General features: G+C 64.7%; 97 protein-coding genes, 1 tRNA gene and 2 pseudogenes (2 of these 100 running past the window's edge). 53 read left to right on the top strand and 47 right to left on the bottom strand.

The annotated features are described in order from the left end of the window. Positions 1–1,171 carry the 3' portion of an adenylate/guanylate cyclase domain-containing protein gene (locus ACVIHF_RS25310; RefSeq protein ID WP_456792693.1) on the top strand. It extends 875 nt beyond the left edge of the window, so only the last 1,171 of its 2,046 coding nucleotides appear in the window; its start codon lies off the left edge, out of view; the stop codon is at positions 1,169–1,171. A gap of 300 nt (positions 1,172–1,471) precedes the next feature. On the opposite strand, the gene ACVIHF_RS25305 is transcribed toward ACVIHF_RS25310, so the two are convergent. Together ACVIHF_RS25305 and ACVIHF_RS25300 are read right to left on the bottom strand one after the other, a co-directional pair. Further along, positions 1,472–2,626, bottom strand: a complete 1,155-nt coding sequence (locus tag ACVIHF_RS25305; RefSeq protein WP_456792692.1) for a patatin-like phospholipase family protein — start codon at positions 2,624–2,626, stop codon at positions 1,472–1,474. A gap of 66 nt (positions 2,627–2,692) precedes the next feature. Beyond that, positions 2,693–3,517 carry a 3-hydroxybutyrate dehydrogenase gene (locus ACVIHF_RS25300; RefSeq protein WP_456792691.1) on the bottom strand — a complete coding sequence of 275 codons (825 nt, stop codon included), beginning with the start codon at positions 3,515–3,517 and terminating at the stop codon, positions 2,693–2,695. 165 nt (positions 3,518–3,682) lie between these two features. Here ACVIHF_RS25300 and ACVIHF_RS25295 point away from each other — a divergent pair, with 165 nt between their 5' ends. Next, complete coding sequence (locus ACVIHF_RS25295; RefSeq protein WP_456794121.1) at positions 3,683–4,582, top strand: LysR family transcriptional regulator; 900 nt, start codon at positions 3,683–3,685, stop codon at positions 4,580–4,582. 33 nt (positions 4,583–4,615) lie between these two features. On the opposite strand, the gene ACVIHF_RS25290 is transcribed toward ACVIHF_RS25295, so the two are convergent. Then, positions 4,616–5,323: a peroxiredoxin-like family protein gene (locus ACVIHF_RS25290; RefSeq protein WP_225645767.1), complete on the bottom strand. Its 708-nt coding sequence runs from the start codon at positions 5,321–5,323 to the stop codon at positions 4,616–4,618. Between the two features lie 510 nt (positions 5,324–5,833). Between ACVIHF_RS25290 and ACVIHF_RS25285 the strand changes: the two genes are divergently transcribed. After that, positions 5,834–6,325, top strand: a complete 492-nt coding sequence (locus tag ACVIHF_RS25285; protein WP_456792690.1) for a cupin domain-containing protein — start codon at positions 5,834–5,836, stop codon at positions 6,323–6,325. A 109-nt stretch (positions 6,326–6,434) separates the two neighbouring features. Continuing rightward, positions 6,435–7,652: an MFS transporter gene (locus ACVIHF_RS25280; RefSeq protein WP_456792689.1), complete on the top strand. Its 1,218-nt coding sequence runs from the start codon at positions 6,435–6,437 to the stop codon at positions 7,650–7,652. Positions 7,653–8,329: 677 nt separating this feature from the next. On the opposite strand, the gene ACVIHF_RS25275 is transcribed toward ACVIHF_RS25280, so the two are convergent. Further along, entirely contained in the window at positions 8,330–9,373 is a 1,044-nt protein-coding gene (locus ACVIHF_RS25275; protein WP_456792688.1) for an ISNCY family transposase, read from the bottom strand. Positions 9,374–9,731: 358 nt separating this feature from the next. On the opposite strand from ACVIHF_RS25275, the gene ACVIHF_RS25270 reads away from it, so the two are divergent. The 12 genes and pseudogenes from ACVIHF_RS25270 (at position 9,732) to dhaK (ending at position 19,870) form a co-directional block, all read left to right on the top strand. Beyond that, entirely contained in the window at positions 9,732–11,090 is a 1,359-nt protein-coding gene (locus tag ACVIHF_RS25270; protein WP_028335636.1) for an ABC transporter substrate-binding protein, read from the top strand. Between the two features lie 70 nt (positions 11,091–11,160). Beyond that, on the top strand, positions 11,161–12,135 hold the full coding sequence (locus ACVIHF_RS25265; RefSeq protein ID WP_310881838.1) for a carbohydrate ABC transporter permease: 975 nt from the start codon (positions 11,161–11,163) through the stop codon (positions 12,133–12,135). Further along, entirely contained in the window at positions 12,132–13,109 is a 978-nt protein-coding gene (locus ACVIHF_RS25260) for a carbohydrate ABC transporter permease (protein ID WP_016843403.1), read from the top strand. The genes ACVIHF_RS25265 and ACVIHF_RS25260 overlap by 4 nt, the downstream gene beginning before the upstream one ends. Next, positions 13,106–13,324, top strand: a complete 219-nt coding sequence (locus ACVIHF_RS25255; protein ID WP_057021016.1) for a hypothetical protein — start codon at positions 13,106–13,108, stop codon at positions 13,322–13,324. Before ACVIHF_RS25260 ends, ACVIHF_RS25255 begins: the two co-directional genes overlap by 4 nt. A gap of 4 nt (positions 13,325–13,328) precedes the next feature. Further along, positions 13,329–14,426, top strand: a complete 1,098-nt coding sequence (locus ACVIHF_RS25250; protein WP_456779517.1) for an ABC transporter ATP-binding protein — start codon at positions 13,329–13,331, stop codon at positions 14,424–14,426. Continuing rightward, a complete protein-coding gene (locus ACVIHF_RS25245; protein WP_076823867.1) occupies positions 14,419–15,444 on the top strand; it encodes an ABC transporter ATP-binding protein in 1,026 nt (341 codons plus the stop codon). Before ACVIHF_RS25250 ends, ACVIHF_RS25245 begins: the two co-directional genes overlap by 8 nt. A gap of 21 nt (positions 15,445–15,465) precedes the next feature. Beyond that, entirely contained in the window at positions 15,466–16,089 is a 624-nt protein-coding gene (gene dhaL / locus ACVIHF_RS25240; protein WP_456779518.1) for a dihydroxyacetone kinase subunit DhaL, read from the top strand. Then, entirely contained in the window at positions 16,086–16,478 is a 393-nt protein-coding gene (dhaM, locus tag ACVIHF_RS25235) for a dihydroxyacetone kinase phosphoryl donor subunit DhaM (protein WP_028163196.1), read from the top strand. Before dhaL ends, dhaM begins: the two co-directional genes overlap by 4 nt. A gap of 31 nt (positions 16,479–16,509) precedes the next feature. Further along, positions 16,510–16,812 carry an HPr family phosphocarrier protein gene (locus ACVIHF_RS25230; RefSeq protein WP_456779519.1) on the top strand — a complete coding sequence of 101 codons (303 nt, stop codon included), beginning with the start codon at positions 16,510–16,512 and terminating at the stop codon, positions 16,810–16,812. Between the two features lies 1 nt (position 16,813). Then, positions 16,814–18,434: pseudogene (gene ptsP, locus ACVIHF_RS25225) on the top strand (phosphoenolpyruvate--protein phosphotransferase). Continuing rightward, positions 18,427–18,849: a hypothetical protein gene (locus ACVIHF_RS25220; RefSeq protein WP_456792687.1), complete on the top strand. Its 423-nt coding sequence runs from the start codon at positions 18,427–18,429 to the stop codon at positions 18,847–18,849. The pseudogene ptsP and the gene ACVIHF_RS25220 overlap by 8 nt, the downstream one beginning before the upstream one ends. A gap of 37 nt (positions 18,850–18,886) precedes the next feature. Further along, on the top strand, positions 18,887–19,870 hold the full coding sequence (gene dhaK, locus ACVIHF_RS25215) for a dihydroxyacetone kinase subunit DhaK (protein WP_456779521.1): 984 nt from the start codon (positions 18,887–18,889) through the stop codon (positions 19,868–19,870). 88 nt (positions 19,871–19,958) lie between these two features. Here dhaK and ACVIHF_RS25210 read toward each other — a convergent pair whose 3' ends face one another. From ACVIHF_RS25210 to ACVIHF_RS25200, 3 genes are all read right to left on the bottom strand, one after another. Continuing rightward, positions 19,959–20,399, bottom strand: coding sequence for a hypothetical protein (locus tag ACVIHF_RS25210; protein WP_456779522.1), 441 nt, complete (start codon positions 20,397–20,399; stop codon positions 19,959–19,961). Between the two features lie 107 nt (positions 20,400–20,506). Further along, positions 20,507–20,677, bottom strand: coding sequence for a hypothetical protein (locus tag ACVIHF_RS25205; RefSeq protein WP_456779523.1), 171 nt, complete (start codon positions 20,675–20,677; stop codon positions 20,507–20,509). A gap of 45 nt (positions 20,678–20,722) precedes the next feature. Next, on the bottom strand, positions 20,723–20,914 hold the full coding sequence (locus ACVIHF_RS25200; RefSeq protein ID WP_092085983.1) for a hypothetical protein: 192 nt from the start codon (positions 20,912–20,914) through the stop codon (positions 20,723–20,725). A gap of 162 nt (positions 20,915–21,076) precedes the next feature. On the opposite strand from ACVIHF_RS25200, the gene ACVIHF_RS25195 reads away from it, so the two are divergent. Continuing rightward, a complete protein-coding gene (locus ACVIHF_RS25195; protein WP_092085981.1) occupies positions 21,077–21,874 on the top strand; it encodes a helix-turn-helix transcriptional regulator in 798 nt (265 codons plus the stop codon). A gap of 20 nt (positions 21,875–21,894) precedes the next feature. On the opposite strand, the gene ACVIHF_RS25190 is transcribed toward ACVIHF_RS25195, so the two are convergent. Both ACVIHF_RS25190 and ACVIHF_RS25185 read right to left on the bottom strand, forming a co-directional pair. Then, positions 21,895–21,970, bottom strand: a tRNA-Ile gene (locus ACVIHF_RS25190). A 193-nt stretch (positions 21,971–22,163) separates the two neighbouring features. Then, on the bottom strand, positions 22,164–23,132 hold the full coding sequence (locus tag ACVIHF_RS25185) for a Bug family tripartite tricarboxylate transporter substrate binding protein (protein ID WP_057015085.1): 969 nt from the start codon (positions 23,130–23,132) through the stop codon (positions 22,164–22,166). Positions 23,133–23,251: 119 nt separating this feature from the next. Here ACVIHF_RS25185 and ACVIHF_RS25180 point away from each other — a divergent pair, with 119 nt between their 5' ends. Then, positions 23,252–24,220: a TAXI family TRAP transporter solute-binding subunit gene (locus tag ACVIHF_RS25180; RefSeq protein ID WP_253607400.1), complete on the top strand. Its 969-nt coding sequence runs from the start codon at positions 23,252–23,254 to the stop codon at positions 24,218–24,220. Between the two features lie 126 nt (positions 24,221–24,346). Here the strand turns inward: ACVIHF_RS25180 and ACVIHF_RS25175 are convergent, their stop codons facing one another. Next, complete coding sequence (locus ACVIHF_RS25175) at positions 24,347–25,558, bottom strand: ABC transporter substrate-binding protein (protein ID WP_057014858.1); 1,212 nt, start codon at positions 25,556–25,558, stop codon at positions 24,347–24,349. Positions 25,559–25,743: 185 nt separating this feature from the next. Between ACVIHF_RS25175 and ACVIHF_RS25170 the strand changes: the two genes are divergently transcribed. Together ACVIHF_RS25170 and ACVIHF_RS25165 are read left to right on the top strand one after the other, a co-directional pair. Continuing rightward, positions 25,744–26,853 carry a molybdopterin-binding protein gene (locus ACVIHF_RS25170; protein WP_456792686.1) on the top strand — a complete coding sequence of 370 codons (1,110 nt, stop codon included), beginning with the start codon at positions 25,744–25,746 and terminating at the stop codon, positions 26,851–26,853. 9 nt (positions 26,854–26,862) lie between these two features. Then, positions 26,863–28,812, top strand: a complete 1,950-nt coding sequence (locus tag ACVIHF_RS25165; RefSeq protein ID WP_253607403.1) for a molybdopterin biosynthesis protein — start codon at positions 26,863–26,865, stop codon at positions 28,810–28,812. A gap of 247 nt (positions 28,813–29,059) precedes the next feature. Here the strand turns inward: ACVIHF_RS25165 and ACVIHF_RS25160 are convergent, their stop codons facing one another. Both ACVIHF_RS25160 and ACVIHF_RS25155 read right to left on the bottom strand, forming a co-directional pair. Continuing rightward, complete coding sequence (locus ACVIHF_RS25160; RefSeq protein WP_456792685.1) at positions 29,060–31,591, bottom strand: fused MFS/spermidine synthase; 2,532 nt, start codon at positions 31,589–31,591, stop codon at positions 29,060–29,062. A 215-nt stretch (positions 31,592–31,806) separates the two neighbouring features. Continuing rightward, positions 31,807–32,064, bottom strand: a complete 258-nt coding sequence (locus tag ACVIHF_RS25155) for a hypothetical protein (RefSeq protein WP_311988559.1) — start codon at positions 32,062–32,064, stop codon at positions 31,807–31,809. Positions 32,065–32,591: 527 nt separating this feature from the next. On the opposite strand from ACVIHF_RS25155, the gene ACVIHF_RS25150 reads away from it, so the two are divergent. The 5 genes from ACVIHF_RS25150 to ACVIHF_RS25130 all read left to right on the top strand — a co-directional run bounded on the left by ACVIHF_RS25150 (position 32,592) and on the right by ACVIHF_RS25130 (position 36,306). Continuing rightward, entirely contained in the window at positions 32,592–32,894 is a 303-nt protein-coding gene (locus ACVIHF_RS25150; RefSeq protein ID WP_253607406.1) for a hypothetical protein, read from the top strand. 177 nt (positions 32,895–33,071) lie between these two features. After that, complete coding sequence (gene mobB / locus ACVIHF_RS25145) at positions 33,072–33,599, top strand: molybdopterin-guanine dinucleotide biosynthesis protein B (RefSeq protein WP_092085647.1); 528 nt, start codon at positions 33,072–33,074, stop codon at positions 33,597–33,599. A 54-nt stretch (positions 33,600–33,653) separates the two neighbouring features. Next, positions 33,654–33,923, top strand: coding sequence for a sulfurtransferase TusA family protein (locus ACVIHF_RS25140; protein WP_057014863.1), 270 nt, complete (start codon positions 33,654–33,656; stop codon positions 33,921–33,923). 325 nt (positions 33,924–34,248) lie between these two features. Next, a complete protein-coding gene (locus tag ACVIHF_RS25135; RefSeq protein ID WP_092085775.1) occupies positions 34,249–35,904 on the top strand; it encodes an OFA family MFS transporter in 1,656 nt (551 codons plus the stop codon). A gap of 153 nt (positions 35,905–36,057) precedes the next feature. Further along, the gene (locus tag ACVIHF_RS25130) at positions 36,058–36,306 is read left to right on the top strand and encodes a hypothetical protein (protein WP_028332712.1); all 249 of its coding nucleotides are present in this window, start codon (positions 36,058–36,060) and stop codon (positions 36,304–36,306) included. Between the two features lie 81 nt (positions 36,307–36,387). Here the strand turns inward: ACVIHF_RS25130 and lon are convergent, their stop codons facing one another. Both lon and ACVIHF_RS25120 read right to left on the bottom strand, forming a co-directional pair. Then, positions 36,388–38,766: an endopeptidase La gene (gene lon / locus ACVIHF_RS25125; protein ID WP_283069345.1), complete on the bottom strand. Its 2,379-nt coding sequence runs from the start codon at positions 38,764–38,766 to the stop codon at positions 36,388–36,390. A gap of 11 nt (positions 38,767–38,777) precedes the next feature. Next, positions 38,778–39,185: an Hsp20/alpha crystallin family protein gene (locus tag ACVIHF_RS25120; RefSeq protein WP_028332710.1), complete on the bottom strand. Its 408-nt coding sequence runs from the start codon at positions 39,183–39,185 to the stop codon at positions 38,778–38,780. Positions 39,186–39,448: 263 nt separating this feature from the next. Between ACVIHF_RS25120 and ACVIHF_RS25115 the strand changes: the two genes are divergently transcribed. Further along, on the top strand, positions 39,449–39,724 hold the full coding sequence (locus ACVIHF_RS25115) for a hypothetical protein (protein WP_225164560.1): 276 nt from the start codon (positions 39,449–39,451) through the stop codon (positions 39,722–39,724). 1 nt (position 39,725) lies between these two features. Next, positions 39,726–39,890, top strand: a complete 165-nt coding sequence (locus tag ACVIHF_RS25110) for a hypothetical protein (RefSeq protein ID WP_176937025.1) — start codon at positions 39,726–39,728, stop codon at positions 39,888–39,890. 217 nt (positions 39,891–40,107) lie between these two features. On the opposite strand, the gene ACVIHF_RS25105 is transcribed toward ACVIHF_RS25110, so the two are convergent. From ACVIHF_RS25105 to ACVIHF_RS25080, 6 genes are all read right to left on the bottom strand, one after another. Next, positions 40,108–40,869 carry a slipin family protein gene (locus tag ACVIHF_RS25105; protein WP_028332707.1) on the bottom strand — a complete coding sequence of 254 codons (762 nt, stop codon included), beginning with the start codon at positions 40,867–40,869 and terminating at the stop codon, positions 40,108–40,110. After that, complete coding sequence (locus ACVIHF_RS25100; protein ID WP_456779529.1) at positions 40,866–42,275, bottom strand: NfeD family protein; 1,410 nt, start codon at positions 42,273–42,275, stop codon at positions 40,866–40,868. Before ACVIHF_RS25100 ends, ACVIHF_RS25105 begins: the two co-directional genes overlap by 4 nt. A gap of 114 nt (positions 42,276–42,389) precedes the next feature. Continuing rightward, positions 42,390–43,319, bottom strand: a complete 930-nt coding sequence (dapA, locus tag ACVIHF_RS25095; RefSeq protein ID WP_456792684.1) for a 4-hydroxy-tetrahydrodipicolinate synthase — start codon at positions 43,317–43,319, stop codon at positions 42,390–42,392. A gap of 7 nt (positions 43,320–43,326) precedes the next feature. Continuing rightward, positions 43,327–43,581: a hypothetical protein gene (locus tag ACVIHF_RS25090; RefSeq protein ID WP_310883472.1), complete on the bottom strand. Its 255-nt coding sequence runs from the start codon at positions 43,579–43,581 to the stop codon at positions 43,327–43,329. Between the two features lie 175 nt (positions 43,582–43,756). Then, complete coding sequence (locus tag ACVIHF_RS25085; protein WP_028332704.1) at positions 43,757–44,032, bottom strand: hypothetical protein; 276 nt, start codon at positions 44,030–44,032, stop codon at positions 43,757–43,759. 13 nt (positions 44,033–44,045) lie between these two features. Next, entirely contained in the window at positions 44,046–44,510 is a 465-nt protein-coding gene (locus ACVIHF_RS25080) for a hypothetical protein (RefSeq protein WP_456779531.1), read from the bottom strand. A gap of 189 nt (positions 44,511–44,699) precedes the next feature. On the opposite strand from ACVIHF_RS25080, the pseudogene ACVIHF_RS25075 reads away from it, so the two are divergent. From ACVIHF_RS25075 to ACVIHF_RS25040, 8 genes and pseudogenes are all read left to right on the top strand, one after another. Then, positions 44,700–44,942 (top strand): annotated as a pseudogene (locus ACVIHF_RS25075) (helix-turn-helix domain-containing protein); the annotation flags it as partial. 251 nt (positions 44,943–45,193) lie between these two features. Further along, entirely contained in the window at positions 45,194–45,283 is a 90-nt protein-coding gene (locus ACVIHF_RS25070; protein WP_016846764.1) for a K(+)-transporting ATPase subunit F, read from the top strand. 119 nt (positions 45,284–45,402) lie between these two features. Continuing rightward, complete coding sequence (kdpA, locus tag ACVIHF_RS25065) at positions 45,403–47,106, top strand: potassium-transporting ATPase subunit KdpA (RefSeq protein ID WP_438073593.1); 1,704 nt, start codon at positions 45,403–45,405, stop codon at positions 47,104–47,106. Positions 47,107–47,129: 23 nt separating this feature from the next. Then, a complete protein-coding gene (kdpB, locus tag ACVIHF_RS25060; protein ID WP_456782148.1) occupies positions 47,130–49,241 on the top strand; it encodes a potassium-transporting ATPase subunit KdpB in 2,112 nt (703 codons plus the stop codon). Between the two features lie 113 nt (positions 49,242–49,354). Further along, complete coding sequence (locus ACVIHF_RS25055) at positions 49,355–49,960, top strand: K(+)-transporting ATPase subunit C (protein ID WP_253607417.1); 606 nt, start codon at positions 49,355–49,357, stop codon at positions 49,958–49,960. 39 nt (positions 49,961–49,999) lie between these two features. After that, the gene (locus ACVIHF_RS25050; RefSeq protein WP_253607419.1) at positions 50,000–52,711 is read left to right on the top strand and encodes a sensor histidine kinase; all 2,712 of its coding nucleotides are present in this window, start codon (positions 50,000–50,002) and stop codon (positions 52,709–52,711) included. After that, positions 52,708–53,397, top strand: a complete 690-nt coding sequence (locus tag ACVIHF_RS25045; RefSeq protein ID WP_028342451.1) for a response regulator — start codon at positions 52,708–52,710, stop codon at positions 53,395–53,397. Before ACVIHF_RS25050 ends, ACVIHF_RS25045 begins: the two co-directional genes overlap by 4 nt. Positions 53,398–53,545: 148 nt before the next feature. Further along, positions 53,546–53,785 carry a DUF6496 domain-containing protein gene (locus tag ACVIHF_RS25040; protein ID WP_456779533.1) on the top strand — a complete coding sequence of 80 codons (240 nt, stop codon included), beginning with the start codon at positions 53,546–53,548 and terminating at the stop codon, positions 53,783–53,785. Positions 53,786–53,895: 110 nt separating this feature from the next. Here ACVIHF_RS25040 and ku read toward each other — a convergent pair whose 3' ends face one another. Then, the gene (gene ku, locus ACVIHF_RS25035; RefSeq protein ID WP_456779534.1) at positions 53,896–54,783 is read right to left on the bottom strand and encodes a non-homologous end joining protein Ku; all 888 of its coding nucleotides are present in this window, start codon (positions 54,781–54,783) and stop codon (positions 53,896–53,898) included. Positions 54,784–54,899: 116 nt separating this feature from the next. Between ku and ligD the strand changes: the two genes are divergently transcribed. Beyond that, positions 54,900–57,542, top strand: a complete 2,643-nt coding sequence (gene ligD, locus ACVIHF_RS25030) for a DNA ligase D (protein ID WP_456779535.1) — start codon at positions 54,900–54,902, stop codon at positions 57,540–57,542. 79 nt (positions 57,543–57,621) lie between these two features. On the opposite strand, the gene ACVIHF_RS25025 is transcribed toward ligD, so the two are convergent. Beyond that, complete coding sequence (locus tag ACVIHF_RS25025; protein WP_076823921.1) at positions 57,622–57,786, bottom strand: DUF3309 family protein; 165 nt, start codon at positions 57,784–57,786, stop codon at positions 57,622–57,624. Between the two features lie 168 nt (positions 57,787–57,954). Here ACVIHF_RS25025 and ACVIHF_RS25020 point away from each other — a divergent pair, with 168 nt between their 5' ends. Beyond that, on the top strand, positions 57,955–58,263 hold the full coding sequence (locus ACVIHF_RS25020) for a polyhydroxyalkanoic acid system family protein (RefSeq protein ID WP_456792683.1): 309 nt from the start codon (positions 57,955–57,957) through the stop codon (positions 58,261–58,263). Positions 58,264–58,272: 9 nt separating this feature from the next. Here the strand turns inward: ACVIHF_RS25020 and treY are convergent, their stop codons facing one another. Genes treY through ACVIHF_RS24990 form a run of 6 tightly spaced genes read right to left on the bottom strand, consistent with a single transcriptional unit; the run spans position 58,273 to position 72,291 of the window. Then, complete coding sequence (gene treY / locus ACVIHF_RS25015; RefSeq protein ID WP_456792682.1) at positions 58,273–61,053, bottom strand: malto-oligosyltrehalose synthase; 2,781 nt, start codon at positions 61,051–61,053, stop codon at positions 58,273–58,275. Between the two features lie 4 nt (positions 61,054–61,057). Next, a complete protein-coding gene (gene treZ / locus ACVIHF_RS25010; RefSeq protein WP_456779538.1) occupies positions 61,058–62,809 on the bottom strand; it encodes a malto-oligosyltrehalose trehalohydrolase in 1,752 nt (583 codons plus the stop codon). Further along, complete coding sequence (glgX, locus tag ACVIHF_RS25005) at positions 62,806–64,878, bottom strand: glycogen debranching protein GlgX (protein ID WP_168856920.1); 2,073 nt, start codon at positions 64,876–64,878, stop codon at positions 62,806–62,808. The genes treZ and glgX overlap by 4 nt, the downstream gene beginning before the upstream one ends. 3 nt (positions 64,879–64,881) lie before the next feature. Then, complete coding sequence (gene glgB, locus ACVIHF_RS25000; protein WP_456792681.1) at positions 64,882–67,029, bottom strand: 1,4-alpha-glucan branching protein GlgB; 2,148 nt, start codon at positions 67,027–67,029, stop codon at positions 64,882–64,884. After that, positions 67,026–70,331, bottom strand: a complete 3,306-nt coding sequence (gene treS / locus ACVIHF_RS24995) for a maltose alpha-D-glucosyltransferase (RefSeq protein WP_456792680.1) — start codon at positions 70,329–70,331, stop codon at positions 67,026–67,028. The genes glgB and treS overlap by 4 nt, the downstream gene beginning before the upstream one ends. 10 nt (positions 70,332–70,341) lie before the next feature. After that, the gene (locus ACVIHF_RS24990) at positions 70,342–72,291 is read right to left on the bottom strand and encodes an alpha-1,4-glucan--maltose-1-phosphate maltosyltransferase (RefSeq protein ID WP_456792679.1); all 1,950 of its coding nucleotides are present in this window, start codon (positions 72,289–72,291) and stop codon (positions 70,342–70,344) included. 203 nt (positions 72,292–72,494) lie between these two features. Between ACVIHF_RS24990 and malQ the strand changes: the two genes are divergently transcribed. After that, positions 72,495–74,447, top strand: a complete 1,953-nt coding sequence (gene malQ, locus ACVIHF_RS24985; protein ID WP_456792678.1) for a 4-alpha-glucanotransferase — start codon at positions 72,495–72,497, stop codon at positions 74,445–74,447. Positions 74,448–74,462: 15 nt separating this feature from the next. Next, positions 74,463–76,271: a glycoside hydrolase family 15 protein gene (locus tag ACVIHF_RS24980; protein ID WP_456779540.1), complete on the top strand. Its 1,809-nt coding sequence runs from the start codon at positions 74,463–74,465 to the stop codon at positions 76,269–76,271. Positions 76,272–76,632: 361 nt separating this feature from the next. On the opposite strand, the gene ACVIHF_RS24975 is transcribed toward ACVIHF_RS24980, so the two are convergent. The 8 genes from ACVIHF_RS24975 to ACVIHF_RS24940 all read right to left on the bottom strand — a co-directional run bounded on the left by ACVIHF_RS24975 (position 76,633) and on the right by ACVIHF_RS24940 (position 85,405). Continuing rightward, the gene (locus tag ACVIHF_RS24975) at positions 76,633–77,436 is read right to left on the bottom strand and encodes an HAD family hydrolase (RefSeq protein WP_092085690.1); all 804 of its coding nucleotides are present in this window, start codon (positions 77,434–77,436) and stop codon (positions 76,633–76,635) included. Continuing rightward, positions 77,433–77,921: a gluconokinase gene (locus ACVIHF_RS24970; protein ID WP_057014886.1), complete on the bottom strand. Its 489-nt coding sequence runs from the start codon at positions 77,919–77,921 to the stop codon at positions 77,433–77,435. Before ACVIHF_RS24970 ends, ACVIHF_RS24975 begins: the two co-directional genes overlap by 4 nt. Positions 77,922–77,949: 28 nt before the next feature. Continuing rightward, positions 77,950–78,702 (bottom strand): 6-phosphogluconolactonase, encoded by a 753-nt coding sequence (gene pgl / locus ACVIHF_RS24965; protein ID WP_456792677.1) that lies wholly within the window; start codon positions 78,700–78,702, stop codon positions 77,950–77,952. 1 nt (position 78,703) lies between these two features. Then, on the bottom strand, positions 78,704–80,197 hold the full coding sequence (gene zwf, locus ACVIHF_RS24960) for a glucose-6-phosphate dehydrogenase (RefSeq protein WP_456792676.1): 1,494 nt from the start codon (positions 80,195–80,197) through the stop codon (positions 78,704–78,706). Between the two features lie 29 nt (positions 80,198–80,226). Further along, positions 80,227–81,210 (bottom strand): phosphogluconate dehydrogenase (NAD(+)-dependent, decarboxylating), encoded by a 984-nt coding sequence (gnd, locus tag ACVIHF_RS24955; protein ID WP_456779542.1) that lies wholly within the window; start codon positions 81,208–81,210, stop codon positions 80,227–80,229. A gap of 12 nt (positions 81,211–81,222) precedes the next feature. Further along, positions 81,223–84,069: a bifunctional transaldolase/phosoglucose isomerase gene (locus tag ACVIHF_RS24950; RefSeq protein WP_456792675.1), complete on the bottom strand. Its 2,847-nt coding sequence runs from the start codon at positions 84,067–84,069 to the stop codon at positions 81,223–81,225. A gap of 217 nt (positions 84,070–84,286) precedes the next feature. Continuing rightward, a complete protein-coding gene (locus ACVIHF_RS24945; protein ID WP_283069417.1) occupies positions 84,287–84,733 on the bottom strand; it encodes a DsrE family protein in 447 nt (148 codons plus the stop codon). Positions 84,734–84,787: 54 nt separating this feature from the next. Continuing rightward, on the bottom strand, positions 84,788–85,405 hold the full coding sequence (locus ACVIHF_RS24940) for a hypothetical protein (protein ID WP_456779544.1): 618 nt from the start codon (positions 85,403–85,405) through the stop codon (positions 84,788–84,790). Between the two features lie 497 nt (positions 85,406–85,902). Here ACVIHF_RS24940 and ACVIHF_RS24935 point away from each other — a divergent pair, with 497 nt between their 5' ends. The 4 genes from ACVIHF_RS24935 to ACVIHF_RS24920 all read left to right on the top strand — a co-directional run bounded on the left by ACVIHF_RS24935 (position 85,903) and on the right by ACVIHF_RS24920 (position 92,220). Continuing rightward, positions 85,903–87,846, top strand: coding sequence for a PrkA family serine protein kinase (locus tag ACVIHF_RS24935; RefSeq protein ID WP_038382967.1), 1,944 nt, complete (start codon positions 85,903–85,905; stop codon positions 87,844–87,846). A gap of 108 nt (positions 87,847–87,954) precedes the next feature. After that, entirely contained in the window at positions 87,955–89,223 is a 1,269-nt protein-coding gene (locus ACVIHF_RS24930) for a YeaH/YhbH family protein (RefSeq protein WP_076823957.1), read from the top strand. Between the two features lie 4 nt (positions 89,224–89,227). Further along, on the top strand, positions 89,228–90,772 hold the full coding sequence (locus ACVIHF_RS24925; protein WP_057014891.1) for a SpoVR family protein: 1,545 nt from the start codon (positions 89,228–89,230) through the stop codon (positions 90,770–90,772). A gap of 251 nt (positions 90,773–91,023) precedes the next feature. Beyond that, positions 91,024–92,220, top strand: coding sequence for an ABC transporter substrate-binding protein (locus ACVIHF_RS24920; protein WP_310882989.1), 1,197 nt, complete (start codon positions 91,024–91,026; stop codon positions 92,218–92,220). Positions 92,221–92,298: 78 nt separating this feature from the next. Here ACVIHF_RS24920 and ACVIHF_RS24915 read toward each other — a convergent pair whose 3' ends face one another. The 4 genes from ACVIHF_RS24915 to ACVIHF_RS24900 form a co-directional block, all read right to left on the bottom strand. Then, entirely contained in the window at positions 92,299–93,354 is a 1,056-nt protein-coding gene (locus tag ACVIHF_RS24915; protein WP_028332672.1) for a 2-oxoacid:ferredoxin oxidoreductase subunit beta, read from the bottom strand. Beyond that, positions 93,351–95,198: a 2-oxoacid:acceptor oxidoreductase subunit alpha gene (locus tag ACVIHF_RS24910; RefSeq protein WP_176937027.1), complete on the bottom strand. Its 1,848-nt coding sequence runs from the start codon at positions 95,196–95,198 to the stop codon at positions 93,351–93,353. Before ACVIHF_RS24910 ends, ACVIHF_RS24915 begins: the two co-directional genes overlap by 4 nt. Continuing rightward, positions 95,168–96,967 (bottom strand): FAD-dependent oxidoreductase, encoded by a 1,800-nt coding sequence (locus ACVIHF_RS24905; protein ID WP_310882990.1) that lies wholly within the window; start codon positions 96,965–96,967, stop codon positions 95,168–95,170. Before ACVIHF_RS24905 ends, ACVIHF_RS24910 begins: the two co-directional genes overlap by 31 nt. Positions 96,968–97,256: 289 nt before the next feature. After that, positions 97,257–97,928, bottom strand: a complete 672-nt coding sequence (locus ACVIHF_RS24900; protein ID WP_253607452.1) for a DUF4286 family protein — start codon at positions 97,926–97,928, stop codon at positions 97,257–97,259. A gap of 184 nt (positions 97,929–98,112) precedes the next feature. On the opposite strand from ACVIHF_RS24900, the gene ACVIHF_RS24895 reads away from it, so the two are divergent. Continuing rightward, positions 98,113–100,491 carry a caspase family protein gene (locus ACVIHF_RS24895; protein WP_310882991.1) on the top strand — a complete coding sequence of 793 codons (2,379 nt, stop codon included), beginning with the start codon at positions 98,113–98,115 and terminating at the stop codon, positions 100,489–100,491. Positions 100,492–100,555: 64 nt separating this feature from the next. Here ACVIHF_RS24895 and pip read toward each other — a convergent pair whose 3' ends face one another. The 6 genes from pip to pqqA form a co-directional block, all read right to left on the bottom strand. Further along, positions 100,556–101,527, bottom strand: coding sequence for a prolyl aminopeptidase (gene pip, locus ACVIHF_RS24890; protein ID WP_092085712.1), 972 nt, complete (start codon positions 101,525–101,527; stop codon positions 100,556–100,558). After that, positions 101,517–102,761, bottom strand: a complete 1,245-nt coding sequence (pqqE, locus tag ACVIHF_RS24885; protein ID WP_253607455.1) for a pyrroloquinoline quinone biosynthesis protein PqqE — start codon at positions 102,759–102,761, stop codon at positions 101,517–101,519. Before pqqE ends, pip begins: the two co-directional genes overlap by 11 nt. Then, complete coding sequence (gene pqqD, locus ACVIHF_RS24880) at positions 102,758–103,066, bottom strand: pyrroloquinoline quinone biosynthesis peptide chaperone PqqD (RefSeq protein ID WP_253607456.1); 309 nt, start codon at positions 103,064–103,066, stop codon at positions 102,758–102,760. The genes pqqE and pqqD overlap by 4 nt, the downstream gene beginning before the upstream one ends. Positions 103,067–103,076: 10 nt before the next feature. Beyond that, positions 103,077–103,832, bottom strand: coding sequence for a pyrroloquinoline-quinone synthase PqqC (gene pqqC, locus ACVIHF_RS24875; protein WP_057015091.1), 756 nt, complete (start codon positions 103,830–103,832; stop codon positions 103,077–103,079). 20 nt (positions 103,833–103,852) lie between these two features. Further along, a complete protein-coding gene (gene pqqB / locus ACVIHF_RS24870) occupies positions 103,853–104,782 on the bottom strand; it encodes a pyrroloquinoline quinone biosynthesis protein PqqB (protein ID WP_310882992.1) in 930 nt (309 codons plus the stop codon). 160 nt (positions 104,783–104,942) lie between these two features. Continuing rightward, positions 104,943–105,023: a pyrroloquinoline quinone precursor peptide PqqA gene (gene pqqA, locus ACVIHF_RS24865; RefSeq protein WP_035635412.1), complete on the bottom strand. Its 81-nt coding sequence runs from the start codon at positions 105,021–105,023 to the stop codon at positions 104,943–104,945. A 324-nt stretch (positions 105,024–105,347) separates the two neighbouring features. Between pqqA and ACVIHF_RS24860 the strand changes: the two genes are divergently transcribed. The 9 genes from ACVIHF_RS24860 (at position 105,348) to ACVIHF_RS24820 (ending at position 115,111) form a co-directional block, all read left to right on the top strand. After that, positions 105,348–105,605: a DUF6894 family protein gene (locus tag ACVIHF_RS24860; RefSeq protein WP_310882993.1), complete on the top strand. Its 258-nt coding sequence runs from the start codon at positions 105,348–105,350 to the stop codon at positions 105,603–105,605. Positions 105,606–105,771: 166 nt separating this feature from the next. Further along, complete coding sequence (locus ACVIHF_RS24855; protein WP_156436013.1) at positions 105,772–107,043, top strand: PQQ-dependent sugar dehydrogenase; 1,272 nt, start codon at positions 105,772–105,774, stop codon at positions 107,041–107,043. A 111-nt stretch (positions 107,044–107,154) separates the two neighbouring features. Then, positions 107,155–107,721, top strand: coding sequence for a c-type cytochrome (locus ACVIHF_RS24850; protein ID WP_253625784.1), 567 nt, complete (start codon positions 107,155–107,157; stop codon positions 107,719–107,721). Between the two features lie 71 nt (positions 107,722–107,792). Next, entirely contained in the window at positions 107,793–109,184 is a 1,392-nt protein-coding gene (locus ACVIHF_RS24845) for an amidase family protein (protein WP_310882994.1), read from the top strand. Between the two features lies 1 nt (position 109,185). Then, positions 109,186–109,662 (top strand): glutathione peroxidase, encoded by a 477-nt coding sequence (locus tag ACVIHF_RS24840; RefSeq protein ID WP_168856944.1) that lies wholly within the window; start codon positions 109,186–109,188, stop codon positions 109,660–109,662. After that, positions 109,659–109,919 (top strand): DUF3297 family protein, encoded by a 261-nt coding sequence (locus ACVIHF_RS24835; RefSeq protein WP_253625786.1) that lies wholly within the window; start codon positions 109,659–109,661, stop codon positions 109,917–109,919. Before ACVIHF_RS24840 ends, ACVIHF_RS24835 begins: the two co-directional genes overlap by 4 nt. Before the next feature lie 113 nt (positions 109,920–110,032). Then, positions 110,033–111,202 carry a mandelate racemase/muconate lactonizing enzyme family protein gene (locus tag ACVIHF_RS24830; RefSeq protein WP_456779546.1) on the top strand — a complete coding sequence of 390 codons (1,170 nt, stop codon included), beginning with the start codon at positions 110,033–110,035 and terminating at the stop codon, positions 111,200–111,202. Between the two features lie 183 nt (positions 111,203–111,385). Beyond that, on the top strand, positions 111,386–112,447 hold the full coding sequence (locus ACVIHF_RS24825) for a hypothetical protein (protein ID WP_310882996.1): 1,062 nt from the start codon (positions 111,386–111,388) through the stop codon (positions 112,445–112,447). A 300-nt stretch (positions 112,448–112,747) separates the two neighbouring features. Then, entirely contained in the window at positions 112,748–115,111 is a 2,364-nt protein-coding gene (locus tag ACVIHF_RS24820; RefSeq protein WP_456792674.1) for a TonB-dependent receptor, read from the top strand. A gap of 228 nt (positions 115,112–115,339) precedes the next feature. On the opposite strand, the gene ACVIHF_RS24815 is transcribed toward ACVIHF_RS24820, so the two are convergent. After that, on the bottom strand, positions 115,340–115,343 hold the 3' portion of the coding sequence (locus ACVIHF_RS24815; protein ID WP_310883473.1) for a malonyl-CoA decarboxylase. Its footprint extends 1,349 nt past the window's final position; 4 of the gene's 1,353 nt are visible here — the last part of the coding sequence; the start codon falls outside the window, past its right edge — the gene reads right to left on this strand; its stop codon occupies positions 115,340–115,342.

The raw sequence follows: 115,343 nt of genomic DNA, 5'->3' as shown, positions 1-115,343 counted from the left end.
CGCAGCCTATGAGGTTGGGCTGACGCCCCTACCATTTACCGGCTGGTGCCTGGCGACCGTGATCCCTGAGGCTGAGTTTCTTGGCCCGGTCGAAACCACATTGCGACGGCTCATCATCGGTCTTGCCATCGGTGCGCTGCTCGGCGCTCTGTTCTCTGCGATGCTGGCGCGGTCGGTGATCGCCGCACCGCTTGCGCGCGTGGTCGGCGAAATCCGACATGTGGAAAGTTTTGCGCTGGACCGGGTGCGCCGCCATCCATCGCGGCTCGCCGAGATTTCGAGCCTTTCGGGCGCGATCGCCGAGATGGCGCAGGGCTTGTCTGCTTTCCGCAAATTCATCCCGGCCGATCTGGTCCGGTCGCTCCTTCGCCAGGGCATCGAGGCGAAACCTGGCGGCTCGATCCAGGAGCTGACGGTAATGTTTATCGATGTGGCCGGCTTCACCGGGCTTTCCGAGCGCATGGAGGATCGCGTTGTGCCGCTGTTGTCGCGATATCTCGACGTCGCCTCCGAAGTCATCGTCGCCCACGGCGGCACCATCGACAAATTCATTGGCGACGCTGTGATGGCATTCTGGGGCGCGCCGACAGCGCAGGCCGAACATGCCCTTCTCTGTTGCCGTGCAGCACTCGTCTGCCGCCAGGGCATTGAGGCCGCGGGCGTCAGGGACGACCAGGGCCATCCCCTGCAAATCCGGATCGGCATCAATTCCGGCCGCATGCTGGTTGGCAATGTCGGCTCCGAATTGCGGCTGAACTACACCGTGATTGGCGATGCCGTGAACGTGGCGAGCCGCCTCGAAGGCGCCAACAAGCACTATGAGACGCAAATTCTGATCGGCGCCGAGACCAAGCGCCTCGTTGAGGGGGCCATGATCACACGCGAGATCGATCGCATAGCCGTCTACGGCAAGACAGAAGGCCTCGCCGTGCATGAACTGATCGGTTCGGCTACAGGCGACGCTTACCCGGCCTGGATCATCGATTACGAACAGGGACTCCTTCAGTATCGCAAGCGCGACTTCGCCAGCGCCATATGCTGCTTCGAGGCTGTGTTGCGCCAGCGTCCTCACGACAGGCCGACTGAACTGATGCTCGACCGCTGCAAGCTCCTCGAGCAGTCGGGTGTTGACGACACGTGGTCACCTGTCGTGACACTTCAATCGAAATAGCCGACCCACCGGCACCAGACAGACGACTGGATGCCGGCTATGCTCGAAAGCGGCAGCATTCGATATCGAAGAAGGACGTCGTTGCCGGCCCGCTGGTCAATCCTGAGTTCTGGCGGGAAATGAGCCTGACCACGGTCGAGGGGAGGCCCTATCCGTGGGCTGTCGGTTCGCTCGTCCACGAGGCGATGAGATCGGCGTGGCTAGGTGACGTCTCTCTTGCCGTCAAGGACCTCCTCGCTGCGGAAGCTGGATCGGACGAGTAATTCTCCCCATCATGCAATCCTGTTCCTGGATCGCACCTTATTCCGCCGCCACCGGCATCAATTCCATCTGCTCATGCAGGATCACGCCCGACAGCGGATCAAACTCGCCAACCCACGGCGCGTGTTCAAGGGCTGCTCTCGTGTGCGAGTAACCAGCGTCCCACCGCTGCATGATGCCGCGCGGACTGAAATCGATGTCCTTGGTGTGGGTTTCGCGATCAAGCTGCGGCGCAAGCAGACGCACGACGTGCATGCGTGTCTGACAGCCGTAACCGACCAGTTCGCGCACCTCTGGGGTGTTGCGTTCGCTGTCGGGCAGCCGTTTGGCCAATTGGTTGATGATGTGACGCAACCGATGCGCCTGCTGCTGGCGTGCGATGTGGCTCATGATGCGGCTGGAGTATTGGACATCCTTGTGTCGATTCAGCACCTCCGCCATCGTGGTCGGCTCCAGGCCTGCAGGATTCCACAGATGGACAGCGAAGATCAGCGAGTTCTTGCGGGGATTGTCATCGAACACGACTTCAGTCGGCGTGTTGGACAGAATACCGCCGTCCCAATAGAGCTCGCCGTCGATGCGGACGGCGGGAAAGGCCGGCGGCAATGCGCCGGAGGCCATAATATGCCTGATGATGAGCTCCCCGTCGCGGCTATCGAAATAGTGCATCTGGCTGGTCCGCACGTGGGCGGCCCCGACCGTCAGGCGCGGCGAACAGCTATTGAGTAGCTTGACGTCGACGAGTTCGCACAGGGTCTGCTCCAGTGGCGCGGTCGAGTAATAGCCGGCCCGTTCGGCACCCAGCGGGTAGCTGTCACCCGCATGAGCAAGGGCATTTGGACGAAAAAAGCCGGGAATTCCGTGGGTGATGGTCGCCCAGTAGGATAGCCGGTCATTGAAGTCGGGAAAGGCCGTCCGGATGTTCCAGACCGGATTTTGCTCCATCCGTTTCCAGAACTCTTTCAGGCGTGACAGCCGGTTCTCGACCGGATTGCCGGCGATGAGGCTGGCATTGATGGCGCCGATCGATGTGCCGATGATCCAGTTCGGCTCTATGCCTGCTTCGTGCAAGGCTTGATAGACACCTGCCTGGTACGAGCCCAAGGCGCCGCCGCCTTGCAACACCAGAACGACCTGGCCGGGGAGATCCTTGGCCAGCGATTTGATATCTCGCGACGAAGTTCTGTCCTGCATGTTGTGCTCCCATTCCGGCCTGGTCTAATATTCGCAAGCGCGCCCGGCTCTGTTACGAGCGTCGTCTCAATGTGCTGTCCAACCGCCATCGACCGGCAAAGCAATTCCGGTAATCGACGCGGCTGCTTCGCTCGCCAGGAAAACCGCCAGCGCACCGATCTCCTCGACTGTCGCAAAGCGCTTATTCGGTTGCTGGGCTAGCAGCACGTCGCGGATCACCTGATCCCGAGAGATTCCATGCGCCTTGGCTTGTCCATCGATCTGGGCTTCGACCAGCGGGGTATAGACATAGCCAGGGCAGATGGCGTTGCACGTAATACCTTCCTCGGCGATTTCGAGCGCCGCTACCTTTGTCAAGCCGACAATGCCGTGTTTGGCGGCGACATAGGCCCCCTTGAACGGCGAGGCGACCAGCCCATGCGCAGATGCCACATTGATGATGCGGCCGAATCCTTGTTTGCGCATCGCCGGCAGTGCCAGCCGCGTGGTGTGGAACGCGGACGATAGATTGATCGCAAGGATCTGATCCCATTTTTCGACCGGAAACTGGTCGAGCGGTGCGACGTGCTGAACACCGGCATTGTTGATGAGAATGTCGAGCCGACCAAAGTCGGCCAGCGTCACCGCGACCATCTCGGCGATCGCATCTGGCGACGTCATATCGGCCGCTGAATAGCCGACCTTGACGCCATGATCGGCTTCTATCGCATCCTTCGTCCTGGCGATCTCGGCCGCGGCTCCGAAGCCATTCAGCATCACATTTGCGCCAGCCGCGGCAAGCGCGCGGGCGATGCCAAGCCCGATCCCGCTGGTTGAGCCGGTCACCACGGCGGCCCTGCCATCGAGCAATTTTGCGTCAACGTCGGCATGCGATTTGATCTGGACATTCATCTTCTGAATCCCGCTTGCGTCGGTGGTATCCGACGATCGCCCAGAATCTGCATCGCAAAACGGATTCGCGGAAATACCCTTTGACTTCCAAAACCATAGGTGCGCGCTATGGCCGCCTTGGCCCTCAATCGGCTAGACTGTGAGCCGGATCAGGGGAGTTCGGCCATGGAAATGCATCAGGTTCGGTACTTCCTCGCGGTCGCGCGGACGCTCAACTTCACGCGTGCTGCGGATGAGTGCAATGTCACCCAGCCATCGCTGACGCGGGCAATCAAGCAGCTCGAGGCTGAGCTTGGCGGCGACCTGTTTCGCCGCGAACGTCCGGCCGGAATGACCGAGCTTGGTCAGCGCATGCACCCCTTGCTGAAGCAATGCTACGAGGCCGCCGCCGGCGCTCGCTCGCTCGCCTCGTCATTCAAGAGCGGCGAGATCGGCGCGCTGAGAATCGCGCTCACCCACTCGATCGATCTGTGTCTGCTGATTCCCTTCCTCGATCAGATCAAGCGCCAGTTCAATCGGCTGGAATTCCGTTTTCTCCGTGGCAATGGCCGCGAAGTCGGAGACATGCTGAAGAAAGGCGAGGCGGAGCTAGGAATTGCAGCTGAGCTCGACCCGAATTGGGAGCGGCTCGACACTTGGCCGCTATTTACGGAGGACTTTCAGCTCGTCGTCAACGCTGACCACCGGCTTGCCGATCAGGACAGCATCGACCTCGATGATCTGCGTTCCGAACAGCTTTTGTCGCGTGGATACTGCGAGTATGGCCCGCGCTTGAACACCGTCTTGCGAGAGCACGGCATAGACGTCGATCATTGCCACGAAATCTCGAGCGAGCGCGATCTCATTGAGTTGCTTGAGGCCGGTATCGGCATCGCCGTGGTTCCTGACACCTCGCGGATACCGCAGACGCTCAAACGTACCTCGGTCGAGGGACTCGATGCCCGACGCACGGTCAATCTCTACGGCGTCGCCGGTCGCGAGCGAACTGCGGTCGCATCTGCCGTCATGCGCATGCTGCGTGGCACGGATTGGCGGCAGTTTTTGGAGAAGAGCCGAGCCGCGTGAGAGTACCAATGCACGCGGGTCGCCCGGAAGCGCCTACCTCGCGTCCTTCAGAGCTCCGAGTAGATCCTCGATCGCCATGCGGCGCCGGAAGTCGGGATCAACAAAACGCGTTTTGACGATGCCATCGCATCCGATCACAAAGGCCGCAGGAATCGGCAACACCCAACCGTCGTTGCCGTGAAAGCTCGGCATGTCGAGATAAGAGAGAAGCCGCTCAATCTCTGCACCAAGCCAGATCGCCAGGTTGAGGGACAGCGCATAGCCATTGTCGAGATCGGTCAGCACTGGAAACGGTGCTCCGGCTTCGGACTTGAATTCTGCCGCATATTCCTGTGTCTCGGGCATGACGGCGACGACGTCCGCCCCCAGAGCCTTGATGCGGTCATAGGCCTTGATCACGGCCCTGACATTGAGTCGGCAATACGGGCACCAATGGCCGCGGAAAAACATCACCGCCACCGGGCCTCGCTCGAGCAGAGAGGGCAAGGCGATTAGGCGACCGCTTTCGTCGGGTAGCACGAAAGGTGGCATCGGCTCGCCAGGACGCGGCGCGTTTTCGCCGCCGCCATTTTCGTTGACCCTGATAACGAGGCGATCGACTGCGTCGCCATAGGCCGGAAAGATTTCCCGGCCTGCTGCCGCATAGGCTTGGAGCTGCTCGTTGAGAGTGCCTTCCATCTCCCGGCAGCGCTGAAAGGCGACCTTGAGCCGCTCGGCGTCGGCTGGGGAAAGCGATGTCATCCCTTGCTCCCGTATGTTTGACCTTCAGATGGCAATTCCTGCGCGGACCGCCCACCAGAGGCGCCTTTGTCTCCGCCAGGAGCATTGCACAAAGCACGATAGCATTGGGCTATCGATATCAGAGCGGGCCCGCATTTCGTGTTGGACGCCTGAGCGGGGATGGCCGTCCCCCGAGGGGTTTTCTATGTCCCGCTATAACGTACTGTGAATTGGCAAATTCGCTACCGTTCCTTTCCTGATGTCCATCGTGGGCCATGCCGGTCATGAACTTGGAGATATGTTCGGCCTTGCAATGAAACTCGGCACCCGCGGGAGCGAGCTTCGTGACCACATCTCCGCCTGTCCGACCTTCGCGTCCGACATCAAGCACATGCTCGGCCGCGCTTGAGTCGCATAGCCCGCCGCTATCGACTCAACAGCCAACCGGCATTTCCCGAAGCAAGGGCCTTGCGCGATGCTCCTGACACGCCGGCCAGCCTTTCGGGGCCGCGACATCAAGGAGACAACAACATGTTCAATGACATCGCAACCTCGCGCAAGATCCGGCGAGCTCTCGGCGTCGCGAGCGCCATTGCCATTTCGCTCGCGACAGCATCCGCGGCTTTCGCCGGCGAATGTCCCGCCGACAAGATGAAGGCCAATGCCCGCTCGATGGTGGACTACAAGCCGGTTGGTGTTACCGACGTGACGCTTGGATCCATCGATCTCGGCAAGCAACCCGCGCATATCGAGGGACGCGAACTGCGCTTCCGCAAGCTGACCATCGAGCCCGGTGGCATCGTGCCCTGGCACAGCCATGACGATCGGCCGGCGCTGATCTTTGTCCAGCAGGGCGAGGTCGTCGAATACGCCAGCAACTGCGTCGACCCAATTGCGCACAAGGCTGGCGACCTGCGACCGGAGGTCTACGGCACCTCGCACTGGTGGAAGAACCTCGGCAAAGAGACCGTCATTCTCTACGTGGGTGATGTCCGCAAAGATCCGACTGACCACAACATGTAACGAGTGCTCCAGCCCCACGCCTCGTTACCGGATGTGACGACCCGGGAGCCACGTGTTGGCCCCGCACGCCCGGGCGTTACATCTCCCTTCGATCACAGGAGCTGCGGCGATGACTGATATGCCGATGGAAGTCTCAGCGAAACCAATGCAAGAGCACGGTCATTCGCCGGACGTGGCGCTGCGATCTCTGGTGATCGGCCTCACCGCATTCCTGACCGTCGTCGACCTGTTCGCAACTCAAGCAATTCTACCAACTCTGACGCGGCACTACGGCGTCACGCCCGGTGCGATGGGCTTCGCTGTCAATGCCAGCACGATCGGCATGGCAGTCGCAGGACTGGTGGTCGGATCCTTCAGCCCGCACATCGATCGCAGGACCGGCATTCTGGCAAGCCTGCTTCTGCTCGCGATTCCGACGAGCTTGCTTGCCGTCGCACCGAACCTTGCCGTCTTCACCATTCTTCGCATCATGCAGGGCCTCTGCATGGCGTCAGCCTTTACGTTAACCCTTGCCTATCTGGGCGAACAGTGCAGCGCAATGGATGCTGGCGGCGCCTTCGCCGCCTATATCACCGGGAACGTCGCAAGCAATCTGATCGGGCGTCTCCTCTCGGCGTCCGTGTCCGACAATCTGGGCCTGGCGACGAATTTCTATTTCTTTGCCGTGCTCAATCTCGCAGGCGCGCTGCTGGTCTACTCCACAATCAAGCGCGTCCAGCCCATGCACTCCATCGGCCCAGCACAATCGCCACTTTCGGCAATGATAGAGCATTGGCACGATCCGGCCCTACGCGCGGCCTTCGGCCTTGGCTTCTGCATCCTGTTCGCGTTCATCGGCACCTTTACCTACGTCAACTTCATCCTGGTCCGTGCCCCACTGTCGCTCGGTATGATGGGGGTGGGTTTTGTCTATTTCGTATTTCTCCCCTCCGTCGTCACGACGCTGCTGGCTGGCAAAGCGGTGGCACTGTTCGGCATGCGCCTATCACTTTGGGGCGGTCTCGCAATCGCCGCTCTAGGCCTGCCACTGATGCTCTCATCGCACCTTGCGGACGTGCTCGCGGGGATGGTGCTGATGGGGATCGGCACGTTCTTTGCGCAAGCCTGCGCCACAGGCTTCGTCGGGCAAGCGGCGCGAACAAACCGCGGGGTTGCCAGCGGCACCTACCTTGCCTGCTATTTCTTCGGCGGCCTGGTCGGCAGCGCGGTGCTTGGTCAATTGTTCGATCACTTCGGATGGGTCGCCTGTGTCGCAGGCGTGGGCGTGGTGTTGGCAATGGGGTGCATTTTGACCGCAAGCCTCAGGATCCCGGTGTCCGGTCGATAACACGAATGGTGGGCCCGGCAGTTCGCGGCAATGGCAGATTTCGGCCGACACGGAGGCTGCTCGCGCGCTCAATCGCTTTGTTGAACGTTCAGTAAAGTCACATACTAAACATTCTGGCTGGGGCTGACCTTCTGGCTTTCCTGTTATCGGGACGGGCCGAATTGCGTCCGCTGGACAAGGCCGGCAGTCGTTGTTCGCCGCATTCGCTGCAATTCTCGGACAATTTGTTGCATTGCGAACATCGACGCGTGCGCGTGCGAGCGTCGGGAATATTTTCGCCAAGGTCGCGAGAACCGACTGTCCGTAGCGGGTGAAGATGTCGTGTTTTTGTAGCTCGTGATCTGTCGCCTTCGTTTCTGATTTGCAGGGGAGCCGGAAGGCGGGGACGGCTTTCCCTGATTGATCATGCCACGGCTGTTGTGGCGGTTTTAGCCCTGTGGGTGAGTTTCTTTGTTCGACTTGAAGCCCGTTTCTCCGTCCCGACCCGCGCTTTCTCGACGGCGGCGCGCGCAGGAGCGGTCAAGGACGCGCGCTTGCGCGCCCGCCAGGGCTTGTCCTTGACGGCTCCGAGCACGCCGCCAGGCTGAAGCGCGTCGGGGCTGATCTGCTGTCCGTCAGGCGCAAACCTCGCCAATCGATGCGGTCCAAGGAACACGCTGACGGTGCCATCGGGATACTCATGTAGCCGCACCAAGGCCTTGACGAAGTGAGGTCTTAGCCGGCTCTCCGGCAACTGCAGCCGCCCGACCGTTCCATGCAACGGTATTGTCGTTGGCGACGGTTCGCTCCTCGATCACGCACAGCGCCTCGCGCCAGGCCTCATGCCGGTCGGCTACGAATGCCGAGCCTTCCTGTTCGGGCTTGATCGCAAACGCGGCGTTGTGCCCGGGGATGTAATGCGCCTTCAGCCACGCGTTGGCAGCTTCGAGCGTCGTGATCCCGGCAAGCCGCAGCTCCTTCGGCAGCCGATCCTGCAAGGTGCCGAATACCCGCTCGGAGCGCCCGCGCGCCTGCGGCGAATAGGCTGCGATATGCTCGATCCCAAGATGCGACAAAGCCCGTCCCACCTGGGTTTGTTGCGTCTTCGAGATCTTCTCGCCAGCTTTTGGGGTCAGGAAATAATGGCTGCCGCGGTCGGTGTAGAGCGCGCAGAACAGGCCATGCTCGCCAATCACTTCGCGCAAGGCCTGGAAGGTCGAGGCCGTTCCTTCTTCCTCGACCAGCACCATCGAGTAGATCTCGCTCGTCGCATCGTCCATCGTGACGATCAGGTCCCTCGCGGGCAGGCCTTCGATCCAAACGTGGCGCGATCCGTCCTGGTGCAGCAGCATGCCCCGAAGCGGCCGCCGCGGCCGCTTCTTGCGGTGCGCCGAACGCTTCGGAGCCTTCCGCACCAGCCCTGCCGCGTGCAGCGCCAGCTTCGTCACCGTATAGCCCAGCACATAGTCGTGCCGCTTTTGCATCTGCTCGTGGAAGTGCTTCACCGTGAAGTCCGCGTACTTGTCCCGGTACAGCGCAAGCATCCGTTCCAGCTCCTCCTCCGGCGCCCGCCGTGGCGAACGACGCCCCAGCCGGCGGTCGACAAGCCCGTCGTCGCCCTCCGCCTCATAGCGCTCCGCCCAGCGTTGAAACGTCCGAACACTGATCCCAAGAACCTCCGAAGCTGCCTCCTGCGTCAGTTCCTTCGCCTCCGTCCGATCCAGCAAATCTGAAAACCGCATCCTTCGTACACCCTCGTGAATGGATGCCGTGCCCATCGTGCCCCCCTTGTTCCGGAGCACCGAAAACACGACACTTCACGAGCTACAAACAGGCGACAGATCACGAGCTACTGACAGGTCGCGAGAACCGACTTGACGGGCCAAAAAATTTAGTACTACGTTTAGTAATACAAAAAACTAAACATCGCGCATCGAGCGCCGATGTGCAGGAGGAGCCCAAGCCATGCCGGAGCCGTCTCCGGCAGCGGTCCGTCTCGTCCTTCACTCATCGCTCCTCAAACTCGGTTTCAGGGTCTTGGCGTCGCTCCGGCAGGGCGCGCTGAGCGGGTTGGACGCTTCAACGAGAGAGGAAACGGATATGCGGACATTCAATTGGCTGAGAAGCTCAGCGGCCACCACGGTTCTCGGGGCGGCGCTGCTGGGGATATTTGGCGGGGGCGAAGCTGCGGCCCAGGGTAAGCAGCTCACGCTGTGCTGGGCGGCATGGGATCCGGCCAACGCGCTGGTCGAACTCGGCAAGGATTTCACCAAGCAATCCGGCATCGAGATGAAGTACGAGTTTGTCCCCTGGACGAGCTACGCGGATCGCTTCCTCAACGAGCTCAACTCCCACGGCAAGCTCTGCGACCTGATCATCGGCGACAGCCAGTGGATCGGCGGCGCCGCCGAGAACAAGTGGTACGTCAAGCTCAACGATTTCTTCGACAAAGAGCACATCTCGATGGACGACTTCGTCCCGGCGACCGTTGTCGGCTATTCGCAGTGGCCAAAGAACTCGGCGAACTACTGGGCGCTGCCGGCGATGGCCGACGCCGTGGGTTGGACCTACCGCAAGGACTGGTTCTCGCGGCCCGACATTCAGTCGGCTTTCAAGGCCAAGTACGGTCGTGATCTGGCGCCGCCGAAAACCTATGACGAGTTGAAGCAGATCGCGGAGTTCTTCCAGGGCCGCGAGATCGACGGCAAGAAGGTCTACGGCGCCTACATCTTCACCGAGCGCGGCTCCGAAGGCATCACGATGGGCGTGACCAACGTGCTCTACAATTACGGCTTCAGCTACGACAATCCGAAGAAGCCGTACCAGATGCAGGGCATCGTCAATTCCGCCGAGGCGGCCAAGGGGCTCGAGTTCTACAAGGAACTCTACAAGTGCTGCACCGCGCCGGGCATGACCAATGCCTACATGCAGGAAGGGCTCGATGCCTTCAAGTCGGGCCAGGTGGCGATGCAGATGAACTGGTTCGCCTTCTTCCCCGGCCTCTACAAGGATCCGAATGTGGGCGGCGACAAGATCGGCTTCTTCGTCAATCCGGCTGGCCCGAACGGGCACTTCACCCAGCTCGGCGGACAGGGCATCTCGGTGGTTGCGACCTCCGACCGCAAGGACGACGCGCTCGCCTATATCAAGTGGTTCGCGCAGCCCGCCGTGCAGCAGAAATGGTGGCAGATCGGCGGCTACTCGGCGCTCAAGGCGGTGGTCGACGCGCCGGACTTCCCGAAGAGCGCGGCGTTCGCGCCGCAATTCCTGGAGTCGATGGGCATCGTCAAGGACTTCTGGGCCGAGCCGTCCTACGCCCAGCTGCTGCTTGATATGCAGAAGCGGGTGCATGACTACGTCGTCGCCGACAAGGGCACGGCGCAGCAGGCGCTCGATCTCCTGGTCAAGGACTGGACCAAGGTGTTCAAGGAACAGGGCAAGCAAGTCGCCTCGCAATAGCCCGAACGCCGCGTCCCACCTGAACTGGCTTCCCCGAGGTCAGCCTCGGGGAAGCCGAACCAGCCAGCCGATGGACAAGATGACGACGATCCTGCAACCCGACCATGCTACGATCCCGGGCGTGAGCGAGCCAGCCAAATCCCGCGCCGCGCGCCGCGGCCATGGTCTGTCCGACCGGACCATCGCGTGGCTGTTCGTCGCGCCGACGATTGCGCTGCTGCTCGCGATCAACATCTTTCCGCTGGTCTGGATGATCCGGCTGTCCTTCACCAGCCTCAACCTCAGCATGTCCTATCTGCCGCTGCGGTTTGTCGGGCTCGACAATTTCAGCGACATACTCAACGACGAGGACGTCTGGTTCCGGCTCCAGACCACCGCGCAATTCGTGATCTGCTCGGTCGCCTTGCAGGTCGTGGTCGGCTTTGGGCTCGCGCTTCTGATCAACCGTCAGTTCCGCGGCCATAGTTTCTGGACCACGATCATCCTGCTGCCGATGATGCTGTCGCCGGCGGTCGTCGGCAATTTCTGGACGCTGCTGCTGCAGCCGCAGATCGGCCCGTTCAACTATCTGATCAGCTTGTTCACCGGTGTGTCGCCGAGCTCTTTCAGCATGACAGGGCAGGTCGCGCTCGCGCCATGGACCATCGTGCTCGTCGACACCTGGATGTGGGCGCCCTACGTGATGCTGATCTGCCTCGCCGGGCTGCGCTCGATCCCGGATTACATCTACGAGGCGGCTGAGGTCGATCGTGCCTCGGCCTGGCGGCAGTTCTGGTCGATCACGCTGCCGATGACGGTGCCGTTCCTGATGCTGGCGGTGCTGTTTCGCGCGATCGAGAACTTCAAGATGTTCGACATGGTCAACCTGCTGACGTCCGGAGGACCAGGGTCGACCACCGAGCTCGTATCGATCACGCTGAAGCGTGCGGCATTCGAGAAGTGGCGCACCGGCTATTCGTCCGCGCTCGCCATCATCCTGTTCGTGACCGTGTTCGGGGCCGCCAACATCTACGTCAAAGCGCTCAACAAGGTGAAGCAACGATGACCGCTGCCGTAGCCAAATCGGTCCTGGCCAGATCCAGCGCACACTCGATCGTCGAGGCCTCGCCGCGCACCAAGGCATTCGCTGGTGCTCTCGTCATCCTCTATGCGTTGATCACGATCCTGCCGTTAGTCTGGATCGTCGCCACCGCCTTCAAGTCGCAAAGCGATGCCATCGCCTATCCGCCCAAGGTGATCTTCGAGCCGACGCTCGAAGGTTATGTCAACCTGTTCACGGTGCGCACCCGCCAGACACCTGATTTCATCGCCAAGTTGCCGCCGCCGGAGACCTGGTATGACAAGCTCGTCCGCAAGCATGACATGGTCATTGCCGGACCGTCCAAAGTCGTCCCGCGCTTCGTCAACTCGCTCATCATCGGGTTCGGTTCGACCTTCCTCGCCGTCTTCCTCGGTACGCTCGCGGCCTACGCCTTCTCGCGCTTCCGCATTCCGTTGGCGGACGATCTCCTGTTCTTCATTCTCTCGACGCGGATGATGCCGCCGGTTGCGGTCGCGATCCCGATCTATCTGATGTACCGGCAGCTCAACCTGACCGACACCAGGCTCGGAATGATCCTGCTCTATACCGCCGTGAACGTCTCGCTCGCGGTCTGGCTGCTCAAGGGGTTCATCGACGAGATCCCACGCGAGTACGAGGAGGCGGCCCTCGTCGATGGCTACACGCGACTGCAGGCGCTGCGCAAGGTGGTGCTGCCGCAGGCCGTCACCGGAATTGCGGCGACCGCGATCTTCTGCCTGATCTTCTCCTGGAACGAATACGCCTTCGCGGTTCTGCTGACCAGCGGTGAGGCGCAGACCATGCCGCCCTTCATCCCTTTCATCATCGGTGAGGGCGGGCAGGACTGGCCGGCGGTTGCCGCCGCGACCACGCTGTTCGTCGTCCCGATCGTCATGTTCACCGTGCTGCTCCGCAAGCATCTGTTGCGCGGCATCACCTTCGGAGCGGTGCGCAAATGAGCGGTTCAGCTGTTGTTAAGGAGGCCAAGGGAACCAAGGGGACATTGCACCGCTTCTTCAGCCGCGGGCGCTGGGAGGCCGTTGCGATGACCCTGATCGGGGGCGGCATCTTCATGCTGGTGCAGCCCTTCTCGATCGATCTCTACAGCTATTCATTCGTGACGATTCTGGCCGGCACGGTAGGCTTCGTCGTCGTCAGCCACTTTCCGGAATAGGGCCATGGCTCAGATCCGCATCGAAAATCTTCGCAAGTCGTTCGATCAGTTCACCGCGGTGGAAGGGTCGACCTTCACCATCGACGACGGCACTTTCTTCGCGTTGCTCGGCCCTTCCGGCTGCGGCAAGACCACCACCTTACGCATGATTGCCGGCCTCGAGCTGCCGACCGAGGGCAAGATCCTGCTCGACGGGGAGGACGTCACGTTCCACCGCGCCGCCGCCCGCGATATCGCGTTCGTGTTCCAGCTGTTCGCGCTCTATCCGCACATGAATGTCGGGCAGAACATAGGCTTCCCGCTGAAGTGCCAGGGCATGGCGCGGCACGAGATTCGCGAGCGGGTGCAGGAGACCGCGCGGATGCTGCGGATCGAGCATCTGCTGTCGAGCAAGACATCGAAGCTCTCGGGCGGCGACCGCCAGCGTGTCGCGCTCGGGCGAGCCATGGTGCGGCGCCCGAAGGCCTTCCTGATGGACGAGCCGCTGGGCGCACTCGACGCAGAGTTTCGTCATCTGATGTGCGGCGAGCTGCGCGATTTGCACGATCGCATCAAGGCGACCACGGTCTATGTCACCCACGACCAGCTCGAAGCGATGTCGATGGCCGACCAGATTGCGATCATGAACAAGGGGCGCGTGGAACAGATCGGCACGCCGCAGGAGGTCTACGACCGGCCCGCCAGCATGTTCGTCGCGGACTTCATCGGCTCGCCGCCGATGAACTTCCTGCGCTTCGAGGGCGGGCTGCGATCTGGTGACCGGGCGATCAATTTTCACGACACCAGGCTCGTGGTGCCCGAGATTCGCGAGGACCGCGCCAGCGCTGCGCTGGCCCTCGGGATTCGCCCGGAACATATTCGCTTCACCGACGCCGGATCCGTTCGCGGCGAGGTGTTCGGCGCGGAATATCTCGGCACGACGCAGATCGTCACAATCGACACCGCCTATGGACGGGTCGCGGCGCGGCTGCCGTCGAGCGCCTCGGTGCGGATCGGAGAGACCGTCGGCCTCGAATTCAACTCCGGTCGGCTCTCACTGTTCGATGCCGGTAGCGGCCTTGCAATCAGGACCGCCGGCGAGGAGGAGGGGCGCCATGGTTGACGTCAGCTTGCGCAACATCAGCAAGCGCTTCGGCGCGGTGGAGGCGGTGCGCGACCTCTCGTTGACGGTGAACGACGGTGAGTTCCTCGTTCTGCTCGGGCCGAGCGGTGCCGGCAAGACCACGACGCTGCGGCTGATCACCGGGCTCGAGAGCCCCGACGCCGGCTCGGTCATGATCGGCGGGCGCGACGTGACGCATGATCCGCCGGGTTCACGGGACATCGCATTCGTGTTCCAGCAATATTCGCTGTATCCGCATCTGTCGGTCTATGACAACCTCGCATTCCCGCTGCGCTCGCCGGCACGGCGCGTGCCGGAGCCGCTGATCCGCAAGCGTGTCGAGCAGACCGCGGAGCTCCTGCACATCGCCAGCAAGCTGAATAATCGTGCCACCCGCCTGTCGGGAGGTGAGATGCAGCGGGTCGCGATCGGCCGTGCGCTGGTGCGCGATCCCTCGATCTATCTGATGGACGAGCCGCTGTCGTCGCTGGATGCAAAGCTTCGCGCCGAGCTTCGCCTCGAGCTGAAACGGATCCAGCTCGAGCTCGGCGCGACCATCCTTTATGTGACCCACGACCAGGTCGAAGCCATGACGATGGCGTCAAGGATCGGTGTGATCAAGGACGGCCGGCTGCTTCAGCTCGGCACGCCGAGGGAGGTCTACGAAAATCCATCCAGCAGCTACGTCGCGTCGCGGCTCGGGACGCCCCAGATCAATTTCCTTCCCGCACGGCTGTTGTCCGATGTGGCGATACCGCCGGAAACGGAGACGGTCGGCATCCGCACCGAGCACCTCCAGATCGCCGCGCGCAACGGCGGGCAGATGGTCGGTCGGGTGCATCGCGTCGAGCATCTCGGCGAGCAGAATCACGTTCACCTCGACTATAAGGGCGAAACGCTGGTGACGCTGGCGGATCCGCATCAGCCGCTGCGGGCCGGCCAGGAGGTTGAATTGCAACTGGTGCGTCCGCTGTGTTTCGACCGCGCGGGGCAACGCATCGGCGCGATGGTCCAATAGAGGAGCGAGAGGTTCAGATAGATGTCTGTGCAACCGGAGACATTCAGGTCGCTGCTCAAGGCGGCCGCCGAGCAGGTCATCGCCAGCGCGCCGGAGCTCACGAGCCTGGACCAGGCGATCGGCGACGGCGACCACGGGACCAACATGAAGCGCGGCTTCGAAGCCGTGCTCGGCAAGCTCGATGCCATCTCGGCGCAGCCGCTCAACGAGGCATTCAAGGCGATCGGCAAGACCCTGGTCATGACGGTCGGCGGCGCCTCCGGCCCGCTTTATGGCAGTTTCTTTCTCGCCGCGGGCGAGGCGCTGTCGCAAGACAAACACTTGCCTGACGATCTCGCCGACGTGTTCGGTAGCGGCGTGGACGCGGTGAGCGCGCGGGGCCGCTCGCAGGCCGGCGAGAAGACGATGCTCGATGTGCTCGTTCCGGTGCTGGAGACACTGAAAGCGGGCGCCGGCCAGCCCGATCTGATCGAGCGGGTGCGCATCACCGCGGCTGAAGCGGTTGAGCGCACAGTGCCGATGCAAGCCACCAAGGGCCGGGCGTCGTTCCTCGGTGCGCGCAGCGTCGGTCATGTCGATCCGGGGGCACGATCGAGCTGCGTTCTGCTGCACGCTGTGTGCGCTGGCCTGGAGGCGCGGCAATGACCGATACCGTAGGGATCGTGATCGTCTCGCATTCCCGGGATATCGCCAAGGGAACCGCGGACATGGTGCGGCAGATGGTCGGCAGCGAGGTCAAGGTCGCCTTCTGCGGCGGCAATCCCGATGGTGGTCTCGGCACCAGCGTGCCGCTGATCATCGACGCCATCAACGATGCCTGGTCGTCGAAAGGCGTTGCTGTGCTTGTCGACCTCGGCGGCGCCGAGACGAACAGCGAAATGGCGGTCGAAATGCTGGAGCCGGCGAGGCGTGATCTCGTTGTCGTCTGCAACGCGCCGATCGTCGAGGGCGCCGTCATGGCGGCGACGGAAGCTGCGGGCGGCAGCTCGCTGGCCCAGGTCAGAGCCGTGGCCGAGGAACTCTCTGCCGACTGAGCCGGCGGGGAAGCGATGATGGATGATGAGCATGCTTGATAAAGCGGACGAACAGATCTTCACCGGCAATGTGCGGTTGGTGCACGCAGTTGGCATGCACGCGCGCCCCGCGGTCAAGCTGACCAAGCTCGCCAAGAAATTCCAGGCTCAGATCTCGGTGCGGGTCGCGGGCGCGCCTGAATGGATCAATGCCAAGAGCGTGGCCAAGATCATGGCAATGCGCGCGGCACACGGCAGCACGATCGAGATCAAGGCCTCCGGCAGCGATGCGGAGGCCGCGGTCGCGGCGTTGGTCGGTCTGATAGCAAGCGATTTTCCGGATGGAGCACCATAGCATGCAGGGCGGCGCTGCAGGGCTGGCCTACCGCGGCAGGACCGCCTCGATCGGCTTTGCCCATGGCCCGTTCGTCCGTGTCGATGCGGGCGCGGCCGGCGAGCGTGTGGCCGGCACACTGGTCGAGGAGGCGCTGGCGTTGCGCAATGCGATCGACGTCGCGAGTGGCCAGATCGCGGATCTTGCCGCCAGCGCCGGCGGCGAAGCTGCCCAGATTCTCGAATTCCAGGTTGCGCTGCTGGAGGACGAGGATTTGATCGAGGCGATCTTCGCGTCGATCGGCGAGGGACGTCCGGCCGATATCGCATGGCGTTCGACGCTCGACGCGCACATCGCCGACTACAATTCCGCACCGGACGACTATCTGAAAGCGCGTTCCTCCGATCTTGCGGATTTGCGCGACCGCGTGGTCCACATTCTGCGTGGCGATCAGGGGCAGCCGCTGAAGGTCCCGAGCGGGGGCGTGGTCTGCGCCGACGATCTGCCGCCATCGCGATTCCTCGAGATCGACTGGTCCGGCGGCGGCGGCCTGGCGCTGTTGCGCGGCAGCCCGACCAGCCATGTCGCGATGCTGGCGCGGGCGCGCGGCATCCCGATGGTGGTGCAGCTCGGTTCAATTCCAGACATCGGCACCATGGCGTTGCTCGACGGCGAAGGCGCGACGCTGGAACTCGATCCCAATGCCGAACAGGTCCGTACTTTCGAGAAGCGGCGCGACAGCCATCTCAAGAGCAGGGCATCCGCGCGCGCAATCCTGCGGCGGCCGACAGCCTCCTGGCGCGGCGAGCGGATCAAGCTCTTCATCAATATCCAGCGCGTCGAGGATCTCGAGCATGCCGACGCGCAATATGCCGACGGCATCGGCCTGATGCGCACCGAGTTCCTGCTGACGGAGCGCGGTAGTCTGCCCGATGAAGAGACACAGTTTCAGGCTTATGATGCGGGTGTTGCGTTGGGCAGACCGGCGACCGGTCACCATTCGCACGTTCGACGCGGGCGGCGACAAGCCGGTGCCGGGCTTCACGGTGGACGGCGAAGCCAATCCGTTCCTCGGGGTGCGCGGCCTGCGCCTGTGCCTCGCCCGGCCCGAGATCTTTGCGGTTCAGCTCCGCGCGCTGGCGCGGGCCGCGGTGCGCGGCAATCTCAAGGTCATGTTCCCGATGGTCACATCGGCGGACGAGCTCGAGGCGGGACGGAAGCTGTTCGCCGATGTCGTGCAGCGCTTGCAGGCGGACGGCATTGCCGCGATGCTTCCCGAGCTGGGAATCATGGTCGAAGTCCCGGCGGCGGCCCTTGCGGTATCTAGCTTCAAGGCCGCCTTCTTCTCGATCGGCTCGAACGATCTCGCGCAATATGTCCTGGCTTGCGATCGTTCCAACGGAGCTCTCGCCCCATTGGTGGACCCTCTGCATCCCGCAGTGCTCGAACTGATCGCGCGGACCGCGGAGCACGGCCGCCGCGCCGGCATCAGCGTCAGCCTGTGCGGCGACATGGCCGGTGATCCGCGCTGCCTGCCGGCCCTGCTGAATTGTGGCCTGCGCGAACTCTCCGTCAATGCATCGGCGCTGGCGCAGATCAAGCACACCATCGATCGGCTGAGCAGCGGAGGCGGCCTTGGCTGACACGGCGGCCGATGACGCGCCCGAAGCCGGCGCGGTCGCAGTCTACAAGCGCATCTTCAAGGAAGTCCTTGAGAGCCGCCCGTCCGGCATGCGGCTGCGGCTGGCCCATGCCATGGGAAAGAACCGCAGCTTCGTCAGCCAGATCAGCAACCCGGCCTATCCGGTGCCGATCCCGGTGCAGCATCTCAACACGATCTTCGATGTCTGCCACTTCCCGCCACAGGCGAAGACAGCCTTCCTTCGCGCCTATGCGCGCGCACATCCGCGCCGCGTCGGCCGGTTGAACGAAGGCTCGCACGAGCGGACGCTGACGCTGCATCTGCCAGACTTCGGCAGCGCCAAGCGCAACGCCGAGCTCGACACGCTGCTCCAGGAGTTCACGCGGCGACTGATTGCCATCATGCGGGAAAAATAGGCGAGAAACGCCAAACGGACGAAGCGGGGAGAACACAATGAAGAAGTTCATCAATGCGGTCGACAACGTGCTCGCAGAGAGCCTCGACGGCTTTGCCGCCGCGCATGCCGACCTCGTCATGCTCGGCCCTGAGCGGAAATTCGTCCGCCGCCGCGAGCTGAACTCGAAGAAAGTCGCGCTGGTCTCGGGCGGCGGCAGCGGGCACGAGCCGCTGCATGCCGGCTTCGTTGGCTACGGCATGCTGGATGCCGCCTGTCCCGGCCAGGTGTTCACTTCGCCGACGCCGGACCAGATCGTCGAGGCCGCACAGGCGGTCGCGGGCGATGCCGGCGTTCTCTTCATCGTCAAGAACTATGCCGGCGACCGCATGAACTTCGAGATGGCAGCCGAGATCGCCGAGGGTCGTATCGCCACCATCGTGACCGATGACGATGTGGCGGTCGAGAAGTCGACCTACAGCGCCGGGCGGCGCGGCGTCGCCGGCACCCTGATCGTCGAGAAGATCGTCGGCGCCGCGGCCGAGAAGGGCGCCGATCTCAAGACCTGCGTGGCGCTCGGCGAGCGCATCAACGCACAGACGCGCTCGATGGGCGTTGCGCTGACCAGCTGCACCGTCCCGGCTGCGGGCACGCCGACCTTTGCACTTGCCGAAGACGAGATGGAGATGGGGGTCGGCATTCACGGCGAGCCGGGCCGCCGCCGCGTCAAGCTTGCGGAGGCCGATGCGATCGCATCGGAAATGACGGCAGCGATCGCCGGCGATCTCGCGGCGCCCGCGGGCTCCGAGGCGCTGCTGCTCGTCAACGGCTTCGGCGGCACGCCGACGATCGAGCTCTATCTGATGTACAACACGGCGCGCCGGATGCTCGAGGAGCGGGGCCTGCGCATCGCCCGTTCGCTGGTCGGCAGCTACGTCACATCGCTGGACATGGCGGGCTGCTCGCTCACCGTAAGCCTGCTCGACAGCGAGACCACCGCGCTCTGGGATCATCCCGTGCGCACGGCCGCATTGAAATGGTGACCGCCGTGGTGGGCGGCCGCTGATTTTCAGATTGCGCCCTGACTGACGATGGGCCGGGGTCTCAGGCATGCACCGGAAGTCTGCCGGTTCACCTTCCCTGAAACTTGCCGTGTCCTTCGGGCGCGGCATCTTTTTTGCGTGGAGTAGACAGGATCTCCGGCGATCGTGAGTGCCAAGCCATTGATTTATTGCTGGGCCCGGCAGGACTCGAACCTGCAATCATGAACGGGCATAGCGGTTCGGTTGTGAATTCGCCCTTGGATGCTTGCTCCACAACTCGCCTGATGCGGAGCATTTGGACTGTTCGGACGGCGTTAAGAGGCAGCAGAACCGAGTGAAGGATGAGGATTGGATACAAGCCGTCGAAGAACGCGTATGCGATGAACGCGACATTGCTCAAGATGGCCGTGATCCGGAGCTGGAGCATCGTCTTCATGCAAAACGTGGCGAAGACGAGAAGAGATGCGAGATAGCCGGCGGCTTCAACCCAGGACTTCGAGCCGCAGAGCAAAACATCTGAGCAGCGCATTTCCGCGTCCTTCTATGAACTTGCCCCTGAAGAGCGCGACGAGCCCTGTACATGTGGCTCAACGGGTTTGGATACCGAAGCAAGCGCAAAAATCAGATGCTGATCGGCTAGAAGAATCCGGCACTGAGATCCAGCCCATAAGTCACCGACAGCAGCCACACCAAGAGGGCGGCTCCACAGAGCAACGCGGTCTGCTTGAGGACGTTTGCCTGCAATGACGATGTGGGGAATACCCGGACAAAAGCGTTTGCAATCGCAGCAATTGCAGCGGCCCGCATGATGATCTCCAGGAGTTGGCAAATGGTGCGCCAACAGCGCCTCGATCAGGGAATGTTGATCGCCGGCAGCGGGCCAGTGGGTCGGATCAACGCTTTAGCAGGTTGCTCCTGCGTGAAGGCCGCGAGCGCAATCAAAACGGCGCATAATAGGGCGATGAAAAAGCCGAGACGCCACCGCCGCTCCGTCCGGTCGTCGTCGGGCGTGTCAAGCCGGCGCGCGCCCGTTGCTGTGCGCATCGTTAATCTCCGAATATCGTGACGGTGAGAAGGCCAGTCTTCCCAACACCCGCACTGAATATCTCGCCAGTTGATGCGTCTGGGAACTACCTAGAAAGGTGGTCCGGTGTCTCCTATGCTTGCTCGAAGGTCGGTGACCTGCGCACTCGGTTCGGGGGGGACATGTATCTATCGACGGATTCCACCAATCCGCAGAATCAAGATGTCTATGCACTCTGGGATCGGCTGGCCGAGTTCTCCGTCGGCGACGGCGACGCCGCACTGATACATCTGCTAGCCGCACTGCGTACCATGTTGTCGGCACGCAATGTGCTATGGGGTGTGGTCGTGCGATTGCCTTCGCCGAAGCGGGCCGATCCCTTGCTCGGTTGGCGTCCGCGCCTCGTCCGGGTGCTGGACCCGATACCGGCGGTGGCAGCATCCGTGCAGAAGCAGTTCGATACGCTCTGGTCCCGCGACGTCGACCTGTCTCAGATCCTTTCCATGTCGGGAGATGAGCCGTTCCGGGTCCGCCTGCTGTTCGAAGCGCTGCCGCCGGAATGGTTCGAGGGCGAGCACTATCGGCGGCACTATCTGGACGTCGGATTCGCCGACAGCATCTCCGTGCGCATTGCGCTCAACGACGACGTGAGGATTCGCCTGTTCGTATTTCGCGATGCGGAGGCCCCTCGCTTCTCGGCACAGGACGGCCAGCGTCTGGGCTTCGTGATGCGCGGGTTGAGATGGTTTCACCGTCAGCAACTGCTCAGCCACGGCCTGCTCATCGCCAATGCACCCCTGACACCTGCTGAACGCAGGGTGTTGCTCGCACTGCTCGACGGGCACACGGAAAAGCAGATCGCGCAGAGGCTTGACCAAAGTCCGAACACCACGCATTTCCACGTCAAGTCGATCTACGCCAAGTTCGGCGTGCGTAATCGCTCGGCGCTCACCGCGCTGTGGCTCGGCAAGCTGCGATAACGAACTTACAGTTGATTTGCTGGTGGGCCCGGCAGGACTCGAACCTGCAACCAGACCGTTATGAGCGGCCGGCTCTAACCATTGAGCTACAGGCCCCGCCGCCTTGCGGGCCGCGGGGCGCGGCCGGCAACGGTGCGGGCTCCGTTTACAGGCTGACTGCGGTTTCGGCAATGCCGCCCGCACCCCTGTGCCGACGCCGCCGGGCCAGCCACGTCTTGCGGCCGGCATCGCTGGAACAGCGGCCGGCAGCCATCCTGCCTGGCCCTCCGTTTCCCTGGCGACCGGCGCCTCAATCCACCGAGACGCCGGCAAACTCGACGACTTTGCGCCATTTCTCGGTCTCGTCGGCCACCAGCTTGCCGAATTCGGCCGGGGCCATCGGCTTCGGGATGCCGCCGACCTCGGCGAGGCGCGCCACGAGCTTGGGGTCCTTCAGCGCTTCGCCGACCGCCTTGTTGAGCGCATCGACGATCTCGGGCGGGGTGCCCTTCGGCGCCGAGATGCCGTAGAAGCCGACCGCCTCGAATCCCGGCACGGTCTCGGCGATCGCCGGCACGTCGGGCACGCTCGCCCAGCGTTTCGGCGAGGTGACGCCGAGCGCGCGGACGTTGCCGCCGCGGGCCTGCTCCAGCGCCGACGGCAGATTGTCGAAGATCAGCTGCACCTTGTTGGAGATGATGTCGGGGAAGGCGATCGCGGATCCCCGATACGGCACATGCAGCATGTCGCACTTGGTCATCGCCTTGAACAACTCGGCCGACATGTGCACCGAGGTGCCGTTGCCCGAAGAGGCATAGGAGATCTTGCCCGGATTGGCCTTGCAGTAGTCGATGAACTCCTGGACGGTCTTCACCGGCATCGCGTTCGAGACCACCAGCATGTTGGTGAGCTGCATGATGCTCGCGACCGGGGTGGTATCGCGCAGGAAGTCGAACGGCAGCTTCTTGTAGAGCGAGGTCGAGATCGCATTGTTGGGCGCGACGAACAACAGCGTATAGCCGTCAGCCGGCGAGTTGATAGCGGCCGCGGCGGCGATGTTGCCGCCCGATCCGGTGCGATTCTCGACGATGAATTGCTGGCCGAAATGATCCGACAGCCACTGGCTCATGATGCGGGCGACGATGTCGACCGGACCGCCGGCGGCAAACCCGATCACCCAGCGCACCGGGCGGTTCGGATAGTCGGATGCGGATGAGGGGGCAATCGAGGCGAGGCAGCAAATCAAACCAAGCAAGGCGACACGCGCGAACTGGATCATCGTCTCTCCCGTCATTTTCTTGTGACTGTTGCCGGCATGGTTTCACAAAACGCTGGCTTTGCCTACGACGTCGCCCGTGCGACGATAGTCGGGTTCGTGTGGAATGCTTGAGGCTCGGGATGAAATTCGCTGTTATGATGTGCGCCGGCGCGCTGCTGCTCGCGGACGGGGCGGCGGCGCAAGAGGGGAGCAAGACCATTTCCAAGACCACGATCAGTTTCGCCACGGCGACGCCGGGTGGCGGCTTTCCGCTCTATGGCAATGCCTTCGCCGAGGTGATGAATGCGGCCGACCCGACGCTGTCGATCGAGCCGCGCAACACCAAGGGCTCCAATGAGAACATCCCGCTGCTCGAGGCCGGCAACGTCGATATCGCGACCGTGGCGGGCGAGCCGTCCTATGAAGCCTTCATGGGCATCGGCCGGCCGAAGGCCACGAAGCTGAAGATCCTCACCGCGATGTATTCGAGCCCGGGCATGTTCGTGGTGCGGGCCGACAGTCCCTACAAGACGATCCAGGACCTGGTCGGCCAGCCCGTCGCGTTCGGCGCCAAGGGCTCCGGCCTGCCGATCCTGTCGCGCTACATCCTCGACGGCATCGGGCTGAAGCAGGACGAGGACTTCAAGTCGATCTATCTCGATCGCGCCGGCGACGGGCCTGCGATGGTCGAGGACGGCCGCGCCGCCGCATTGTGGGGCGCCGGCATCGGCTGGCCCGGCTTCACCAAGATGGCCGAGAGCGCCACCGGCGCCCGCTTCATCGCGCCGACCACGGACGAGATCGCCCGCATCCGCGCCAAGCACACTTTCCTCAAGCCGCTGACCATCCCAGCCGGCAGCTATCCGAAGCAGACCGCGGCAATCTCTTCGGTCGGCTCCTGGAGCTACATCCTGGTGCGCGAGACCTTGCCCGACGATGTCGCCTATCGGCTGGCCAAGACGCTGCACGGCATCGAGGCGACCTTCTGCAACAAGCTCGCCCAGGCGTGCGAGACCACGGCGGCGAACACCGTCGCCGCCGCGCCTGATATCAACCTGATCCACCCCGGCGTGCTCAGATATTTCCGCGAGATCGGGGCGGCGAAATGACTTCTGCATGGACGCGCTATCGCGTCTATGCAGAGGTCATTCCGGGGCGCGCGAAGCGCGAACCCGGAATCTCGAGATTCCGGGTTCGATGCTGACGCATCGCCCCGGAACGACGACCTTCGGTCGTCATTTCTTCGCCATCGCGCAGGCCGGATCCGGCGGGCCGAACGCGTCCTCGCCGGAGATCTTGGCCAGGATCTTGTAATAGTCCCACGGATATTTCGACTCGGCCGGGGTCTTGACCTGCACGAGCCAGAGGTCGTGCACCATCAGATTGTCCTCGCGCAGCTTGCCGTTGCGGGCGAAGAAGTCCTCGACCGGCTTCTCGCGCATCTTGGCCGCGACCTTGAGCGGATCGTCGGTGCCGGCATCCTTGATCGCGTTCAGATAGGCGGTCACGGAGGAGTAGACGCCGGCCTGCCACATCGTCGGCATCCGGTTCATCTTGGCGAAATAGCGCTTCGACCACTCGCGGGTCTTGTCGTCCATGTCCCAGTAGAACGAGGTGGTCAGCAGCAGGCCCTGCGCGGCCGACAGCCCGATCGAGTGGATGTCGGTGATCAGCGCCAGCAGCGCGGCCATCTGCTGCCCGCCGGCGAAGACGCCGAACTCGGCGGCGGTCTTGATCTCGTTGGTGTTGTTGGGCGGTCCGCCGGCAATGCCGATGATCTTGGCCTTCGAGGCCTGCGCCTGCAGGATGAAGGACGACAGATCAGGCGTCGCAAACGGCGGCCGCACCGCGCCGAGCACCTTGCCGCCGTTCTTGGTCACGATCGCGGAGGCGTCCTTCTCCAGCGAGTGACCGAACGCATAATCGTCGGTGATGAAGAACCAGCTGTCGCCGCCGCGCTTCACCACCTCCTGCGCGGTGCCGACCGCGAGCGCCCTGGTGTCGAATACCCACTGTATCGCGTAGGGCGAGCAGAACTTGCCGTGGAAATCGGTCGCGCCGGTCGAATGCGTGATGAAAAGCTTCTTTTTCTCGTTGGCCATGTTCTGCACCGCGAGCCCGACCGCCGAGACCGGCACGTCGACGATGAGGTCGACCTGATCGACGTCATACCAGCGTCGCGCGATGGTCGCGCCGATATCCGGCTTGAGCTGGTGATCGCCGACGATCACCGAGATTGGCTTGCCGAGCACCTTGCCGCCGAAATCGTCGACGGCCATCTGCGCGGCGGTGACCGAGCCTTGGCCGGTCGGCGTCGAGGCGGGGCCGTTCATGTCGGTCAGCACGCCGATCTTGACGATGTCGTCGGATACCTGCGCCGATACGCTCGGGGAGGCCAGCAGCGCGGCTGCGAGCGTCCCGAACATGGCTAGTCTGGTGGCCTTCATTCTGTCTCCCTCCTGAATTGGCGCATTGGCCATTATTGGTTGTGCCGGGCCTTCGGGGACCCGGTCATATTGGTTTCTTTTGCAACTATATTGGGGACCGCGTCAACGCGCCATCGGTCTAATGACGCAGCCCCGGTGCGGCGAGAGACAGTTTCTTTCGGGGCCGATTCAGTCCATAGCGGGCCATGGTCACCGCCCCGCGCCTTCCGCCTTCGCTCACCCCGCTCGTTGCGGCACTGGCTGCCGTGCTGCGCGACGTCGGACCGGTCCAGCCGATCGCGTTGCCACCGGCCGACGCCTTGCGCTGCATTGCGGCCGAGATGCCGGCCTTGCGCGCCTATCCGCCGCGCGATGTCGCGGTCAGCGACGGGTGGGCGATGCGCGCCAATGACCTGGTCGGCGCGTCGTCCTATGCGCCGTTGCCGCTGGCCGAACCTCCGGTCTGGGTGGCGGCAGGCGCTGCGATGCCTGATGGCACCGACTGCGTGGTCGATGCCGATGCCGTCGATACCTCCGGTCCGCTTGCGCAGGTGCTCGCCGAAGCAATCCCGGGGCAGGGCGTCAGGCGTGCCGGCAGCGACATCGCCGTTGGGCGCACCGTGATCGCAGCAGGGGAGCCGCTGCTGCCGCGCGGCCTGCTGCTCGCGCGCGCGGCCGGACTGCAGATGTTGCGCGTGCGACGGCCGCGGCTTCGCATCGTCAACGTCGCCAATGGTGAGCTGACCGCACAACTGATCGCTGACACCGCGCGCCTCGCGGGCGCTGAGGTCGTCGGCATCGAGGCGGCACCCGATGTGGCGGCGATTGCAAACGCACTCGAACCAGACGGCTGCGATCTGATGGTCACGATCGGCGGCACCGGCGTTGGTCACACCGATGCCGCGGTGAATGCGCTGGCAACGCGTGGCGCACTGATCGCGCACGGCATTGCCCTGCAACCGGGGCGCACCGCAGCGGTCGGCCGTATCCACACAACGCCGGTCGTCGCCTTGCCGGGCGCGCCGGATCAGGCTTTCGCGGCCTGGTGGGCGATTGCGCTTCCCCTGCTCGACCGCCTGTCGGGCCGGCGCGCGCGCAAAACACTGGCGCTGCCGCTGGAACGCAAGATCGCCTCCGGCGTCGGCGTTGCCGAGGTCGTGCTGCTGATACGCGAGCAAGGTTCCTGGGCGGCGCTTGCGACCGGCGACCTGTCACTCGATGCCATCGTGCGCGCCGAAGCCCTGCTGATCGTGCCCGGCGCTGCCGAGGGCTTCGCTGCGGGCGCGGTTGTCGATGCCTATATGTTGCGGGAGTGAGTTCCCGAGATGAACAACACGTTCACGCCGAAACCCAACCCGTCCGTCGAGCAGGACCAGTTCCTGACCATCCTGTCGCGCGAGGAGGCGCTCGCGCGCTTCGAGGCGGCGCTGTTCCCGCGCCAATTGCCGTCCGAGAAACGGCTGCTCGCCGATGCGCTCGGCCGTGCGCTGGCGGAGGACGTGGTGGCGCCGATCGATGTGCCGCCATTCGATCGCTCCAATGTCGACGGCTTTGCGGTGCGCTCGGCCGATCTGGCGCGCGCCGGCGAGGCCGCGCCGGTGCAGCTCGCGCTGAACGACGAGACGATTTCGTGCGGGACCGCGCCCACCATGCCGGTGCTCCCGGGTACTGCAACCGCGATTGCGACCGGCGGTCCGGTACCGCGCGGCGCTGATGCCATCGTGATGGTCGAGCACACCCAGCCTGCCGGCCACGGCACCATCGAGGTCCGGCGTGCGGCGTCGCCCGGCCAGTTCGTGTCCTATGCCGGCTCCGACATCGCGCGCGGCGAGGCCCTGCTGCGCGCGGGAACGATGATCGGGTCGCGCGAGATCGGCATGCTCGCGGCCTGCGGCATCGCCGAGGTTGCGCTGACGCGCCGTCCGCGCGTCGCGATCCTCTCGACCGGCGACGAACTGGTGCAGCCGGGTGAGAAGCTGCGGCCGGCCGCGATCTACGATACCAATGGTGCGATCGTCACCGCGGCGATTGCCGAGAACGGCGGTGACGCGGCGTTCCTTGGCGCGATCGCCGACAACGAGGCGATGCTCGAGGCCGCGATGCGCAAGGCGCTGGCGGACAGCGACATGCTGGTGCTGTCAGGCGGCACCTCCAAGGGCGCGGGTGACGTCTCGCACCGGATCATCGCTCGCCTCGGCAAGCCCGGCATCATCGCGCATGGCGTGGCGCTGAAGCCAGGCAAGCCGCTGTGCCTTGCGGTGTGCGACGGCAAGCCGGTGGTCATCCTGCCGGGCTTTCCGACCTCGGCGATGTTCACCTTCCACGACATGATCGTGCCGGTGCTGCGCCGGATGGCCGGGCTGCCGCCGCGATCGGATGCCAAGGTGGCGGCGAAGGTGCCGGTGCGCATCGCCTCCGAGCTCGGGCGTACCGAGTTCGTGATGGTGTCGCTGGTCGAGGGCGCCGACGGCCTGATCGCCTATCCCGGCGGCAAGGGCTCGGGCGCGATCACCTCGTTCGCGCAGGCCGACGGCTTCCTGAAGATCGAGGCGCTGGCCGACCAGTTGCCGGCCGGCAGCGAGGCCGAGGTGACGCTGTTCACGCCGCATGTGCGGGTGCCCGATCTCGTCATCGTCGGCAGCCATTGCACCGGGCTCGATCTCGTCACGGCGCCGCTGGTGCATGCCGGGCTTGTAGTGCGTTCGATCGCGGTCGGCAGCCTCGGCGGGCTCGCTGCCGCCAAGCGCGGCGAATGCGATCTCGCCCCGATCCATCTGTTCGACGACAAGACCGAGACCTACAACACGCCGTACCTGGCCGACGGGCTCGAACTGGTGCCGGGCTGGCGGCGCATGCAGGGCATCGTGTTTCGCAAGGACGACACGCGCTTTGCCGGCTTGAGCGCAGAGCAGGCGGTGCGCGCCGCGCTCGCCGATCCCGCCTGCCTCATGGTCAACCGCAACCAGGGCGCCGGCACCCGCATCCTGATCGATCGCTTGCTGGTGGGCCGCCGGCCCGACGGTTACTGGAATCAGCCCCGCTCGCACAATGCGGTTGCGGCCGCGGTGGCGCAGCGCCGCGCCGACTGGGGCATGACCATCGCGCCGGTCGCCGATGCGTCGGGACTCGGCTTCATACCGCTCGCCGAAGAGCATTATGACTTCGCATTGGTGACGGCGCGCAAGCAGCGGCCCGCGGTGCAGGCCTTTCTCGACGCACTGGCGTCGGATGAAGGGCGGGCTGCATTGACGAAGGCGGGGTTCAGGCCGGCGTAGCCGGTGTGCCGCTCTGCCGCACCATCACAGCTGTCGTCCCTGCGAAAGCAGGAACCCATACGCCGCGGCGGGTTTTGAGAAACGGGACTGGTCGTTCCAGCATCGCGTAACAATTTGCATTTGTGGTTATGGGTCCCTGCTTTCGCAGGGACGACAGTGAGTTTTGTTGCGCTAGCTGTGAGTCAAAACATCCGCATTCTCGCGACATTCGGGGACTTCCTGATGCGGTGTGCCGAAGGTACCCTGATCACTCGCTCAGCTTGCGGTCCAGGAAGTCGACGTAGGAATTGTCCGGGTCCAGTTTGACGGCCAGGCGAAGCGCTGCCCGGGCGGCGGACCTGTCGCCGTCGGCCGTGGCCTTGTGCTCGTCCAGGATCGCATTGGCCACCGTGCGCGCGGTGTCGAGACGGGCCTCGTCGATGGAACGGTCGGCAAGATAGGCTTCCACCGGCTCGCGGAGGCGCTTCAGTTCGTCCACGCTGACCGAACCCAGCGGATACCAGTTGTAATATTCGAGACGCGGCCGATCATCCGTGAGGCTCGGCACATCCCCGACAAAGGCCGCGAGTTTTTGATCGGCGGCGATGAATGTCGCCAGGAAATCCTCGGGCGAGCCGAGGCCGTTCGCCGTCAGGTCTTCAGCCACCGCGGGCTTCGACATGCGCATGGCGAGCTCGCGCGGATCGATGTTCAACGGTTCATCGGAGGCGATCGCCACGCCTTCCATTCTGGACGGCAGCCAAAGCGAGACATGCTTGAACTGGCCCATCATGGCCTTGAGTATCATCTTCGGAAGAATGCCGCGGTTGAAATCCAGCGGCACCCATTGCGCGAGAACGCCGCCGGGACGCATCTTCTGCTTTGCCAGCGCATAGAATTCCTCCGTGTAGAGGTTGATGACGCCGGCATCATGGGGCGGTGGCGGCTCGAGCGTGATGACGTCAAATGTCTCGTTGGTCCCCAGCAGGAAGTGGCGCCCGTCCGCGACGATCTGATGGACCTTGGGATTTTGATAGAATTGCTTGTTGATCGGCACGAAATGGGGCGCGAATTCGAACACCGTCGATGCCAGATCGACCGCGTCGATGGATTGCAATTCCTCATGGGTGCTCACCGCTCCCACCGTGGTTCCGGTCCCGATGCAAATGACGACAGCCGTTTCAACCGGGCCCCGGTGCAGCAGAATGGGATAGTGCCCCATCGCGGCCATGTAGCGTCTGCCCTCGGGACGGTTGTTGGCATAGCTCTTCGAATTCACCACCAACTGCTGATAGGTGCCCGCCGCCTTCTCGCGATACTCGACCACCGCAAACGTCGCTTGCCGGGTTTCCCGCAACTCGAGCACATTGGCGCCTTCGATCGCGGTCAGGACCCGCTCCAGATAGTGCGGAGTGAAGAGCAGCAGTGCTACGGCGATGACGCTCGCGGCGATCGTCCCCTGCCGCCACAGGCTCCTTTCTCTCACAAGATCCGGCTGCGACACGGTGGTCGCGACGAACAGCAGGACGTTCACGACAATCAGCGCGGTGAGCGCGCCCTGGCTGCCCAGACAGGGGATCAGCAGAAACCCCGCCGCCAGCGAGCCCACGACGCCGCCAATCGTGTTCAGGGCGTAGAGCGTGCCGATCCTGCGGCCGAGCGCGCTCATCTGCATCACGGTCAGCTCGCTGGCCAGGGGAAAGCTGATGCCGATCAGCGTCGTCGGCAGCAACAGGGCGACAGCGCAGACCAGGAAGAATGAAACGTCGCCTCCCAACAGCTCCTGCACCGGGACTGGAAGCAGGCCCGATACGATGGGAGACAGCGCTACTCCCATGGTCCGCGCCTTGCCGAGCATTCCGACGGTCAGCGTGGCTGCAACCGCGATCAGCAGCTGCGTCACGGCGAAGTATCGCAGCAATTGATCCTTGCGGGGGGCGAGCAGCCTGGCGCAGATCAGGGCGCCGATCACGAGCCCCAGCAGGTAAACGCCGAGCATGCCCGAGAACGCGTAGACGCTCGAGGTGCTGACATTGGTCAGGAATCGAAACCAGACCACCTCATAGGCGATCGATACAAAACCGGAGCACGCGAAAATCCAGATCAGGACCGACGTCCTGCCACTCGCGGTCGCGGCGGTTTGCACCGGCGCCTGTGCCGCGACCGGCAAGAGCGGGCTTGCGCCGCGCGCAACGAACAGGGCCACAACGCCGACGCAGACATACAGCGCTGCCGCAACCAGGCTCGATCCCGCGATGCCCCAAAGGCCCATCAGCACAAAGCCGACCGCCAGGGTGCCGATGGCGGCGCCCAGGGTGTTGAACCCGTAGAGCAGACCGATCCGATTGGCGAGGTCGGTTTGTGTGCGGGTCAGGAATTTCACCAGGAAGGGCAGGGTCGCGCCCATCAACATCGTCGGCAGCGACAGAATGGCGAGCGACACGGCGACCATGAGAGGCAGCCGGAAGGGAGACTCCAGGTCGAGCATCGGTGACAGCCAGCCCACCCATGTCGGCCAATGCGACAGGAATGCGGTGACCGCGAGAGAAACGAGGGCGAGGGCAAGTTCGAGCAACCCGTAGATTTTCAGGGGGCGGCTGACGGTGTCGGCGATCCGGCCTCCCAGGGCGCTGCCCAGCGAGAGACCGAAAAAGAAGCTTGCCACCGTGACGCTGACGGAGACGGTCGCGCTTCCCAGCACGAATTGCAGTTGCTTGAACCAGAGAACCTGCAGGATCAGCGATGCCGCGCCCGATGCCAGAAAGATCGCCGTGACCAGAACCCGGTTTTTCAGGCTCACGGCGTCTCGAACGTCACCACGATTGCGCACTGGACCGCTCTCCCGTTGAACGGAGAACAGGTAAGGCGAATGCTCTTAATATTGCCTTATGGCGGAGCAGCGCTGCGCGGCAGCCGAATCCCGTTGAAATTGCTCGTAAAATTGCCGTTTGGCGGATGCTTGCAGGGGGCCGAACGATCGCGCTGTGAGAGGGCCTTTTGCGTTGCGGATCCAGCTCAATGCCGCATCGCCGTCTCCACGAACTCCAGCACGGAGCGCGGGACCTCTTCGTATTCGACGAAACGGCGCCGAAGCTCGTCGGCAATGTCGGTCGTGACGTCGCGCGACCATCCTTCGTTGGTATTGAAGGCCACGATGCGGACCGGGCGGCTGTACTGGTCATCCAGCAGACGCCGGATCAGCGTTTTCCGGTCAGTGCCTTCTTCGTCGGTTTCGCTCCAGGCACGGCCCAGTCGGCCAAAATCGTTCAGCACCAGATAGGTGTCGTGATCGATTGAATGCGGCACAATCGAAGGCGAGCGAGGCATACATAGTCCTCCATGCTGCACATTATCGTGTTCCGATCGCCCCGCGTATCGGAAATTTCGAGGTAAATCCGCTGGATAGCGGGATCGCGCGTGACGTGAGCGGGGGCTGCAACATGCATTGGAGCAAACCGTCCCGTCGCTGGTTATCTCTTGTCACCGACATGGGCCCTGTTGTGGATGTCGGTGGTTGAGCGACCGATGGGGCTCCCACCCGCTCGAGGAGCGGAGCGATGTTAAGAAGGCTTCGTTTTAGGAACACAACGCTGGAAGAAGTGCTGGCAGTCGATACGCAGCGGCCGCGGAAGAGGCTGCGGATGCGTGACCAGCCCCCGAGAGAGAGCCGATCGGCAAGGCTTGCCAAGCCGGGGCGGCCGGTCAGTCAACGAACCGACTGACCCTGCGGGATAGCGAGCCGAGCCCGACTTGCGCGGCGGCCCGTGAACGGGTTCGCCGATTGCGGCGACCAATCGATCATGGCATTCGACACTGTCAATTTTCGCAAGATTGCCGCGCTCGTCGCGGCGGCCGGCACCTTGTTCTGGCTCTACACCTTCTACGCCATCGCCCATGTGCCGCCTGGCGACGGTACCGGCTTCCAGTGGCTGGCGGTCTTTCCGCTCGGCCTAGTGTTCGGCCTGTTCTTCCTGCCGGCCTGGCTGCTCGTCGCCATCGGCCGATTGCCGAGATTCACCGCGGCGCTTGGGGTCTGTGGCCTGATCGCGTTCGCGGTGCTGTGGGCGCAGCTGCTGCAGGAGTTTCCGAGGGCGGTCCTCTAGCGCGCCAGCCCATCCTCATCTGCCGGCGAGCCTGGCATGACATTGCTCCAAGGCTGATATATGCAGCGTTGGGCGCAAGTCGCGGTTTTCCGCCGTCACGGCTGGTCCCGGCCATCCATGTCGGGCGGAACCGCGGGCGTGGATACCCAAACGATTGGCATGTCTTCGGAGACGCGTATGAAAGTGATTGGCCTCGCGGGCTGGAGCGGTGCCGGCAAGACCACCTTGCTGTCGCGGGTGATCCCCTGCCTGCTGGGCCGCGGCCTGCGCGTCTCCGTGATCAAGCACGCCCACCATGAATTCGATGTCGACGTGCCCGGCAAGGACTCCTGGGTGCACCGGCAGTCCGGTGCGACCGAGGTGCTGGTGTCCTCGACGCGGCGTTGGGCGCTGATGCACGAGCTGCGCAGCGCCGTTGAGCCGCGGCTGCCGGAGCTGCTCGCCAAGATGGCGCAGGTCGATCTGGTCGTGGTCGAAGGCTTCAAGCGCGAGCCGATCAACAAGATCGAGGTGTACCGCGCCGCCAACGGCAAGCCGCTGCTGTTTCCCGACGACCCGCGCGTGGTCGGGATCGCCAGCGACGTCGCCGTTGCAACCACGCTGCCGGTCGCGCATCTCGACGACATCGAGGACGTTGCCGAATTGATGCTGCGCGCCGCGATCCCCGTCGACGACGTGCTCGCGTCGGCTCCGGCCGAAGGCTGACGTGGACGAGGAGGCGGCGTTGACGATGCCGCGCGGCTTCGCCATGGTCGAACCATGACAACGACGAAGCTCGATCTCACCGGCCTGAAATGCCCGCTGCCGGCGCTGAAGACGCGCAAGGCCCTCCGGAGCGTGACGGCGGGAGATTTCCTCGAGGTGCACTGCACCGATCCGCTTTCGGTGATCGATATCCCGGCCCTGATCCAGGAGACCGGCGACAAGGTCGAGATCACCGAACGAAGCGACGCCCGGATCGTTTTTTTGATCGAGAAGATCAATGGAGCGATAGGCAATTCGAATGCTGCGTTGCCGCGTACGCGCTAGATGCAGCTTGATATCTACCTTTTGCCTATCGACACCTATTTTCCATTCTGCGCGAATTGATAATGTCCGCCGGGTTGTGGTGATGGCGTTGTGCTCGAGTGTGGGCGCATCGACGGACAACGACTGGGCCCGTGCCCAGATCACGGGCTGCACGGCCGGGCATATCCGGTCGTATTGGGGGTTAGCATTTCCGGAATGTGCGTGGTTGGTCCCGACGCATTGAGGAAATGTGCGGAGCTGCCGGCTGACGCTGGCCGCAATGGGCTGAGACGGGATCGAAGATGCAGATGCGCCTGTCGTAATGGCGGCTGCAGGGGAGGTGTCAATGACCACAGTGAGCAGCGCCGGACGCGTATCCGCGACAGGCGCAGGTTTCCTCGACAAGGAACATACAATCGCGACCGCCGGCTTCAACCGCTGGCTGGTGCCGCCGGCCGCGCTCTGCATCCATCTGTGCATCGGCATGGCTTACGGCTTCTCGGTGTTCTGGCTGCCGCTGTCGCGCGCGATCGGCCTGACCGCGCCGAAGGCGTGCCCCGACATCTCGCTGGTGCAGGAGCTGTTCACCACCACCTGCGACTGGAAGGTCGCGAGCCTCGGGTGGATGTACACGCTGTTCTTCGTGCTACTCGGCGTCTCCGCCGCGATCTGGGGCGGCTGGCTCGAGAAGGTCGGTCCGCGCAAGGCCGGCTTCGTCGCGGCGCTGTGCTGGGCCGGCGGTCTCGTGATCGGCGCGCTCGGCGTCTACACGCACCAGCTCTGGTTGATGTGGCTCGGCTCCGGCGTGATCGGCGGCGTCGGCCTCGGCCTCGGCTACATCTCGCCGGTGTCGACGCTGGTGAAATGGTTCCCCGACCGGCGCGGCATGGCGACCGGCATGGCGATCATGGGCTTCGGCGGCGGCGCGATGATCGGCGCCCCGCTCGCCGACAGGCTGATGAACTACTTCAAGACCCCGACCTCGGTCGGCGTCTGGGAGACCTTCCTCGCCATGGGCGCGATCTACTTCGTGTTCATGATGATCGGCGCGTTCCGCTATCGCATCCCGCCGGCCGGCTGGCAGCCCGAAGGCTGGACGCCGCCGACGAAGGCCAACGCGATGATCTCGAGCAAGCACGTCCATCTCGACAACGCGCACAAGACGCCGCAATTCTGGCTGATCTGGTGGGTGCTCTGCCTGAACGTGTCGGCGGGCATCGGCGTGATCGGCATGGCCTCGCCGATGCTGCAGGAGATCTTCGCGGGCAAGCTGATCGGCCTGCCCAATGTCGGCTTCAACCAGCTCGATGCCGGACAGAAGGCGCAGATCGCGGCGATCGCGGCCGGCTTTGCCGGATTGCTGTCGCTGTTCAACATCGGCGGCCGCTTCTTCTGGGCGTCGCTGTCGGACAAGATCGGCCGCAAGAACACCTACTACACGTTCTTCATCCTCGGCATCGCGCTCTACGCGCTGGCGCCGACCTTCGCCGCGATGGGATCGAAGCTGTTGTTCGTGCTCGGCTTCGGCATCATCCTGTCGATGTATGGCGGCGGCTTCGCCACCGTGCCGGCCTATCTCGCCGACATGTTCGGCACCCAGTTCGTCGGCGCCATCCACGGCCGTCTGCTGACGGCATGGTCGACCGCCGGCATCATCGGTCCTGTCGTGGTGAACTACATCCGCGAGTTCCAGCTTGCCGCCGGCGTGCCGCGGGACCAGCTCTACAACACCACGATGTACATCCTGTGCGCCATGCTGATCGCGGGCCTGATCTGCAACTACCTGATCAAGCCGGTCGATTCGAAATGGCATATGAGCGACGCCGAGGTCGCCAAGCTGCAGGATGCGAGCGCCAGCGCCGCGGCGGCCGGACCGCACGGTTCCTACGGGATCGGGTTTGGCGGGCTCGACGCCAAGGCGGCGCTGTTCTGGCTGTTCGTCGGCATTCCGCTGGCGTGGGGCGTCTACATGACGCTGCTCAGCGCGGTCAAAATCCTCTGATCGCAATTCAGGCCGCGCGCGGGACATCTGGTATCCCGCGGGCGGCCTGAAGCGTTTTCGAGCGAAGTGGATGCCGGCTCGCGTGAAGAAGACGCGTCAAACAAGAAGCTCTACGCCGTTCAATTCAACAGATAATCAAGGGACATTTCAGTCATGTTTCGTACCGCAAGCTGTCTTGTGGCCGCCCTGCTTCTCGCCGGCTCGCTGCACACCGCGTCAGCCCAGACCACCGAGGCCAAGCCGTCGAAGGTCAAGCTCACCATGCAGAAGCTGAAGGACATGAAGGCGAAGTGGAAGGCCAACAAGCCAAAGCTGAAGGTCTGCCGCGCCGAGGTGAAGTCGAAGGGCCTGACCGGCGACGACCGCTGGTTCTACATCGAAGAATGCATGGGCAAGAGCTGAGCGGCACCGCTCCGCTATCTGCAACGCAAGAGGGCGTGACGGCGATCGCTGTCACGCCCTCTTGTTGCGTTTGAGACGCGATCACTCCGCGGCGGCGGGCGTCGTCTTGGCGGCCTCCAGCGCTGCTGCGATCGCCTCGTCGACCCGTTCGAGCCAGATGAACTCCAGCTTGGCGCGGGCGCCGGCGGGGATGTCGTCGAAGTCGCGCTTGTTGCGCGCCGGCAGCATCACCCGGGTCAGGCCGGCGGCCGCGGCCGCGACCACCTTCTCCTTGATGCCGCCGACCGGCAGCACCAGGCCGCGCAGCGAGATCTCGCCGGTCATCGCGGTGTCGCTGCGCACCGTGCGGTCGGTCAACAGCGAGGTGAGGGCGGTGAACATCGCAACGCCCGCGCTCGGGCCGTCCTTCGGCGTCGCGCCGGCGGGAACGTGGACGTGGATGTCGCTCTTCTCGAACACGCCGGGATCGATGCCGAGCTGGGAGGCCCGGCTCTTCACCAGGGTCAGCGCGGCCTGCACGCTCTCGCGCATCACCTCGCCGAGCTGGCCGGTGAGGATCAACGCGCCGCGGCCCGGCGTGCGCGACGCCTCGATGAACAGGATGTCGCCGCCGACCGGGGTCCAGGCCAGCCCGGTGGCAACGCCCGGGATGCTGGTGCGCATCGCGATCTCGTTCTCGAACCTCGGCTGGCCGAGCAGCGAGACGATGTCCTTCGGCGCGATGGTGACGTGGCTGGTGCTGCCCTCGGCGATCTGCACCGCGACGTTGCGCAGCACCTTGCCGATCTCGCGCTCCAGGTTGCGCACGCCGGCCTCGCGGGTGTAGCTGCGGATGATCAGCCGCAGCGCATCCGGATCGATCTCGACCTGCTCGGCCTTGATGCCGTTGGCCTCGAGCTGGCGGCGGACCAGATAGCGCTTGGCGATCTCGAGCTTCTCGTCCTCGGTGTAGCCGGCGAGACTGATCAGCTCCATGCGGTCGAGCAGCGGGCCGGGGACGCCGTCGAGCATGTTGGCGGTGGCGATGAAGACGACGCGCGAGAGGTCGAACGGCACGCCGAGATAATTGTCGCGGAAGGTGCTGTTCTGCTCGGGGTCGAGCACTTCCAGCATCGCGGCCGACGGATCGCCCTGGATGCCGCGGCCCATCTTGTCGATCTCATCCAGCATCATCACGCAATTGCGCGCGCCGGCCTTCTTGATCGCCTGAATGATGTTGCCGGGCAGCGCCCCGATATAGGTGCGGCGATGGCCGCGGATCTCGGCCTCGTCATGCACGCCGCCGAGCGAGACGCGGACGAATGGCCGCGCCATCGCGCGCGCGATCGATTGGCCGAGCGAGGTCTTGCCGACACCGGGCGGCCCGAGGAAGCACAGGATCGGGGCCTTGCCGCCGGGCGCGAGCTTGCGCACCGCGAGATATTCGATGATGCGGCTCTTGATCTTCTCGAGGCCATAATGGTCCTGGTCGAGGATCTTGCGCGCCTCCGCGATGTCGATCGGCTTCTCCTCCGGAATGCTCCAGGGCAGGTCGATCAGCCAGTCGAGATAGCTGCGCACCATGCCGGATTCGGCCGCGGCCTCCGGCATCCGCTCGTAGCGGCGCAATTCCTTCTGCGCCTGGCTTTCGGCCTCCGGCGGCATCTTGGCCTCCACGATCGCCTTGGTCAGCTCGGTGACTTCCGCAGCCTTGCCGTCGCCTTCGCCGAGCTGGCGCTGGATCGTCGCCATCTGCTCGCGCAGGATCGCCTCGCGCTGCCGCTCGTCGAACACGGCCTTGGTCTTCTGCCCGATCTCCTGGCTCAGCCGCAGCACCTCGATGCGCTCGGCGAGGTGACGCGACACCTTGTCCATCCGCGCCACGAGATCGATGGTTTCCAGGATGTCCTGCTTCTCCGACGGCTTGATGTCCATGTAGGACGTCGCAAGGTCGGCAAGGGTTGCCGGCGAGGTGGTGCCCTGCAGCGCGGCGATCAGCTCCTGCGGCACCTGCGGCAGCAATTGCGCGGCCTCCAGCGCCTGGCGCTGCAGATTGAGGAAGCGCGCCTCGATCTCGGGCGAGGTGGTGGTCGGCTCCGGGATTTGCAGCACGCGGGCCGCGAGGAACGGCGTGCCCGGCAGATAGTCGAGCACGCGCATGCGCTGCACGCCCTGGCAGACCAGATGGTGGGTGTCGTCGGCGCCGGTGATGTAGCGCACGATGTTGGCTGTGGTGCCGACGCGGTAAAGCCCGTCGGGGCCGGGATCGTTGGTCTCGGGATCGCGCTGCAGCAGGATGCCGATCGGCCGCTGCTCGCGTACCGCCTGCTGGGCCGCGGCAATCGACGTCGCGCGGGCGATCGTGATCGGAATGATGACATCCGGAAACAGCACGGTGTTGCGCACCGGGACGATGATCAGCGCGTCGCTCGGGATCGGCGTCGAAGTCGATGCTGGGCTTGAAACGTCTGAGGCAGCCATGTCGAAATCCTTTAGCTCGACTTTCCGAGCCGCAGGCCGACGCAACCATGCGCGGCAAAGCGGCTGATGGTGTAGCGGCCGGTCGGCAGCGCGATGCGGCGCTCGAACCGGCCCTGCGGCAGTTCGAGGCGCAGGATGCGGGCGTTGCGGAGTTCAGGGGGCAGGGTGCGGCGGCCGGAGATCACCAGCGTGCCGCCGTCGAGCGCGGCCTCGACCTCGTCGGGATCGACCCCCGGCAACGCGACCAGGATCAGGATTTCATCCTCGGTCTCGATCACGTCGGTCGGCGGTTCCCAGCTCGGCTCGGTGCTTCCCGCGCGCGGGTGCAAATTGAGGAAGCTCTGGTGCAACCGTTCGGCGCGGGCGAGCGCCTCGATCGCATCCGACAGCATCCAGTTGATCTGATCCTTGGGCCGCATGGGCACTCTCCACGTCGCATTGGGAGGCGAGGTTAGCGGTCTTGCCGCCGACCGTAAACCGGCCCCTCGCGCGGCTGATCGAGGGTAAAATTGTCCGAAATCTCGCGATTTGCGGCATGACCGCGATGCACGGACCGCAGCCGGACGCTTATGCTGCGGCTATGTGACAGGGCCGCGGCTGCTCTCGAATTCCTACGGCCTTCCACGCATCTTTTGCCGTGATGCGGCGCGCTCGCGCGCGCCGCCAAACGGGAAGGTGGCACATGACCTTGCTCCATTACCACGATGCCCGGCCGCACGGTTCGGCCGGCGCCATGCCCTTGATGCTGCGGCGAACCGTCAGGCGGATCGGCCTCGTCTTCAGGACTGTTCACCGCGCGATCGCCGCCGCCAAGATTCATCGGCTCCGCAATGAGCTGCTGCTGCATCGCGGCCACGAGGATTGGGCGCGGACCAACCTCAACGTCGGCATGCTCGGCGGCGACGCCGAGAGATATCCACGGGCGCCGGTCGTGCTCGGCGAGAAATGGGACTACTGAGATGCGCACAGTTTCGTTCATCGCTGCCCTGCCGCGCCGCGCCGCAGAAGGGCTGCTCGCATTCCTCGCCTGGATCGGCGAGGAGCCGATCAGCGGCTACCGGCCCGAGGCGCATTACATGCGCGGTCCAGGACCTGCGTGGCGGGCCAAGCATCGCGGGCGTTAAGCCCCGAACCCATCCGCGTCATTGCGAGGAGCATGGCGACGAAGCAATCCATATCTCCGCATGTGGCGCGATGGATTGCTTCGCGGAGCCTGTCATCGGGCGCGCGTTCGCGCGACCCGTTGGCTCGCAGTGACGTGCAGAGGCCGCGGCGCCTACGAGACCCACGATCCCGAGCGCGCCGACCTTGAGCGACCGTCGTTTCTGCTCCCAAACCAGTTCACGTCGCTTCACGTCGCGGCGCCAGATGATCGAGCAGGTTCATCGGCAGCGGGAACACCACGGTCGAGGAGCGCTCGCCGGCAATGTCGTGCAGCGCCGCGAAGTAGCGCAGCTGCATCGCTTGCGGCTCCTGGGCGAGGATCCGGCCGGCCTCGACCAGCTTCTCGGCGGCCTGCTGCTCGCCCATCGCGTTGATCACCTTGGCGCGCCGCAGCCGCTCCGCCTCGGCCTGCTTGGCGATCGCCCGCACCATCGTCTCATTGAGATCGATATCCTTGATCTCGACCCCGGTGACCTTGATGCCCCAGACGTCGGTCTGCCTGTCGAGGGTCTCCTGGATATCGGCGTTCAGCTTGTCGCGCTCCGCCAGCATCTCGTCGAGCTCGTGCTTGCCGAGCACCGAGCGCAGCGTGGTCTGCGCAAGCTGGCTGGTCGCAGCCATGTAGTCGCTGACCTTGATGATGGCGCGCTCGGGATCGACGATGCGGAAGTAGAGCACGGCGTTGACCTTGACCGAGACGTTGTCGCGCGAAATCACGTCCTGCGGCGGCACCACCTGCACCACCACCCTGAGATCGACCTTCACCAGCTGCTGCACCACCGGAATCAGGATGATGAGCCCCGGGCCCTTCACCCCGGTGAAACGGCCGAGCGTGAAGATGACGCCGCGCTCGTATTCGCGCAGCACGCGCACGGCCTGGGTCAGGAATACGATGATCAGCAGCGCGATCGCCGCATAGGTGAAATAATCAAGCATCATGCCTTACCTCCTTCGCCGGGAGAGGCCGGCGTGCGCCGTACCACCAGCGTCAAATCGATGATGTTGGCGACCTCGACCGTGTCTCCCGCCGTGAATGTCTCGGTGCTGCGCGCTTGCCAGCGTTCGCCGTTGGTGAAGACGTGACCCGTGGTCTCGGACCAGTCGAGCACCTCGGCCGATAGCCCGCGCATGGCTTGCGCACCGATCCGCACCGGGCCCTTGCGCGCGCGGCGGAGCGCGCCGAGCACGACGAGAATGAGCCCGGTGAACATCGCGGCGACGATGCCGATGACCGGCCATGACAGCCGGTATCCGGGCGCCTCGATCCGAAACAGCATGGCTGCTCCAAGCACGAAGGCGACGATTCCTCCGAGGCCGATCACGACGGTCGGGTTGAAGGCTTCGATTGCGAGCAGCGCGATCCCGACCAGCATCAGGGCGAAGCCCGCGTAGTTGATCGGCAGCATGTTGAGTGCGTACAGACCGAGCAGCAGGCAGATCGTCCCGACAACCCCGGGCGCCACGGCACCGGGCGACATGAACTCGAAGATCAGGCCGTAGATGCCGACCATCAGGAGAATGAATGCGATGTTGGGGTCGGTGATGACCGCAAGCGCGCGCGCGATCCAGGTGGGATCGATGGCCTCGATCGCGGTGTCCCTTGTCGCCAGGCGTTGCGTCTTGCCGCCGGGAAGCTCAATGGTCCGGCCATCGACCTGCCTGAGCAGGTCGGCCGGGTCGCGCGCGGTGAGATCAATGACGTTGGCCTGCAGCGCGGCGTTGGCGGAGAGGGTGGCGGCATCGCGGACCGCCTTCTCGGCCCAGTCGGCATTGCGGCCACGCAATTCGGCGAGGCTGCGGATGAAGGCAACGGCATCATTCGTCACCTTCGCCGTCATGGCATCCTTGGTTTCGGACGGATGGCCGCCGTCCTTCTGGTCCTTGCCGCCCTTGTCCGGAGTGCTGCCCGGCAGCCCCGGTATCGGGCCGCCGATCTGCACCGGCGTCGCGGCGCCGATATTGGTGCCGGGCGCCATGGCCGCGAGATGGGTCGCATAGAGGATATAGGTCCCGGCGCTCGCGGCATGGGCGCCGGATGGCGCAACGTAGCCGACCACGGGAACGGGCGAGGCCAGCACGTCGGCGATGATCTCACGCATGCTGGTGCTGAGGCCGCCCGGCGTATTCAAACGCAGGATAACAACCTCGGCGTGGCGCTCGGCGGCCTTGGCCAGGCCGTCCTTGACGTAGCTGGCCGCTGCCGGCCCGATTGCCCCGTCGATTGAAATGGTCAGGGCAAGATGGCTGTTGTCCGCGGCCGGACCGGGACGGATGGAGATAACCAGAGCGACCAGGACGGTCGCAACAACGAGGGCCGCCTTGAAGGTGGTGTGCACGGCAAGCACTCCCTTGCCGTGGATATGGGGCGCCGTTTCGGAACCTCAAGTTGGCGCCGTGTCACGGGCACCGTGTGCTGATCGCATTGTGCATTGCGATGGGTCATGTCGGGTCGGCAAATCTCAATGCGCGGCTGCGAGGTACTCGTCGGCAAGCTCAGCCATCGCCTGCAAGACCTCGGCCTTTGCCGACCCGTTCAATTGCACGATCGGCAGCCGCGTCGTCGGCGGCATGAATCCCAGAAGCGCCAGCGCGAACTTCAATGCGGCGGGATGCTCGCGCTCCAGCAAGGTCGCAAGCGGCACCAGCCGCTGGTGCAACTCCCGCGCCTGATACAACCGTCCCTCGCGGAAATGCCTGTGAACGGCCACGTACAGATCGGGCGCGACGTTCGTCACGACCGAGATGCAGCCATCGCCACCGGCGGCGAGCCAGGCCAGCGAGGAGGCGTCGTCGCCGGTCAGCATCCGGAATGCCGCCGGCAGGCGTGAGCGCAGGCGCGCCAGCCGGGCAACGTCACCGCTGCCGTCGCGCAAACCCACGAAGCGTGGCGATGCGGCGAGCTCGAGCAGGGTCTCGTCGGCAAGGCCCTTCACCGTGCGCGACGGAATGTCGTGCAGGATGACAGGCAGCGTGGTGGCCGCGGCGACCGCGTGGAAATGCGCCGCAGTGCCCCGTGGCATCGGCTTGTTGTAATAGGGTACGACCGACATGACGGCATCGGCGCCGCCCGCTTCCGCGGCCCGGGTGAATGTGACGGCGCGATCGGTCGCGTTCGATCCGGCGCCGGCGATGATGCGAACCCGCTTGCGCGCGACGCCGGCCGCGATCCGGACCAGCTGCGCACGTTCCGCGGGCTCCAGCGTCGCGCTTTCACCTGCGGTCTCGCCGACCACCAGCGCGGTGGCGCCGGCCGCGATCTGGCGCTCGCACAGCCGGCCGAACGCCTCCGCGTCGATCTCGCTCCGATGGTTGAAGGGGGTCGGAAGATCGGGGATGAAGCCCGACAGCCATCCGGCCGTGTCGGCTTTCGCAGCCGTTTGCCAGGTCATGGGTGGCTCACGCCACGCGGATTGCGGGGAAGCTCGCGGTCTCGCCGCGCATATCGAGCTCGATCTCACGCGACAGCTCGACGATCATTTCAGGATGCTGGCCGTTCTCGAACAGCGCGTATTTGACGGCCTGGGCGCGGTTGACGAACAGGCCGCCATAGAGGCCGTTCTGTTGCTGGGCGACCCACTGGCCGTGATGGTTGCGGCCGATGAAGACGACGGTGGACGCGGCGCTACACGAGGGAGGTTCGACGAGTTTCACGGTGGTGGTCCTTCTTTTTGTTTCTGACGCGTTTTCCTCACGCGAACCGCGTATCCGTCTCGCTCGAAAACGCTTCAGTCACGGTCACGCGATCAATGTCTGATTTGCGGGATATGAAATCGAGCGCGTGCGAGCAGCGACTTCATAGGAGCGGCATAGGATTTGTGAGGATGGTCTAGAGGCGCTGGACGATGCCGGTGCCGAGCGCGCACAGCGCGACATAGGCGGTCATCTCGTCCCAGTGATTGAGGTTTGCGGCAAACGGCATTTCGCGCTTGGCGATCCCGGCGAAGGCGCAGATCACGGCCGACATCCACAACAGCGTGACGAGGCCCTTGCCGAAGCCGGCGCCGGCGAACACGGCAAAGCCGATCATGATGGCAAGCCGGAAGCCGAAGCGGACCATGACCTGGACCGACTGCAGCTGCCGCGGCAGTTGTTTGGTGTCCACGGCCGCGCCGCCGTCAGCCGATATTGTCGACGAACAGCGGCTCGTACAGCGCGCGCGTGTCGCGACGGACGGTCGGCACGCTGGTTCGGCTATCGGGCGTCGAGATGCGCTGCGCCTCCACGAAGGCGCTGAGGATCGCGAGTGCAAGATCGGTGTGGTGGGTCTCGATCGACTGGTCGAGCCAGTCCGGCAGCTCGCGTTCGCGCGACAACGCACAGTGCCACTCGCCCTCGTCATAGACCAGGCGGCGGATCTGCCATTGCGGCAGTTCCAGATCGAGCAGCGCGATCGCGGCGTCGGTCCAGGCGCCCGACTGGATCAGCCGCTCGACCCGGCGGGTCTTGCCGCTCTCTCCGACCGAGGGAAAGCGCCGGCAGGTCTGGCTGATGATGTCGGCCATGAATTCGGCTGTCACCGCATAGGCGTCGCGCAGCCGTTCGCCGAGATCGATGGAGGTGTTCTGGGAAAGCACTGACATGGCGTCATCTCGTCTTGCGCGGCCCAGGGTATTGGCCGCAAGCCAAAAATGGCCGGACCGCCATTTGAAAACGAGATGAGGCGGGGGACGGAGATATAGGGATTCCATAAAGACCAAGCTGTCGTCCTGGCGAAAGCCAGGACCTGAGTTCACAAACGAAGTGCAACACTTCCTTGAGGAGGTGTTGCCATGGGGCGGACTTACAAGCAGCTCTCTCTGGACGACCGATGCGAGATTGCCTGCCTATCGGCCAATGGCAGCTCGGTCCGGCAAATCGCGGCAGCTCTGGATCGCTCGCCATCAACGATCTCTCGGGAACTGAGGCGCAATCGGGGGAGCCAGGTCGGCTACAAGCCGAGCTATGCCCAGCACCAGATGCGAGCGCGGCGCTGGACGGGCGGACGCCTCGAACGGGAGCCCGGCCTGCGCCGGGACGACGGCTGCGCAGCTCGTGGCACTTATAGGATTCCTATAACGTCCTTATTCGCCACCTCTCGAAAACCTATGCCCCGGATGGCACCTCACGGCCATCCGGCGCGGAGCCCTTATACGGTCGTCCCGCGCCTCTCGGATGCATAGGAGTCTCACATGATGGACATTCTCATGGCGGCGCTTGCGATCGGCTTCTTCGCGGCCGGCATCGGCTACGCCTACGCCTGCGAACGGCTGTAACGGAGGCGACGATGATCTTCGATTACTCGCTCGCCGGCCTCGTCTCGCTCGGCCTGCTGTTCTACCTCACTTACGCATTGCTGCGGCCCGAACGCTTCTAGGCGGCCCGCGATGTCAGCGCTTTGCACAATTCTGTTAGCCGACGCGATGTTGACCGGGCTGTTGCTCGGCTTGTTCGCGTCGATGCTGCGCTTCGCTCCTATTCGAAAGGTTTGACGCAATGACCGTCATCGGCTGGATTCAAATTATTCTGTTCTGCGCGATCGTTGCCGCGCTGGTCAAACCGCTCGGCTGGTACATGACCCGCGTGTTCAACGGCGAGCGCACCTTCCTGTCGCCCGTGCTGCGCCCGGTCGAGCGCGGCATCTACTGGGTCGGCGGCGTCGACGAGCGGCGCGAGCAGCACTGGCTGACCTATACGGTCGCCATGCTGCTGTTCCATGTCGGCGGCTTCGCCATCATCTACGGCCTGATGCGGCTACAGGCGGTGCTGCCGTTCAACCCGGCCGGACAGTCGGCGGTCGCTGAGGACCTCTCCTTCAACACCGCGATCTCCTTCATCACCAACACCAACTGGCAGAACTACGGCGGCGAGAGCACGCTGTCCTATCTGGTCCAGATGGTCGGCCTGACCCATCAGAATTTCCTGTCGGCGGCGACCGGCATCGCGCTGGCGATGGCGCTGATCCGCGGTTTCACCCGCTCGTCGATGCGCACCGTCGGCAATTTCTGGGTCGATGTCACGCGCTGCACGCTTTACGTGCTGCTGCCGATCTGCGTCGTCTACGCGCTGTTCCTGGTCTGGCAGGGCATGCCGCAGACGCTTCATCCCTATGTCGACGCCACCACGCTGGAGGGCGGCAAGCAGACCATCGCGCTCGGACCGGTGGCCTCGCAGGTTGCGATCAAGATGCTCGGCACCAACGGCGGCGGCTTCTTCAACGCCAACGCCGCGCATCCGTTCGAGAATCCGACTGCGCTGTCGAACCTCGTGCAGATGGTCTCGATCTTCGCACTCGGCGCCGCCATGACCAACGTGTTCGGCCGCATGGTCGGCAACGAGCGCCAGGGCTGGGCGATCTTCGCCGTGATGGGTATCCTGTTCGTCGCCGGCGTCACCGTCACCTACTGGGCGGAAGCCAACGGCACCTCGGCGCTGCACGCGCTCGGTCTCACCGGCGGCAACATGGAGGGCAAGGAGGTCCGCTTCGGCATCGTCGCGTCCTCGCTGTTCGCCGTCGTCACGACTGCCGCCTCCTGCGGCGCGGTCAATGCCATGCATGACAGCTTCACGGCGCTCGGCGGCATGATCCCGCTGATCAACATGCAGCTCGGCGAGGTCATCATCGGCGGCGTCGGCGCCGGCTTCTACGGCATGTTGCTGTTCGTCGTGCTGGCGATCTTCGTCGCCGGCCTGATGGTCGGCCGCACTCCGGAATATGTCGGCAAGAAGATCGAGGCGCGCGAGGTCAAGATGGCGATGCTCGCGATCCTGGTGCTGCCGCTGATGTATCTCGGCTGGACCGCGGTCGGCGTGGTACTGCCGTCGGCGGTGGCCTCGATGGCGAACTCCGGCCCGCACGGCTTCACCGAGGTGCTGTACGCGTTCACCTCGGCGACCGGCAACAACGGCTCGGCCTTCGCGGGCCTCACCGGCAACACCCTGTTCTACAATCTGACGCTCGCCTCCGCGATGTTCGTCGGCCGCTTCTTCATGATCGTGCCGGCGATGGCCATTGCAGGTTCGCTGGTCGAGAAGAAGTCGATCCCGGCCTCGGCGGGCACCTTCCCGACCACCGGCGGGTTGTTCGTCGGCCTCGTCATCGGCGTGATCCTGATCATCGGCGGTCTCACCTTCTTCCCGGCGCTGGCGCTCGGGCCGATCGTCGAGCACCTCGCCATGAACGCCAACACCCTGTTCTGATCGAATTGTCCGGAGTGACAACCATGGAAACCACAAGACTGCAAAAGCAGGTGACGGCGTCGACCATGTTCGACCCGAAGATCCTGGTGCCGGCGATCCGCTCGGCCTTCGTCAAGCTCGACCCCCGGCTGATGGCGAAGAACCCCGTGATGTTCGTGGTCGAGGTCGTGGCCGCGTTGACCACGGTGATCTTCGTCCGCGACCTCGTCACCGGCAGCGCCAATCTAGGCTTCACCTTCCAGATCATCCTCTGGCTCTGGTTCACGGTGCTGTTCGCCAACTTCGCCGAGGCCGTCGCCGAAGGCCGCGGCAAGGCGCAGGCGGAATCGCTGAAGAAGACCCGCACCGAGAGCCAGGCCAAGCTGCTCACCGGCACCGACCGGACCTATCGCATGGTTCCCGGCACCTCGCTGAAGGTCGGCGACGTCGTGCTGGTCGAGGCCGGCGACAACATCCCGTCCGACGGCGAGGTGATCGAAGGCGTGGCCTCGGTCAATGAAGCCGCGATCACGGGTGAATCCGCGCCCGTGATCCGCGAGTCCGGCGGCGACCGTTCCGCGGTCACCGGCGGCACCCAGGTGCTGTCGGACTGGATCCGTGTCCGCATCACCGCAGCCCAGGGCTCGACCTTCATCGACCGCATGATCAAGCTGGTGGAGGGCGCCGAGCGGCAGAAGACGCCGAACGAGATCGCGCTCAACATCCTGCTGGCCGGCCTCACCATCATCTTCGTGTTCGCGACGGTGACGATCCCGAGCTATGCGGCCTATGCCGGCGGCTCGATCTCGGTCGTGGTGCTGGTGGCGCTGTTCGTGACGCTGATCCCGACCACGATCGGCGCGCTTCTGTCGGCGATCGGCATCGCCGGCATGGACCGCCTGGTGCGCTTCAACGTGCTGGCGATGTCCGGCCGCGCGGTGGAGGCTGCCGGCGACGTCGATACGCTGCTGCTGGACAAGACCGGCACCATCACGCTCGGCAACCGCCAGGCGACCGCATTCCGTCCGATCCGCGGCGTCGCCGAGCAGGACCTCGCCGACGCGGCGCAGCTTGCCTCGCTGGCCGACGAAACGCCGGAAGGCCGCTCGATCGTGGTGCTCGCCAAGGAGAAATACGGCATCCGCGGCCGTGACATGCATGAGCTTGCCGCGACCTTCGTGCCGTTCACCGCGCAGACCCGCATGAGCGGCATCGATGCAGGCACGTCGTCGGTCCGCAAGGGCGCGGTGGACGCGATCCTGGCCTATGTCGACGGCGGCTCGCCCCGCACCGTCGCCTCGGGCAACACCGTCCGCGCGGTCGCGGCGACGATGAGCGCCGAAGCGCGCGAGATCCAATCGATCGCCGACGAGATCGCCAAGGCCGGCGGCACGCCGCTGGCCGTCGCCAAGGACGGCAAGCTGCTCGGCGTCGTGCATCTCAAGGACATCGTCAAGGGCGGCATCCGCGAGCGCTTTGCCGAATTGCGCCGCATGGGCATCCGCACCGTGATGATCACCGGCGACAATCCGATGACCGCCGCGGCGATCGCGGCCGAGGCCGGTGTCGACGACTTCCTGGCGCAGGCAACCCCCGAGGACAAGCTCAAGCTGATCCGCGACGAGCAGTCCAAGGGCAAACTGGTCGCGATGTGCGGCGACGGCACCAACGATGCGCCGGCGCTCGCTCAGGCCGATGTCGGCGTCGCCATGAACACCGGCACGCAGGCCGCCCGCGAGGCCGGCAACATGGTCGACCTCGATTCCAACCCGACCAAGCTGATCGAGGTGGTCGAGATCGGCAAGCAGCTGCTGATGACCCGCGGCGCGCTGACCACGTTCTCGATCGCCAACGACGTCGCGAAGTATTTTGCGATCATCCCGGCGATGTTCCTCGCGTTCTATCCGCAGCTTCAGGTGCTGAACGTGATGCACCTGGCGAGCCCGCAGAGCGCGATCCTGTCGGCGATCATCTTCAACGCGCTGATCATCATCGCGCTGATTCCCTTAGCGCTGAAGGGCGTCAAGTATCGCGCGGTCGGTGCCGGCGCGCTGCTCGGCCGCAACCTGATGATCTATGGCTTGGGGGGCATCATCATCCCGTTCATCGGCATCAAGGCGATCGACCTCGTCGTCGCCGCCTTGGGCCTGGCTTAACCACAACGTCATTGCGAGGAGCGAAGCGACGAAGCAACCCATCCATCCGTTATGCCGATCCATGGATTGCTTCGCTTCGCTCGCAATGACGAAGGAGATTTAGGAGACCTGTCATGTTGAAAGAAATCCGCCCCGCCATCCTCGTGCTGGTCCTGCTGACCGCGATCACGGGCCTTGCCTATCCTCTCGCCATCACCGGCATCGCCGGCGTCATCTTCCCGCGGCAGGCGCAAGGCAGCCTGATCGAGCAGGATGGCAAGGTGATCGGCTCCGCCCTGATCGGGCAGGAGTTCAAGGAGGACAAATATTTCCATGGCCGGCCGTCGGCGACGGTCGCGCCCGATCCGAACGATTCCACGAAGACCGTGCCGTCGCCCTACAACGCGGCCAATTCCGGCGGCTCCAACCTCGGCCCGACCAGCAAAGCGCTGAACGACCGGGTCAAGGAGGATGTCGAGAAGCTGAAGGCGGAGAACCCGTCCGCCAGCGTGCCGGTCGATCTTGTGACCACGTCGGGCAGCGGGCTCGATCCGGACATCTCGCCGGACGCCGCGCTGTTCCAGGTGCCGCGGGTCGCCAAGGCGCGCAGCATGTCCGAGGACGCGGTGCGCGAGCTGGTGACGCAGAACACGCAGGGCCGCTTCGCCGGCGTGATCGGCGAGCCCCGTGTTAACGTTCTTGCGCTCAACCTGGCGCTCGACGCGGCAAAGCCGAAATAGGGGAGTAGGCTGCCCCTCGCAGGATGACTATATTGCGGTATGGCCAATCAGCGCGACCCTGATAAACGACCCTCGCCGGATGCGCTGCTGGAGGCGGCGCGTCGGGAGACCGATCGATCGGGGCGGCTGAAGATATTCATCGGCGCCGCCCCCGGCGTCGGCAAGACCTACGAGATGCTCTCGAGCGCTCACGCCCGCCTCAAGGCGGGCGTCGACGTCGTGGTCGGCGTCGTCGAAACCCACGGCCGGGTCGAGACCGAGACGCTGCTCAGGGGTCTCGAGGTGCTGCCGCGGAAGCGGCTGACCTATCGCGACCAGACGCTCGAAGAGATGGACCTCGATGCATTGATCGCGCGGCGGCCGCAGCTCGCGCTGGTCGACGAACTCGCCCATACCAACGCGCCGGGCAGCCGGCATCCCAAGCGCTATCTCGACGTCGAGGAGCTGCTGTCGCACGGCATCGACGTCTATACCGCGATCAACATCCAGCACATCGAGAGCCTCAACGACGTCGTCGCGCAGATCACCCATGTGCGGGTGCGCGAGACGGTGCCGGACTCGGTGGTCGATCGTGCCGATGCGATCGAGCTGATCGACCTGACGCCCGACGATCTGATCCAGCGGCTGAAGGAGGGCAAGGTCTACGTGCCCAAGCAGGCCGAGCGGGCGCTGGAACACTACTTCTCGCCCGGCAATCTGACCGCGCTGCGCGAGCTGGCGCTGCGCCGCACCGCCGAGCGGGTCGACGAGCAGCTGCTCAATCACATGCAGGCCAATGCGATTGCCGGCCCCTGGGCCGCCGGCGAGCGCATCCTCGTGTGCCTGAGCGAGGATCCGCGCGCAGCCGGCCTCGTGCGCTACACCAAGCGTCTCGCCGACCGGCTGCATGCGCAATGGACCGCGGTCAGCATCGAGACGCGGCGCAGCCTGCAACTTTCCGACGAGCAGCGCGATCGGCTGGCCGACACCATGCGGCTCGCGGAATCGCTCGGCGGCGAGGCGCTGACGCTGCCAGGCGTCGGCCGCCGCATCGCCGACGACATCATCAATTTCGCCCAGGCCAACAACGTCACCCAGATCATCATCGGCAAGTCGACGCGCTCGCGCTGGTTCGAGCTGACGCATGGATCCGTGGTGCACGATCTGGTGCGCCGCGCCGGCAATATCAGCGTCAACGTGATCGCCGGCGACGAGCTGCCGGTCGGCAAGGCGGCGGTGCAGACCGCGCAGCGGCAGGAGCCGTTCAATCCGCGGCCCTATCTGATGGCGCTGCTGCTGGCGGCGCTCGGGCTCGGCGCGGCCAAGCTGATCCAGCCGTTCTTCGGCATCGAGAATGTCGACCTGGTCTTCCTCACCGCCGTGGTCGGCGCCGCGGCGCGCTACGGCCTCGGGCCGTCGTTGCTGGCGAGCGTCGCGGCCTCGCTGTGCTACAATTTCTTCTTCCTGCCGCCGGTCTATACCTTCACCATCACTGACCCGACCAATGTCGCGGCGTTCTTCTTCTTCATGCTGATCGCGCTGCTGGTCTCCAACGTCGCGGCGCGGGTGCGCACCCAGGCTGACACCGCGATCAGCCGCGTCCGCACCACCGAATCGCTCTACGCCTTCAGCCGCAAGCTTGCCGGCACCGCGACACTGGACGACGTGCTGTGGGCGACCGCCTACCAGATCGCGCTGATGCTCAAGGTGCGCGTGGTGCTGCTGCTGCCGGAGGACGGCATGCTGACCGTCAAGAGCGGCTATCCGCCGGAGGATCAGCTCGATCAGGCCGATCTCGCCGCCGCCAACTGGGCCTGGGGCAATGACCGCCCGGCCGGCCGCGGCTCCGACACGCTGCCGGGCGGAAAGCGGCTGTTCCTGCCGATGCGCACCGGCCGCGGCCCGATCGGGGTGATCGGCATCGACGACGACCGCACCGGGCCCTTGCTGACGCCGGACCAGCGCCGGCTGCTCGATGCGCTGGTCGATCAGGGCGCGCTGGCGATCGAGCGCGTGCTGCTGGTCGAGGACATGGATCGCGTCAAGCGCACGGTGGAATCCGACCGGCTGCGCGGCGCGCTCCTGACCTCGATCTCGCACGATCTCAAGACGCCGCTGGCCTCGGTGCTCGGCTCGGCCTCGGCGCTGCGCGACCTCGGCGCCAACCTGAGCGATGCGCAGAAGCACGATCTGCTCGCCACCGTGATCGACGAGTCCGAGCGGCTGAATCGGTTCATTGCCAATCTGCTCGACATGACCAAGCTGGAATCCGGCGCGATCGTGCCGAACACGGCGCGCCATGATGTCGGCGAGATCGTCGGCAGCGCGCTGCGGCGGGCGAGCAAGATCCTGGTGCATCACCGGGTGTCGCTGGAGCTCGCGGCTGATCTGCCGATGCTGGAGCTCGACGCCGTGCTGTTCGAGCAGGTGCTGTTCAACCTGCTCGACAACGCTGCCAAATACGCCCCGTCGGACACCACGATCTCGATCCGCGGCGCCCGCGACCGCGACACGATCGCACTGCAGATCCTCGACGAAGGCAACGGGATTCCCGCGGCCGAGCTCGAAAGCGTGTTCGACAAATTCTATCGCGCCGAGAAGGGCGACCATGTCCGCCCCGGCACCGGCCTCGGGCTTGCGATCTCGCGCGGCTTCGTCGAGGCGATGCGCGGCACGATCGCGGCGGCCAACCGCGCCGACCGCAGCGGCGCCGTTATTACGATCCGCCTGCCGATCCCCGCCGACACCAACGCGCTGGACACTGCTGCATGAACGCCACGCCGATCAAGGTCCTGGTCATCGACGACGAGCCGCCGATCCGCAAGCTGCTGCGGATGGGGCTGAGCACGCAGGGCTACGACATTCTCGAGGCATCCAACGGCAAGCTGGCGCTGGAGATGCTGGCCGAGGGGCCGGCGCTGATCATCCTCGACCTCGGATTGCCCGACATCCAGGGCCACGATCTCTTGCGCATGATCCGTGGCCGCAACGAGAGCGTGCCGATCGTGGTGCTGTCGAGCCGCGGCGACGAGGCCGGCAAGGTGCAGGCGCTCGACCTCGGCGCCGACGACTATCTGACCAAGCCGTTCGGCATGGACGAATTGCTGGCGCGGCTGCGCGCGGCGCTGCGGCACCAGTTGCAGGTGCAGGGTGAGCGGCCGGTGTTTCGCTCCGGCGATCTTTCAGTCGATCTGGTGCGCCGGATCGTCAAGGTCGGCGACAGGGAGATCAAGCTGTCGCCGAAGGAATACGACCTGTTGCGCGTGCTGGTGCAGCATGCCGGCAAGGTGCTGACCCACCGCTTCCTCTTGAAGGAATTGTGGGACGAGCTGACCGACGCGCAATATCTGCGCGTCTATGTGCGCCAGCTACGCCAGAAGATCGAGGCCGACCCGGAGCGTCCGCAATTCGTGCTGACCGAGACCGGCATCGGCTATCGGCTGCGCGCGGCGGACTAACATGTAGCCCGGATGAGCGAAGCGATATCCGGGGCACCTCCCGCATGTCGCTGCGCTCATGCGGGCTACGTTGGTGCCGTCGCCCGACGACACCAAACGGAACTTTCGCTGCCATCGAGGCTTGTTTTCCGTTAGCGGGAGACAAGCCATGGCAAGGAAATATTCGCGGAAGGCATCGGGCGATGTCGAGCGTGCGATGAAGAAACGCAAGGCCGGCACGCTGCGCAGCGGCCGTTCCAAGAAGAAGGTGAAGAGCCGCAAGCAGGCGATCGCGATCGGCTTGTCCGAGGCGCGCGCCAAGGGCAGGAAAGTGCCGAAGAAGTCGTCGAAGAAGACGGCGAAGAAGCGGAAGACGACCAAGAAGCGGAAGAGCTCGAAGAAGAAGTAGGGCAAGCTGCCTGCTTTCGTCATGGCCGGGCTTGACCCGGCCATCCACGTCGTTCTGACCAAGTCGATGGATGCCCGGGTCAAGCCCGGGCATGACGAGTGGAATTTGCCTCACCCCGCCTGGCGTCGCCGCGCGCTTGAGCGGTGCGCCTTCTTGGCGGCGCGGCGATGCGCGGTCGGGCGGCGCGCGGTGGAGCGCGAGCGCCTTGCGCCGCTCTTGCCGCCCTTGAGGCTCTGCTGCAGCGCGTCCATCAGGCTCACGACGTTGCTTGGCTTCTCCGCGCGCTCGGCGGCCTTGATCGGCTTGCCGGCTGCCTTGCGGCGGACCAGGGCCTTCAGCGCGGTCTCATACTCGTCCTTGAATTTCGACGGATCGAAATGCGCGGCCTTGCTGTCGAGGATATGGCCGGCGAGCTCGATCATGTCCTTCGTGACCTTCGGGCTCTTGATGTCGTCGAAATAATCGTCGGCATCGCGCAGCTCGTAGGGGTAGCGCAAGGTGGTGCCGAGCATGCCCTTGTCGAGCGGCTCGATCGCTATCACATGCTCGCGGTTGGTCAGCACGATCCGCGCCAGCGCGACGCGGTCCTGATCCTTCATGGCGTCGCGGATCACCGCGAACGCGTCGACGCCGGCCTTGCCGTCGGGCCTGATGTAGTAGGGGTGGTCGAGATAGCGCTTGTCGATCTCGCCCTCGGGCACGAAGCTGTCGATGTCGATGGTATGGTTGCTCTCGATCTGCACCGCTTCGAGCTCGTCCTTCTCGATCTCGACATATTTGCCCTTGCTGACCTCGTAGCCGCGGCCCTTCTGATCGCCCTCGACAACGTCGCCGGTCTCGGTATCGACCATCTGCTGCTTCAGCCGGTTGCCGGTCTCCCGGTTGATCATGTGGAAGCGGGTCTTCTCGACCGCGGTCGAAGCCGGGTAGAGCGCCACCGGGCATGACACCAGCGAGAGCTTGAGCGTGCCTTTCCAGTGGGCGCGGGGAGCGGCCATGATCGCCTCCAAACAGCTTGAGTTTGGAACTTGAACGGATACCGTGGGTTTTGGTTCCTGATGGCCGCACGGAGGCGGCGGCCGTCGTTTGCGCCGAGGGTTTGCCGAGGTTTGTTGTGTCGCTGAGAAACCTGTCCACCTATCGCAAGAAGCGCGACTTCGAGAAGACCAACGAGCCGTCGGGCGACGTCAAGGTCGCACCCAGCAAGCAGCGGCGCTTCGTCATCCAGAAGCACGACGCGACGCGGTTGCATTACGATCTGCGGCTCGAATTCGACGGCGTCTTCAAGTCCTGGGCGGTGACGCGCGGGCCCTCTCTCGATCCGCATGACAAGCGGCTGGCGGTGGAGGTCGAGGATCATCCGCTCGACTATGGCGATTTCGAAGGCACCATTCCCGAAGGCCAGTACGGCGGCGGCACCGTGCAGCTGTGGGATCGCGGCACCTGGGAATCGGACGATCCCGAGCGCGGCTTCAAGAAGGGCGACCTGAAGTTCACGCTTGAGGGCGACAAGCTGCACGGCAGCTGGGTGCTGGTGCGGATGAAGGGCGACCGCTTTGGCGGCAAGCGCACCAACTGGCTCCTGATCAAGCACCGCGACGAATATGCCGTTGACGGCAACGGCGAGGAGATCCTCGACGAGGACCGTTCGGTCGCCTCCGGACGCTCGATGGCGCAGATCGCGGCCGGCAAGGGCCGGGCGCCGAAGCCGTTCATGCTGGCCAAGGGCAACGGCAAGGCCAAAGCGGACGCGGTCTGGCAGTCCAACCATGGCATGGCTGCGGACGCGCGCGCCAGGACCAAGGCGCCGGCGCCCAAGGAGCGGCTGAAAGTGGCGCGGCAGGCGAAACCGAAGCAGGTATCGGAGATGCCCGATTTCGTCGCGCCGCAGCTCTGCGCCGCGGTGGAGTCTCCACCCAACGGAACGGGCTGGTGCCACGAGATCAAGTTCGACGGCTACCGCGTACAGTTGCGTGTCGAAGACGGCGAGGCCGTGCTGAAGACGCGCAAGGGGCTCGACTGGACCGCCAAGTTCGGCGCGATCGTAAAGGAGGCGGAGAAGCTGCCCGACGCGCTGATCGATGGCGAGATCGTCGCGCTCGACAAGAACGGCACGCCGCATTTTTCGACGCTGCAGGCCGCGCTCTCCGACGGCAAGACGGATCGGCTGATCTTCTACGCGTTCGACCTGCTGTTCGCCGGCACTGAGGACCTGCGCCCGCTGCCGCTCGCCGAGCGCAAGACGCGGCTGAAGCAATTGCTCGCGGCGCGCAAGGGCAAGAACCACCTGATCCGCTATGTCGAACATTTCGAGCAGCGCGGCGAGGCGGTGCTGGAATCCGCGCGCAAGCTCGGCCTCGAAGGCATCGTCTCCAAACGGCTCGACGGCGCCTACCTTTCCAGTCGCTCCGACGACTGGACCAAGGCAAAAATCCGCGCCGGCCATGAGGTGGTGCTCGGCGGCTGGAAGACCACCAATGGCAAATTTCGCTCGCTGATGGCGGGCGTCTATCGCGGCGATCATCTGGCGTTTGTCGGCATCGTCGGCACCGGCTTCGGCCAGGACACGGTCCGCCGCATCATGCCGGCACTGAAGGCGGCGGAGGCGGACAAGAACCCGTTCGGCGGCAAGGACGCGCCGAAGAAGACCCGCGACGTGCACTGGCTCAAGCCGGAGCTGGTCGCCGAGATCGAGTTTGCCGGCTGGACCGACGCCGGCAATATCCGCCAGGCCGCCTTCAAGGGCCTGCGCCAGGACAAGCCGGCGCACGAGGTCGAGGCCGAGCGGCCGGTTGTAACCAAAGTGGTGAAGCCGATGGCCAAGGGCGTGGCGAAGAAGGGCACCGGGAAGGCGTCCAGCGAGGTGATGGGTGTCGTCATCTCGCACCCGGACAAGGCGCTGTGGCCCGATGCGGGCGATGGCGAGCCGGTGACCAAGCTCGACCTCGCGAACTATTTCGAGGCGGTCGGCGAATGGATGATCTCCTATCTCAAGGGCCGGCCGTGCTCGATCGTGCGTGCGCCCGACGGCATCAAGGGCGAGACCTTCTTCCAGCGTCATGCGATGGCCGGCACATCAAAACTGCTCAAGCTTGCGAAGGTCTCGGGCGACCGTAAACCCTATTTGCAGATCGACCGGATCGAGGGCCTGGCAGCAGTCGCGCAGCTCGGCGGTCTCGAGCTGCATCCCTGGAATTGCGCGCCCGATGCCTATGACACGCCGGGCCGGCTGGTGTTCGATCTCGATCCCGCGCCCGATGTTGCATTCACCGACGTGATCGACGCCGCCAAGGACATGCGGCAACGGCTGACCGCGGTCGGCCTCGAAAGCTTCTGCAAGACCACCGGCGGCAAAGGTCTGCACGTCGTCACACCGCTGCTCGCAGGCAGCAGGGACAAGGTGACGTGGAAGGAGGCCAAGGCGTTCGCGCAGGCGGTCTGCCAGTGGATGGCGCAGGACGATCCCGAGCGCTATCTGATCAACATGTCCAAGGCCAAGCGCACGGGAAAGATCTTCCTCGACTATTTGCGCAACGACAGGATGTCGACGGCGGTCGCGGTGTTGTCGCCGCGGGCGCGGCCGGGGGCGACGGTGTCGATGCCGCTGACCTGGCCGCAACTGCGCGGTGATCTCGATCCGAAGAAATTCACGCTGCGCACCGTGCCGGCTTTGCTCGCGAAGACGAAGGCTTGGGATGGCTACGAGGACGCGGCCTCGTCGATCAAGTCGGCGATGAAGAAGCTCGCGGCCAAGTAAGCGCCGTCCAACGAAGCACCACCCGCTTTCGCGGGTGATGCTGGTCGTCGATATCGGCAGGACGCAACGCTACCAAGGGCTACAGTCGTCCCATCAGGAGCAGGATCAGCAGAATCACGACGACCAGGCCGAGCCCGCCGCCGCCGTAATAGCCGGTACCGTAAAACGGTCCGCCGCCGATGCCGCTGAAGCCGCCAAGCAGCGCAATGACCAGGATGATGAGAATGATCGTTCCAATTGACATCTAGCGTCTCCTCAGCCCCGCGGGCCCGTCTCGTTTCTGCCCTTCGGGAAGGAAAACAACCCGTAACTGTGAAGGTTCCGGAGTTGGCGCTGCGATAAACCTGTGTGGTTCTTCCGTTTGCCTTGGAACAGAACTACATCAACCAAATCCATGGAGGAGTGCATCGCAATGTCGGCGCCGCTGATCGTTTCGATACCCCATAGCCTCGGCCGCGACGAGGCGATGCGCCGCTTGAAAACGGGCCTGTCGCGCGCGACGGCGAACCTGCCGGTCATGAGCGTCGACGAGGAGCGCTGGGACGACAACCGGATGAGCTTTCGCGTCCGGGCGCTGGGGCAGGTCGCAGCCGGGCATGTCGATGTCGAGGAGTCCCATGTGCGGGTCGAGGTGACGCTGCCGTGGCTGCTGCAACGGTTCGCCGAGGTCGCGCAGGCGGCGATCCGCAAGCGCGGGCAATTGCTGCTGACCAAGCGCTGACGCAGGACGTCAGGCGTGCGAGCGGGCCGGCCTTGCGGTGCGTTTCGTCCCCGCGACCTTTGTCTTGAGCACGGCAACCGGCAGATTGCCGAACAGTTCCGGGAGCTGAATCCGGGTTGCGCCATCCCTGAGCGCATATCCCGTCACGTCGATTTCACCTTCAAAAGCCTCGGGGCGCGGCCAGCTGCGGCCGCCCTGCGTGAACGGGGCGAATGACCTTGCCACCGCAACGATGGCCGCCTCGCGGCCATGGCGCCGCGCGAAGGCAATGACGTGATCGCGGTGCGGGCCGCTGACCGCGAGCGGCATGTAGTCGCCGCTGGTGAACACATCGGCCAGCTCGTTGCGGAGCCGTAGCAGATGCCGCGTCCATGCGAATTTGAGACGGCCGTCGCGCCAGTTTTGCGCCAGCGCATCCCAATCCGGCATCTCCAGCGCGGCGAGCATTCCTGCCCGTTCGGTAAAGTCGACCGGGCGGCGGTTGTCCGGATCGACCAGCGAAAGATCCCAGCTTTCGGTACCCTGGTAGAAATCCGGCACGCCCGGCATGGTTGCCTTCAGCGTGATCTGGCCGAGCGAATTCAGCGCGCCGATCAACGCGGTCCGTTGCGCCAGCGTCCCCAGCGCATCGAGGAATTCCGGCGAGGTCTTGCAATCGAGGATCCGCTCGATGAAGGCTTTCACGCCGGCCTCGTAAGGCTGGTGCGGATTGAGCCAGCTGGTTTCCTGCTTGCCCTCGCGCGCTGCCTTTAGCGCGTAGGCCTGGATGCGGGCGGCGAGCGACGTATCATCGGGATCCCAGGCGCCGAGCAGGGCCTGATACAGCATGTATTCGAACGTCGCCGATGGCGCGCGCATCTCGCCGTCGAGCACGAGATGCGGCGCATTCAGCACTTTCCAGCGCGCCACCGCGCTGGTCCACTCGCCAGGGATTTCCGCAAGCGCCATGATGCGGGTGCGGGCGTCCTCGCCGCGCTTGGTGTCGTGGGTCGCGGTCGCCGTCATGCCGTGCGGCCATTCGCGGGCGCGGGCCTGCATCATGGCGTGAAAGGCCTCCGCTGCGATCGCACCCGCCGCCGGATCGCCGCCAACCTCGTTGAGCGCCAGCAGCCGGTGATAGCGATAGAAGGCGGTATCCTCCAGCGACTTCGCCATCATCGGCCCGGTGAATTGCTGCACCTTCAGCGCGAAGCGTCGCACCCGCGGCGCGCCATGCGGCGGCCGGCCGGGCTGCAAAAGGTCCATGGTCAAGGCATCGCGCAGGAAATCGAAGATACCCTCGTCGGCGGCGAACCAGTCGGCGCGAGCGCGCTCGATGGTCTCGCTGATCAGCGTGCGGTCATGCGCGGCGGGGCCGGAGGCGGTCAGATAGGTCCGATAGACCGGAAAGTGCAGCACATAGAGCTCGAGCGCCTGCCGCAGACTGTCGCCGGAGAAGTCGCGGGTCGAGTAGTGTCCGCTGGCAATGCGCGCAAGCAGCCGCGCCAGCACGGTGAATTCGCTGGTGAGTAGCGTCTCCAGCACGCGTTGCTTGGCCTCGCGCAACACTGGCGTCAGGTTCGGCGACTGGTTGCTGATCTGGCGCCAGATCTCGTTCAGTGGATCGAGGCCGCGACCGTCGACCAGTGCCTGGCTGATCGTGTTCATCCATTCATAGCCGGTGGTGCCGTGAACGCCGCTGAATCTCGGCAGCTTCTCGTGCTCGCCGAGGATCTTCTCGATCACCATGTAGAACGGCCCGGCCTTCGCGCCCTGCGCGGAGCGGATCAGGCGGCGCAGCCGCTGGAAGTATTGCGCGGGATCGCGCAGGCCGTCGATATGGTCGAGCCGCAGGCCCTGCAGCCGGTCTTCGGCGATCAGCCGCTTCACGAGGCTGTGGCTCGCCTCGAAGGTCGCGGCGTCCTCGACCCTGAGGCCGGCCAGCGTGTTGACGTCGAAGAAGCGGCGATAGTTGATGTCGCTGGACGCCAGCCGCCAGTGGCCGAGCTTGTAGTGCTGGCGTTCCAGCAAATGATGCAGGGCCAGCGTCTGGGTCGGGCGGTCCTCGCCGGCGCGATAGGCATCGAGGCCGCGTGCGATGATGTCGGCGCCGCCCTCGATCGCCTTGATCGCCGCCTTCAGCGCCGGCGCTTCGACGCGGTTGGGGCGACGCAGCGCCCGGTATTGCGCGGCGAGCTCGAGCATCGCGCGTCCGGTCGGGCTGTCTTCGGCCGCGGCCTCGCGGACGATGGTGCGCAGCACCTCGCCATAGCGCTCCGGCGCGATCGGCAGGCGGTGCTCGAAATACCAGGCCGAGAAGCTGCCCTCGTTCGCGTCATAGCGCAGCTCGATGTCGCCGCGCTCCAGCGCCTGGCCATAGGACGAACCGAGGATCGGCAGCAGCACGCCGCCGCGCGCGCGATAGGGCAACTGGTCCCAGTCGATGTCGAAGGAGACCGCGTGCGGCGACACCGGTCCCCATTCCAGCACATCGAGCCACCACGGATTGTCGGCGAAGTGAACGCCGACATGGTTCGGCACGAAATCCAGGATCAGGCCGAGATCATGGCGCTTCAATGCGTCGCTCAGCCGCGCAAAGCCCTCTTCGCCCCCGAGCTCCGGGTTGAATTTGGTGTGGTCGACGACGTCATAGCCGTGGGTCGAGCCCTTGCGCGCCTTCATGAAGGGCGACGCATAGACATGGCTGATGCCGAGCGCCTTCAGATACGGCGCCACGCCGGTGGCGGCATCGAAGTCGAAATCGGCAGTGAGTTGCAGACGGTAGGTTGCGATCGGGATCGCCGGAGGCATTGTGCTATCCGATGTGCCAGCGCACCGCCCAGCCGGGGAGGTCGCTCGACAACGCGCCGCCCCAGATCGCAGTTCCCTTCGGCTCCGGTCCATCGGGGATGTCGCGAGCGGACAAATTGGCTGTCAGCCGCAGCGTGCTGCCGTCGCCCATCTGCCAATGCGCCGTCAACAGGTCGCCAGCCACGATGGCATCGCCGAAACGGCACCCTTTGAGCCGGGGCATGATCTCCTGCCGGCGAACGGCGAGCAGGTCGCGCACCAGCGCAAGCCGCGCGCGCGCCGGATCATGGCCGAGCGCCGCCCAGTCGAGCACGGCCGACCGCACCGTTTCGTCGGCAAGCGGGTCGGGAATGTCGTTGCCATATTTGGCATAGGCCCAGGCGAACTCCTTGCGCCGTCCGGCGCGGACGGCATTGGCGAGGTCGCCCTTGAAATCGCAGAAGAACGGGAAGGGCGTCGTCGCGCCCCATTCCTCGCCCATGAACAGCATCGGCGTGGTCGGCGCGATCAGCGTCACCGCCAGCGCCGCCGCGACCGCCGCCGGCCGGGCAATGCTGACGAGACGATCGCCGAGCGGCCGGTTGCCGATCTGGTCGTGGTTCTGCAGGAAGTTGATGAAGCAGGTCGGCGACAGCATGCCGCTCGGCTCGCCGCGGGCCTTGCCGCCCCAGAACTCCGAGACTTCGCCCTGGTAGATGTAGCCGGACGACAGCGCGCGTGCGAGGTCCTGCTTCGGCGCCCGGTAGTCGCCATAATAGCCCTGCGTCTCGCCGGTCAGCAGCACGTGCCAGGCGTGATGATAGTCGTCGTTCCATTGGCCGCGGAATTTGCCGTGCGGCGGATCCTCGGCGGCATCGAGCAGGCTTGCAATGTTGTCGCCGTTTTCGAGCACGAGGTTGATATAACGGCCGGTCTCGGTGGCGAGCTTGCCGGCGGCATTGCTGAAGTCATGGAGCACCGAGACTTCGCCGGCTTCGACGATGGTGTTGACCGCATCGAACCGCAGCCCGTCGAAGCGATAGTCGCGCAGCCAGCTCACGACGCTGCCGATCGCAAACGCGCGCACCTCGGGCACACGATAATCGATCGCGCTGCCCCACGGGGTGTGCGCGTCACTGAAGAAGGACGGCGCATAGCGGCCGAGATAATTCCCCTCGGGGCCGAAATGGTTATAGACCACGTCGAGCATCACCATCAGCCCGCGCAGATGCGCCTCGTCGATCAGGGTCTTGAGGTCCTCGGGCCGGCCGTAGGCGCTGTCGGGCGCGTACCACAGCACGCCGTCATAGCCCCAGTTGCGCTTCCCGGCGAAATCCGCCAGCGGCATCAGCTCGAGCGCGGTGATGCCGGTCGCCACCAGATGATCGAGCTTGTCGATCATGGCGCGATAGGTGCCCTCGCGGGTGAAGGTGCCGACATGGGCCTCGAGGGCGACGGCCTCATGCCAGGGACGGCCGCGCCAGTCCGTCGCGCGCCACTTGAAGGCGGCGTGGTCGATCACCTCGCTCGGGCCGAACACGTCGTCCGGCTGGAATGCGGAGGCGGGATCCGGCACATCGACTTCGTCATCGATGCGGAATTTGTAACGCGTGCCGGCGCGCGCGCCCGGGATCTCGGCGACGTACCAGCCGGCTGCATCGCGCGTGAGCGGATGCGGTTTGTCGATCAGGAGGTCGACGCGCTTGGCCGCTGGCGCCCAGAGCCGGAAGCGCGTGCCGTCAGATGTCAGCTCGGCGCCGAAATGTTGTCTGTTCATGTGGAGCCTGCAAATGCCAGCACCGAGCGCGGGGGTGCCTTGGTATCGGCGCCGGATGCGAATTGCTCAGCCGTTTGCTCGGCCTTGGTCGTGTTCAAGACCTGCCGCCAGCTCTTGTATTCCGCCATCCTCGGCATCCTGAACACGATCTCCTGCGGTGCGGCATTGAGCACGATAAAGATCGGCGCCTGTCCTGGTTCCATCGGCCCCAGCACATAGGCGAGGAATCGGCTCTCCGGGAATTTCCAGTCGGATTCCTTCATCTCCTCCGCTGCCGGCGTCAGCCAGAGCACGCCGTAGCTGCCGTCGGTGCGGCGGCCGTCGAGCCAGCGCTGGCAGCGGATCTGGCCGAAGCGCTGGCGCAGCGCAGTGAGGTGGCCGATGAAATCGATGGCGTCGTCGTCCGTACCGAGGTTCTCCCAGCCGATCCAGCCGGTCTCGTTGTCCTGGCAATAGGCGTTGTTGTTGCCACCTTGCGTGTTCGCGACCTCGTCGCCGGCGAGAATCAAAGGCGTGCCCTGTGCCAGCAGCAGGCAGGCCAGCGCATTCTTCCGCAGCTGCCGGCGCAGTGCGATGATGGCGGGATCGTCGGTCGGGCCCTCATGGCCGCAATTGTTGCTGTGATTGTCGTTGGAGCCGTCGCGATTGTCCTCGCCATTGGCCTCGTTGTGCTTCTCGTTGTAGCTGAAGAGATCGGCGAGCGTGAAACCGTCATGCACCGTGATGTGATTGACGCTGGCGCGGGTCGCGCGGTTGTCGTGGTGAAACAAATCCGAGGATGCGGTCATGCGGCCCGAGATGTCGCCGATCAGGCTGCCTTCGCCGCTCCAGTAGCGCCGCATCGCGCTGCGATAGCGATCATTCCATTCCGACCATTGCGATGGAAACGCGCCGACCTGGTAGCCGCCGAGACCGAGGTCCCAGGGCTCAGCGACCATCTTGGCGGTCGCCAGCACCGGGTCCTGGCGGATCGCGGTGAGGAAGGGGTGGTTGCGATCGAACCCGTTCGGCCCGCGCGCCAGGGTGGTGGCGAGATCGAAGCGGAAGCCGTCGACATGGCAGACCTCGACCCAGTAGCGCAGCGAATCCATCACCATCTGCAGCACGCGCGGATGGGTGAGGTTGACCGAGCTGCCGCAGCCGGTGAAGTCGTCGTAGAAGCGCGGGTTCTCGCGGTTCAGCCAGTAATAGGAGGCATTGTCGATGCCGCGGAAGCACAGCGTCGGGCCCATATGGTTGCCCTCGGCGGTGTGGTTATAGACGACGTCGAGCAACACCTCGATGCCGGCATCGTGCAGCCGCGCCACCGTGGTGCGGAAGGAATCGAGCGCATTGTCCTGGGCGTAGCGCGCCTCCGGCGCGAAGAAGGCGATGGTGTTGTAGCCCCAGTAGTTCGCCAGCTTCTTCTCGACCAGGATACGGTCGTCGATCAGGCCGTGGATCGGCAACAGCTCGATGGTGGTGACGCCGAGCCGCTTGAGGTGGGCGATCATCGCCGGTGACGACAGGCCGCCATAGGTGCCGCGCAGGTTCGGCGGCACGTCCTCGCGCTTCTGCGTCAGGCCCTTGACGTGGGCCTCGTAGATGATGGTGTCTTCCCAGGGGATATGCGGCCGGATCTCGCGGCGGCCCCAGTTGAAGGTCTCGTCGACCACGACCGCCTTCGGCATGCCGCGGGCATTGTCGCGCCGGTCGAACGAAAGGTCCTCGCGCGCGCTGCCGGTGCGGTAGGCGAAATGCGCATCGCTCCATACCAGCCGGCCGGCGAGCCGCTTGGCGTAGGGGTCGAGCAGCAGCTTGTTGGCGTTGAAGCGATGGCCGCGCTCCGGCGCGTAGGGCCCGTAGACGCGATAGCCGTAGAGCTGGCCCGGCGAGACGTCGTTGAGATAGCAGTGCCAGACGTCTTCGGTGCGCTCCGGCATCTCGATCCGCTCGAGCTCGCGGCGACCCTGGCCGTCGAACAGGCACAGCTCCACCTTCTCCGCGTTCGCCGAGAACAGCGCAAAATTGGTGCCTCTGCCGTCCCAGCTTGCACCGAGCCGTGCGGACGTACCCCCGGTCAGTCGCATCAATCAGCTTTCCGGTACGAGGAAGATCGCAGCCAGCGGCGGAATGGTCAGGCTCAGCTCGGGCGTGGCGTCCTCCGATGCGCGCACCTCGCCGACATTGCCGACATTGGTGCCGCCGTAATGCGCGGAATCCGAGTTGAACACCTCGTGCCACTTGCCCGCGAACGGCACCGGGACGCGATAGTTGCGGTAGACGTTGGGTGAGAAGTTCGCGATCACGAGGCAGCGTGCGCGCTCAGCATTGCCCTTGCGGATCCAGGCAAACACGTTGTTGTTGGCATCGTCGGTGATGACCCATTCGAAGCCGGCCTGGTCGCAGTCGAGCTCGTGCAGCGCCGGCAGCGCGCGATAGAGCCGGTTGAGGTCGCGGACCAGGTTCTGGATGCCGCTGTGCCTCGGCTGTTGCAGCAGATGCCAATCGATCGAGTAGTCGTGATTCCACTCGCGTTCCTGGCCGAACTCGCAGCCCATGAACATCAGCTTCTTGCCGGGGTGGCCGAACATGAAGCTGTAATAGGCGCGCAGATTGGCAAAGCGCTGCCAGTCGTCGCCGGGCATGCGGCCGAGGATCGAGCGCTTGCCGTGCACCACCTCGTCGTGGGACAGCGGCAGGATGAAATTCTCCGAGAAGGCGTAGTGCAGGCCGAACAGGATGTCGCCGTGATGGTATTTGCGGTGGATGGGATCCTTGCCGATATATTTCAGCGTGTCGTGCATCCAGCCCATGTTCCACTTGTAGCCGAAGCCGAGCCCGCCATACTCGACGGGACGCGACACCTGCGGCCATGCGGTGGATTCTTCCGCCGCCGTCGTCGCCTGCGGAAAATGCGCGAACAATTCGGTGTTGAAGCGGCGCAGGAAGTCGATCGCCTCGATGTTCTCCCGGCCGCCATATTTGTTCGGAATCCAGCCACCGGCGGGACGGCTGTAGTCGAGATAGAGCATGGAGGCGACGGCATCGACGCGCAGCCCGTCGATGCCGTAGCGATCGAGCCAGAACAGTGCGTTCGACACCAGGAAGTTGGTGATCTCGGTGCGCCCGTAATTGTAGATCAGCGTGCCCCAATCGAGGTGACGGCCCTGCAGCGGATTGGCGTGCTCGTAGAGCGCGGTGCCGTCGAAATTGCCGAGCCCGTGCGGATCATCGGGGAAATGCCCGGGCACCCAGTCGAGCAGCACGGCGAGCCCTGCGCCGTGGCAGGCGTCGATCAGCGCGGCGAAATCGTCCGGCGAGCCGAAGCGGCTGGTCGGTGCGAACATGCCCGTCGGCTGGTAGCCCCAGGAGCCGTCGAACGGATGCTCTGATATCGGCAGGAATTCGACATGGGTAAAGCCCATGTCGCTGGCATAGGCCGGCAGCTGCTCCGCCATCTCGCGATAGGTCAGCCACTCGTTGCGCCCCTTGCGCCGCCACGATCCGAGATGGACCTCGTAGATCGACATCGGCGAGCTCAGCGCGTTGACGCGATCCGGCGCCGGGCGCGGATGCGGGATCTTGCGCTCGTCGATCACGATCGAGGCGGTCTTCGGGCGCACCTCGGCGGCGAACGCCAGGGGATCGGACTTCAGCGGCAGATGCTGGCCGTTGCGCCCGATGATCTCGAACTTGTAGTGGTCGCCGACCCTTGCACGCGGGATGAACAGTTCCCAGTAGCCCGAGCCGCGCACGCGCATCGGATGCCGCCGTCCGTCCCAGAAATTGAAGTCGCCGACCACGCTGACCCGGCGCGCATTCGGCGCCAGCACCACGAAGCCGATGCCGTCGACGCCGTCGAGCGTCATCGGATGCGCGCCGAGCGTGTCGTAGACGCGCTGATGCGTGCCTTCGCCGAGCAGATAGAGATCGAAATCGCTCAGGATCGGCGGAAAGCGGTAGGCATCCTCCAGCTCGACGACGTTGTCGCCGAAACGGGCGCGGAGCTGGTAGCGCGTCGAGCCGTTCGGCAGGGGGCCTGCGAACAGGCCGGCGTCATGGATCCGCGCCAGCTGTGCGGTCTCGCCATGCTCGCCGATCGCCTCGACATTGCTGGCATCGGGCAGGAAGGCGCGCACGACGTTGCGGTCCCCCTCGGGGTGAAGCCCGAGATAGTGGAAGGGGTCGGAGTGGCGGCCCTCGATGATGGCATAGGCCTCGGCGGGCAGTTTGCTCATGCAACCTCATGCGGCTGTTGCGCCAGGATCCTCAGCAGGCCGGTGAGCGGCACCCGCAGCCAATCCGGCCGGTTGGCCAGCTCATACTCGATCTCATAGAAGGCTTTCTCAAGCAGGAAAAAATTGAGCAGGCGGTCGGCCGTCTTGGCGTCGGCGGGCCACAGCCGCTGGCCGGCCACCGTCTCGCGATAGGCCGCCAGCAGGGTATCCGCGGCCTGGTCGCGCCATTCGGCCAAGGCGAGGCTCAGCCGGCCGCTCTCGTCGGGGGAGACCTTGAGCGTGCGTTCCAGCGCGGCGGTCGCCGCATAGTCGATCGAACGGATCAGGCCGGCGACGTCGCGCGCCGGCGGTGCCTTGCGCCGCCGCTCGGCGATGGTGCGGCCCGGTCCGCCGTCGAAATCGATGATGAAGACGTCGTCCTTGACCACCAGCAACTGACCGAGATGCAGGTCGCCGTGATGGCGGATGTTGAACCCGTCGGTTTCTCGCGGCAGCAGTGCCTTGAGCCGCTCCGGCAGCGTGTCGTGCTGGGCCTGCAACTGATCGGCCAGCAGCCGGTCGGCCTCCTTCAGGGAGCCGCGCCGCTGCTTCAGCGTATCGAACACGCGCTCGGCCCGCGCCATGATCTCGTCGGCCCAGCGCTGCAGGTCGTCGGGCTTGGTCGGCTCGGGCGCGAAGTCCGGCAGGTCGCGGTTGCTGGCGAGCGCCAGATGCAGCTCGGCGAGTCGCTTTCCGCTATGCGACATGTGGCGCAGATAGGTGGCCTGGTCGCCGTTCTCCACGGGGTGCTCGCTCACTGTCAGCAGGCGCTGCCGTTCGACCAGGCGGTCGAGGTGTGCGCCTGCGATGGTCCAGAGGTCGCCCTGGTTGACGACCATCGCATGCAGGACGGCGATGGCGCTGCGCTTGTCGCCTTCGATCAGCTCGGCGGTGCCGAGCAAGGCAGGGGTGTTCGGAAAGTTGACCACCTCGGTGAGGAAGCGGCCCATCTCGATCTCCGGATTGATGCCGACCTCGAGCTTGCGGTAGATCTTGGTGACATATTCGTTGTCGACCAGCGCGGTCGAATGCGGCTGATCGTTCTCGAAGACCCGGATGCGCTCCGGCTGCCGCACCGGCCGGTCGGAGAAGCGGCTGGTCGGCCGGAATTCGAGCTTGAGGCCTTGCTCGCCTTCGTCGACCATGAGGTTTTCCCGCAGGTTGCGCAGGAACAGGCCGGTGAAGATCTGGTCGGTGGCGACATCGAGCAAGGTGCCCTCGCGCGCGCCCTGGCGTATCGCGGCGAATGCGCGCGGATTGTAGCGCTCGCGGTCGAAGCGCACCCACTCGATCTGCATCGGCAGCACGTAGCGGCTGGTGGTGCCGCGCTGCGTGGTCTCGAAGAAGGCGAGCCACGGCCGGTTGTCGCCGATGTCGCAGAACGGGATCGCGGAGACCAGCATCGGCTGGATCGCGCTCGCGGATCGTTCCGGATACCAGCGCGTGCGGGCGAGATGGCCGGGCAGCACGTCGTGCTCGAACACGCCGCGGGTGCGCGCCAGTGACATCCAGGTCGAATTCAGCGGCACCACCAGCGTCTCGAATTCCGGCACCGCGCGCGGCGTCACCGGCTCGGACTTGTCGCGCTCCTGCAGCTGGAACCAGTAGAAGCCGTATGGCGCGAGCGTGATCATGTAGGGCAGCTCGCCGATCGCCGGGAAGCGCGTGCGCCCGAGCATCTCGAGCGGAATGCGGTCCTTGAAGGCGGAGAGGTCGAGCTCGGTGGCCTGCGCCGACCGCGACAGATTGGCGACGCACAGGATCGCCTCACCCTGGTACTGGCGCACATAGGCCAGCACCGAGCGGTTCTCCGGGCGGATGAAGGTCATGGTGCCGCGCCCGAAGGCAAGCGTCGACTTGCGTACCGCGATCAGCCGCTTGGTCGCCGACAGCAGCGACGACAGGCTGCGTGACTGCGCCTCGACATTGACGGATTCATAGCCGTAGACCGGGTCCATGATCATCGGCGCGTAGAGCCGCGCCGGGTCGGCGCGCGAGAAGCCGCCGTTGCGGTCCGGCGACCACTGCATTGGCGTCCGCACGCCGTTGCGGTCGCCGAGATAGATATTGTCGCCCATGCCGATCTCGTCGCCGTAATAGATGATCGGCGTGCCCGGGAACGACAGCAGCAGCGAGTTCATCAGCTCGATCTTGCGCCGGTCGTTGTCCATCAGCGGCGCAAGGCGGCGGCGGATGCCGACATTGATGCGGGCGCGCGGATCGTTGGCGTAAGTCGACCACAGATAGTCGCGCTCGACGTCGGTGACCATTTCCAGCGTCAGCTCGTCGTGATTGCGCAGGAACAGCGCCCACTGGGCAGCGGCCGGAATGTCGGGCGTCTGCCGCAGGATGTCGGTGATCGGAAAGCGGTCTTCCTGGGCGATCGCCATGTAGATGCGCGGCATCAGCGGGAAGTGATAGGCCATGTGGCATTCGTCGCCATGGCCGAAATATTCCTGCACGTCCTCCGGCCATTGATTGGCTTCGGCCAGCAGGATCTTGCCCTTGGCATAGGCGTCGAGCTCCTGGCGCAGCCGCTTGATGATGGCATGCGTCTCCGGCAGGTTCTCGTTGTTGGTGCCGTCGCGCTCGCACAGATAGGGAATGGCGTCGAGCCGGAAGCCGTCGACGCCGGTGTCGAGCCAGCGCTTCATCACCTGCACGATGGCGCGCACCACGCGCGGATTGTCGAAATTCAGGTCCGGCTGGTGCGAGAAGAAGCGGTGCCAGTAGAACTGACCGGCCTCCGGATCCCAGGTCCAGTTCGACTTCTCCGTATCGGTAAAGATGATCCTTGTATCGAGGTATTTCTGGTCGGTGTCGCTCCAGACGTACCAGCTGCGCGCGCTCGAATTCGGCGGGCTGCGGCGCGCGCGCTTGAACCACGCATGCTGGTCCGAGGTGTGGTTGACGACCAGCTCGGTGATGACGCGCAGGCCGCGCTTCTTGGCCTCCTGGATGAAGCGCTTGAAGTCCTTCATCGTCCCGAAATCGGGATTGATGTCGCCATAGTCGCCGATGTCGTAACCGTCGTCGCGGCCGGGCGAGGGATAGAACGGCAACAGCCACAGCGCGGTGACGCCGAGCTCCTGCAGATAGCCGAGTTTCTCCGTCAGCCCCGCGAAGTCGCCGATGCCGTCATTGTTGCTGTCGGCAAATGCCTTGACATGCAGCTGGTAAATGATCGCGTCCTTGTACCACAGCTGGTCCGCAGTCTCGGTTGCGACCTTCTCCTGGGTATTGACGGAGGAGAATACGTTCATGACGGCTCCTTCAGGCGACACAGCGCAGCAGCAACGCGGGATCGCGCGCAGGATCTATACGTAGACGGATGCCTCCCCATTCGAGCGCGTGGCGCTCGCCGGTGACAAGGTCTTCCACTGCCGAGACGGGCCGGCGGGCATCGCCACGGCCGACCATGACGTCGCCGAGCGGCAGCCAGACCTCACGCAGCTCGGCTGACAATGCAATCGCGGCCGCGATCACATTGCTCTGATCGACCGCCTCCTTGATGAAACCGATCACACCGCCGTCATCGACACTGATAAAGCGCAAATTGGCGAATTGTTGCAGGGCCGGATTGCCGCGTCTGATCCGGTTGAGAGCTGCGATATAGGGCTTGATGTTCCCCGGCTGCTCCCAGTTGCAAACCTTGATCTCGTACTTCTCGGAGTTGAGATATTCCTCGCGGCCGGGGACCGGCGTGTGCTCGAGCAATTCGAAGCCGCTGTAGATGCCATAGCTGCTTGAAAGCGTCGCGGCCAGCGCGAGACGCGACTTGAACATCCAGGATTCGCCGCTTTGCAGGTGGAAGGGCAGGACGTCCGGTGTGTTGACGAAGAAATTCGGCCGAAAGAAGTCACGCTCGGGATAGGAGGTCAACTCGCCGAGATATTGTTCGAGCTCAAAGCGCTGCGTCCGCCAGGTGAAATAGCTGTAGGACTGCGTGAAGCCGAGCTTGGCGAGGCCCTTCATCAGTTTCGGGCGCGCGAAGGCTTCCGCGAGGAACAGCACGTCCGCGTCGCGGTCCCGCACCTCGCGGATCAGCCACTCCCAGAACGCCAGCGGCTTGGTGTGCGGATTGTCGACCCGGAAGATCCTGACGCCCTGTTCGACCCAGAACAGCACGACGTCGCGCAGCGCGCGCCACAGGGCGCCGGCGTCTTCGGACCCGAAATCCGGATTGACGACATCCTCCCAGCGCTGCGGTGGATGCTCGGCCGTGCGCATCGATCCGTCCGGGCGCCGCTTGAACCACTCTGGATGCTCGGTCAGCCAGGGATGATCGGGGGAGCACTGCACGGCGAAATCGAGCGCGACCTCGAGGCCATGCGCCTGGCATGCCGCCACGAAGGCGCTGAAGTCGTCGAGCGTGCCGAGTTCCGGATGCACGGCGTCGTGGCCGCCCTCGGCTGCGCCGATCGCATAAGGGCTGCCGGGATCGCCCGCCTGCGCGATCGCGGCATTGTTGCGGCCCTTGCGGTGCTGCCGGCCGATCGGATGGATCGGCGCGAGCAGGACGACGTCAAAGCCCATCGCGGCGATGTCGGGAAGCCGCGCGATGCAGTCGTTGAAGGTTGCATGCATGCCCGGTGTCTTGCCCTGGCTGCGCGGAAACATCTGGTACCATGCGCCGCTGCGCGCCCGCGGGCGATCCGCGGTCAGCGGGTAGAGCTGCGATCGCATCAGGTCGCGGCGAAACTGGCTGCCGGCCATCGCCTCCCGCAATTCGGGCGCGAGCAGCGCACCTGGTTCGCCGGTCTGCAGAAAGATTTCGCACTGCCTGATGATGACGGCCGCCGCCGCCGGGCTGCCGGCCTGCGCCTGGGTCAGCATGCCCGCGCCTTCGAGCGCGTCCAGCGTGTGATCGCTGCCGTCGCGCGGCGTCTGCTCGAAGCGATGCCGCCAGCTGGCGAATTCATCGGTCCAGGCCTCGATCGCGAAGGCGTAGCGGCCGGGCCGGTCGGGCACGAAAGCGCCGCCCCAGCGGTCATCGCTGTGCGCCGTCATCGGCGCGACCTGCCATTCGCTGTCGCCCTCGCGCCGCCACACCAATGCCGCCGATATCACGTCATGTCCGGCACGGTAGATGTCGGCCCACACTTCGACAGGTTCGCCCACAATGCGCTTGACCGGAAAGCGGCCGCCATCAACCGACGGATAGACATCGGTGATATGAAAAGTGCCATGGGCACTCTCGACAGGCCGGAGGGTTTTGTTCACGGTGATGCCGCCATTAAAAATGCAAATGACGTCCCGGCGCCGGGAAGGAGGCGCGCCAGACCCATATAGAAAGCCGCTCGCCGGGCAATGGTTCCCGGTGGGAACGCCGGATAGGGTAGAGCGTTGAACATCAACTATCCCTTTCCCGTATCTGTACAATTTAGCAACGATCCACCAACCGTTGCGAGCAGGCAGCGTGCCGAATGGACCTTTACGCCAAAGCCCAGACCCTGGGAATCCAGACCGAGTATATCGATGGCAGCGGTCACCGCCGTGTGACAACCCCCGAGGCGCTCACGGCGATCCTCGACGCGCTGCCGCCGCAGGCGCCCCGTCGGATCATCGCCGATCCCGTGGTGGTCAGAGGCGGCCAGGCTGCGCAAACACAGTTCTCGGAGGCTGCCCGGCTTCCGGTGCAATGGAAGCTTGCGAATGGCACCGGGGTGCTCGCGCAGGGCGAGGCGCGTGAGCGCAGTGTGACGTGGCCGTCCGGTCTGCCCGAAGGCGTGCATCGGCTGCAACTGTCGGACGCATCGGGCGCCAGCGAGGAGCTGCCACTGCTGGTGGCGCCGCACGGCGCCTTCGGCGGCGAGTTCGACCGCTGCTGGGTGATCGCGGTGCAACTCTACGGCGTGCGGTCAGCGCGCAACTGGGGCATCGGTGACTTCACCGACCTGCAGCACCTGCTCGAATTCGCCCACCGGCTCGGCGCCGACGGCGTCGGGCTCAATCCGCTGCATGCGCTGTTCGACGATCGGCCCGGCGATTGCAGCCCGTACTCGCCGAACAGCCGGCTGTTCCTCAATGGGCTTTACATCGACGTCGAGCAGATTCCCGAATTCCGCGTCGATGCCGAGACCAAGGCCGCGCTGGCACCGCTCCGCAGCCATGACATGGTCGACTATGTCGGCGTCGCGGCGCAGAAATGGCCCGCGCTGCGCGCGGCGTTCGCGGCCTTCAAGGCCAACCCGGGCCTCGGCCGCTGGCAGGATTTCGAGGCCTATCGCAACGAGCAGGGCACGCTGCTGTCGCGCTTCGCCTGCTTCGAGGTGATGCGGCACAAATTCAACACGCCGTGGTGGGAATGGCCGGACGAATGGCGGCAGCCGAGCGACGCAGCTTGTGCAAAATTGCGCCGCTCGCGCGACTCTGCCGCCGAGGTCGAGTTCGTCGAATTCGTGCAATGGACCGCGGACCGTCAACTCGGCGCCTGCCAGGCGCTGGCGCACAAGCGCGGCATGCGGGTCGGGCTTTATCTCGACGTCGCCGTCGGCGTGCAGTCGGACGGGTTCGACGCCTGGAATGAGCAGATCGCGATCTCGCGCCATCTCGGCGTCGGCGCGCCGCCTGACCCGCTCAACACGGCGGGCCAGGACTGGGGGCTTGCCGGCTTCAATGCTGCGGGTCTTGAACAGCGCTCGTTCGAGCCGTTCAGGCAGATGCTGCGCGCCTCGATGCACCACGCCGGCGCGATCAGGCTCGACCACGCGTTCGGGCTGAAGCGGCTCTATCTGGTGCCGCGCGGCTTCGGCCCGGCCAATGGCGCCTATGTGCTGATGCCGTTCGAGGCGCTGCTGGCGGCGACCGCGCAGGAGAGCGTGGCGAGCCGCTGCGTCGTGATCGGCGAGGACCTCGGCACCGTACCTCCCGGGTTCCGCGAGCAGATGAACGGCTGGGGCATCTGGTCCTATCTTGTGATGATGTTCGAGACCGACGACCGGGGCGTCTTCCGCAACGCCGACTACTATTTGCCGGATGCGCTGGTGACCTTCAACACCCACGACCTCTCGACCTATGCGGGCTGGCGCTCGTTCAGCGACCTCAAGACCAAGCGTGCGCTCGGGATCGATCCCGGCGAGACCGACGAGGGGCGCTGGCACGCGCTCGGCCAGCTCGACGACGTGCTGCGCCGGCACGACATCCACGCGAACGATTTCTATTCGGTGGCGAGCTTCCTGGCACGGACGCGGTCGCGGATGATGGCGGTGTCGATGGAGGACCTGCTCGGCATTGTCGAGCAACCGAACATCCCCGGCACCGTCTACGAGCATCCGAACTGGAAGCGGCGGCTCCCGGTCTCGATCGAGCATCTCGCGTCGGCGATCGACGTCGACGCCCTCAAGCGCGCGACCCGCGAGCGCTCGCACACCGGGTAGCGCGGAGCGTAGCGCGTGGCCTCTCGTATCGAAGACTATGGACTGATCGGAGATTGCGAGACCGCCGCGCTGGTTGGCCGCGACGGCTCGATCGACTGGCTGTGTTGGCCGGCGTTCGATTCCGACCCCTGCTTCGCGGCGCTGCTTGGCACGTCGAGGAACGGTCGCTGGCTGCTGGCGCCCACAGGCGAGATCAAGCAGACCTCGCGGCGCTACTGGGACGATACGCTGATCCTGGAGACCCGGTTCGAGGTGGAAGGCGGCGCGGTCGCGCTGATCGACTTCATGCCGCCGCGCGGCAACGCCTCCGATGTGGTCCGCCTCGTTCGCGGCGTCAGCGGCCGCGTCAAGATGCGCATGGAGCTGGTGATCCGCTTCGGCTTCGGCGTCGATGTCCCCTGGGTTCGGAAGAATCCGGATGGTGACGGGCTTCTGGCGATCAGCGGGCAGGACATGACCGTGCTGCGCACGCCGGTCGAAACCCGCGGCAAGGATCTGACCACGATCGCCGATTTCGAGGTCGGCGAAGGCGATACCGTGCCGTTCGTCCTGACCTATGGACCGTCCTATCACCCGGTGCCGGACGCGATCGACCCTGAGGCTGCGCTGAAGGACACCGAGGAATATTGGCGGGAATGGTGCAGCCGCTCGACCTATGACGGCAGCTATCAACGCGCCCTCGTGATGCGCTCGCTGATCACGCTGAAGGCGCTGACCTTCAGGCCGACCGGCGGCATCGTCGCGGCACCCACCACGTCGTTGCCGGAAAAGCTCGGTGGCGCGCGCAATTGGGACTACCGGTTCTGCTGGCTGCGCGACGCCACCTTTACGCTGCTGGCCCTGATGAACTCGGGCTACACCGAGGAAGCGGCAGCCTGGCACAACTGGCTGCTGCGGGCCGCAGCCGGCGCGCCGGCCAACATGCAGATCATGTACGGCATCCTGGGCCAGCGACGCCTCCTGGAATGGGAGGCAGGGTGGCTGTCCGGCTATGAAGGGGCGCAGCCGGTACGCGCCGGCAACGCCGCGCATGCGCAACTTCAGCTCGACGTCTATGGCGAGCTGATCGACGCCTTCCATCAGTCCCGCATGGCCAAGCTGAAGCTCGACGAAGAGAACTGGTCGCTCGAATGCACCGTCGTCACCCATCTCGCCGATGTCTGGGATCAGCCGGATCACGGCATATGGGAACGCCGTGGCACCCCCAGACACTACGTGTTCTCCAAGGTGATGTGCTGGGTCGCCTTCGACCGCGCCATCAAGAGCGCGGAGCGGTTCGGCTTCAAGGGGCCGCTGGTCAAATGGCGGGTGCTGCGCGAGGCCATTCATCGCGACGTCTGCCAACGCGGCTTCGATCCCGGCCTCAACAGTTTCGTCGAGAGCTATGGCTCAAAGTTGCTCGACGCCAGCCTGCTGCTGCTGCCGTCGGTCGGCTTCCTGCCGTCGGGCGATCCGCGCATCTGCGGCACGATCGACGCGGTCGAACGGCACATGATGCGCGACGGCTTCGTGCTGCGGCACGATCCGCGCGAGGTGTCCGATGAGGTCCAGCCGATCGAGGGCGCGTTCCTGGCCTGCAGCCTGTGGCTTGCCGACGCCCATGTGCTGGCGGGAGATGTCGACAAGGCGCAGACCATGTTCGACCGCGTGGTGGCGGTCGCCAACGATCTCGGACTGTTGGCCGAGGAGTTCGATTCCGGCGCCGGCCGGCAGACCGGCAATTTCCCGCAGGCGCTGACCCATATCGCGTTGATCAACACCGCGCACAATCTCAGCGCCGCCAGAGCCGACGCCGAGAAGCCCGCGGTGCAGCGGTCGACTTAAACCACCGCGGCGATGCCGCCCTCCGTCTTCCGCTTGCGGGACCGCCGCAGGTCCGCGCTGCCAAAATATCGAAAACAACCCCATGCAAAGGAGCCGGCAGCTGCCGGCATTCGGCCAGGCAACTTGACACGTCGGGCAAATCAAGAATATATTTCCAATATTCCGAAATCGTGCGAGTGTGATCGGCCGCCTCAAGGAACCGCGGATTGGTCGGGTGACAGATCTCGCCGTGACAAAGGGCCGCGTGATCAGCGTGACGCGATCACATGATCGATTTGACTCGATTGCGATGTAGCGGACTGTAACGGCGATCACGCTGCGGCCCGCGCTCGATCACGCGTGGGGCGATCGTTCGCACGCCTCAGCGAAGCTGCAACACCGTGTCCATCGCGCGTGCGAAACCGTCCTGCTCGTTGGATTCGGTGACATGGGTGGCGCGCGCCTTCACGTCATCGCTGGCATTGCCCATCGCGAAGGAGACGCCGCTTCGCGCGAACATCGGCAGATCGTTCTGCATGTCGCCGATCGTGGCGACGTTCTCCAGCGGCACGCCAAGGCGCTTCGCGATGCCCTCGACGAAGGTGCCCTTGTCGTGGCCCGGCGGGGTGACGTCGAGATAGTAGGTCTGCGAGCGGACCGCGGTGGCATCACGGCCGACCATCTGCTGCATCTCCGCCTCGCAGCGTTGCAGCAGGGCCGCATCCGAACTCGCGCCGACGATCTTGCAGGCCTGATCGAGATAGGGCGTGAAATCGCCGACGATGGTCGGATCATGCTTGATCGTGTGCTGCTCGTGGGCGGTGTACTCGCCGTCAGGATTCCGCGTCAGCCAGCGGTCGTTGGTGAACAGCCAGATGTCGACGTCGCGTTCGCGCAGCATGTCGATGCAGCGTTTTGCGACCGCGGCCGGGATCAAATGCTGCTCGAGGGGCTTGAGCTGCGGATCGACGATCGAAGAGCCGTTGAATGCGCCGATCGGCTGTGTGATCGCAAGCGGCGCAACCAGAAAGCCCATCCCGATCGTCGGCCGGCTGGAGACGATGGTGAAGCCGATGCCGGCCTCGTGCAGCCTGCGCACTGCCGCCCTGGCGCCGTCGGTCAAGGTCTTGTCCTTGGTGAGCAGCGTGCCGTCGACATCGGATACGACAAGGGCGATGCGGGTCATGTGCGGTCCAGCTTCAGTTGAGTGACGATGTCTTCGACGATGGTTTCGACCGGACGGTCGATCGCAACCGTGATCGGGCGTTCCTCCGGGGTCGGCGGCTCCAGCGTCTTGAACTGGCTGGCGAGCAGCCCCGGCGGCATGAAATGGCCCTTGCGCGCGCCGAGCCGCGTGGCGATCAGCTCCTGCGAGCCGTCGAGGAAGACGATGCGGATATCGTCGCGGCCATGCACCAGGATGTCGCGATAGGCGCGCTTCAGCGCGGAGCAGGCGATGACGGCGCGTTCGCGGACGCCGCAGGTGCGGTCGATCTCGTCGGCGATCGCGCGCAGCCAGGGCCAGCGATCCTCGTCGGTGAGCGGCTGGCCGGAATGCATTTTGGCGACATTGCTTGGCGGATGAAAACTGTCGCCGTCCTCGAAGCGCCAGCCGATCCTGATCGCCAGGCGGTCGGCGATGGTGCTCTTGCCCGAACCCGACACGCCCATCACGACCAATGCGCAGGGGTTTTGTCCGTCACCCACGAAAGTCCTCCGGCAGCGCGGCCTGATCGATCAGCCAGACGGTCTCGCCCAGCGATCGCGCGCGGTTTGCCGGCAGGTTCTCGCCTGCGAAGAGGCGCGTCAAGATCGCGCGCTTGTTCTCGCCCGCCACCTCGAACAGCATCTCGCGGCAGGAGGCGAGGGCGGGCAGGGTCAGCGACACGCGCGGTACGAACGGCTCGACATTGGCCTTCGGCACGCCGACCACCCAGCGCTGCGTTTCCTCGACCGCGGGATAACCCGGAAACAGCGACGCGGTATGGCCGTCGGGGCCGATGCCCATCAGCACCAGGTCGAACAGCGGTCGCTTCGGATCGAGCTGTTCGGCGCCGTAGAATGCCATCAGCTCGTTCTCGTATAGCGCCGCGCTGGCGTCGGGATCCCTGAGATCGGCGGTGTCGGTCGCGATCGGATGGACATTCGCGGCCGGTGCACAGCGGTCGAGGAAGGCCTGGCGCGCCATGCTCATGTTGTGCAGCTTGTCCTTGCGCGGCACCAGGCGCTCGTCGCCGATGAACCAGTCGACGCGGTCCCACGGAATCCTCGCGCGATAGTCTGGCGTCGCCAGCAGCTGGTAGAGCGCCTTGGGGCTGGAGCCGCCGGTGAGGCAGACGGCGATCCGGCCGCTGTTCTGGTCGATCCTGGCGATCACCCGCTCGGCGGCCGCCTGCGCCAGTGCCGCCGGATCGGCGACCGTGATGATCTGGCGCTTGCCGGTCGCGGTCATGTCAGCCCAGCTTCCGCCAGCTGCGGCCGTCGCGCGTCAGCAGCGCATTGGCGGCCTCCGGGCCTTCGCTGCCGGCCTTGTAGGGTTGCAGGCCACGGCCGCCGGCGCTCTTCCAGGCGTCGATGAAGGGCTGCACCGCCTGCCATCCGGCCTCGACGCTGTCGGCGCGCTGGAACAGCAGATTGTCGCCGATCATGCAGTCATAGATGAGTGTCTCGTAGCCGGTCGACGGCTCGGCCTTGAAGTAGTCCTTGTAGCGGAACTTCATCTCGACGCCGTCGATGTTGATGGTCGGGCCGGGTACCTTGGTGTTGAACTGCAGCTCGATGCCCTCGGTCGGCTCAGTGGAGATGACGAGGTAGTTCTGCGACAGGCGATCGACCGACGTGTCGCGGAACATAGCGAACGGCGCCTGCTTGAACTTGATCGCGATCTCGGTGCGCTTGGTGGTCAGCGCCTTGCCGGTGCGCAGGTAGAACGGCACGCCGGCCCAGCGCCAATTGTCGATGGTCAGCTTCAGCGCGGCATAGGTCTCGGTCGAGCTGTCGGGCCTGACGTCGGGCGTCTTGAGAAAGTCCTCGATCTCGGTGTCGCCGATCCGGCCGGCGCGATACTGGCCGCGCACCGAATTGTGCAGCGCCTCCTGTTCGCTCTGGGTCTGGATCGCGCTCAGCACCTCGGCCTTTTCGGAGCGCACCGCGTGGGCGTCGAACCGCGCCGGCGGCTCCATCGTCACCAGCGACAGCAGCTGGAACAGATGGTTCGGCACCATGTCGCGCAGCGCGCCGGTGGCGTCGTAGAAGCTGCCGCGATGACCGACGCCGAGCTTCTCGTCGACGGTGATCTGGATATGGTCGATGTGGTTGCGATTCCAGATCGGCTCGAACATGCCGTTGGCGAAGCGCAGCACCAGGATGTTCTGGACGGTTTCCTTGCCGAGATAGTGATCGATCCGGTAGATCTGGTGCTCGTCCATCAGCTTCAGCAGCGCGGCATTCAACGCCCTGGCCGACACCAGATCGGTGCCGAACGGCTTTTCGATGATCAGCCGCCGCCAGGCGCCGTTCTCTTCCAGCATGCCGGTGCGCCCGAGCTGCTCACTGATCGGCAGGAAGGCGCTCGGCGGGGTCGCGAGATAGAACAGCCGGTTGCCACCGGTGCCGCGCGCCGTCTCGAGCTTGTCGAGCCGTTCGTTCATGGCATCGAAGGAAGCCGGATCGCGCGGATCGGCCTCGATCGAGGTGACGCATTCGAACAGCCGCTTTGCGATCGCCTCGTCCACCGGGCGGGTGGCGAACTTGCGCAGCCCCTGCATCAGGCTGTCGGTCAGCTGCTCGCTCGACATGCCCTTGCGGACAATGCCGACGACGCAGAATTTGTCCGGCAGCAGATTGCCGGCGGCGAGATTGTAGAGCGCCGGGATGACCAGCCGGTGCGTCAGATCACCGGTGGCGCCGAAGATGATGAAGGAGCAAGGATCGGGTTTCTTCTGCACGTGACCTTCCGCGGTTCTCTTCAAGCTTTTTATGCCTTTTTCGGCGGCTCCTTGTGGCCGCCGAAACCTGCGCGCATCGCCGAGAGGATCTTCTCCGCGAAGGTGTGATCCTTGCGCGAGCGGAAGCGCGTGTAGAGCGCGGCCGTCAGCACCTCGGCCGGCACGGCCTCGTCGACCGCGGCGTTGACGGTCCAGCGGCCTTCGCCGGAATCCTCGACAAAGCCGGAATAATCGTCGAGCGTGTGGTTCTGCGCCAGCGCCGATGCCGTGAGGTCGAGCAGCCAGGACGGGATCACGCTGCCGCGCCGCCAGACTTCGGCGATGTCGGCGATGTCGAGGTCGAAGCGATGCTCGGCCGGCAGCGCCTCGATATTGGCGTTCTTCAGGATGTCGAAGCCTTCGGCATAGGCCTGCATCAGGCCGTATTCGATACCGTTGTGGATCATCTTGACGAAATGCCCGGCGCCGATCGGGCCGGCGTGAATGTAGCCCTGTTCGATGCGCGGATCGCGGCCCTCGCGGCCGGAGGTGCGGGGAATGTCGCCGATCCCGGGCGCCAGCGTCTTGAAGATCGGGTCGAGCCGGTCGACCACTTTCTTGTCGCCGCCGATCATCATGCAGTAGCCGCGCTCGATGCCCCAGATGCCGCCGCTGGTGCCGACATCGACGTAATGCAGCCCGCGCTCCCTGAGCGCCTTGCCGCGGCGGACGTCATCCTGCCAGAAGGTGTTGCCGCCATCGATGATGACGTCGCCTGGCTGCATCAGCTTCGACAGCGCCTCGATGGTGGCTTCGGTGATCTTGCCGGCCGGCAGCATCACCCAGGCGGTGCGCGGCGCCTCCAGCTTGAGGACGAAATCCTCCAGCGACGAGGACCCGGTCGCATTGTCGGCGACGAGCGCCGCGACGGCCTTCGGATCCTTGTCGTAGACCACGGTGGTGTGGCCCTGGGTCATCAGGCGCCGGACGATATTGCCGCCCATCCGCCCGAGGCCGATCATGCCGAGTTGCATCCCTCGCCTCCGTCAGTTCAGTGCAGCCGAGATCGCGGCATCGAGCGCCGCGAGCCCGGAGCTGAGATCGCCCTTGAGATGCACGCGCAGCGCGCGCCGGCCGCGCTCGGTGAGCACGTCGAAATCGCCGCGCGCCTGTGCCGCCTTGATCACGCCGAAGCTCGCCTTCTGGCCGGGCACCGGCAGGTCCGCCGTATCGTCGGTCGTGACCTGCAGGAACACGCCGCTGTCGGGGCCGCCTTTGTAGGCCTGCCCGGTCGAATGCAGGAAGCGCGGACCGAACTCGGCGCAGGTCGCAAGGTGTCTTGCGTCGCGTACCTTCAGCCGCATCGCCTGCATGGCGTCGATGGTGTCGCCATCGCGCTCGATATAGGCGAGCAGGGCGACATAGTCGCCGCGGCCGGAGCGCGAGAGGTGCGCCTTGATCCAGGAGTCGAGATCGCCGTTCGCACCGGCCTTGCGCAGCTCCTCGGCGTTCTGCGCGTCGGTGTAGAGATCGACCCCGTCCGCCGACACCACCGGCTGTTCGGCCGGCAGCGACCCGGTCTTCTCGAACGCTGCCGTCAGTTCGCGGGTCTTGATCTTGGCGGCTTCGACGTCGGGCTGGTTGAACGGGTTGATGCCGAGGATCGACCCGGCGACCGCGGTCGCGATCTCGAAGCGGAAGAACTCCTGACCGATATGGTCGATCGACTTCATCACGATCCGAACCACGGGATGGCCGGCGGCCTCGAGCGCCGCGAGCTTGGCCTCATGCGCTGCATCGTTCTCGCCATCGGTGCGCAGATCGATGAAGAACCGGTCGTTGCCGTAGACCGCGGCGTCGCCAATCGTCTCGCCCTCGATCGGGATCAGGCCCTTGCCGTCCTTGCCGGTCGATTCCGCGATCAGCTGCTCGGCCCAGGCGCCGAAATCGGCAATGTCCGGCGAGGCGAAGATCGTCACCTTGTCGCGGCCTTCGAGCCCGGCGATGCCCATCGCGAGCCCGAGCTGCACGCCCGGGTTCTCCTGCGGCGGCACGTCGGCACCGCAGGAGCGCACCATCGCGAGCGTATGGCCGAGCAGGCTGCGGACGTCGATGCCGGCAGCGGCCGCCGGCACCAGACCGAACGGCGACAGCACGGAATAGCGGCCGCCGATCGCGGGGTCGCCGTAGAAGATGCGGGCAAAGCCCTGCTTGATCGCGACCTTCTGCAGCGATGAGCCCGGATCGGTCACCGCGATGAAGCGGTGGCCGGCCTTGTCCTTGCCGATCGCCTTCGCCACCCGATCGAAGAAATAGTCCTTCATCACGTTCGGCTCGGTGGTGCCGCCGGATTTGGAGGAGACGATGAACAGCGTCCTTGCGATGTCGACATACTCCTCCATCGCGCGCACCTGCGCCGGATCGGTGGAATCGAGCACGTGCAGCCGCGGGAAACCGGACCGGTGCGGGAAGGTCTGGGCCAGGACCTCCGGCCCAAGGCTCGACCCGCCCATGCCGAGCACGACGGCATCGGTGAAGTTCTGCCCCTTCACGCGCCGGGCGAAGTCCTCGTAGTCGGCGACATCAGCGGTGGCCGCGCTGGTGAGCCAGCCCAGCCATTTGTCCTCGTCGTCGCCGGTCCAGACCGATTTGTCCTTGTGCCAGAGCCTTCGGATCCGGGCGGAGGCGCGCCATTCCTCGGTGCTCTTCTCGACCGCCTTCTCGATGGTGGCGCCGAGCGCGAGCTTCTGGCGGTCGATGCCGCCGCCGAGCGAGGTGGCGCGCTTGTGGGCGACCGCGCCGTAGAGCTTGTCGGCCGCGTCGGCGAACAGCTTGACGCCGTCCCTGACCAGCTCCTCGGTAATCGCATCGAGCGAGATGCCGGACTTCTCCAGCTCTTCCAGCACGTGGCGGGCGTCCTCGACATTCTCCTCGAGGCTGTCGCGGACCTTGCCGTGGTCGCGGAAGGCATCGAGCGTTGCCGGCGGCACGGTGTTGACGGTGTCGGGGCCGATCAGCTCCTCGACATAGAGCACGTCGCTATAGTCCTTGTTCTTGGTGCCGGTCGAAGCCCACAACAGCCGCTGCGGCTTGGCGCCCTTGGCCGTCAGCTTGTCCCAGCGGTTGCCAGCGAACAGGTGCTTGTAGTCCTGATAGGCGAGCTTGGCATTGGCGATGGCGACCTTGCCCTTCAAGGCCGCGAGCCGCTCCTTTTCGTGCGGATCGTTGGCCTTGGCGATCTTCTCGTCGAGCTGCTTGTCGACGGCGGTGTCGATGCGGCTGACGAAGAAGCTCGCGACGCTCGCGACATGGGAGGGATCGCCGCCCTTGCCGACGTATTTCTCCAGGCCCTTGAGATAGGCCTCGGCGACCTGGCGATAGACCTTCTGCGAGAACAGCAGCGTGATGTTGATGCTGATGCCTTCGCCGATCAGGTACTCGATCGCCGGCAGGCCCTCGGGCGTCGCCGGCACCTTGACCATCAGGTTCTTGCGGTGGACGTCCTTCCAGAGCCGTTCGGCTTCCGCGATCGTGCCCTTGGTGTCCATCGCGAGATAGGGCGACACCTCGAGGCTGACGAAGCCGTCGCCGCCGTGGCTCTGGTCGTAGACCGGGCGCAGCACGTCGGCGGCGTGCTGGATGTCCTCGACCGCGAGGTGCTCGAACAGGTCGGCGACCGAGCGGTCGCCGCTCTTGAGGGCCTTGCCGATCGCCCCGTCATATTCATCCGAGCTGCCGATCGCCTTCTCGAAGATCGAGGGGTTGGACGTCACGCCTTTGACGCCGTCGGTCTCGATCAGCCGCTTCAGGTCGCCATCGGCGACGAAGCCGCGCGCGAGGAAGTCCAGCCAGACGGCCTGACGGTGATTTTCGAGTGCTTTGACGGGGTTCATGGGTGCCTGTTCTCGTTCGATCGAGGGTCGATTTTTGGGTTCCCGGGCAGCTTTCGGGGGCGGAGGGGGATTGTCAACATGGCGGGAGCCCCGGGCGGAATATCAGCATTTCCAAGGGATAACGCCATTCACAACAGTTCGATCCGCTCGGACGCAGGTGCGAGCAGACCCCCATCTCAGCACATTTTTATGACGCGTTGCGGCGCAGGACCGCGCGTCAGGGGCGCAGGTAGAGGTAACCTTGGGATTGCAGCTCGGCGAGGCGGACCACCCCGCCGCGCTCGGCGGCAACGAAGCCGGGGAGCAAGTCGGCGAGGCCGATGTTCTGCGATTTCATGGTGTTGCCGCAGGCGGCGAACTCGATCCCATCCTTGGTGAACCGCGCGACATGTTTTGACAGCTCGGGATTGGCGGCTGCTGAATGAAACGCCTTCAGCGCCCGGCCGTGCACCACCAGCGCAATCGTCACATTGCCGGGGCCGCCGACGCCGTCGAGATGGTTCTGGATGTTGCCGATCACGAAATTGACCTTGTCGAGGTCATCGAGGTGATAGACCACCTTCAGCTTTTGCGGCGGTGCTTCGGTGGCGGCGCCGGCCTGGGACGCTGCCAAGACGGCGCCGATCGCTGAAAGCGTGCCCCAGAGGATGCTGCGTCGGCGCATGGCGTCTCTCGCGCAATTATTGTTGATCCAGTGTTGTCCCTTTGGGCAAACCTATCATTTGTGGCGGAGCGCAGCGAGTTCCTTGCGGTCGGTCACAAGTTCGGCGCATTCGCCCAAGTCCGCGCGATCGACGCGAAAGATCTTGTCGTCGGCGCCGGCGAACAGCGCTTCGCCCGCATCGTCGTCGGGCTTGTTGCGATTCCACACCATGATGCGGCCAAGGCGCGCAATCACGGATTTATTGTCCTTGGACAACGCCACGGTGATACCGCCGCCCTCGCAATCCACGCCGCATTCGAAGCGTATTTCGTGGCCGGATTCGGCCGCGATGGCATGATTGCAGTAGCCGCTGGAGTCGAAATTGCCAGGGCGGTGGCGGTACGCGACGCCGAGCCGGAATGAATAGTTGGTGGCCTTGTCCTCCGGAGCGTCTTCCGCTGACACCAGCAGCTTCATCGCGCTGACCTTCTGCTTCGGATGCTGCGCCAGATGATTTGCATCGTAGCGCCGCACGAAGCAGGCATAGGCTTTCGCGCCGGGCGGGCCCGCGAACATCCTGTTGTCGAAGGCGGCCGCCGCGGCCTTGTCGACGCCTTCCTGCGCCTGAACGGCTAACGGCGCGCCGGTCCAGGCGGCGGCTGCGAGTGCGACAACAAGGAGCGCCTGCTTCATGACCGGCTCGGGAATAGCCAGCGCCTCCAAGGTGTCATCTTTAAAGCGCGGCAATGGTGCCGCGCGGAACTGCGCGGGCTCGTTGCCTTAGTCGCGGCGACAAGGAGGCACGTTCAACCGCGGCTGAACGTTTGTTCATGAGAGTCTATGGCGCGTGCATCTTGACGCCACGGCTGAACGGTCACACTTTTTCAGGGAAGCCCAACGTCCATCGCCGGACGGGAAGTTGCCCGCTCGGATGTCCGCTTCGGAGGCCTGGGCCCCGGTAAACCACGGATGTGGCGAGGGGGTTACAGCCACCAAAAACAAGGGGATATTGATGAACCATTAAGCTTCCTGCCTGTTGATAAGGCAGAGGCTGCACGCGCCGTGCATTGCCGAACTGAGTCGGTCGAGTGTCCAATGGACTCAGCGTGCCGACGCTGATTCGATCCTAGGACGCTCTTGTTACGACTCGTGTCAGTCGTGCGGCGATACATATCGTGGAGAGAGGGATCATGTACAACGATTCTTTGTTCAACGCCTTCGCAAGGTCGTTTGAAGCGCGAAGCCAGACCGACATGTCGATGGCCGAGTATTTGGAGTCGTGTCGAAGTGATCCGATGCGATATGCAAATGCGGCCGAGCGGTTATTGGCGGCAATCGGTGAGCCCCAGATGATCGACACGGCCAAGGACCCACGCCTTGGCCGTATCTTTTTGAACCGTACGATCAGGTCGTATCCGGCCTTCGCCGGGTTCTACGGCATGGAGGACACGATCGAACGCCTCGTCGGCTTCTTCCGTCACGCCGCGCAGGGCCTCGAAGAGCGCAAGCAGATCCTCTATCTGCTCGGGCCGGTCGGCGGCGGCAAGTCATCGCTCGCCGAACGCATCAAGGCGCTGATGGAGATTCATCCGATCTACGTGCTGAAGGCGGGCGACGAGCTGTCGCCGGTGTTCGAGAGCCCGCTTGGGCTGTTTGATCCCGAGACGCTTGGCCCGATGATCGAGGAGAAGTACGGCATTCCGCGCCGCCGGCTGAGCGGGCTGATGTCGCCCTGGGCCTACAAGCGGCTCGAAGCCTTCGGTGGCGACATCTCGCAATTCCGCGTCGCGCGCATCCAGCCTTCAAGGCTGCGCCAGATCGCGGTTGCCAAGACCGAGCCCGGTGACGAGAACAACCAGGACATCTCCTCGCTGGTCGGCAAGGTCGACATCCGCAAGCTCGAGACCTACGCCCAGAACGATCCCGACGCCTACAGCTATTCCGGCGGCCTCAACCGCGCCAACCAGGGCGTGCTCGAGTTCGTCGAAATGTTCAAGGCACCGATCAAGATGCTGCACCCGCTGCTGACCGCGACGCAGGAGGGTAACTACATCGGCACCGAGAATATCGGCGCGATTCCGTTCACCGGCATCATCCTCGCGCACTCGAACGAAGCCGAGTGGCAGAGCTTCAAGACCAACAAGAACAACGAGGCCTTCATCGACCGCATCTGCGTCATCAAGGTCCCGTACGTCCTGCGGGTCACCGAGGAGCAGAAGATCTACGAGAAGCTGATCCAGGGCTCCGAGCTTGCCGCAGCACCTTGCGCTCCGGCGACGCTGGAGACGATGGCGCGCTTCTCGGTGATGTCGCGGCTGCGCAAGCACGAGAACTCGACGCTGTTTGGCAAGATGCGGGTCTATGACGGCGAGAGCCTCAAGGAATCCGATCCGAAGGCGCGCAGCGTTCAGGAGTACAAGGACGCGGCCGGCGTCGACGAGGGCATGGACGGCGTCTCCACCCGCTTTGCTTTCAAGGTGCTCGCCTCGACCTTCAACCATGACACCACCGAAGTCGGCGCCGATGCGGTGCACCTGATGTATGTGCTGGAGCAGGCGATCCGCCGCGAGCAGCTGCCTGACGAGACCGAGAAGCGCTATCTCGAATTCATCAAGGCCGACCTCGCGCCGCGCTATGCCGAGTTCATCGGCAACGAGATCCAGAAGGCCTATCTGGAATCCTACGCCGACTACGGCCAGAACCTGTTCGACCGCTATGTCGACTACGCCGACGCCTGGATCGAGGATCAGGACTTCAAGGATCCCGACACCGGTCAGCTGATGAACCGCGAGCTCCTGAACCAGGAGCTGACCAAGATCGAGAAGCCGGCCGGCATCGCCAACCCGAAGGACTTCCGCAACGAGGTCGTCAAGTTCTCGCTGCGCTCGCGGGCCCATAACGGCGGCAAGAACCCGAGCTGGACCTCCTACGAAAAGGTTCGCGACGTGATCGAGAAGCGGATATTCTCGCAGGTCGAGGATCTGCTTCCGGTCATCTCGTTCGGCTCCAAGAAGGACGGCGAGACCGAGAAGAAGCACGGCGAGTTCGTCGAGCGGATGGTGGAGCGCGGCTATACCGAGCGCCAGGTCCGCCGGCTCGTCGAGTGGTACATGCGGGTGAAGCAGGCCGGCTAATGCGCGATCCGGAAAGCCGGCACCGGCTTTCCGTTTCGTCTCGTCCCGTCCAATAAAATGCGATGCGACTGTCATGATCGCATCCGGTGAGGCAGATGCAACGTGGTCATGCATATCGTCGATCGGCGGTTGAATCCGGGTAGCAAGAGCCTGGAGAACCGCCAGCGCTTCCTGCGGCGCGCCAAGGCGCTGGTGCAGGGGGCCGTCAAGAAGTCGTCACAGGACCGGGACATCAAGGATGTTCTGGAAGGCGGCGAAGTGACAATCCCGCTGGACGGCATGGACGAGCCGCGGTTCCGGCGCGAGGGCGGCACGCGTGACATGGTGCTGCCCGGCAACAAGAAGTTCGTCGAGGGCGACTGGCTGCAGCGCCCGAACCAAAGCGGCGCCAAGGGCTCCGGCGCAGGCGAGGGCGACAGCGAGGACGCCTTCCGCTTCGTGCTCAGCCGCGACGAATTCGTCGATCTCTTCCTCGACGACCTCGAACTGCCCGATCTTGCCAAGCGCAAGCTCGCGGAAACCGAAAGCGAAGGCATTCAGCGCGCCGGCTATGCGACCTCCGGCTCGCCCGCCAACATCTCGATCAGCCGCACGGTGAGCCGGGCGCTGGCGCGACGCGTGGCACTGCGCCGGCCGCGCAAGGACGACATCGAGGCGCTCGAGGCGGAGCTTGCCGAATGCGATGACGATGCGCGGCGCCGCGAGCTGCTGGCGCTGCTCGAAGCGCTGAAGGCCAAGGCCAAGCGGATCCCGTTCATCGATCCGATCGACATCCGCTATCGCCGCTTCGAGACGGTGCCGAAGCCGGTGGCGCAGGCCGTGATGTTCTGCCTGATGGACGTATCGGGCTCGATGTCCGAGCACATGAAGGATCTGGCGAAGCGGTTCTATATGCTGCTCTACGTGTTCCTGAAGCGGCGCTACAAGCACGTCGAGATCGTGTTCATCCGCCATACCGACCGCGCCGAGGAGGTCGACGAGGACACCTTCTTCCACGGACCGGCTTCCGGCGGCACGCTAGTGTCGAGCGCCTTGGTCGCGATGAACGACATCGTCCGCACCCGCTTCCGTCCGGCCGACTGGAACATCTACGCCGCCCAGGCCTCGGACGGCGACAACATGACCTCGGACAGCGCGCTGACCGGTCACCTCCTGACCGACAAGATCCTGCCGGTCTGCCAGTTCTTCGCCTATCTCGAGGTCGGCGAAGCCGCCAACTACACCTTCGACATGCCGGACTCCTCGCTCTGGACGCTCTATGAGCGTCTGCGCAACGAGGGCGCGCCGCTGTCGATGCGCAAGGTGAGCGAGCGCGGCGAGATCTTCCCGGTGTTCCAGGACCTGTTCAAGCGCCGCAGCAAGCAGGAAAGGGTGTAGCGTGATGGGTTCTTCCGGGGAACGGCTGTTCGAGGGCGCCGATTGGGATTTCCAGACCTTGCAGCGGGTCCACGACGCCTGCGAGAAAATCGCGCGCACCGAGCTCGGGCTCGACGTCTATCCCAACCAGATCGAGGTGATCACCGCCGAGCAGATGCTCGACGCCTATTCCTCGGTCGGCATGCCGCTGTTCTACAAGCACTGGTCATTCGGCAAGCAATTCGCGTTCCAGGAAGCGTCCTATCGCAAGGGCCTGATGGGCCTCGCCTATGAGATCGTGATCAATTCCTCGCCGTGCATCTCCTATCTGATGGAGGAGAACACGGCGACGATGCAGACGCTGGTGATCGCGCACGCGGCGTTCGGGCACAATCACTTCTTCAAGAACAACTATCTGTTCAAGCAGTGGACCGATGCCGACGGCATTCTCGACTATCTGGAATTCGCCAAGGGCTACATCGCGGTCTGCGAGGACCGCCACGGCCGCGAGACGGTGGAGCGGACGCTCGATGCCGCGCATGCGCTGATGTCGCATGGCGTCGACCGCTATCCCGGAAAGAAGACGCTCGATTTGCGTGCCGAGGAGAAGCGTGCCGGCGAGCGCCGGCAGCACGAGGAAAGCGTGTTCAACGATTTGTGGCGGACGGTGCCGAACACCAAGGCCAAGAGCAAGGCTACGCTCACGGCCGAGCGCCGCCGCGCGCTGCTCGGCTTGCCGCAGGAGAACATCCTCTATTTCCTCGAGAAGACCGCGCCGCGCCTTGCACCCTGGCAGCGCGAGCTGATCCGCATCGTCCGCCACATCGCGCAGTATTTCTACCCGCAGGGCCAGACCAAGGTGATGAACGAGGGCACCGCGACCTACGTCCATTACCGCATCATGAGCCGGCTGCATCAGCAGGGCCGGCTCACCGACGGCAATTTCCTCGAATTCCTGCAGTCGCACACCAATGTGGTGTTCCAGCCCGAATTCGACGACCGCCGCTATTCCGGCTTCAATCCCTACGCGCTCGGCTTCGCCATGATGCAGGACATCGAGCGGATCGTGAAAAATCCGGAGGACGAGGACCGCGAGTGGTTCCCCGATATCGCCGGCAAGGGCGACGTCGAGGGCGTGCTGCGCGAGATCTGGAGCAACTACCGCGACGAGAGCTTCATCAACCAGTTCCTCAGCCCGGCGCTGATCCGGCGCTTCCGCATGTTCCATTTGCACGACGACCCCGCGGAAAGCCAGGGGATCAAGGTCGACGCGATCCACGACGAGCGCGGCTACCGCCGGGTCCGCCGCGAACTGGCACGGCAATACGACGTCGGCTTCGTCGACGCCAATATCGAGGTCGTGGATGTCGATCTCGACGGCGATCGCCGCCTGATGCTGCGCCACACCACCGTGAAGGGCGCGCAACTCAACGAGACCGACGCGCGGCGCGTGCTGCAACACCTCGCCGATCTGTGGTCCTACGACGTCGCGCTGACCGAAATCGACGGCACCGACAAGGTGCTGAAGGAATACGTCGTCAGCCCGCGCGCGGCTGCGGTCGCGGCCTGAGGATCACGCTCTCGCTGACATGAGCGCGGCGCACACCGCCGCGCGGAATGCGAGTCTTGCTCGGTGAACCTTCATGTCTATCGAAGGCTCACATCATGAACATGCCGGCAACATTCCGACTTGAAAGCGCATGGCGTTCTATGCGCGAACGCGATTGCCGGCATGCGGAAATCTCGCGAGACGTTCTTGGTGATTGCCTGCGCGGACGCGATGGATAATGTGCGCCGCGTCAAGAAAACCAAGAAAAGGATATGCTCTTGTCAACTCGCTCCCGCCTGGCGGGCTTTCTCGCCTTCACCGCGCTCACGGCCTCGTTGACCTCGCCGTCCGTGGCAGCCGATACCGCGATCAAAATAGGAAACACCGCGCCCTATAGCGGCCCGGCGTCGGCCTACGGCACGATCGCGCGTGCCGAAGCCGCGTATTTCCAGATGCTCAACGATCAAGGCGGCATCAACGGCCGCAAGATCGACTTCGAGAGCCTCGACGACGCCTATTCGCCGTCGAAGACCGTCGAGCAGACCCGCAAGCTCGTCGAGCAGGACGAGGTGCTCGCGATCTTCAGCGCGGTCGGCACCGCGCCGAACATCTCGGTGCAGAAGTACCTCAACATCAAGCGCGTGCCGCAGCTGTTCGTGTCCTCCGGCGCGACGCGCTGGAACGATCCAAAGCAGTTCCCGTGGACGGTCGGTTTCAATCCGACCTACGAGCTCGAAGGCCGGCTCTACGCAAAATACATCCTGAAGACCAAGCCGGATGCGAAGATCGCCGTCATCACGCCGAACGAGGACGCCGGCAAGGACTATCTGAGGGGTTTCAAGGACGGGCTCGGCGAGCATGTCGGCCAGATCGTCGCCGAGACCACGTATCTCACGACCGATCCCACCATCGATTCCCAGATGGTGACGATGCGCGAGTCCGGCGCGGACGTCTTCTTCGCGGAGGCGACGCCGAAATTCGCGGCCCAGGCGCTGCGCAAGGCGGCGAGCATGGGCTGGAAGCCGCTGACCATCCTGCCGACCGTCTCGAACTCGGTCTCCGCGGTGCTTGAACCGGCCGGTCTCGAGAACGTCATCGGCGTCGTGACCGGGCTCTATCTGAAGGATCCGACCGATCCGCGCTGGGCCGACGATCCCGCGCAGAAGGAGTTTGCGGACTGGATGAAGAAGTACCAGCCGAATGCGAGCCCGGGCGACCTCTTCAACGTGCAGGGCTACACGGTGGCGCAGGTCATGACGGCGGTGCTGAAGAACTGCAACGGCGACTACAGCCGTGCCAACATCATCAAGCAGGCGACCAATCTGAAGGCGCTCGAGCTGCCGATGCTGTTGCCCGGCATCAAGGTGCAGACCGAGCCCGACAATGTGACGCCGATCCGGCAAATCCAGATGGCGCGGTTCGACGGCAAGTCCTGGGCGCTGTTCGGCGACGTCTTGAGCGACAAGTAGCCGTCACCAACTCCGCTGTCGTCCCTGCCTAGTGCACAATTGCACACGGGAGGACGACACGGAGTGTGCTGCCGCTGCTCAGCGCAGGCTGGCGTTGATCTTGTCCAGCACGGCTGAACCCGGGCACAGCGCTTGTTCGTCGAGCGTGTTGAGCGGCGTCTCGACGGTGTCGAGATGGGTGTGCAGATCCTCGGCATCCGGATCGACATAGAGCAGGCCAGTGACGATCTGGCCCTTGGCCGCGTGCTTCTGCAGGAAGGTCATCGCGCCCAGACGATCATGCGGATCGTAATCGGCGTCGAGCTTGCGCAGCGCGAGCCGCGAGCCGTCATGCTGCTCGACCACCTGCACGGTGCCCGGCGCATAGTCGACGCTGATCGGATCGCGGCCGACCAGCACGTCGAGGCGGTTCACCGCGTCATTGTGCTCGCGGACATAGTCAAAGCTCTTGGTCGAGCCGGCGTGGTTGTTGAAGGCGATGCAGGGGCTGATCACGTCGATGAAGGACGCCCCCTTGTGGCGGATCGCAGCGGCAATCAAGGGAACCAATTGGGTCTTGTCGCCGGAGAAGCTGCGCGCCACGAAGGTGGCGCCGAGTTGCAGCGCGATCGCGACCAGGTCGATCGCATTGTCGGTATTGGTGACGCCCTTTTTCGATTTCGAGCCGCGGTCGGCGGTGGCCGAGAACTGGCCCTTGGTCAGACCGTACACGCCGTTGTTCTCGACGATGTAGGTCATGTTGACGGCGCGCCGGATCGAATGCGCGAACTGGCCGAAGCCGATCGAGGCGGAATCGCCGTCGCCGGAGACGCCGAGATAGATCAGGTCGCGGTTGGCCAGGTTGGCGCCGGTCAGCACCGACGGCATGCGGCCGTGCACCGAGTTGAAGCCGTGCGAATTGCCGAGGAAATAGTCCGGCGTCTTCGACGAGCAGCCGATGCCGGAAATCTTCGCCACCCGGTGCGGCTCGATCGAGAGCTCGTAGCAGGCCTCGATGATCGAGGCGGTGATCGAATCGTGGCCGCAGCCGGCGCACAGCGTCGAGATCTTCCCCTCGTAGTCGCGGTGGGTATAGCCCAGCTCGTTCTTCTTCAGGCCGGGATGATGAAACTTCGGCTTTGCAATGTAGGTCATGTCACGGCCTTGCGGAGAGGGGTCACCTTGAGATGATCCTGGTGGTCGCCGATCGCGCCCGCGATGAAGCGCGCGGTGATCGGCGTGCCGTCATAGTGCAGGATCGGCACCAGCCTGACGGGGTCGATGCCGTTCTCGTTGACGATCAGCTGGCGAAGCTGCGCGTCGCGGTTCTGCTCGACCACGTAGACGAAGTCGTGGTCGGCGATGAAGCTCGCGACGCTGGAGTGGAACGGGAAGGCGCGGATGCGCATGCGGTCGAGCTGGTGGCCGCGCGCCTCCAGGATCCCGATCGCCTCGTCCATCGCGGGCGAGGTCGAGCCGAAATAGATCACGCCGTATTTGGTGGGCTTTGCCGCATTGGCCTGCAGCGGCCGCGGCACCATGTCCTGCGCGGTCTCGAACTTGCGCACCAGGCGTTGCATGTTGTCGGCGTAGACCGCGCCTTCCTCGGAATAGCGCGCGTAGCGGTCGCGCGAGGTGCCGCGGGTGAAGTAGGAACCCTTGGTCGGATGCGTGCCGGGATAGGTGCGATAGGGGATGCCGTCGCCGTCGACGTCGAGATAGCGGCCGAAGTCGCGGCCTTCCTCGAGCATCTCCGCCGTCATCACCTTGCCGCGGTCGTATTGCTTGGCGTCGTCCCACTTCAGCGGGCGGCACAGCCGGTGGTTCATGCCGATGTCGAGATCGAGCATCAGGAAGATCGTGGTCTGCAGCCGCTCGGCGAGGTCGAAGGCGGCCGCGGCGAACTCGAACGCCTCCGCCGGATCTTCCGGGAACAGCAGCACATGCTTGGTATCGCCGTGCGAGGCATAGGCGCAGGCGATCACGTCGCATTGCTGGGTGCGGGTCGGCATGCCCGTCGAGGGGCCGGCGCGCTGGATGTTCATGATCACGGCCGGGATCTCGGCGAAATAGGACAGGCCGATGAACTCAGTCATCAGCGAGATGCCCGGACCCGACGTCGCGGTGAAGGCCCGTGCGCCGTTCCAGGAGGCGCCGATCACGATGCCGATCGAGGCGAGCTCGTCCTCGCCCTGCACGATCGCGTATTTCGCCTTGCCGGTCTCGGGATCGTGGCGGTACTTCTTGCAGTGGCTGGTGAAGGCTTCCGCCACCGACGATGACGGCGTGATCGGATACCACGCGCACACGGTGGCGCCGCCATAGACGGCGCCGAGCGCGGCCGCGCTGTTGCCTTCGACGAAGATGCGGTCGCCGACCTTGTCGGACTTCTTCACCCGCAGCCCGACCGGGCATTTCAGGTTTTGCAGCGCCCAGTCGCGGCCGAGATGCAGCGCATGGACGTTGGAGGACAGCAGCTTCTCCTTGCCCTTGTACTGCTCGCCGATGAGCTGCTCGACCAGCTTGGGATCGAGGTCGAGCAGGGCACAGAGCGCGCCGAGATAGATGATGTTCTTGAACAGCTGGCGCTGCCTGGGATCGGTGTAGGTCGAGTTGGTGATCGCGGTCAGCGGCACGCCGATGACGGTGATGTCCTCGCGGAATTTCGACGACGGCATCGGCTTGGTCGAATCGTAGAACAGATAGCCGCCGGGCTCGATCGAGGCGACGTCCTTGTCCCAGGTCTGCGGGTTCATCGCCACCATCAGGTCGACGCCGCCGCGGGCGCCGAGATGGCCGTCCTCGGTGACGCGCACCTCATACCAGGTCGGCAGGCCCTGGATGTTGGACGGGAAGATGTTGCGTGGCGAGACCGGTACGCCGTGGCGCAGGATCGAGCGCGCGAACAGCTCGTTGGCGGAAGCCGAGCCCGAACCGTTGACGTTGGCGAAGCGGACGACGAAGTCGTTTACGCTGCTGATCGGGCTTTGGACTGACATGTTGATCCCGCTTGAACCATATCGATGAGGTACTTCTGCATGTCCCAGGCGCCGGTCGGGCAGCGCTCGGCACACAGCCCGCAATGCAGGCAGACGTCTTCGTCCTTCACCATGACGCGGCCGGTCTTGAGGTCGCCGGAAACGTACAGCGCCTGGTCGTGATGCGGCGAGGGCGCTTTCAGCCGCTGCCGCACCTCATCCTCTTCGCCGTTCGGGGTGAAGGTGATGCAGTCCATCGGACAGATGTCGACGCAGGCGTCGCACTCGATGCAGAGCGGCGCGGAAAACACCGTCTGCACGTCGCAATTCAGGCAGCGCTGCGCCTCGCCGAGCGCGAGCTTGAGGTCGTAACCGAGCTCGACCTCGGCGCGGATGTCCTTCAGCGCGACCACCTTGTCGCGATGCGGCACCTTGAAGCGCTTGTCGGCGGAGATGTCGTTGTCGTAGCTCCACTCGTGGATGCCCATCTTCTGCGAGGAGACGTGCACCTCGGGCAGCGGGCGCTCGTTGATGTCCTCGCCGGACAGCATGCGGTGGATGGAGAGCGCGGCGTCGTGGCCATGCGCCACCGCCCAGATGATGTTCTTCGGCCCGAACGCCGCATCGCCGCCGAAGAACACCTTCGGATTGGTCGAGACGAACGTCTTGGGATCGACCTTCGGCATGTGCCACTTGTCGAATTCGATGCCGCAATCGGCTTCGATCCAGGGGAACGCGTTCTCCTGGCCGACCGCAACGAGCACATCGTCGCAGGGCACGGTCTCGTCAGGCTCGCCCGAGGGCACCAGACTGCGGCGGCCCGTGGCGTTGTACTCCGCCTTCACCTTCTGGAAGGTAACGCCGATCAGCTTGCCGGCCACATGCTTGAACGCCACCGGCACCATGTAGTTCAGGATCGGGATGTCCTCGTGAAGCGCGTCTTCCTTCTCCCACGGCGAAGCCTTCATTTCCTCGAAGCCGGAGCGGACAATCACCTTGACGCTTTCGCCGCCGAGGCGGCGCGCGGTGCGGCAGCAATCCATCGCCGTGTTGCCGCCGCCGAGCACGATGACGCGGCGGCCGATCTTGTCGACGTGGCCGAACGACACGTTGGCCAGCCACTCGATGCCGATATGGATGTTGGCGGCGCCCTCCTTGCGGCCGGGGATGTCGAGCTCGCGGCCGCGCGGTGCGCCAGAGCCGACAAAGATCGCGTCATAGTTCTCGGCGAGCAGCTGCTTCAGGCTGTCGACGCGCTGACCACCCTTGAACTCGACACCGAGGTTCAGGATGTAGTCGGTCTCCTCGTCGATCACGCTGTCGGGCAGGCGGAATTTCGGAATCTGGCTGCGCATCATGCCGCCGGCCTTGGGATCGCCGTCGAACACGGTGCAGTGATAGCCGAGCGGCGCGAGATCGCGCGCCACGGTGAGCGAGGCAGGGCCGCCGCCGACCAGCGCGATGCGCTTGCCGTTCTTCGGCCCGGGCTTCGGCAGCCGGTGCTTGATGTCGTCCTTGAAGTCCGCGGCGACGCGCTTCAGGCGGCAGATCGCGACCGGGTTGTCCTCGACCCGGCCGCGGCGGCATGCCGGCTCGCATGGACGGTCGCAGGTGCGCCCGAGAATGCCGGGGAACACGTTGGACTTCCAATTGATCATGTAGGCGTCGCTGTAACGCCCCTCAGCAATCAACCGGATGTACTCGGGAACAGGGGTGTGTGCGGGACAGGCCCATTGGCAATCGACTACTTTGTGGAAGTAATCAGGCGCCGAGATATCAGTCGGTTTCATTCCTACCTTTGACCCGCGCGAAAATGCCAGACCCGCGCGGCCTTATCGTTGACGACGAACGCTCACGTGGCGTTGTTCTGGTTTTTGAATTGGATCATAGGCTTATCTTATTAGAGCCGTTCCAGAGAAGGCAAAGGCTAAATTGTCCGATCATCAGCTTTCGCGCGGCTGATGCGCGTGTAGCGTTAATCTCGATTGCGTTATGTGGCGGTGCAGCATGATCTGCATCGCCACGCTTGCTTGAGAAAATGTTTTTCGCGACAGCGCTTCGCACGCTTCCGGATCAGGCTTACTCGCGCGGAAGGTCGCTCTTCGCGATATCCCACAACAGCTTGTAGACTCCGCTGGTGACCACGAGCGGCTTCAAGGCTGCATTGCCGGTGATGCCTGCGGCCGCTGCGGGGACCGCGCCGACGTCGGTGGCGTCGATCAGCACGAACCAGTCGCCGGCGCCGGGATCGGGTTTCGCCGCATCCGGCGTGAGCGGTTTCGACAGGTCAGGGTCGTTCTCCAGGAGGTGCATCGAGATGATGCCGTCGCGCGAAGCTGGATCGAGTTGCTCCCGCAATGCAACGCGAAGTTTGTCCGCGCCTTCGGCAGGCGGGCGCAGGCGGATGATGCCGAGGGCTGCGCCCCTGCCGACGCCGCGGCTGATCGTGATGCGGGCAACGCCCCGGATCATGTTCTGAAAGCGCGCGATATTGGCCTTCGACCAGTCGGTCTGGTTGGCGAGCGCCTTGCGATAGGCCGGGCTCTCGAGCACATCGAAGGTCGCGGTCGAGTAGAGGCTGAGATATTTCGGCTTGCCATCATGGGCGACGTAGCGGCGGGCTTCCAGGAAGCCGTCGATGGCGACCCGTTCCTCGAGATGTTCGCGGTCGTACCAGCGATTGAATTCAGCTTCGTGCAAGCTGTCGATATCCATCGAAGTCAGCAGCATGCCTTGTCCGGCGATTGGCATCGAGTGCTCCTTTTTTGCCTGTTTTATCCACGCAATATCGCCTGATCGCGCAAACCAGGGAAGCCGGTTCCCGTCACCACAGACCAAGGATTGCCACAATTGCTGCAATGCTGTTCAGCACCGGTTCACAGAGGTAGCATTTCATTCGTTACGCCAACTCTCGAGAAGAAAAGGGACGACCACCATGGCACGCATTCTGTGGGCATTGATCGTCGGTCTGGTGTCGCTCGCCTCGCTTCCCGTGCATGCGCAGGATCAGGAAAAGCGTCTCGCACTTGTCGTCGGCAACGGCGCCTATGAGGCCGGCGCGTTGCAAACCGCCGCGAACGACGCCGGCCTGATCGCGCAGACCTTGCAGGCCGCCGGCTTCGACGTGATCGGCGCACGCGATCTCGATGGCGAGACGCTGCGCAAATCGTTCCGCGATTTCATGCAGAAGGTGCAGGAGGCGGGGCCCAATGCCGTGGCCTTCGTGTATCTCGCCGGCTACGGCGTGCAGCTCACCGGCGAGAACTATTTCGTGCCGGTCGACGCCAAGATTGCCCGCGACACCGACGTGCCGGTCGAGGCGATCCGCATCTCCGACTACAGCCATCAGCTCTCGGCGCTGCCGATCAAGGCCGGCGTGATCGTGCTCGATGCGGCGCGCAGCAATCCCTTCGCCAAGGAGGGCCAGCCGCTGGCCGGTGGTCTTGCGCTGGTCGATCCCGATCCGAAGATGCTGATCGGCTTCAACTCGGCGCCCGGCACCGTCGCCCCTGACGGTGCGCCGCCGTACGGGCCTTATGCGCAAGCGTTGGCGGAAATGATCCGCACCGGCGGCCTGACCTTGCCCGAGGTGTTCGACCGCGTTCGCCTGCGCGTCAACGAGATGACCAAGGGCGCCGAGATCCCGTGGGATGCGCACAAGGTCGACGCGCCCTTCATGTTCTTCGAGCGCAAGCCGGACGCGCCGCCGCAGCAGGTCGATGCCGGGCTGCGTACCAAGCCGATCCGCGATTTCTCGGCGCAGGATGCCTACGCCGCGGCGCTGGAGCGCGACACGCTGCAGGGCTACGAGGATTACCTGCAGGCCTATCCGAACGATCCGCTGGCCAAGCGCGTGCGCGCGATCGTGGCGGCGCGGCGCGAGGCGATCACCTGGCGGCGCACCTACAACGCCGACTCGACTGATGCGTATTGGTCGTATCTGCGGCGCTATCCGCGCGGGCCGCATGCCTACGACTGCCGGCGCCGGCTCGCCTATCTGTCGGCCGCGCTGGAGCCGCCGGCGCAGTTCACGGTGCTCGACTACGACGTGCCGCCGCCGCCGCCCGACGAGATCGACTATGTCGACCGCCCGGTGCTGTATTACAGCGATCCGGTGTTCGCCTTCGCGCCGCCACCGCCGCCGCCGGTGTTCTTCCTGCCGCCGCCGCCGCCGGACTTCGTCGTGCTGCCGCCACCGCCGCCGCCGATCGGCCTGTACGTGCTGCCGACGCCGATGTTCGTGGCGATGCCGGCCTATGTCGCCGCACCGGCCTATGTCGTGCCGCCGCAGAACAACATCGTGTTCAACAACATCCACAACACCACGGTCATCAACACGGTCATCAACAATCCCAACCCGACGCCGGCGCAGCTCCATGCGGCCGGGGTGACGGCGGCGATGGGCGGCGCGCCGGTGACGGCGGCACCGCGACTGCCGGCCGCGGCGATGCAGCGCGCCAATCTGCCGGGCGCTCCGCAAGGCGCGACGCCCGCGCAGGGCGCGGCGATGGGAGCTCCGCGCGCCGCACCGAACGCTGCCGCGGCGCCGAACGCTGCTGCCACTCCGAATGCTGCCGCCGCTCCGAATGCGATGGGCGCGCCGGGCACGCCGGGTGCGCATACACTGCCGGGCGCGAAAAATGGACCGCCGCTGCCGCAGTCGGCGACCGCACCGGCCAATGCCATGCAGCATGGCGCTGTGCCGCCGGGAGCCGCACAACCCGGCGCCGCGCAACCTGGCGCAAAGCCGAATGCGGTGGTGCCGGGCAAGCCGGCGACTGCCATGGCGCCTGCCAATGCGCAGCCTGCTCCTCCGGCCAAGCCCGGTGTCGCGCCGGCGACCAGCGCGCCCGCCTCACCCGCGGCCGCCGGCAAGCCAGGTGCGCAACCGCTCCCGCATGCGGCGACCGCGCCGACCGCAAACGTGAAGCCCTCGGCGGCACCGTCACCGGCGAACCGCGCGATGTCGACACGGCCGACCCCGGCCGCGCGCCCGGCACCCGCGCGCGCGGCGGTGTCGCCGGCGCCGGTCTCCCGGCCCGCGCCGGCGCATGCGGCAGCTCCGCCGGTCCATGCCGCAGCTCCGCCCGTGCGGGCTGCGGCTCCGCCGGCGCGGCCGGTTGCCCCGCCACCTCGTGCTGCGGCTTTGCCGCCGCGTCCGGCTCCGGCACCGGCTCCGCGCGCCGCGCCGCCACCACGGCCGGCGATGCAGGTGCAACACGCAGCGCCGTCACCGCGGATGGCGGCGCCACCAAGGCCCGCGGCCGCGCCACGGGCAGCGCCGGCATGTCCTCCCGGCAAGTGCAAACATTGAGGGAAGCAGGGAGTCGGTCGAGTTCTTCACCGGCTCCTGATGTCGAGGGTGTTCCGGCGGCGGTCTAGCGCTTGGCCGCAAGGTCGGCGATCGCCTTCATCACGGCGTTGCGGATGCCGGGATCGTAGAGGATGTGGCCGGCGCCATCGATGATGCGGACCTCGCTGCCCGGCCAGCGCGCGGCGAGCGCGTGCGATGTTGCGGGCGGGCACAACAGATCGTAACGGCCCTGCACCAGGATGCCGGGAATGCCGGCGAGCCTGCCGGCCTCACTCATCAATTGATGCGGCCGCATGAAGCAATTGTTGGCGAAGTAGTGCGCCTCCATGAACGGCGTCGAGGGCAGGGCGCCCGAGGCCTTGAGGTCGAGCCGCGTCTGCTTCGGTGTGTGCTCCGACAACGCGCGTTCGGTGTCGTGCCAGGCGCGCGCGGCCGGCGCATGCAAGGCGGCGTCGGGATCGAGGATGCGGCGATAATAGGCCGCAAGCGGTGCTGCGCGCTCGCTCTCGGGCAGGAAGTTGAGGAAGTCCTCATGGAGGGCGGGATAGAAGCGCGGCAAGGCGCGCAGGAAAACGTCGTCCAGCTCCTCGGCTGTGCCGAGAAACGTCGCGCGGAGCACCAGCCCGCTGACCCGCTCAGGGTGGGCCTGCGCATAAGCCAGCGCCAGCGTCGCGCCCCAGGAGCCGCCGACCACCATCCAACGCGCGAAGCCGAAGCGCTCGCGGATCTTCTCCATATCCGCGATCAGGTGCTGCGTCGTGTTGTTGTCGCGGCTGCCCTTCGGCCGGCTGCGGCCGCAGCCGCGCTGGTCGAACAGCACGGCGTGAAAGCGCTCGGGATCGAACAGCCGGCGATGATCGGGCTGACAGCCGCTGCCGGGGCCGCCATGCAGATAGACCGCGGGAATGCCGCCCTCGCGCCCGACGCTCTCGACATGGAGATCGTGGCCATCGCCGACGTCGAGCCATTCCGACGTCAGCGGCGCAAAGGGATCGGCACGCCTCGCGGCCTTGCCGACGTCGGCGTCAGGCGCCATTGCGCTTGTCCTGGGATTCGTTCCGGGGGTGGTCCGTCTCCAACGTGCCGCCGGCGAAGTTGCGATACAGGAAACGGTTCTGCGTGCCGGCGGATTCCCGCTCGGCCTGCTTGAAGATCTCCTCGTGTCGCGGCGACAGCGCGCAGGCCGGGTCGGTGTTGCCGGCATCGCCGGTCAGCGCAAAGGCCTGGCAGCGGCAGCCGCCGTAATCGATCTCGCGGAATTCGCAACTCTTGCACGGCTCCGGCATCCAGCCGGTGCCGCGATAGCGGTTGAAGGCCTCCGAGTTCTGCCAGATCCAAGCGATCGAATGATTCGAGCGCACCGATTCGAATTCGAGCCCGGTGATGCTTTCGGCGGCGTGGCACGGCAGCACCTTGCCGGCCGGCGAGATGTTGAAGAACTGGCGGCCCCAGCCGCCCATGCATTTCTTCGGCCGCAGCGCGTAGTAATCCGGCACCACATAGTCGATCGCAAGCGTGCCCTTCAGGCGCATTTGGGCTTCCTCGACGATGCGGCTGGTCTCCTCGATCTGCTCGATCGTCGGCATCAGCGCGGCACGGTTCTTCAGCGCCCAGCCGTAATACTGCACGTTGGCGACCTCGAGCCGGTCGGCGTCGAGGTCGACCGCCATCTGGATGATGTCGGTCAGCTGATGCAGGTTCTGCCGGTGCATCACCGCATTCACCGTGAGCGGCAATTCGAGCTCGCGCGTCCATTTCGCGACCTCGAGCTTCTTCTTGTGCGCGTCCTTCAGCCCTGCCACGCGGTCGGCGACGTTGGGCTCGTTGCCCTGAAAACTGATCTGCACATGGCTGAGGCCGGCGTCGGCCAGCGCCGAAAGCTTGTCCCTGGTCAGCAGCACGGCCGAGGTGATCAGGTTGGAATAGAGCCCGACATCGGTCGCGTGCTGCACCAGCTCGACGATGTCCTTGCGCGCGGTCGGCTCGCCGCCGGAGAAATGGATCTGCAGCACGCCGAGCTCGGCAAGCTCGCTCAGCACCTTCTTCCATTCGTCCGTGGTGAGCTCGGTCGAGCCGCGGTCGAGCTCGACCGGGTTCGAGCAGTAGGGGCATTGCAGCGGGCAGCGGTGGGTGATCTCGAGCAGCACCGCGAGCGGGATGCCGTAGGTCTCGGCCGCCGAGCGGCGGCTCTCCAGCACGGCGAGCCCATCGCTTGGGGCTGCGCTCGGGCCCGGCGCTGTCGTCTTGTTGTCGGCGAGCGTGTCACTCATGCTGTGCTCTCGCGCGCTTCGGTGAGAAAACCCTTGTCGGCCAGATCCTGCAGCATCGCGACCACGTCGGTCGCGATCGCCTCGCGTGGAGCGGCGTATTTTTCCGCGAGCTGGTCCACCATCTCGGCGACGCTGTGCATGCCGTCACACAGCTGCAGCACCTCGACCGCGATGTCGTCCGGCGCCAGCACGCGCTCCGGCGCCAGGATCACCCAGACCTGCCGCGTCTCGTCGAATTTCAGCTTGGTATGGCGCGGCAGTTTCGGCCGGCTGGTCTCGCTGACGCTGATGTTGCGGCTGGCCATGATGTTGTCTCTAACCTGTCTTCGGCACGAAGGCGCCGGGCGGAATCTGGCCGTCGACATACGCATGATACAGCGCGTCGAGCTGCACCCACAGCACGTTGGTCTTGAAGATCAGCGCGTTGCAGACCGCTTCGCGCTCCGCCGGCGTCTTGGCGTGCTGCTTGACATAGTCGAGCGCGAAACCGGCGTCGCGCGGCGCCTGGGTCAGGCGGCGGCTGAAATAGCTCATGATGTCGGGGTTGACGAAGTCGTAGTGCTTCAGCATCCCCGAGATGCGCTCCTCGTGCAGGTTCGGCGCGAACAATTCGGTGAGCGAGGAGGCGATCGCTTCCAGCGGCGTGCGATCGCGGCAGAAATGCACATAGGCTTCGACGGCAAAGCGCGTCGCCGGCAGAATGCCTTCGGTGGACTCCACATAGGCCGTGTCGAGGCCGAGGCCCTCGGTCAGCTTCAGCCAGCGCTCGATGCCGCCCTCATTGCCGAGATCTCCGTCATGATCCTCGATGCGGTGGCGCCATTCGATCCTTGTATTGCGGTCGCGGAAGCGCGAGATCACCATCGCGTCCTTCAGCGGGATCGTGCTCTGGTAGTAATAGCGGTTCAGCGCCCAGGCCTGGACCTGGCCCTTGTTGAGCTTGCCGCCGTGCAGCAGGCGGTGGAACGGGTGCAGGCTGTGATAGCGCGTGGCACCGATCGTGCGCAGCGTCGCCTCCATCTCCTCGGCAGTGTCGAGCGTGATGCCCTTGCCGATCGAGAGCGCGGTCATTCCTGAGGTCAGCACGACATTCACAGCACGATCTCCGTTCCGTCGGAGGGAATCTGCCAGCCCGCCTGTTCGGCCGCCTTGCGTTCGGCCGAGGTCCCAAGCAGCGCCGGGTTGGAGTTGTTGATATGCAAAAACACTTTTCGTCCGATGTCGAGCCCGGCGAGGCTTTCGATCGCACCCTGATCGCCCGACATCGCGATATGGCCCATGCCCTGGCCGGTCTTGTTGCCAAGGCCCGCCGCGATCAGTTCGTCGTCGCGCCACACCGTGCCGTCGAAAAACACCAGCGGGGCGCCCTTGAGCCGCGATTTCAGGTCGTCAGTCACCCGTGCGCAGGCGGCCAGGAAATAGAAATATTTGCCGCTGCGCCGGTCCGCAATACGCAGGCCGAGCGTATCGCCGACGCCGTCGGCGCCCGCCGGATGCGCCTTGCCCTCAAGATACCACGCGCCCTTGCCGGGAACCTCAAACGGCAGCACCTCGAGCCCGGACGGCGATCCGTCGGGCAGGGCCGGTTCGAAGGCCTGGTCGACCGCGATCGGCCGGCGCTCGACGTTCTTGTCGCTGAGCACGTTGAAGATGCTGTTCGAACGCAGGATCGCAAGCACCCGCTCATGCGCGTAGATCGTGAACGGCGAACCCTCGCGCATCGACAATAGCCCGGCGACCGCGTCGATCTCGCCATTGGTGAGGATGACGCCCGCGATCGGGCTATGGCGCAGTGCGCCGTGCTTCGGATGCAGCTGTGGCGTGGCAATCAACTGCTGGCGCAGATCCGGGGATGCATTGACCAGGAACCAGTGCACGCCATCGCCGCTGACGGCGATCGAGGCTTGCGTGCTCTGCAGCTCGGGATGGTCGCTTCGCGCCGTCCTGCAGACGGCACAGCCGCAGTTCCACTGCGGAACGCCGCCACCCGCCGCGGCACCCAGGACGACGACACGAAGCATGATCCGTCCCCTGGAGAAGCTTGGCCCTGGAGAAGTTTGTTGGACCCAGAAACGTTACGAGGTGGACCCCGGATTTGAAACACACTCCCTTGCTCGGGAGCGCGTTACGCCCGGATGTCCACCTGCGCTAAAACGCTAAACGTGTAGAGGGCGCTGCCGCTTACTTGCGGGTTGCGCACATATACATGTTGATTTCCATGCCGACCGACACTTCGACGATCTTCGGTGCTTTCCAGGCCATTTGGCTCTCCTTGTTGCAACCGGACGAACTTTCCGCCCTGCAGAGTAAACTACTGTGGTTGGAAAAGTTCGCCAGTTAAATTTTCTGTAAGGTGCCGCCTCGAAGGGCATGCTGCACTGCGGCAAGCAAATCTTACCCACTCACAAATTTGTGCGCGCGTTTCCCGTCAAAAGCCCGTGGCATCAGACCTTTTTCCTGTTGTTCGCCACACGGTGAATGGTGATGTTGGAATAAGTAAACAGCAGCCCGCGGTCCTCCGAAGGTCCCGGTGGCGATGCATGCTTCCCCGTGACGGGAGGCGACTAACCGAGCCGAGTTCAGCCGATGCCACGCTATTTCTTCAACACCCGTATCGGTGACGAGCTGATCTCCGATCCCGACGGCGAAATCCTGCGGGACCCCGATCGTGCGTGGGAAATGGCGCGGGCGATGATTCGCGAACTGCTCAAGACCGAGGGCGCCGATGGCGCGCTGCTCAGCGCCGTGATCGAGGTGACCGACGACGAGGGCGAGGTCGTGCTGGAGTTTCCATTCACCGAGGCGATTCTCGATCGCCCGGACCATTCGATGACAAGGCACTGACGCGCGCTGGCCCGCCGCGCGGCCACAACCATGCGTTGGCCGATGCCAGCATGTTTCCGATTGCAATTGTCCGGACAAATTCGCAAGACTATGAACGGAAAGCCGAACCGCGCCGCGTGACGTCAATGGCGCAATCAACAACGGCTTCCACCCAGGGGAGATCTTCATGAAAAAACACTCGTTCGCACCGCGCAGCTTGCTGCTCGCGGGGGCCATGCTCGGGGCGTTCACGCTCTCTGCTGCGGCGCAACAGCCGGCCGCGCCGGCGGCAGGTGCCGCCCCCGCCGCCCAGCCGCTGCCGCCTGGCTCGCCCTTGATCGGGCGTCCGGACAATGAAGCCGCCGCCAAGCTCGCGCCGGTGGCGCCGCCGCCGCTGCCGTCCGCGCCCGACAAGCTGCCGCTCGCCAAGCTCAAGGCGCCGGCCGGCTTCAATGTCGAGGTCTATGCGGCCGGCATGGCCAATGCGCGCTCGCTGGCGCTCGGCGACAAGGGCACGGTGTTCGTCGGCAGCCGCCTCGTCGACAAGGTCTATGCGATCGTCAACAAGGACGGCAAGCGCTCGGTCAAGGTGATCGCCTCCGGCCTCTATCGTCCGAACGGCGTCGCCTTCAAGGACGGCACGCTCTACATCGCCGAACTCTCGAAGGTCTCCAAGATCGACAAGATCGAGGACAATCTGGATAACCCGCCGAAGCCCACCGTCATCTACGACAAGCTGCCGAAGGACGAGGCGCATGGCTGGAAGTTCATCGCCGTCGGTCCCGACAACAAGCTTTATGTTCCGGTCGGACAGCCCGGCAACAACGTGCTGCATGATGCCGACCACGGCCAGATCCGCCGCATGAATCTCGATGGCTCCGGCGCCGAGGTCTACGCGCTCGGCGTGCGCAACACGGTCGGCTTCGACTGGAATCCCGAGAACAAGCAGATGTACTTCACCGACAACGGCCGCGATTGGCTGTCGGAGACGGTGCCGGAAGACGAGCTCAACCGCATCACCAAGGCGGGCGAGGATTTCGGCGCGCCGTACTGCTACCAGGGCAACATCATCGACCAGGAGCTCGGCTGGGGCAAGACCTGCAAGGACTACACCGCGCCGGTCGGCCTGATGGGCCCGCATACCGCGTCGCTCGGCATGCGCTTCTACACCGGCAGCATGTTCCCGAAGACCTACAAGAACGTGATCTTCGTCGCGCGTCACGGCTCCTGGAACAAGTCGCAGAAGCAGGGTGGTGACGTGGTCGCCGTCAGGCTGAACAAGGACGGCACCGTGAAGTCGATGGAGCCGTTCCTGACCGGCTTCCTCGAAGACAACAAGTATGTCGGCCGCCCGGTCGACGTGATGCTGCTGAAGGACGGCTCGCTGCTGGTCTCCGACGACTGGAACGGCGCGGTCTATCGCGTCAGCTACGGCAAGCCGAAGGTCGCCAATCAGTAACAACCACCAACGTCATTCCGGGCTGGTGCGACAGCACCAGACCCGGAATCTCGAGATTCCGGGTTCGCCCTTCGGGCGCCCCGGAATGACACTGAAAGTCAGGAGCAGCCGATGCGTAAGTTCATGATCCCTGTGCTCCTGTTTGCATCCGCTCTTTCCGCAAATGCCGAGACCATCCAGGAGCGCGCCGCGGCGTGCTTTGCCTGCCATGGCGAGCATGGCACGTCGGAGACCGAGAACACGCCGTCGCTTGGCGGCCAGACGGCGCCCTATGCGCTGATCCAGCTCTTCATGTTCCGCGAGAAGCTGCGGGTGTTCGACCCGATGAACGAGATGGCGAAGCCGCTGACCGACGACGATTTGCGCAGCTTCTCGGATTTCATCGCGACCCTGCCGAAGCCCACGCCGCCCGCTGACGCCGGCGATCCGGCGCGGATGGCGCGGGGCCAGGCGCTGGCGCAGCAGAACCGCTGCAACAGCTGCCACAACACCGATTTCTCCGGCAAGGAGAATGTCCCGCGCATCGCCAACCAGCGCGAGGACTACCTCGCCAAGACGCTGGCCGAATACAAGGACAACAGCCGCCATGGCTATGACGCCACCATGGCCGACGTGATGCAAACGGTCACCAAGGAGCAGATCGGCGACCTTGCCTATTACATCGCGCATGTCCGCTGAAACATCAGGCGGCGGACCGCTGGCCATGTTCTCCGCGCGGCGCTAAAACGCAGCGTCACACGGAGTTGCACATGCAGGATATTTGGCGTCTGTCGGCGGCCGAGCTCGCCAGCCTCATCAGATCGAAGAAGGTGTCGGCGAAGGAGGCAGCGGAGGCCGGGCTCGCCCGGCTCGACGCGGTCAACCCGAAGCTCAACGCGGTGGTCGATCACCGGCCGGACGACGTGCTGGCGCAGGCGGCCAAGATCGATGCGGCCATCGCGCGCGGCGAGGCGGTCGGGCCGCTCGCCGGCGTACCCGTTACCATCAAGGTCAATGTCGACCAGGAGGGCTACGCCACCACCAACGGGCTGAAGGCGCAGCGCGATGTCATCGCCAAGGTCGACAACCCGGTGGTCGCCAATCTGCGCAAGGCCGGCGCGGTGCTGCTCGGCCGCACCAATTGTCCGGCGGTCTCCTACCGCTGGTTCACCACAAACCTCATTCACGGCGACACCAAGAACCCGCGCGATCCCGGCATCACCCCGGGCGGCTCGTCCGGCGGCGCGGGCTCCGCGGTCGCGGCCGGCATCGGCCACATCGCGCACGGCACCGATATCGCCGGCTCGGTGCGCTATCCGGCCTATGCCTGCGGCGTGCACGGCCTGCGGCCAAGCATGGGCCGCATCCCGGCCTTCAATTCGGCTTTGCCGGAGCGGCCGATCGGCCCGCAGATCAGCGCGGTGTCGGGCCCGCTGGCGCGCACCGTCAACGATCTGCGCATTTCGCTCGCGGCGATGTCGGCGCCGGACTATCGCGATCCCTGGTATGCGCCGGTGCCGCTTGAGGGTCCGCCGCGCGAGAAGCGCGTTGCGATGTGCCTCAATCCGGATGGTCTCGATCCGGTGCCGGAAGTGATCGCCGCGGTGGCCGACGCCGGCAAGCGCTTGCAGAAGGCCGGCTGGATCGTCGAGGAAGTTGCAAACACGCCGTCCTTGCGCGAGGCGGCCGAAATCCAGACCCGGCTCTGGCTCGGCGACGGCTATGAGGCCCAGCTCGCCTTCGCCGAGCGCGAGGGCGATCCCGGCGCACTGGCCTGCCTGCGCGGCGTCCGCGCCCGGGTGCATCCGTTCGACCTGTCGCAGGCACTGACCCGCCGCGCGACCCTGACGCGCGAATGGTTCGCCTTCTTCGAGAAATATCCGGTGCTGCTGATGCCGGTGTCCGGCGAGCTACCGTTCCCCGACCATCTCGACCGCAAGGACGAGGCGTCGTTCGCGCGGGTGTGGCACGCGCAGCTGCCGCAGATCGCGATCCCGTTCATGGGGCTTCCCGGGCTCGTCGTCTCCACCGGTCTCGTCGGACGGATTCCGGTCGGCGTGCAACTGGTGGCCGGACGCTACCGCGAGGATCTCTGCCTTGCCGCTGGTGAAGCGCTCGAGGCCGGTGGCACGCCGTCGTCTCCGATCGATCCGGTCAGTTGAGATGGCGACCGTTTACGATTTCACCGCCAAGTCGCTCGCCGGCGACGACGTGCCGCTGCAGCGGTTCGAGGGCCAGGTGCTGCTGATCGTGAACACGGCGAGCGCCTGCGGGTTCACGCCGCAATACAAGGGCCTGCAGGAGCTGCACGCCGGCCTCTCGGCGCGCGGCTTTGCCGTGCTCGGCTTCCCCTGCAACCAGTTCGGCGCGCAGGAGCCGGGCGATGCGAAGCAGATCGCCGCGTTCTGCGAGACCAACTACGCCGTGACGTTTCCGATGTTCGCCAAGATCGACGTCAATGGCTCAGGTGCGCATCCATTGTACGAACACCTGAAACGTGAGAAGTCGGGCCTGCTCGGGCCCGCGATCAAATGGAACTTCACCAAGTTCCTGGTCGATCGCGCCGGCAAGGTCGTGGCGCGGCATGCGCCGACCGCCCGGCCCGAAGGATTGAGGAAGGATATCGAGGCGCTGCTATGAGCGACGACAACGACACCAACGACCAATTCCCCGACCGCCTCTCGGTCGATCCGAACAGCCCGTACTACAATGCGGATATTCTCGCCCGCGATGTCGGCATCCGATTCAAGGGTGTCGAGAAGACCAATGTCGAGGAGTACTGCATCAGCGAAGGCTGGGTCCGCGTCACCGCGGGTAACGCCAAGGACCGTTACGGCAATCCGCTGACCATCAAGGTGCACGGGCCGGTCGAGCCGTATTTCCGGGACAAGACGTAGCAACCGTCATTCCGGGATGGTCCGAAGGACCAGACCCGGAATCTCGAGATTCCGGGTTCGATGCTTCGCATCGCCCCGGAATGACGTGCCTAACAAATTGCGAAAGCAGCGCCATGTCCGTCCGCATCGTCGACGTCCGCGAAATCACAAAACCGATCTCCTCGCCGATCCGCAACGCCTATATCGACTTCACGAAGATGACCTCGAGCCTGGTGGCCGTGGTCACCGACGTGGTGCGCGACGGCAAGCGGGTGGTCGGTTACGGCTTCAATTCCAACGGCCGTTACGGGCAGGGCGGTCTGATCCGCGAGCGCTTTGCGCCGCGCCTCAAGGAAGCCGATCCGAAATCGCTGCTCGATGCCGATGGCGGCAATCTCGATCCGGACAAGGTCTGGTCGACGCTGATGTCGAACGAGAAGCCGGGCGGCCATGGCGAGCGCTCGGTCGCGGTCGGCACCATCGACATGGCGGTGTGGGACGCGGTGGCGAAGATCGCGGGCAAGCCGCTGTTCCGGCTGCTCGCCGAGCGCCACGGGCTATCAGCCAATCCGCGCGTCTTCGTCTACGCAGCCGGCGGCTACTACTATCCTGGCAAGGACCTCGGCGCGCTGCGCAAGGAGATGCGTGGCTATCTCGACCGCGGCTACAACGTCGTGAAGATGAAGATCGGCGGCGCGTCGCTTGGCGAGGACCGCGAGCGCATCGAGGCGGTGCTGAAGGAGATTGGCAGCGCGGCGCAGCTTGCGGTCGACGCCAACGGCCGCTTCGATCTGGAAACCGCGATCGCCTACGCCAAGATGTTGCGTGAGTATCCGCTGTTCTGGTACGAGGAGGCCGGCGACCCGCTCGACTACGCGCTGCAAGCCGCGCTGGCCGAGTTCTATCCCGGCTCGATGGCGACCGGCGAGAACCTGTTCAGCCACCAGGATGCGCGGAACCTGATCCGCTACGGCGGCATGCGGCCGGACCGCGACTGGCTGCAATTCGATTGCGCGCTGTCCTACGGGCTCTGCGAGTATCAGCGCACGCTCGAGGTGCTGAAGACCCACGGCTGGTCGCCGAGCCGCTGCATTCCGCATGGCGGCCACCAGATGTCGCTCAACATCGCGGCCGGCCTCGGCCTCGGCGGCAATGAGAGCTACCCCGACCTGTTCCAGCCCTATGGCGGGTTCCCGGATGGCGTGCGCGTCGAGGGTGGCCACATCGTGATGCCCGACCTTCCGGGCATCGGCTTCGAGGGCAAATCCGATCTCTACAAGGAGATGAAGGCGCTGGCGGACTAAGTCCGGCCCGCGAGTGCCGATCCGCTGGGCGCGGGGTGGGCATGAGCTTGCTCGCAAAATAATGTGAGCAATGCTCAAGAAATTATTGAACGTTGCTCATTTCCGGATATACTCATGAGAACAGGGCGTCTTTGTCCCGGATGATCGGGAGCAGGCGCAAAAACCGGCCGTGAGGATAGCCGTATGCCATATTCAGCCAAGGATCTCCGGGACGCCGCCAATGCCGGAGTGATCAGCCCCGCCGATCTGGAACGGTTGCTCGCTTTCCTGGCGAGCAGCGCCGGGCAGGGGCCGGCGGGCGATGCAAGTCCCGCCGCCAAATTCGATGCCGCGCATGTGCTCTGGTACGCCGGCGCGCTCATCGTGATCGGTGCCATGGGCCTGTTCTCGACCCTGGCCTTCACCCAGATGGGCGGCCGCGCGCTCACGGCATGCGCGATCGCCTATGCGGTCGGGTTCAGCGTGGCGGGTCACCACCTCTGGCACGACAAGAATCTGCGGGTTCCCGGCGGCCTGCTGATCGCGATCGCGGTCTCGATGGCGCCGCTCGCGGTCTACGGCATCCAGGACGAGCTTGGCTGGTGGGGCAAGTTCGGCAAGCCGGGAACCGTGCAGGACTTCTACGTCTGGGTGAAGGGCAGCTGGATCTTCATGGAGATCGCGACCGTCGCCGCCGGCGTCGTGGCGCTGCGCTACTACCGCTTCGCCTTCATCGTCGCGATCATCTCGGTCGCGCTGTGGTTCATGTCGATGGACCTGGCGCCGTGGTTGAGCGGCGTGGCTCACGCCGATTTCGAGATGCGCCGCAGGGTGTCGATCTGGTTCGGGCTTGCCGTGCTCGCGGTCGCGTGGATCGTGGACTATCGCAGCCGCAACGGCGACTTTGCGTTCTGGCTGCATCTGTTCGGCCTGATGGCGTTCTGGGGCGGAATTAGCGCGTCCGAAGGCTCAACCGAATTGAGCAAGGCGGTGTACTGCCTGCTCAATGTCGGCCTGATCGTGATCGCCGTGATTTTGATGCGGCGCGCCTATGCGGTGTTCGGCGCGTTCGGAATCTGCCTCTATCTCGGCCATCTCGCCGACGTCGTCTTCAAGGACTCGCTGTGGTTTCCGTTCTCGCTGTCGCTGATCGGCATTGCCGTGATCGCCGCAGGCCTGCTCTACCATCGCAACGAGCGTGCGATCACCGGCTGGATCGATGCGCATCTGCCGGCGGGGTTGCGGCCGCGGTCCGCAACCGCGTGACCGCGACGTCCTGATCGTTTTAGAACCGCTACAATCTGGAATCGCTACAAGAAGTGCGGCGCGCAAGCGCCGCTCTTCGTTTCCAGGCGCAAATCCGGAAGCCAACAGAAACCATTCGCATCCTTGACTTTTCCAACCCTGCGCTCGCCGCGAGGTGTATCCGCGTCCATTCGTCGCGATTTTATTCCGTCGTCACGCAAAAATTTTCTCGCGCCCGTCGTCTGGACGCACAGCGCCTCACCTCTCTAGAGGACGGCGCATCGCCTTCAGCGAAGGCGAGAGTTGCTTGGGGACGACGTCATGACATCAAGAACACAAGCCCATCGTCGCACTGTCTTGCTTGCGCTGCTCACGGCGAGCTATCTCGCGCTGAGCGTTCCGCTCGCAACATCTGCCGCACAGGCGCAATCGGCGCCGTCGCAGGCCGGCGCCTCGTCGCTGCCGCCGGTGACCGTCACCCCGCCGGCCACGCAACGCCGCCGCAGCGCGCCGTCGACATCGCGTAACACCGCCGCAGCACGAGGCCGCCGCACCCAGACGGCACGGCGGATCGCGCCCGCGGCGGCGGCAAAACCGTTCGCGGAATCGCAGGACGCCCGCACCGGCACATCGGGCTATTTCACCAACAGCACGTCGGTTGCGACCAGGACCAACACCGCCATCGTCAACATCCCGCAATCGCTCAACGTGATCACGCGGGAGCAGATCCGTGACCAGAACTATCAGGGCCTCACCGACGTCACCCGCTATGTCCCCGGCGTTGCCGTGCACCAGGGCGAGGGCAATCGCGACGAGCTCGTGATCCGCGGCGTCGATTCCAGCGCCAACTTCTTCGTCAACGGCTTTCGTGACGACGTGCAGTATTTCCGCGACATGTACAACGCCCAGAGCATCGAGGTGCTGAAGGGGCCGAGCGCACTAACCTTCGGCCGCGGCGCCGGCGGCGGCCTGCTCAACCGCACCCTCAAGGAGGCCGACGGCAACCGCGTCTACGAGGCGACGGCGCAGACCGGCTCGTGGGGCGATCGCCGCGTCAGCCTCGATGCCGGACAGGCGATCAACGACAACGTCGCAGCAAGGCTCAACGTGTTCTACGAGGGTGCCGACGCCTTCCGCGATTTCAATCATCTGGAGCGCTACGGCATCAATCCGACGGTGACGCTGAAGCCCGACGACAACACCAAAATCAAACTGAGCTACGAGTACTTTCACGACGAGCGCACCGCCGATCGCGGCAATCCCTCGCAGGGTCTGCCGGGCGGCGCGACCCGCTTCAACCCGACCACGCCGTTCGCGCCGAACGGCGACTTCTCGACCTTCTTCGGCAGCCCAAGCCTGAACACTGCGCAGGCGACGGTGCAGACCGGCATGGCCATCATCGAGCACGATTTCGAGAACGGGCTGACGGTGCGCAACGGCACCATCGCCGCCGACTACCAGAAATTCTATCAGAACGTCTATCCGACCGGCGGCCCGCTCGCCGGCGCGGTCAATCCCGCCGACACCGCGGTCAACCTCGGCGCCTATCAGCACACGACGAACCGCGACAATGTCTTCAACCAGACCGATTTCACCTACAAGACCTGGACCGGGCCGCTGTTCCACACGGTCGGCTTCGGCACCGAGTTCGGCCGGCAGACCGGCGTCGATATCCGTAACACCGGCGTGTTCCCGAACGGAACCAACACCATCGTGCAGAACCCGTTCGCGCCGACCTATTTCGGCCCGGTGACGTTTCTTCACCACCTCACCGGCACCAATAGCGACGGCGTCACCACGCCCGATTCGAACAGCCGCTACGCGCTGAACATCCAGTCCGGCTATCTCAGGGACACCATCGAGATTTCGCGCGCCGTGCAGATCATCGCCGGCGCGCGGTTCGATCGCTACGACATGTCGGCCACCGACATGAACACCAACATCAATCGCAATCGCGTCGACAATCTGGTGTCGCCGCAGGGCGCCCTGATCATCAAGCCGATCGATTCGATGTCGGTCTATACCGCCTACAGCGTCTCGTTCCTGCCGGCCTCGGGCGACCAGTTCAGCGCGCTGAACGACGGCACCCTGATCCTGCAGCCGCAGCGCTTCGAGAATGTCGAGCTCGGCATGAAGTGGAACATCAATCCGAAGCTGCTGTTCTCGACCGCGGTCTACAATCTGAACCGCACCAACCAGCCGATCGCCGACGGCAACAATCCCGGCTTCTTCTTTCCCTCCGGCAGCACGCTCACGCGAGGCGTCGAGGCGAGCCTGACCGGCTATGTCACCGAGCAGTGGCAGTCGTCGCTGGCCTATGCCTACACCGACGCGAAGATCACCGGCGCGACCTCGGCGACCGTCGTACCCGGCAACCGCGTCCAGCTGGTGCCGTACAATCAGTTTGCCTGGTGGAACAAGTATCAGTTCACGCCGATGTGGGCGGCCGCGCTCGGCGTGATCTATTTCGGCGATTCCTTCGCCTCGTCCGACGACACGGTGCGGCTGCCGGGCTTCGTGCGCTTCGATGCGGCGATCTATGCCAAGATCGACGAGACCTGGAGCGCCCAGCTCAACGTCGAGAACATTTTTGACAAGGGCTATTGGGCGTCGGCCGACGGCAACAACAATATCTCGCCGGGACAGGGGCGGACGGTGCGGCTGATGGCGCGGGCGAGGTTCTAGGCGGCGGCCATGATGAATGCTGGGACGTCATTGCTGTCGCCCCGTCATCCTGAGGAGCCGCAAAGCGGCGTCTCGAAGGATCGACGGCCACCGGCCGGGCCGTGCATCCTTCGAGGCTCGCTCCGCTCGCACCTCCAGCGACAATGGCGAAGCCATTGCGCGGGGATGACGGTGTTGGAATGCGAGCGCTCCCAGTCGTCGTTGCAATGACGTGGATAGAGCGGCGTCCTAC

Source organism: Bradyrhizobium sp. USDA 4506 (genome assembly GCF_054058795.1).
The sequence above is the reverse complement of the archived record's forward strand: the minus strand, read 5'-3'. Positions and strand labels throughout refer to the sequence as shown.

Coding starts and splice junctions, on each gene's coding strand:
- dhaK (WP_456779521.1), top strand. CDS start 18,887: ATGAAGAAGTTCATCAATGCGGTCGACAACGTGCTCGCAGAGAGCCTC.
- ACVIHF_RS25050 (WP_253607419.1), top strand. CDS start 50,000: ATGGCCAATCAGCGCGACCCTGATAAACGACCCTCGCCGGATGCGCTG.
- pqqB (WP_310882992.1), bottom strand. CDS start 104,782: ATGCTTCGTGTCGTCGTCCTGGGTGCCGCGGCGGGTGGCGGCGTTCCG.
- mobB (WP_092085647.1), top strand. CDS start 33,072: ATGAAAGTGATTGGCCTCGCGGGCTGGAGCGGTGCCGGCAAGACCACC.
- ACVIHF_RS24970 (WP_057014886.1), bottom strand. CDS start 77,921: ATGGGCGTGTCGGGTTCGGGCAAGAGCACCATCGCCGACCGCCTGGCG.
- ACVIHF_RS24905 (WP_310882990.1), bottom strand. CDS start 96,967: ATGAAACCGACTGATATCTCGGCGCCTGATTACTTCCACAAAGTAGTC.
- pqqC (WP_057015091.1), bottom strand. CDS start 103,832: ATGACCGCGCTCTCGATCGGCAAGGGCATCACGCTCGACACTGCCGAG.
- ACVIHF_RS24830 (WP_456779546.1), top strand. CDS start 110,033: ATGTCCGTCCGCATCGTCGACGTCCGCGAAATCACAAAACCGATCTCC.
- gnd (WP_456779542.1), bottom strand. CDS start 81,210: ATGCAACTCGGCATGATCGGCCTCGGGCGGATGGGCGGCAATATCGTC.
- ACVIHF_RS25260 (WP_016843403.1), top strand. CDS start 12,132: ATGACCGCTGCCGTAGCCAAATCGGTCCTGGCCAGATCCAGCGCACAC.
- ACVIHF_RS24935 (WP_038382967.1), top strand. CDS start 85,903: ATGTACAACGATTCTTTGTTCAACGCCTTCGCAAGGTCGTTTGAAGCG.
- treY (WP_456792682.1), bottom strand. CDS start 61,053: ATGCCTCCGGCGATCCCGATCGCAACCTACCGTCTGCAACTCACTGCC.
- pqqD (WP_253607456.1), bottom strand. CDS start 103,066: ATGGCCAGCCGCAACATCAGCGTCAGCGAGACCAGCCGGCCGAAACTG.
- glgB (WP_456792681.1), bottom strand. CDS start 67,029: ATGAGCAAACTGCCCGCCGAGGCCTATGCCATCATCGAGGGCCGCCAC.
- ACVIHF_RS25120 (WP_028332710.1), bottom strand. CDS start 39,185: ATGCGGCCCAAGGATCAGATCAACTGGATGCTGTCGGATGCGATCGAG.
- ACVIHF_RS25265 (WP_310881838.1), top strand. CDS start 11,161: ATGGACAAGATGACGACGATCCTGCAACCCGACCATGCTACGATCCCG.
- ACVIHF_RS25250 (WP_456779517.1), top strand. CDS start 13,329: ATGGCTCAGATCCGCATCGAAAATCTTCGCAAGTCGTTCGATCAGTTC.
- ACVIHF_RS25200 (WP_092085983.1), bottom strand. CDS start 20,914: ATGCGCACAGCAACGGGCGCGCGCCGGCTTGACACGCCCGACGACGAC.
- ACVIHF_RS25055 (WP_253607417.1), top strand. CDS start 49,355: ATGTTGAAAGAAATCCGCCCCGCCATCCTCGTGCTGGTCCTGCTGACC.
- ACVIHF_RS24945 (WP_283069417.1), bottom strand. CDS start 84,733: ATGCGCCGACGCAGCATCCTCTGGGGCACGCTTTCAGCGATCGGCGCC.
- dhaL (WP_456779518.1), top strand. CDS start 15,466: ATGTCTGTGCAACCGGAGACATTCAGGTCGCTGCTCAAGGCGGCCGCC.
- ACVIHF_RS24940 (WP_456779544.1), bottom strand. CDS start 85,405: ATGAAGCAGGCGCTCCTTGTTGTCGCACTCGCAGCCGCCGCCTGGACC.
- ACVIHF_RS25040 (WP_456779533.1), top strand. CDS start 53,546: ATGGCAAGGAAATATTCGCGGAAGGCATCGGGCGATGTCGAGCGTGCG.
- ACVIHF_RS24975 (WP_092085690.1), bottom strand. CDS start 77,436: ATGACCCGCATCGCCCTTGTCGTATCCGATGTCGACGGCACGCTGCTC.
- ACVIHF_RS25245 (WP_076823867.1), top strand. CDS start 14,419: ATGGTTGACGTCAGCTTGCGCAACATCAGCAAGCGCTTCGGCGCGGTG.
- malQ (WP_456792678.1), top strand. CDS start 72,495: ATGGACCTTTACGCCAAAGCCCAGACCCTGGGAATCCAGACCGAGTAT.
- pqqA (WP_035635412.1), bottom strand. CDS start 105,023: ATGGCCTGGAAAGCACCGAAGATCGTCGAAGTGTCGGTCGGCATGGAA.
- ACVIHF_RS24915 (WP_028332672.1), bottom strand. CDS start 93,354: ATGACCTACATTGCAAAGCCGAAGTTTCATCATCCCGGCCTGAAGAAG.
- ACVIHF_RS24840 (WP_168856944.1), top strand. CDS start 109,186: ATGGCGACCGTTTACGATTTCACCGCCAAGTCGCTCGCCGGCGACGAC.
- ACVIHF_RS25175 (WP_057014858.1), bottom strand. CDS start 25,558: ATGAAGGCCACCAGACTAGCCATGTTCGGGACGCTCGCAGCCGCGCTG.
- treS (WP_456792680.1), bottom strand. CDS start 70,331: ATGAACGTATTCTCCTCCGTCAATACCCAGGAGAAGGTCGCAACCGAG.
- ACVIHF_RS24850 (WP_253625784.1), top strand. CDS start 107,155: ATGCGTAAGTTCATGATCCCTGTGCTCCTGTTTGCATCCGCTCTTTCC.
- ACVIHF_RS25300 (WP_456792691.1), bottom strand. CDS start 3,517: ATGAATGTCCAGATCAAATCGCATGCCGACGTTGACGCAAAATTGCTC.
- ACVIHF_RS24930 (WP_076823957.1), top strand. CDS start 87,955: ATGCATATCGTCGATCGGCGGTTGAATCCGGGTAGCAAGAGCCTGGAG.
- ACVIHF_RS25205 (WP_456779523.1), bottom strand. CDS start 20,677: ATGCGGGCCGCTGCAATTGCTGCGATTGCAAACGCTTTTGTCCGGGTA.
- ACVIHF_RS24855 (WP_156436013.1), top strand. CDS start 105,772: ATGAAAAAACACTCGTTCGCACCGCGCAGCTTGCTGCTCGCGGGGGCC.
- pgl (WP_456792677.1), bottom strand. CDS start 78,702: ATGACCGCGACCGGCAAGCGCCAGATCATCACGGTCGCCGATCCGGCG.
- lon (WP_283069345.1), bottom strand. CDS start 38,766: ATGGCTGCCTCAGACGTTTCAAGCCCAGCATCGACTTCGACGCCGATC.
- ACVIHF_RS24920 (WP_310882989.1), top strand. CDS start 91,024: ATGCTCTTGTCAACTCGCTCCCGCCTGGCGGGCTTTCTCGCCTTCACC.
- ACVIHF_RS25185 (WP_057015085.1), bottom strand. CDS start 23,132: ATGATCCAGTTCGCGCGTGTCGCCTTGCTTGGTTTGATTTGCTGCCTC.
- ACVIHF_RS25295 (WP_456794121.1), top strand. CDS start 3,683: ATGGAAATGCATCAGGTTCGGTACTTCCTCGCGGTCGCGCGGACGCTC.
- ACVIHF_RS25255 (WP_057021016.1), top strand. CDS start 13,106: ATGAGCGGTTCAGCTGTTGTTAAGGAGGCCAAGGGAACCAAGGGGACA.
- ACVIHF_RS25285 (WP_456792690.1), top strand. CDS start 5,834: ATGTTCAATGACATCGCAACCTCGCGCAAGATCCGGCGAGCTCTCGGC.
- kdpA (WP_438073593.1), top strand. CDS start 45,403: ATGACCGTCATCGGCTGGATTCAAATTATTCTGTTCTGCGCGATCGTT.
- ACVIHF_RS24860 (WP_310882993.1), top strand. CDS start 105,348: ATGCCACGCTATTTCTTCAACACCCGTATCGGTGACGAGCTGATCTCC.
- ACVIHF_RS25180 (WP_253607400.1), top strand. CDS start 23,252: ATGAAATTCGCTGTTATGATGTGCGCCGGCGCGCTGCTGCTCGCGGAC.
- ACVIHF_RS25105 (WP_028332707.1), bottom strand. CDS start 40,869: ATGATGCTTGATTATTTCACCTATGCGGCGATCGCGCTGCTGATCATC.
- ACVIHF_RS25020 (WP_456792683.1), top strand. CDS start 57,955: ATGTCGGCGCCGCTGATCGTTTCGATACCCCATAGCCTCGGCCGCGAC.
- ACVIHF_RS24820 (WP_456792674.1), top strand. CDS start 112,748: ATGACATCAAGAACACAAGCCCATCGTCGCACTGTCTTGCTTGCGCTG.
- ACVIHF_RS24895 (WP_310882991.1), top strand. CDS start 98,113: ATGGCACGCATTCTGTGGGCATTGATCGTCGGTCTGGTGTCGCTCGCC.
- ACVIHF_RS24900 (WP_253607452.1), bottom strand. CDS start 97,928: ATGCCAATCGCCGGACAAGGCATGCTGCTGACTTCGATGGATATCGAC.
- ACVIHF_RS25230 (WP_456779519.1), top strand. CDS start 16,510: ATGCTTGATAAAGCGGACGAACAGATCTTCACCGGCAATGTGCGGTTG.
- ACVIHF_RS25210 (WP_456779522.1), bottom strand. CDS start 20,399: ATGCGCTGCTCAGATGTTTTGCTCTGCGGCTCGAAGTCCTGGGTTGAA.
- ACVIHF_RS25025 (WP_076823921.1), bottom strand. CDS start 57,786: ATGTCAATTGGAACGATCATTCTCATCATCCTGGTCATTGCGCTGCTT.
- ACVIHF_RS25270 (WP_028335636.1), top strand. CDS start 9,732: ATGCGGACATTCAATTGGCTGAGAAGCTCAGCGGCCACCACGGTTCTC.
- treZ (WP_456779538.1), bottom strand. CDS start 62,809: ATGAACAGACAACATTTCGGCGCCGAGCTGACATCTGACGGCACGCGC.
- ACVIHF_RS25305 (WP_456792692.1), bottom strand. CDS start 2,626: ATGCAGGACAGAACTTCGTCGCGAGATATCAAATCGCTGGCCAAGGAT.
- dhaM (WP_028163196.1), top strand. CDS start 16,086: ATGACCGATACCGTAGGGATCGTGATCGTCTCGCATTCCCGGGATATC.
- ACVIHF_RS24925 (WP_057014891.1), top strand. CDS start 89,228: ATGGGTTCTTCCGGGGAACGGCTGTTCGAGGGCGCCGATTGGGATTTC.
- kdpB (WP_456782148.1), top strand. CDS start 47,130: ATGGAAACCACAAGACTGCAAAAGCAGGTGACGGCGTCGACCATGTTC.
- ACVIHF_RS24845 (WP_310882994.1), top strand. CDS start 107,793: ATGCAGGATATTTGGCGTCTGTCGGCGGCCGAGCTCGCCAGCCTCATC.
- pqqE (WP_253607455.1), bottom strand. CDS start 102,761: ATGAGTGACACGCTCGCCGACAACAAGACGACAGCGCCGGGCCCGAGC.
- pip (WP_092085712.1), bottom strand. CDS start 101,527: ATGGCGCCTGACGCCGACGTCGGCAAGGCCGCGAGGCGTGCCGATCCC.
- ACVIHF_RS25070 (WP_016846764.1), top strand. CDS start 45,194: ATGATCTTCGATTACTCGCTCGCCGGCCTCGTCTCGCTCGGCCTGCTG.
- ACVIHF_RS25275 (WP_456792688.1), bottom strand. CDS start 9,373: ATGCGGTTTTCAGATTTGCTGGATCGGACGGAGGCGAAGGAACTGACG.
- glgX (WP_168856920.1), bottom strand. CDS start 64,878: ATGCGACTGACCGGGGGTACGTCCGCACGGCTCGGTGCAAGCTGGGAC.
- ACVIHF_RS25290 (WP_225645767.1), bottom strand. CDS start 5,323: ATGACATCGCTTTCCCCAGCCGACGCCGAGCGGCTCAAGGTCGCCTTT.
- ACVIHF_RS24950 (WP_456792675.1), bottom strand. CDS start 84,069: ATGAACCCCGTCAAAGCACTCGAAAATCACCGTCAGGCCGTCTGGCTG.
- ku (WP_456779534.1), bottom strand. CDS start 54,783: ATGGCCGCTCCCCGCGCCCACTGGAAAGGCACGCTCAAGCTCTCGCTG.
- ACVIHF_RS25110 (WP_176937025.1), top strand. CDS start 39,726: ATGCGCACAGTTTCGTTCATCGCTGCCCTGCCGCGCCGCGCCGCAGAA.
- ACVIHF_RS25170 (WP_456792686.1), top strand. CDS start 25,744: ATGGTCACCGCCCCGCGCCTTCCGCCTTCGCTCACCCCGCTCGTTGCG.
- ACVIHF_RS25195 (WP_092085981.1), top strand. CDS start 21,077: ATGTATCTATCGACGGATTCCACCAATCCGCAGAATCAAGATGTCTAT.
- ACVIHF_RS25130 (WP_028332712.1), top strand. CDS start 36,058: ATGTTTCGTACCGCAAGCTGTCTTGTGGCCGCCCTGCTTCTCGCCGGC.
- ACVIHF_RS25045 (WP_028342451.1), top strand. CDS start 52,708: ATGAACGCCACGCCGATCAAGGTCCTGGTCATCGACGACGAGCCGCCG.
- ACVIHF_RS25135 (WP_092085775.1), top strand. CDS start 34,249: ATGACCACAGTGAGCAGCGCCGGACGCGTATCCGCGACAGGCGCAGGT.
- dapA (WP_456792684.1), bottom strand. CDS start 43,319: ATGACCTGGCAAACGGCTGCGAAAGCCGACACGGCCGGATGGCTGTCG.
- ACVIHF_RS25080 (WP_456779531.1), bottom strand. CDS start 44,510: ATGTCAGTGCTTTCCCAGAACACCTCCATCGATCTCGGCGAACGGCTG.
- ACVIHF_RS25150 (WP_253607406.1), top strand. CDS start 32,592: ATGGCATTCGACACTGTCAATTTTCGCAAGATTGCCGCGCTCGTCGCG.
- ACVIHF_RS24910 (WP_176937027.1), bottom strand. CDS start 95,198: ATGTCAGTCCAAAGCCCGATCAGCAGCGTAAACGACTTCGTCGTCCGC.
- ACVIHF_RS25140 (WP_057014863.1), top strand. CDS start 33,654: ATGACAACGACGAAGCTCGATCTCACCGGCCTGAAATGCCCGCTGCCG.
- ACVIHF_RS24825 (WP_310882996.1), top strand. CDS start 111,386: ATGCCATATTCAGCCAAGGATCTCCGGGACGCCGCCAATGCCGGAGTG.
- ACVIHF_RS25115 (WP_225164560.1), top strand. CDS start 39,449: ATGACCTTGCTCCATTACCACGATGCCCGGCCGCACGGTTCGGCCGGC.
- ACVIHF_RS25165 (WP_253607403.1), top strand. CDS start 26,863: ATGAACAACACGTTCACGCCGAAACCCAACCCGTCCGTCGAGCAGGAC.
- ACVIHF_RS25280 (WP_456792689.1), top strand. CDS start 6,435: ATGACTGATATGCCGATGGAAGTCTCAGCGAAACCAATGCAAGAGCAC.
- ACVIHF_RS24835 (WP_253625786.1), top strand. CDS start 109,659: ATGAGCGACGACAACGACACCAACGACCAATTCCCCGACCGCCTCTCG.